88 protein-coding genes, 3 pseudogenes and 1 riboswitch (1 of these 92 only partly in view) are annotated in these 115,343 nt (G+C 69.7%); of the genes and pseudogenes, 42 read left to right on the forward strand and 49 right to left on the reverse strand.

Translation table 11 applies throughout. The features are described from left to right. The first annotated feature begins 125 nt into the window (after positions 1-125). The 7 genes from drmD to D456_RS0103490 are packed head-to-tail and all read left to right on the forward strand — an operon-like array spanning position 126 to position 17,326. Positions 126-3,269 (forward strand): DISARM system SNF2-like helicase DrmD, encoded by a 3,144-nt coding sequence (gene drmD, locus D456_RS0103460; RefSeq protein ID WP_017574760.1) that lies wholly within the window; start codon positions 126-128, stop codon positions 3,267-3,269. Further along, positions 3,266-7,351 (forward strand): Eco57I restriction-modification methylase domain-containing protein, encoded by a 4,086-nt coding sequence (locus D456_RS0103465; protein ID WP_017574761.1) that lies wholly within the window; start codon positions 3,266-3,268, stop codon positions 7,349-7,351. Before drmD ends, D456_RS0103465 begins: the two co-directional genes overlap by 4 nt. Further along, on the forward strand, positions 7,351-11,250 hold the full coding sequence (gene drmA / locus D456_RS0103470; RefSeq protein WP_017574762.1) for a DISARM system helicase DrmA: 3,900 nt from the start codon (positions 7,351-7,353) through the stop codon (positions 11,248-11,250). Before D456_RS0103465 ends, drmA begins: the two co-directional genes overlap by 1 nt. Beyond that, a complete protein-coding gene (gene drmB, locus D456_RS0103475) occupies positions 11,247-13,151 on the forward strand; it encodes a DUF1998 domain-containing protein (protein WP_017574763.1) in 1,905 nt (634 codons plus the stop codon). The genes drmA and drmB overlap by 4 nt, the downstream gene beginning before the upstream one ends. Beyond that, a complete protein-coding gene (gene drmC / locus D456_RS0103480) occupies positions 13,148-13,930 on the forward strand; it encodes a DISARM system phospholipase D-like protein DrmC (RefSeq protein ID WP_017574764.1) in 783 nt (260 codons plus the stop codon). Before drmB ends, drmC begins: the two co-directional genes overlap by 4 nt. Continuing rightward, a complete protein-coding gene (locus D456_RS0103485; RefSeq protein ID WP_026115533.1) occupies positions 13,923-15,767 on the forward strand; it encodes an N-6 DNA methylase in 1,845 nt (614 codons plus the stop codon). Before drmC ends, D456_RS0103485 begins: the two co-directional genes overlap by 8 nt. Then, on the forward strand, positions 15,764-17,326 hold the full coding sequence (locus tag D456_RS0103490) for a serine/threonine-protein kinase (RefSeq protein ID WP_017574766.1): 1,563 nt from the start codon (positions 15,764-15,766) through the stop codon (positions 17,324-17,326). Before D456_RS0103485 ends, D456_RS0103490 begins: the two co-directional genes overlap by 4 nt. Before the next feature lie 74 nt (positions 17,327-17,400). On the opposite strand, the gene D456_RS0103495 is transcribed toward D456_RS0103490, so the two are convergent. Continuing rightward, positions 17,401-17,817, reverse strand: a complete 417-nt coding sequence (locus D456_RS0103495) for a hypothetical protein (protein WP_152442474.1) — start codon at positions 17,815-17,817, stop codon at positions 17,401-17,403. 591 nt (positions 17,818-18,408) lie between these two features. On the opposite strand from D456_RS0103495, the gene D456_RS0103500 reads away from it, so the two are divergent. The 3 genes from D456_RS0103500 (at position 18,409) to D456_RS0103510 (ending at position 21,801) form a co-directional block, all read left to right on the forward strand. Continuing rightward, a complete protein-coding gene (locus tag D456_RS0103500) occupies positions 18,409-20,061 on the forward strand; it encodes an N-6 DNA methylase (RefSeq protein WP_017574768.1) in 1,653 nt (550 codons plus the stop codon). Between the two features lie 85 nt (positions 20,062-20,146). Next, positions 20,147-20,653 (forward strand): DUF4365 domain-containing protein, encoded by a 507-nt coding sequence (locus D456_RS25425; RefSeq protein WP_275040453.1) that lies wholly within the window; start codon positions 20,147-20,149, stop codon positions 20,651-20,653. Beyond that, positions 20,653-21,801 carry a hypothetical protein gene (locus D456_RS0103510; RefSeq protein ID WP_017574771.1) on the forward strand — a complete coding sequence of 383 codons (1,149 nt, stop codon included), beginning with the start codon at positions 20,653-20,655 and terminating at the stop codon, positions 21,799-21,801. The genes D456_RS25425 and D456_RS0103510 overlap by 1 nt, the downstream gene beginning before the upstream one ends. A 69-nt stretch (positions 21,802-21,870) precedes the next feature. Here the strand turns inward: D456_RS0103510 and D456_RS0103515 are convergent, their stop codons facing one another. After that, positions 21,871-22,590, reverse strand: coding sequence for an NUDIX hydrolase (locus tag D456_RS0103515; RefSeq protein ID WP_017574772.1), 720 nt, complete (start codon positions 22,588-22,590; stop codon positions 21,871-21,873). 93 nt (positions 22,591-22,683) lie between these two features. Here D456_RS0103515 and D456_RS0103520 point away from each other — a divergent pair, with 93 nt between their 5' ends. The 4 genes and pseudogenes from D456_RS0103520 to D456_RS25430 form a co-directional block, all read left to right on the forward strand. After that, positions 22,684-24,411 carry a hypothetical protein gene (locus D456_RS0103520; protein WP_017574773.1) on the forward strand — a complete coding sequence of 576 codons (1,728 nt, stop codon included), beginning with the start codon at positions 22,684-22,686 and terminating at the stop codon, positions 24,409-24,411. Next, positions 24,408-25,346, forward strand: coding sequence for a 5'-methylthioadenosine/S-adenosylhomocysteine nucleosidase family protein (locus D456_RS0103525; protein WP_017574774.1), 939 nt, complete (start codon positions 24,408-24,410; stop codon positions 25,344-25,346). Before D456_RS0103520 ends, D456_RS0103525 begins: the two co-directional genes overlap by 4 nt. A gap of 51 nt (positions 25,347-25,397) precedes the next feature. Continuing rightward, the gene (locus D456_RS0103530) at positions 25,398-26,042 is read left to right on the forward strand and encodes a hypothetical protein (RefSeq protein ID WP_026115537.1); all 645 of its coding nucleotides are present in this window, start codon (positions 25,398-25,400) and stop codon (positions 26,040-26,042) included. 185 nt (positions 26,043-26,227) lie between these two features. After that, positions 26,228-26,521: pseudogene (locus D456_RS25430) on the forward strand (UvrD-helicase domain-containing protein); the annotation flags it as partial. Here D456_RS25430 and D456_RS0103540 read toward each other — a convergent pair. The 4 genes from D456_RS0103540 to D456_RS23585 form a co-directional block, all read right to left on the reverse strand. Further along, positions 26,485-26,913, reverse strand: coding sequence for an LLM class flavin-dependent oxidoreductase (locus D456_RS0103540; protein ID WP_017574777.1), 429 nt, complete (start codon positions 26,911-26,913; stop codon positions 26,485-26,487). The pseudogene D456_RS25430 and the gene D456_RS0103540 sit on opposite strands and share 37 nt — an antisense overlap. Beyond that, the gene (locus D456_RS0103545; protein WP_017574778.1) at positions 26,913-27,695 is read right to left on the reverse strand and encodes a 3-oxoacyl-ACP reductase; all 783 of its coding nucleotides are present in this window, start codon (positions 27,693-27,695) and stop codon (positions 26,913-26,915) included. The genes D456_RS0103540 and D456_RS0103545 overlap by 1 nt, the downstream gene beginning before the upstream one ends. Before the next feature lie 52 nt (positions 27,696-27,747). Further along, positions 27,748-27,850: riboswitch (TPP riboswitch) on the reverse strand. Between the two features lie 787 nt (positions 27,851-28,637). Further along, positions 28,638-30,914, reverse strand: coding sequence for an ATP-binding cassette domain-containing protein (locus D456_RS0103550; RefSeq protein WP_017574779.1), 2,277 nt, complete (start codon positions 30,912-30,914; stop codon positions 28,638-28,640). Further along, positions 30,911-31,276 (reverse strand): hypothetical protein, encoded by a 366-nt coding sequence (locus tag D456_RS23585; protein WP_017574780.1) that lies wholly within the window; start codon positions 31,274-31,276, stop codon positions 30,911-30,913. Before D456_RS23585 ends, D456_RS0103550 begins: the two co-directional genes overlap by 4 nt. 62 nt (positions 31,277-31,338) lie before the next feature. Between D456_RS23585 and D456_RS0103560 the strand changes: the two genes are divergently transcribed. Beyond that, positions 31,339-32,097, forward strand: coding sequence for a TetR/AcrR family transcriptional regulator (locus D456_RS0103560; protein ID WP_017574781.1), 759 nt, complete (start codon positions 31,339-31,341; stop codon positions 32,095-32,097). A 53-nt stretch (positions 32,098-32,150) separates the two neighbouring features. Here D456_RS0103560 and D456_RS27205 read toward each other — a convergent pair. After that, positions 32,151-32,411, reverse strand: a pseudogene (locus D456_RS27205) (transposase); the annotation flags it as partial. A 45-nt stretch (positions 32,412-32,456) separates the two neighbouring features. Here D456_RS27205 and D456_RS0103570 point away from each other — a divergent pair. Beyond that, on the forward strand, positions 32,457-33,122 hold the full coding sequence (locus D456_RS0103570; protein WP_239643763.1) for a hypothetical protein: 666 nt from the start codon (positions 32,457-32,459) through the stop codon (positions 33,120-33,122). Between the two features lie 939 nt (positions 33,123-34,061). Next, positions 34,062-34,562, forward strand: a complete 501-nt coding sequence (locus tag D456_RS0103575) for a helix-turn-helix domain-containing protein (RefSeq protein ID WP_017574784.1) — start codon at positions 34,062-34,064, stop codon at positions 34,560-34,562. Between the two features lie 524 nt (positions 34,563-35,086). On the opposite strand, the pseudogene D456_RS23590 reads toward D456_RS0103575, so the two are convergent. Then, positions 35,087-35,553, reverse strand: a pseudogene (locus tag D456_RS23590) (NUDIX domain-containing protein). 238 nt (positions 35,554-35,791) lie between these two features. Here D456_RS23590 and D456_RS0103590 point away from each other — a divergent pair. Beyond that, positions 35,792-37,171, forward strand: coding sequence for an MFS transporter (locus D456_RS0103590; protein ID WP_017574785.1), 1,380 nt, complete (start codon positions 35,792-35,794; stop codon positions 37,169-37,171). Positions 37,172-37,205: 34 nt separating this feature from the next. Here the strand turns inward: D456_RS0103590 and D456_RS0103595 are convergent, their stop codons facing one another. Further along, positions 37,206-37,583 carry a DUF1330 domain-containing protein gene (locus D456_RS0103595; RefSeq protein WP_017574786.1) on the reverse strand — a complete coding sequence of 126 codons (378 nt, stop codon included), beginning with the start codon at positions 37,581-37,583 and terminating at the stop codon, positions 37,206-37,208. A 456-nt stretch (positions 37,584-38,039) separates the two neighbouring features. Between D456_RS0103595 and D456_RS0103600 the strand changes: the two genes are divergently transcribed. Next, positions 38,040-40,160, forward strand: a complete 2,121-nt coding sequence (locus tag D456_RS0103600; RefSeq protein ID WP_026115538.1) for a UvrD-helicase domain-containing protein — start codon at positions 38,040-38,042, stop codon at positions 40,158-40,160. 50 nt (positions 40,161-40,210) lie between these two features. Next, complete coding sequence (locus D456_RS0103605) at positions 40,211-42,481, forward strand: GmrSD restriction endonuclease domain-containing protein (RefSeq protein WP_017574788.1); 2,271 nt, start codon at positions 40,211-40,213, stop codon at positions 42,479-42,481. 205 nt (positions 42,482-42,686) lie between these two features. Here the strand turns inward: D456_RS0103605 and D456_RS0103610 are convergent, their stop codons facing one another. From D456_RS0103610 to D456_RS0103630, 5 genes are all read right to left on the reverse strand, one after another. Then, a complete protein-coding gene (locus D456_RS0103610) occupies positions 42,687-43,889 on the reverse strand; it encodes a PLP-dependent cysteine synthase family protein (protein ID WP_017574789.1) in 1,203 nt (400 codons plus the stop codon). Positions 43,890-44,100: 211 nt separating this feature from the next. After that, entirely contained in the window at positions 44,101-44,994 is an 894-nt protein-coding gene (locus tag D456_RS27405) for a DUF4333 domain-containing protein (RefSeq protein WP_017574790.1), read from the reverse strand. A gap of 283 nt (positions 44,995-45,277) precedes the next feature. Next, positions 45,278-46,075, reverse strand: coding sequence for a triose-phosphate isomerase (locus tag D456_RS0103620; protein WP_017574791.1), 798 nt, complete (start codon positions 46,073-46,075; stop codon positions 45,278-45,280). Next, a complete protein-coding gene (locus D456_RS0103625) occupies positions 46,075-47,802 on the reverse strand; it encodes a dihydroxyacetone kinase family protein (protein WP_017574792.1) in 1,728 nt (575 codons plus the stop codon). Before D456_RS0103625 ends, D456_RS0103620 begins: the two co-directional genes overlap by 1 nt. 124 nt (positions 47,803-47,926) lie before the next feature. Next, positions 47,927-48,400, reverse strand: coding sequence for a ribose-5-phosphate isomerase (locus tag D456_RS0103630; protein WP_017574793.1), 474 nt, complete (start codon positions 48,398-48,400; stop codon positions 47,927-47,929). 366 nt (positions 48,401-48,766) lie between these two features. On the opposite strand from D456_RS0103630, the gene D456_RS0103635 reads away from it, so the two are divergent. The 5 genes from D456_RS0103635 to D456_RS0103655 are packed head-to-tail and all read left to right on the forward strand — an operon-like array spanning position 48,767 to position 54,444. Next, entirely contained in the window at positions 48,767-49,942 is a 1,176-nt protein-coding gene (locus tag D456_RS0103635; protein WP_017574794.1) for an erythritol/L-threitol dehydrogenase, read from the forward strand. Beyond that, entirely contained in the window at positions 49,939-50,703 is a 765-nt protein-coding gene (locus tag D456_RS0103640; RefSeq protein WP_017574795.1) for a DUF2291 family protein, read from the forward strand. The genes D456_RS0103635 and D456_RS0103640 overlap by 4 nt, the downstream gene beginning before the upstream one ends. Then, positions 50,700-52,316 (forward strand): sugar ABC transporter ATP-binding protein, encoded by a 1,617-nt coding sequence (locus D456_RS0103645; protein WP_017574796.1) that lies wholly within the window; start codon positions 50,700-50,702, stop codon positions 52,314-52,316. Before D456_RS0103640 ends, D456_RS0103645 begins: the two co-directional genes overlap by 4 nt. Next, on the forward strand, positions 52,313-53,443 hold the full coding sequence (locus D456_RS23595) for an ABC transporter permease (RefSeq protein ID WP_017574797.1): 1,131 nt from the start codon (positions 52,313-52,315) through the stop codon (positions 53,441-53,443). Before D456_RS0103645 ends, D456_RS23595 begins: the two co-directional genes overlap by 4 nt. A gap of 38 nt (positions 53,444-53,481) precedes the next feature. Further along, positions 53,482-54,444: a D-ribose ABC transporter substrate-binding protein gene (locus D456_RS0103655; protein ID WP_026115540.1), complete on the forward strand. Its 963-nt coding sequence runs from the start codon at positions 53,482-53,484 to the stop codon at positions 54,442-54,444. 112 nt (positions 54,445-54,556) lie between these two features. On the opposite strand, the gene D456_RS0103660 is transcribed toward D456_RS0103655, so the two are convergent. The 6 genes from D456_RS0103660 to D456_RS0103685 all read right to left on the reverse strand — a co-directional run bounded on the left by D456_RS0103660 (position 54,557) and on the right by D456_RS0103685 (position 61,612). After that, on the reverse strand, positions 54,557-55,504 hold the full coding sequence (locus tag D456_RS0103660; RefSeq protein ID WP_152442476.1) for a sugar-binding transcriptional regulator: 948 nt from the start codon (positions 55,502-55,504) through the stop codon (positions 54,557-54,559). Positions 55,505-56,193: 689 nt separating this feature from the next. Beyond that, a complete protein-coding gene (locus D456_RS0103665; protein WP_017574800.1) occupies positions 56,194-56,646 on the reverse strand; it encodes a helix-turn-helix domain-containing protein in 453 nt (150 codons plus the stop codon). Positions 56,647-57,113: 467 nt separating this feature from the next. Beyond that, positions 57,114-58,814 carry a glycosyltransferase family 4 protein gene (locus D456_RS0103670; RefSeq protein ID WP_017574801.1) on the reverse strand — a complete coding sequence of 567 codons (1,701 nt, stop codon included), beginning with the start codon at positions 58,812-58,814 and terminating at the stop codon, positions 57,114-57,116. Positions 58,815-59,195: 381 nt separating this feature from the next. Next, the gene (locus D456_RS23600; protein WP_017574803.1) at positions 59,196-59,666 is read right to left on the reverse strand and encodes a class I SAM-dependent DNA methyltransferase; all 471 of its coding nucleotides are present in this window, start codon (positions 59,664-59,666) and stop codon (positions 59,196-59,198) included. 227 nt (positions 59,667-59,893) lie between these two features. Continuing rightward, positions 59,894-60,523: a class I SAM-dependent DNA methyltransferase gene (locus D456_RS0103680; RefSeq protein WP_017574804.1), complete on the reverse strand. Its 630-nt coding sequence runs from the start codon at positions 60,521-60,523 to the stop codon at positions 59,894-59,896. 123 nt (positions 60,524-60,646) lie between these two features. After that, positions 60,647-61,612, reverse strand: a complete 966-nt coding sequence (locus tag D456_RS0103685) for a bile acid:sodium symporter family protein (protein ID WP_017574805.1) — start codon at positions 61,610-61,612, stop codon at positions 60,647-60,649. Between the two features lie 256 nt (positions 61,613-61,868). Between D456_RS0103685 and D456_RS0103690 the strand changes: the two genes are divergently transcribed. The 5 genes from D456_RS0103690 to D456_RS0103710 all read left to right on the forward strand — a co-directional run bounded on the left by D456_RS0103690 (position 61,869) and on the right by D456_RS0103710 (position 66,365). Beyond that, the gene (locus D456_RS0103690; RefSeq protein ID WP_026115541.1) at positions 61,869-62,711 is read left to right on the forward strand and encodes an SDR family oxidoreductase; all 843 of its coding nucleotides are present in this window, start codon (positions 61,869-61,871) and stop codon (positions 62,709-62,711) included. An 11-nt stretch (positions 62,712-62,722) separates the two neighbouring features. Further along, complete coding sequence (locus tag D456_RS0103695; protein WP_017574807.1) at positions 62,723-63,784, forward strand: class I mannose-6-phosphate isomerase; 1,062 nt, start codon at positions 62,723-62,725, stop codon at positions 63,782-63,784. A 148-nt stretch (positions 63,785-63,932) separates the two neighbouring features. Beyond that, complete coding sequence (locus tag D456_RS0103700; protein ID WP_017574808.1) at positions 63,933-64,421, forward strand: DUF2243 domain-containing protein; 489 nt, start codon at positions 63,933-63,935, stop codon at positions 64,419-64,421. Positions 64,422-64,423: 2 nt separating this feature from the next. Then, a complete protein-coding gene (locus tag D456_RS0103705; RefSeq protein WP_239643765.1) occupies positions 64,424-64,711 on the forward strand; it encodes a hypothetical protein in 288 nt (95 codons plus the stop codon). A 247-nt stretch (positions 64,712-64,958) separates the two neighbouring features. After that, the gene (locus tag D456_RS0103710; protein WP_017574810.1) at positions 64,959-66,365 is read left to right on the forward strand and encodes a nucleobase:cation symporter-2 family protein; all 1,407 of its coding nucleotides are present in this window, start codon (positions 64,959-64,961) and stop codon (positions 66,363-66,365) included. A gap of 121 nt (positions 66,366-66,486) precedes the next feature. On the opposite strand, the gene D456_RS0103720 is transcribed toward D456_RS0103710, so the two are convergent. From D456_RS0103720 to D456_RS0103730, 3 genes are read right to left on the reverse strand one after another with little or no spacing between them, the layout of a single operon-like run. Continuing rightward, positions 66,487-70,728, reverse strand: a complete 4,242-nt coding sequence (locus D456_RS0103720) for a TIGR02680 family protein (RefSeq protein WP_017574812.1) — start codon at positions 70,726-70,728, stop codon at positions 66,487-66,489. After that, entirely contained in the window at positions 70,725-72,149 is a 1,425-nt protein-coding gene (locus tag D456_RS0103725; protein WP_040698642.1) for a DUF2398 family protein, read from the reverse strand. The genes D456_RS0103720 and D456_RS0103725 overlap by 4 nt, the downstream gene beginning before the upstream one ends. Continuing rightward, a complete protein-coding gene (locus tag D456_RS0103730; protein ID WP_017574814.1) occupies positions 72,149-73,666 on the reverse strand; it encodes a TIGR02677 family protein in 1,518 nt (505 codons plus the stop codon). The genes D456_RS0103725 and D456_RS0103730 overlap by 1 nt, the downstream gene beginning before the upstream one ends. A gap of 271 nt (positions 73,667-73,937) precedes the next feature. Between D456_RS0103730 and D456_RS0103735 the strand changes: the two genes are divergently transcribed. After that, positions 73,938-74,567 (forward strand): restriction endonuclease, encoded by a 630-nt coding sequence (locus D456_RS0103735; protein WP_017574815.1) that lies wholly within the window; start codon positions 73,938-73,940, stop codon positions 74,565-74,567. A gap of 130 nt (positions 74,568-74,697) precedes the next feature. Then, positions 74,698-76,383: an ABC-F family ATP-binding cassette domain-containing protein gene (locus tag D456_RS0103740; protein WP_017574816.1), complete on the forward strand. Its 1,686-nt coding sequence runs from the start codon at positions 74,698-74,700 to the stop codon at positions 76,381-76,383. 25 nt (positions 76,384-76,408) lie between these two features. On the opposite strand, the gene D456_RS0103745 is transcribed toward D456_RS0103740, so the two are convergent. The 9 genes from D456_RS0103745 to D456_RS0103785 form a co-directional block, all read right to left on the reverse strand. Continuing rightward, positions 76,409-77,191 (reverse strand): hypothetical protein, encoded by a 783-nt coding sequence (locus tag D456_RS0103745; protein ID WP_017574817.1) that lies wholly within the window; start codon positions 77,189-77,191, stop codon positions 76,409-76,411. Positions 77,192-77,327: 136 nt separating this feature from the next. Then, entirely contained in the window at positions 77,328-78,572 is a 1,245-nt protein-coding gene (locus D456_RS0103750; protein ID WP_017574818.1) for a cytochrome P450 family protein, read from the reverse strand. Further along, on the reverse strand, positions 78,572-79,783 hold the full coding sequence (locus tag D456_RS0103755) for a cytochrome P450 (protein WP_017574819.1): 1,212 nt from the start codon (positions 79,781-79,783) through the stop codon (positions 78,572-78,574). Before D456_RS0103755 ends, D456_RS0103750 begins: the two co-directional genes overlap by 1 nt. Positions 79,784-79,884: 101 nt before the next feature. Continuing rightward, entirely contained in the window at positions 79,885-81,129 is a 1,245-nt protein-coding gene (locus D456_RS0103760) for a cytochrome P450 family protein (RefSeq protein WP_017574820.1), read from the reverse strand. After that, on the reverse strand, positions 81,129-82,337 hold the full coding sequence (locus D456_RS0103765; RefSeq protein WP_017574821.1) for a cytochrome P450: 1,209 nt from the start codon (positions 82,335-82,337) through the stop codon (positions 81,129-81,131). The genes D456_RS0103760 and D456_RS0103765 overlap by 1 nt, the downstream gene beginning before the upstream one ends. Further along, positions 82,334-82,957, reverse strand: a complete 624-nt coding sequence (locus D456_RS0103770) for a GTP-binding protein (RefSeq protein WP_017574822.1) — start codon at positions 82,955-82,957, stop codon at positions 82,334-82,336. Before D456_RS0103770 ends, D456_RS0103765 begins: the two co-directional genes overlap by 4 nt. Continuing rightward, positions 82,938-83,297: a DUF742 domain-containing protein gene (locus tag D456_RS0103775; protein WP_017574823.1), complete on the reverse strand. Its 360-nt coding sequence runs from the start codon at positions 83,295-83,297 to the stop codon at positions 82,938-82,940. The genes D456_RS0103770 and D456_RS0103775 overlap by 20 nt, the downstream gene beginning before the upstream one ends. Next, a complete protein-coding gene (locus D456_RS0103780; RefSeq protein WP_017574824.1) occupies positions 83,294-83,698 on the reverse strand; it encodes a roadblock/LC7 domain-containing protein in 405 nt (134 codons plus the stop codon). Before D456_RS0103780 ends, D456_RS0103775 begins: the two co-directional genes overlap by 4 nt. Further along, positions 83,698-85,161 carry a sensor histidine kinase gene (locus tag D456_RS0103785; protein WP_083904502.1) on the reverse strand — a complete coding sequence of 488 codons (1,464 nt, stop codon included), beginning with the start codon at positions 85,159-85,161 and terminating at the stop codon, positions 83,698-83,700. The genes D456_RS0103780 and D456_RS0103785 overlap by 1 nt, the downstream gene beginning before the upstream one ends. Positions 85,162-85,864: 703 nt before the next feature. On the opposite strand from D456_RS0103785, the gene D456_RS0103790 reads away from it, so the two are divergent. Beyond that, entirely contained in the window at positions 85,865-86,239 is a 375-nt protein-coding gene (locus D456_RS0103790; RefSeq protein WP_017574826.1) for an RNA polymerase-binding protein RbpA, read from the forward strand. Between the two features lie 107 nt (positions 86,240-86,346). On the opposite strand, the gene D456_RS0103795 is transcribed toward D456_RS0103790, so the two are convergent. The 5 genes from D456_RS0103795 to D456_RS0103815 all read right to left on the reverse strand — a co-directional run bounded on the left by D456_RS0103795 (position 86,347) and on the right by D456_RS0103815 (position 90,497). Continuing rightward, the gene (locus D456_RS0103795; RefSeq protein WP_051049395.1) at positions 86,347-87,126 is read right to left on the reverse strand and encodes an HAD-IIA family hydrolase; all 780 of its coding nucleotides are present in this window, start codon (positions 87,124-87,126) and stop codon (positions 86,347-86,349) included. 98 nt (positions 87,127-87,224) lie between these two features. Next, positions 87,225-88,007, reverse strand: coding sequence for an SCO1664 family protein (locus D456_RS0103800; protein ID WP_017574828.1), 783 nt, complete (start codon positions 88,005-88,007; stop codon positions 87,225-87,227). 19 nt (positions 88,008-88,026) lie between these two features. Next, the gene (locus D456_RS0103805) at positions 88,027-88,608 is read right to left on the reverse strand and encodes a DUF3090 domain-containing protein (protein ID WP_017574829.1); all 582 of its coding nucleotides are present in this window, start codon (positions 88,606-88,608) and stop codon (positions 88,027-88,029) included. 18 nt (positions 88,609-88,626) lie between these two features. Continuing rightward, positions 88,627-89,397 carry an MSMEG_4193 family putative phosphomutase gene (locus D456_RS0103810; RefSeq protein ID WP_026115542.1) on the reverse strand — a complete coding sequence of 257 codons (771 nt, stop codon included), beginning with the start codon at positions 89,395-89,397 and terminating at the stop codon, positions 88,627-88,629. A 260-nt stretch (positions 89,398-89,657) separates the two neighbouring features. After that, positions 89,658-90,497: an undecaprenyl-diphosphate phosphatase gene (locus D456_RS0103815; protein WP_017574831.1), complete on the reverse strand. Its 840-nt coding sequence runs from the start codon at positions 90,495-90,497 to the stop codon at positions 89,658-89,660. Positions 90,498-90,800: 303 nt separating this feature from the next. Between D456_RS0103815 and D456_RS0103820 the strand changes: the two genes are divergently transcribed. Further along, the gene (locus D456_RS0103820; protein WP_017574832.1) at positions 90,801-91,754 is read left to right on the forward strand and encodes an aldo/keto reductase; all 954 of its coding nucleotides are present in this window, start codon (positions 90,801-90,803) and stop codon (positions 91,752-91,754) included. Between the two features lie 19 nt (positions 91,755-91,773). Here the strand turns inward: D456_RS0103820 and D456_RS0103825 are convergent, their stop codons facing one another. Continuing rightward, positions 91,774-94,044, reverse strand: coding sequence for an LLM class flavin-dependent oxidoreductase (locus tag D456_RS0103825; protein WP_017574833.1), 2,271 nt, complete (start codon positions 94,042-94,044; stop codon positions 91,774-91,776). 81 nt (positions 94,045-94,125) lie between these two features. Between D456_RS0103825 and D456_RS23605 the strand changes: the two genes are divergently transcribed. After that, positions 94,126-94,665 (forward strand): MarR family winged helix-turn-helix transcriptional regulator, encoded by a 540-nt coding sequence (locus D456_RS23605; RefSeq protein WP_017574834.1) that lies wholly within the window; start codon positions 94,126-94,128, stop codon positions 94,663-94,665. A gap of 39 nt (positions 94,666-94,704) precedes the next feature. Continuing rightward, positions 94,705-96,402, forward strand: a complete 1,698-nt coding sequence (locus D456_RS0103835) for a helix-hairpin-helix domain-containing protein (RefSeq protein ID WP_017574835.1) — start codon at positions 94,705-94,707, stop codon at positions 96,400-96,402. A 68-nt stretch (positions 96,403-96,470) separates the two neighbouring features. Here D456_RS0103835 and D456_RS0103840 read toward each other — a convergent pair whose 3' ends face one another. The 4 genes from D456_RS0103840 to D456_RS0103855 all read right to left on the reverse strand — a co-directional run bounded on the left by D456_RS0103840 (position 96,471) and on the right by D456_RS0103855 (position 100,187). Then, positions 96,471-97,235, reverse strand: coding sequence for an SDR family NAD(P)-dependent oxidoreductase (locus tag D456_RS0103840; protein ID WP_017574836.1), 765 nt, complete (start codon positions 97,233-97,235; stop codon positions 96,471-96,473). Positions 97,236-97,321: 86 nt separating this feature from the next. Further along, positions 97,322-98,026: a beta-ketoacyl-ACP reductase gene (gene fabG / locus D456_RS0103845; protein WP_017574837.1), complete on the reverse strand. Its 705-nt coding sequence runs from the start codon at positions 98,024-98,026 to the stop codon at positions 97,322-97,324. A gap of 228 nt (positions 98,027-98,254) precedes the next feature. Beyond that, on the reverse strand, positions 98,255-98,914 hold the full coding sequence (locus tag D456_RS0103850) for a response regulator (protein WP_017574838.1): 660 nt from the start codon (positions 98,912-98,914) through the stop codon (positions 98,255-98,257). Then, the gene (locus tag D456_RS0103855) at positions 98,889-100,187 is read right to left on the reverse strand and encodes a sensor histidine kinase (RefSeq protein WP_026115544.1); all 1,299 of its coding nucleotides are present in this window, start codon (positions 100,185-100,187) and stop codon (positions 98,889-98,891) included. Before D456_RS0103855 ends, D456_RS0103850 begins: the two co-directional genes overlap by 26 nt. A 338-nt stretch (positions 100,188-100,525) precedes the next feature. Here D456_RS0103855 and D456_RS0103860 point away from each other — a divergent pair, with 338 nt between their 5' ends. From D456_RS0103860 to D456_RS0103870, 3 genes are all read left to right on the forward strand, one after another. After that, complete coding sequence (locus tag D456_RS0103860; RefSeq protein WP_017574840.1) at positions 100,526-101,293, forward strand: ABC transporter ATP-binding protein; 768 nt, start codon at positions 100,526-100,528, stop codon at positions 101,291-101,293. 4 nt (positions 101,294-101,297) lie between these two features. Further along, on the forward strand, positions 101,298-103,892 hold the full coding sequence (locus D456_RS0103865) for an ABC transporter permease (RefSeq protein WP_017574841.1): 2,595 nt from the start codon (positions 101,298-101,300) through the stop codon (positions 103,890-103,892). Between the two features lie 91 nt (positions 103,893-103,983). Beyond that, entirely contained in the window at positions 103,984-105,573 is a 1,590-nt protein-coding gene (locus D456_RS0103870) for an MFS transporter (RefSeq protein WP_017574842.1), read from the forward strand. A gap of 79 nt (positions 105,574-105,652) precedes the next feature. Here the strand turns inward: D456_RS0103870 and D456_RS0103875 are convergent, their stop codons facing one another. The 3 genes from D456_RS0103875 to D456_RS0103885 form a co-directional block, all read right to left on the reverse strand. After that, complete coding sequence (locus D456_RS0103875) at positions 105,653-106,102, reverse strand: hypothetical protein (RefSeq protein ID WP_239643766.1); 450 nt, start codon at positions 106,100-106,102, stop codon at positions 105,653-105,655. Positions 106,103-106,169: 67 nt separating this feature from the next. After that, positions 106,170-106,991 (reverse strand): polyprenol monophosphomannose synthase, encoded by an 822-nt coding sequence (locus D456_RS0103880; protein ID WP_017574844.1) that lies wholly within the window; start codon positions 106,989-106,991, stop codon positions 106,170-106,172. Between the two features lie 172 nt (positions 106,992-107,163). Next, the gene (locus tag D456_RS0103885) at positions 107,164-107,970 is read right to left on the reverse strand and encodes a DeoR/GlpR family DNA-binding transcription regulator (RefSeq protein WP_017574845.1); all 807 of its coding nucleotides are present in this window, start codon (positions 107,968-107,970) and stop codon (positions 107,164-107,166) included. A 185-nt stretch (positions 107,971-108,155) separates the two neighbouring features. Here D456_RS0103885 and D456_RS0103890 point away from each other — a divergent pair, with 185 nt between their 5' ends. Further along, a complete protein-coding gene (locus tag D456_RS0103890; protein ID WP_026115545.1) occupies positions 108,156-108,938 on the forward strand; it encodes a 4'-phosphopantetheinyl transferase family protein in 783 nt (260 codons plus the stop codon). 21 nt (positions 108,939-108,959) lie between these two features. Here D456_RS0103890 and D456_RS0103895 read toward each other — a convergent pair whose 3' ends face one another. Next, complete coding sequence (locus D456_RS0103895; protein WP_017574847.1) at positions 108,960-110,114, reverse strand: acyl-CoA dehydrogenase family protein; 1,155 nt, start codon at positions 110,112-110,114, stop codon at positions 108,960-108,962. A 207-nt stretch (positions 110,115-110,321) separates the two neighbouring features. On the opposite strand from D456_RS0103895, the gene D456_RS0103900 reads away from it, so the two are divergent. Together D456_RS0103900 and D456_RS0103905 are read left to right on the forward strand one after the other, a co-directional pair. Next, on the forward strand, positions 110,322-111,257 hold the full coding sequence (locus D456_RS0103900; protein WP_017574848.1) for a LysR family transcriptional regulator: 936 nt from the start codon (positions 110,322-110,324) through the stop codon (positions 111,255-111,257). 283 nt (positions 111,258-111,540) lie between these two features. Then, positions 111,541-112,842 carry an ABC transporter substrate-binding protein gene (locus tag D456_RS0103905; RefSeq protein WP_017574849.1) on the forward strand — a complete coding sequence of 434 codons (1,302 nt, stop codon included), beginning with the start codon at positions 111,541-111,543 and terminating at the stop codon, positions 112,840-112,842. 103 nt (positions 112,843-112,945) lie between these two features. Here D456_RS0103905 and D456_RS0103910 read toward each other — a convergent pair whose 3' ends face one another. From D456_RS0103910 to D456_RS0103920, 3 genes are all read right to left on the reverse strand, one after another. Beyond that, the gene (locus D456_RS0103910) at positions 112,946-114,382 is read right to left on the reverse strand and encodes a sensor histidine kinase (protein ID WP_051049392.1); all 1,437 of its coding nucleotides are present in this window, start codon (positions 114,380-114,382) and stop codon (positions 112,946-112,948) included. A gap of 87 nt (positions 114,383-114,469) precedes the next feature. Then, entirely contained in the window at positions 114,470-115,285 is an 816-nt protein-coding gene (locus tag D456_RS0103915; protein ID WP_017574851.1) for a TIGR03943 family putative permease subunit, read from the reverse strand. Then, on the reverse strand, positions 115,282-115,343 hold the final stretch of the coding sequence (locus D456_RS0103920; protein ID WP_017574852.1) for a permease. 1,006 nt of this gene lie beyond the right edge of the window; the window shows 62 of its 1,068 coding nt (coding positions 1,007-1,068); its start codon lies beyond the right edge, outside the window — the gene reads right to left on this strand; it ends in the stop codon at positions 115,282-115,284. The genes D456_RS0103915 and D456_RS0103920 overlap by 4 nt, the downstream gene beginning before the upstream one ends.

A 115,343-nucleotide genomic window follows, 5' to 3' on the forward strand; every position in this document is an offset into this window, starting at 1 on the left:
GAGTCTCGATGGACGGCGGATCATCGGGACCCTTGACGTGATCCGTCCCCCCAGCGAGCACCGTGCACCATCCCCCTGCACGGCGCCCCTGCCCTCCCTCCGAACAGGCACGAGGTAGCCCCACCATGTCAACGACCACCGACGGCCTGACCGCAGGCACCCTGGTCCAGGTACGCAGACAGAAATGGGTGGTCAGCGCGGTCGACCCCAGCGACGACGGCGCCACCCTGGTGAGCCTGCAGAGCGTCGAGGAGGGCCGTTACGGCCAGACTCTCGACGTGTTGTGGGAGATCGAACCGGGCCGCCGGATCCTGCCCAAGGGCGCCCTCCCGGAGATCACCACTGACGGGCGCGACGCCCCCGGACAGCTCGCCGCTTTCCTGGACGCCGTGCGCTGGTCGGCGGTCACCTCCGCGGACGTGCGCAACCTCCAGGCGCCCTTCCGGTCCGGTGTGGCGATCGAGGATTACCAGCTGGAGCCGGTCTCCCGCGCGGTCGGGGCGCCCCGCGTGAACCTGCTGCTGGCCGACGACGTCGGGCTCGGCAAGACCATCGAGGCCGGCCTGGTCGCGCAGGAGCTGCTGCTGCGCAACCGCACCCAGCGCATCATGATCGTGTGCCCGGCCGGGCTGACGGTGAAGTGGAAGGACGAGATGGCCGAGAAGTTCGGCCTGGACTTCACCGTGGTCAACTCCGAGACCGCCGCCCAGGTGCGGCGCGAGTACGGCAGCGCCGCCAACCCCTTCAAGGTGTATCCGCAGACCATCGTGAGCCTGCCCTGGCTGCGCGGGGCCAAGGCCCAGCGGCTGATGGACGAGGTGCTGCCCGCCGAGGGCCCCGGCTATCCGCGCACCTTCGACCTGCTCATCCTGGACGAGGCCCACCACGTGGCCCCGGCCGCTCCCCAGCAGGTGTACGCGGTCGACTCCCAGCAGACCAAGCTGATGCGCCGGCTCGCCCCGCACTTCACCCACCGGCTGTTCCTGTCGGCGACCCCGCACAACGGCTACCAGCAGTCCTTCACCGCCTTGTTGGAACTCCTGGACGACCAGCGCTTCGCCCGCGGGGTGCCGCCCTCGCCCACTGCGGTGGAGGAGACCGTGGTGCGCCGTCTCAAGAGCCAGATCACCGACGCCGAAGGGAAACCGGTCTTCCGCGGGCGCAACGCCCGAGCGATCCCGGTCGCCTATCCCGAAAGCGAGCGGGAGATCCACTCGCTGCTCAAGGACTTCGCCGAGCTGCGCCGCACCAAGCTCACCGCCGACAAGGGCAGGCGCGCCACCGATCTGGTCACCCTGCTGCTGAAGAAACGCCTGTTCTCCAGCCCGGCCGCCTTCGGCCACACCGTCTCCGTCTACCGGGAGACCCTGCGTTCCAAGCAGGACCCGCTGCCCTTCGACGAGGCCGACGAGGACTGGATCGACGACTGGTGGGAGGAGACGGCCGCCTACGACGACGAAGAACTCGCCGAGGCCGAGGACGAGGCCCTGGACCGCAGCGGCCCCCTGCAGCCGCAGACCGACGAGACCGAAACCTCGCTGCTGGAACGGATGGACCGGTGGGCCCGCACACACGAGGCCCAGCCCGACGCCAAGGCCACCGAGCTCATCAAGGAGCTCGAGGCGGTCTGCAAGCCCGACGGTGAGCACTGGACCAACGAGCGGGTGGTGGTCTTCACCGAGTACCGCGACACCCAGGCCTGGTTGGAGAACCTGCTGCGCCAGGAGGGCCTGACCGGGGACGGCCGAACCGCGCTGCTCAACGGCACGATGAGCACCGACGAGCGCGAAGCCCTGCGGTTGGCCTTCCAGAAGCACCCCTCCGAGCACAAGGTACGGATCCTCCTGGCCACCGACGCCGCCAGCGAGGGCATCGACCTGCAGCGGCACTGCCACCGGCTCATCAACTACGACATCCCCTTCAACCCCAACAAACTGGAGCAGCGCATCGGCCGCATCGACCGGTACGGCCAGACCGAGGAGCCCCAGATCCGGCACTTCGTCGGCACCGGCTGGGAGGAGGCCGTCGACTCCTACGAGGCCGACCTGGAGTTCCTGTCCCGGGTGGCCACCAAGGTCGCCCGCATGGAGGAGGACCTGGGCTCCATCAACGCGGTGATGTCCGACGCCGTGCAACGCCGCATGCTGGGCGCACGCACCGACCTGGACGCCGAGACCGCCCGGGCCGGCGCCAAGGACACCATCGCCTCAGAGGGCGACATCGGCGAGCAGGTGCGCCGACTGCGCCGCCGCCTGGACGAGACGGTGGAGCACCTGGCCCTCACCCCCGACCGCATCAAGCGGGTCGTGGACACCGCCCTGGACCTGGCCAACCAGCCCGCGCTACGCACCCACCTGGACGAGAAGGAGGCCGCCGAGGGCCTCTACGACGTGCCCGTACTGTCCGACTCCTGGGTGCGGGCCTCGGCCGGACTCACCGAGAAACTCCCCGAGAAGACCGGCCACGACACCGTCCCGCGCCGGCTACCGGTCACCTTCGACCCCCGGGCCGCCAAGGGCCGCGACGACGTGGTGCTGGCCCACCTGAACCACCCGCTGGTGTCGATGTCCACCGGGCTGCTGCGCGCGGCCGTGTCCAACGACGACCTCGGGTTGAGCCGGGTCACCGCGGTGGTCAGCGACGACCCGGATCTGGAAGAGGTCCTGGTGGGCGCCTACACCCGGTTCGTGCTGGTGGGCGCGGACGGGCTGCGCCTGCACGAGGAGGTCCTGCACGCCGGCGGTTGGCTGCCCGAGAACGGCCGGTTCCGCCGACTGGAGAACCTGACCACCTTGGGTAACATCCTCAATCGTGCGCTGGACGGCGGGACGGCCCTCTCGGACGCGGTGTGGGCCCGGGTGCGGGGCCGTTGGGACCGTGCGGGCGGCCGCGCGGGCCTGGAGCGGGCCATCGAGTGGCGGGCCGACACCCGCGCCGAGGCGTTGGAGAACCGCCTGCGTCAGCGCGAGGAGAACGAACGTAAGCGCGTGACCTCGGTGCTGGACCAGTTCGCCGCCACCCTCCGGGGTGAGCTGGACAAGGGCGATGACGAGAACGCCCTGTTCAGCGAAGCCGACATCACCAAGACCAAGGAAGAGCGCGAGCAGTACCGCAAGGACCGGGAGAACTGGAAACACCGGCTTCAGTCACTGGCCACCGAACGCGACCGGGAGCTGTCGGCCATCACCGAACGCTACGCCGATCCGGTTGCGCACCGTTTCCCCGTCGCCGTCGTTTTCGTGGTCCCGCGCAAGGAGGCCGTCCGATGAGCAACCCCCAGTACCGTTCGGGGCGTGACAGCGCCGAACAGCACCGCAACTGGCTGGACCTGGTCGAGATCGACGGCCCGTTCCTGACCCTGCCCGTCCTGTTGGAGGAGTGGCCCAACGGCTTCGAGCCGCTGGAGAAGGAAGAGCGGGCCCAGCTGCGGCGCGAGCACTCCCGGTGGCAGCGTGATGTGGCCGCCGGGCAGCAGGACTGGGTGCGCTACGTACTCGGCCGAATGCTCGGCTGGCAGGAGACCCTGCGCACCGAGGGCCTGGAGCCGCTGGCCATGGAGGTGGCCGAGCACGACACCAGTGTGACACCCGCTTTTGCACTGACCACCCCGGACGCGGCCGCCGACGTCGACGCACAAGGCGAAGCCGGCGAGGTCAAGGCCGACAGTGTGCGCCTGCTCGGGTTGGTGCTCGAGCCCGGCCAGGTCCCGACCGCGCGGGTGCGCGGTGAGTCCTGGTCGGCCTCCCCCGTGGACCGGCTGGCCAAGCTGTGCCGCCACCACGGGGTGGAGCTGGGCCTGGCCACCGACGGGCGCTGGTGGGTGCTGGTGTGGGCCCCGCGCGGCGGGGTGACCACCACGGTGGTCTTCGACGCCGTGCTCTGGCCGGACACCGCCGAACGCGACGTGCTCCACGCCTTCCACTCCCTGCTCAACCGCACCCGCTTCTTCGGGGTGCCCGCCGAGGAGACCCTGGTCCGGATGCTGTCCCGGAGCATGGATTCGCAGGAGGAGGTCACCGAGGCGCTGGGCGTGCAGGTCCGCCAGGCGGTGGAACTGCTGGTCGCCGCGATCGGACGGGCCGACACCCGCGCCCGGGGCCGGGGTGAGGACGGGCTGGCCCACATCGACGCCCACGAGGTGTACCGGGGTGCGGTCTCGGTGATGATGCGGGTGGTATTCCTGCTCTTCGCCGAGGAACGCGGCCTGCTGCCCTCCGACAACGACCTGTACGCCCGCGCCTACTCGGCCGGGCGGCTCTACGACGAGCTCCAGGCCCGGGTGCGGGAGAGCACCGAGGACGACCTGGAGAACACCAGCGAGGGCTGGCACCGGCTCCTGGCCCTGTTCCACGCGGTCTACCACGGGGTGGAACACCCCCGTCTGGCCATGCACGCCCACGACGGCTCGCTCTTCGACCCCGAGACCTTCCCCTGGCTGCCGCTGGACATCGACGACCGCACCGTGCTGCACATGCTCAAGTCGGTGCAGTACGTGCAGGTGGGGCGCGGGCGCAAGCGGGAGCCGCGCAAGCTGTCCTTCCGTGCGCTGGACGTGGAACAGATCGGCTACGTGTACGAGGGTCTGCTGTCCTTCGACGGTTTCCGTGCGGGCGAGCTCGTGGTCGGGCTCGTCGGCAAGGAGGGCGCGGAGGAGGAGGTGGCCCTGCGCGAGCTGGAGGAGCTGGCCGCCCGGCACACCGACCTCGAGGAGCTGGCCAAGGAACTGTCGGCCACCTACAAGGCCTCCGGGATCGGCACCCCGAAGAAGCTGGCCAAGGTCCTCGCGCCCATGTCCGGTGAGGAGAAGGAAGAGGCCCGCAACAAGCTGCGCGGTGTGGTCCCGCGTGGGGAGTTCGAGGTGGCCGAGCGGCTGCTGCCGTTCTACCGGCTCATCCGCACCGACCTGCGCGGCCTGCCGATGCTGGTGCGGGCCGGCGAGCTGTATGTGACCGAGTCGTCGCTGCGCAAGAACACCGGCACGCACTACACCCCGAGGTTCCTGGCCGAGGAGGTCGTGGAAGGCGCGCTGGAGCCGCTGGTGTACGAGCCGGGGCCGTTGCAGACCGCCGAGACCGGCGAGTGGAAGCTCAAGAGCAGCCGTCAGATCCTGGACCTCAAGGTCGCCGACATCGCGATGGGTTCGGCGGCGTTCCTGGTCGCGGCGGCGCGTTACCTGGGCGACCGGCTGATCGAGGCCTGGACCACCGAGGGCGATGCCCGGGTCGAGGGGTACGAGAGCGCGGGCGCGGGACTGCGCGAGGACGACGACCCGGTCGTGATCGAGGCGCGCAGGCAGGTCATCGAGAACTGCCTTTACGGCGTAGATGTCAACCCGATGGCCGTGGAGATGGCCAAGCTCTCGCTCTGGCTGGTGTCGATGGACCCGCAGCGGCCGTTCACCTTCCTCGACGACCGGTTGGCACCCGGCGACTCACTGCTGGGGATCACCTCCCTGGAGCAGATCGAGTACATGCACATGGACCCGAAGAAGGGCCGCGAGCTGCACGGGGAAGACAACGCGCTCTTCGACTTCACGGCAGGCATCCGAGGTTTGGTGAGCCGGGTCGCGGAGAACCGGCGCGAGCTCACCGGGATCGACGGCACCACCTTGGAGGGCCTGAACCGCAAGCGCGCGGTGCTCGGTAATGCCGAGCTGGAAACCGGACGGCTGAAGCTGCTGGCCGACCTGACCGTGGGTGCTGCGCTCGCGAACGCGAGCCGGGGCGAGCGGGGGCTGAACCAGGGCTCGTCGGAGGCTGTGGAGCTGGCCGGGAACCTGGACAACGATGAGGCCGAGGCCCGGTTGAGGACCAAGGAGTGGCTGGACACCGACCGCCCGGACGGCGCATTCGAGCGAAGGCCATTGCACTGGCCACTGGTGTTCCCCGAGGTGTTCGAGAAGGGTGGGTTCGATGCAGTGATCGGGAATCCGCCGTTTCTCGGGGGACAGAAGATCACTGGAAGCATGGGCCCTGCGTACCGAGAGTACTTGGTTCACAATATCGGGTTCGGCGTTCGCGGTAGCGCCGACTTGGTCGCATACTTCGTTCTCTTGGCTCATCACACTCTCAACAAACAAGGCCAGACTGGCCTCATCGCAACGAATACACTCGCCCAAGGCGACACGCGGGAAGTTGGCCTCGACCAAATCGTAGCCAGAAATATAACGATCCGCCAGGCCGTGAAAAGCGAGCCTTGGCCATCGAAAAGCGCGGCACTAGAATACTGCGCAGTATGGACCAGCCGATCACCACTAAAAAAGTACGCGCGAGTAACTGTTGAAGGCACAGAAACACCGGGAATCACAAGTGCACTAGAAATACAATCCCGCGCAACAGGGAATCCAAATCACCTTTACAGCAACCATCAGGTGTGCTTCCAGGGAAGTAATATCCTTGGCCTAGGATTTACCATGGAACCAGAGCAGGCCCATGATCTTATATCCAAGGACTCGCGGAACTCTGACGTACTTTTCCCCTACCTCAATGGCCAGGACCTCAATAGTGACCCTGCCACGTCTGCCCCCAGGTGGGTAATCAACTTTCATGACTGGCCAGAAGAAAAGGCCAAAAAATACGAACTCTGTTACCAACAAGTCCGCCATCTAGTAAAACCAGAGCGAGACCGAAATAATAATAAACAACGCAGGGAAATATGGTGGAGATTCACAAGGCCAGCACTGGATCTTTATCGAAACATCAATGGGCTGGACCGTGTTATTGTAATCGCACAGACTAGCAATACAGCCATGCCAGCACTGGTACCTACTGGTCAAGTTTTCTCGCACATGCTGGTAGTGTTCGCATCACGCGAATTTTCCACCCTATCCATATTGTCCAGCTCACCACACTACTGGTGGGCAAAGAAGTATGGATCAAAAATGAAGGCAGATTTTCGGTACATTCCTTCCGATGTCTTCCAGAATTTCCCACTTCCAGACCCAACTAAGGAACTCCGCGACCTCGGCGACCGCCTCGACACCTACCGCCGTGACGTGATGCTCTCCCGCGACACCGGGCTCACCAAGACCTACAACTTGGTCTTCGACCCCGAGTGCACCGACCCGGACATCGAGGAGCTGCGCGCCATCCACCGCGCCATCGACGAGGCCACCATCCGTGCCTACGGCTGGGAAGAACGCATCGAGGCCGTCGGCGGGCTCGACCACGGGTTCCACAAGGTCGGCCGCGAGACCCGCTACACCATCGGCCCCGCCGCGCAGCGCGAGGTCCTCGACAGCCTGCTCGAACTGAACCACGAGCGCTACGCCGAAGAGGTCGAGCAGGGCCTGCACGACAAGAAGAAGGGCAAGCGCAAGGCTGCCGGCCCCCAGGAAGGGACGCTCTTCTGATGCCTGACAACCCCCTCTTCGACAACCCCAACGGGGAACAGACCTCCCTCGACACCTCCGGCGCGGCCTCCCCCGAACCCGCCGCCAAGGCCTCCGACAAGAAACCCACCCGCGACGAGCTCCGCGCCCGCCACCGGGCCGAGCTCATCGCTTCCCTGGACGAGCCCCAGCACTTCGAGGACGCCTCCTCCTTCCAGGTGCGGGGCGAGTTCCAGGGGCTCATCGAACGGGACCTCCTCGGCCCGTGGGAGGGCGAGACCGAAGAGCTCCCGCCCCATTCGGCCGGCCCCCGTGAGCGCTACCTGGTCGGCATGCTCGGCCCGCGCCACCAGCCGCCCGCCTTCTCCCGGGAAGCCGCCGACGAGGTCATGGACACCGAGAACGGGGCCGCCGGCGACGCCCGGGGCGAGAACGCCGGTGAGCTCCCCGAGGTCGTCACCTCCCAGAACCTGGGCCACCTGTGGGCCTCCACCATGGGGATGGCCTTCTCCGTGCCCGAGGACGTGGACGTGGTCCACGTGACCGCGTCCTGGGGCCAGTACGACAAGGTCAGCAGCCTGACCGAGGACGGCAAGCAGACCTCGGTGTGGTCCCGCTCGCCGAAGGAGATCGCCCGGGAGATCCGGCTCGACGGTGACACCGACTTCAAGGAGGGGCTCACCGACGAGGACCCCACGGCCCCCTCGGTGTACCTGAACGTCACCGTGCGCCCCCGCGACGGCCGTCGCACGGTCGAGGTCAACCTGGTCAACAACCGCGAGCCGGTCACCCCCAACGGCGACACCCGCTGGCTGTTCCAGGCCCAGCTCTCGGTCACCGCGATGGACGGCCGCTCCCCCGTCTTCCTTCCCGTCGACGACCCGATGGAGGACACCGCCCCGGTCACCGACGACTACGAGGACCTGCACCTGCGGCTGCTCTACCGCGACCAGCTCAAGTACGCCGACGGGCGCAACATCGCCGTGGACGCCGAGGCCGCCCCCGGTGCGCGCCGGGCCCACCGCCTGACCACCACGTGGCTGCCCCACCACGACGTGCCCGCCACCACCGCGGACGTGGCCGAGGGATCCGCGCTGGCGGGGACCGAACTGTCCATGGACGCCCTGGCCGCGGCCGAACCGTCCGTGTTGCGCGGCGGCCTGGCCCCGCTCGCCGAGGGCTACAGCTCCTGGCTGGCCGAGCGTGAGGCGGGCATCGCGCACCTGCCCGAGGCGCTGCGCGAGACCGCACGGACCAACGTGTTCAGGGCCAAGCAGGCCGCCGGACGCATCCGGGCCGGCATCGAGCTGCTCAGCGACCCCGAACACCCCCGGCACGGGGAGGCGTTGAAGGCCTTCCGGTTCGCCAACCGGGCCATGGCCGACCAGCGCCGGCACACCCAGATCACGCAGTTGCGGGAGAACTCCGAGACCTCCTACCCCGAGGCCGAGCGCGAGGTGCGCGGGCGCGGGGCCAAGGCCGCCTCCTGGCGTCCCTTCCAGTTGGCGTTCGTGCTGCTGAACCTGCCCTCGATCACCGACCCCGACCACGACGAGCGGACCGCGGACGTCTCGGGCACCGTGGACCTGCTGTTCTTCCCCACCGGTGGCGGTAAGACCGAGGCCTACCTGGGGCTCACCGCCTACACCTTCGCGATCCGGCGCCTGCAGGGGATCGTCGGCGCGGGTGAGGAGGCCCGCAGCGGCCTGGCCGGGGTGGCGGTGCTGATGCGCTACACCCTGCGGTTGCTCACCGCCCAGCAGTTCCAGCGGGCCGCAGCCCTGGTGTGCGCGACCGAGATGGTGCGCCGCGAGGACCCTGCTACCTGGGGTGAGGAGCCGTTCCGTATCGGCCTGTGGGTCGGCGGCGGGGTCTCCCCCAACTGGTTCGACGAGGCCGAGAAGCAGATCAGCGAGGCCCGGGAGGCGGGCCGGGGCGAGCGCGCCAACGTGCTGCAGACGCTGACCTGCCCGTGGTGCGGGACCGTGCTCAAGGCCCACCAGAACCTGCAGGCGCGTCCGGAGGACCGCCGGGTGCTGCTGCACTGCGCCAACGCCGAAGGTTCCGACGCCTGCCCGTTCTCCCGGACGGTCTCGGCCGAGGGCCTGCCGATCCTGACGGTGGACGAGGAGATCTACCGGTACGTTCCGAGCCTGGTCATCGCGACCGTGGACAAGCTCGCGCAGCTGCCCTGGCGCGGGTACGCGGGCATGCTGTTCGGCCGGGTCGGCCAGTACTGCCCCCGGCACGGGTACCGGCACAGCGACCTGGACGCCAGGACCGGTTGCGCCACCCGGCACAACGCCAAGGGCAAGCTACCGAAGGTGGAGAGCCGGCCGGTGCCGCGGCTGCGGCCGCCGGACCTGATCATCCAGGACGAGCTGCACCTGATCTCGGGGGCGCTGGGCACCACCGTGGGGTTGTTCGAGTCGGCCGTGGACGAGCTGACCTCCTGGACCACGCCGTCGGGCAAACGCACCGCACCGAAGATCGTGGCCTCCACCGCCACCACCAAACGCTCCGAGGAGCAGGTGCTGGGGGTGTTCGGCCGGGGCCTGCAGATCTTCCCGCCCCAGGTCACCGAAGTGACCGACACCTTCTTCTCCACGCAGGTGCCGGTGACCGAGGAGGACCCGGGACGCCGGTACATGGGGGTGTGCGCGCACGGGGTGCGGCTGAAGTCCGCCGAGATCCGGTTGGCGGAGATCCTCATGCTGGCCGGCCAGCAGATGTTCGACACCTACGGCGAGCCCGCCGACCCGTACATGACCATGGTCGGCTACTTCAACGCCACCCGTGAGCTGGCGGGCATGCGCCGGTACATGGACGACGACATCACCGTGCGGGTGCGCAAACACGCCCGGAGCAAGGGGCTGGCCGAGCGGCTCAGCGGGACCGGCATGTTCACCGTGCAGGAGCTGACCTCACGCATCTCCTCGGCCGACATCAGCGAGGTCCTGCGGGACCTGGAGCAGGGCTTCGACCCCGAGATCGACACCTCACAGCGCCGCAAGGCCACCGGTGCGCAGATGAGCGCCTACATCCAGGCCTCGGGCCGTTCCTCGGCCGACCAAGTGGTCCTGCACCCGGCCACGGCGCGGCGGCGCGAACGCCAGGACCCGGTGGATGCGGTGCTGGCCACGTCCATGCTGCAGGTGGGTGTGGACGTGTCCCGGTTCGGTCTGATGGTGGTCACCGGCCAGCCCAAGAACACCGCCGAGTACATCCAGGCGTCCTCGCGGGTGGGCCGGGATCCCCGCCGCCCCGGTCTGGTGCTGACGCTGTACAACTGGACCCGCCCGCGCGACCTGGCCCACTACGAGGACTTCGCCTACTACCACGCCACCTTCTACCGGCAGGTGGAGGCGCTCAGCGTCACCCCCTTCACGCGGCGTTCCCTGGACCGGAGCACCGCGGCGATGTTCGTGGCGGCGGTGCGCAACGCGGTCCAGGGGCACTCCCACAACGCCGACGCCCACGACGTGGACCTGGACGGTCCCGAGGTCGAGGAGATCGTCGAGCGGATGCTGGAGCGGGCCGAGCGCGTGGACGGCCCGCGCGGCCGTGAGTACCTGGCCGAGCGGATCAAGGCGCTGGGCGATGTCTGGAAGAGCGGCAAGCAGGGCTCGACCCGGCTCGGGTACGAGCGCTCCACCGAGTCCAAGCAGCAGCTGCGCGGGCTGCTGAACAAACCCGGCGAGGGTCCGTGGTCGAGTACCACCGTCGGGATGTCCATGCGTGAGACCGAGAACGAGATCAACCTCCTGGTGCCCGGTGGCGGGGACCTGTTCGACATCTCCACGGAGACACCCCCGTGGTCGTTCGGCCCGCCCGGCCCGGCTGGGGACCGGAACGAGGAGGGCGACGAGATGGGTGACTCGGCCGTGCCCGGGTCCGTGAAGGGGAAGGGCCGTCGATGAGGGAGAGCAACTACCGGCGCCGGGTCGGTGCGGTCCGGCCCAGCCACCTGATGTTCACCAGCGGGGTGGGGGCCTTGGTGGACCTGCCCAACTTCGCGGTGCTGGTGCGCGGCCTGGACGATTGGAACTACACCCACGCCTACGGTTGGGAGCCCATCGAGGAGCCGCGCCTGTTGGAGGCGGTGCGCCGCAACAAACGCCACCGCAAGGTCGGTGAGCTGCGGCCCGCGCCGTGGACCGAGGGGTTGGAGCGCGATCCCGGCGGGGTGGCCTCCAAGGTGGGGGTGCCCACCCTGCCCTTCCCCGACTGGTTCCGGTGCACCATCTGCAACGAGCTGGGGCAGTTGGACTCGGACGCCTTCGCTTTCGAGAACGCGAACCCGCGCCGCCCGCACGAGGCCCGGTTCACGCACAACACCGGTGCCCACCGGGGGCGCAAACCCCTGGCGGTCGCGGCCCGGTTCGTGTTGGCCTGCGCCGAGGGGCATCTGGACGAGTTCCCCTACCGGCACTTCGTGCACCGGGGTGAGGCCTGCCCGAAGGCGAGCCATCCCCGGCTGCGGATGGACGACCGCGGCGGCAACATCGGCGCCAACGTGGAGTTGTCCTGCATCAGTTGCGGTGAGCGGCGCAACCTGCGGGAAGCCACCGGCGAGCGTGGGTTGGCGAACCTGCCGCGCTGCCGGGGCCGCCACCCGCACCTGCGCCGGTTCGAGGAGGGCGGGTGCGGCGAGCAGCCGCGGGTGTTGGTGCTGGGCGCCTCCAACCAGTGGTTCTCGGAGGTGCTGTCCGCGCTGGCGCTGCCCCGGGCGGAGTCCGGGAAGCTGGAGGAGCTGGTGGCGGAGTACTGGGAGATGTTGTCGGAGACCCCCAAGGACGGGTACCCGACCCTGCGCCGTTTCGCTCCCCCCATGCGCGACCACTTCCATGCCTGGGACGACGACACCGTGTATGCGGCGGTGGAGCGCCACCGTGCGTCTCTGAACGGCCGGGGCGAGAAGGAGGAGCCGCCGGCCGCCCCGGACCTGCGCACCGCCGAGTGGGAGGTGCTCTCGGCCGCCGAACCGCCGGAGGCCACCGACGACTTCGCGGTGCGGCGCGCGCCCGAAGGGGTGCCGGCCGAGCTGCGCGGGCACTTCAGCGACGTGCTGCAGGTGGAACGGTTGCGGGAGGTGCGGGCGCTGACCGGTTTCACCCGGTTGGACGCCCCCGACCCCGACGATCCCTCCCTGGTGGCCTCGGCGCCGCTGTCGAGACTGGATCCGGAGTGGTTGCCCGCCAGCGAGGTGCGCGGTGAGGGGATGTTCCTGCGCGTGCCCGAGGACCTGCTCCAGGCCTGGGAGAAGCGGGTGGAGGATTCCCACGAGATGGGGCTGCACCGGGAGGCGTACGCGACCTACCGGAGCAACCGCTATTCGCACCGGCTCCCCGGCGGGTTCGAGGCGATGAAGTACTGGCCGGGTGAGCGCTACATCGCCCTGCACACCCTCTCGCACCTGCTCATCCGCACCATCGCCCTGGACTGCGGCTACAACTCGGCCAGCCTGTCCGAACGCATCTACGCCGGCGGCGACGAGCAGGACCCGCGGGCCGGCATCCTCATCTACACCGCGGTCCCCGACGCCGAGGGCACCCTGGGCGGGTTGGTCTCCCAGGCCGAGCCGGACCGGCTGACACGTCTGGTGCGGCGGGCCCTGTCGGAGGCGATGCGGTGCTCCTCCGACCCCTTGTGCGCCGAACGGCTGCCCCAAGCGCAGGCCGACTTCCTGCACGGGGCGGCCTGCCACGTGTGCCTGTTCGTCTCCGAGACCACGTGCGAGCGCGGCAACCGGTTCCTGGACCGCAGGTTCGTGGTCCCTGTCGGCGGCCGGGACCTGGCCCTCTACCCTGAACCGTTGTGACGATCCCCGCTGACAGACCCCCGTTCGAAGAGGCCGCCGCCGCGGCCGCGCCCCGGTTGGGCGCGGCCGGGCTGCGGGCCGTGGCCACCCGCATGGCAGAAGGATGGCCCGACCAGGCCGTCCTGGGTGCGGTGCGTGACCGGGAGACGGTGGCGCCCGTACTCGCCGCGGCCGCGCAGGAGGAGATCGCCCCGGCCGAGGCCGCAGCGTACCTGCGCGGGCTGGCCGCAGGGCACAGCGCCGCCTCGGAGGCAGTGACGGTGGAGACGGTGTGGACCGGACCCAGTACCCACGCGGTCCCGGTGCGCGCCACCGCCCAGGTGTTGGTGGAGCTGGTCGAGAGCGCCGAGCACGAGTTGGTCCTGATGACGTACTCGGCCACCCGCCACCGGCGGGTCCGTGAGGCGTTGGGCGCCGCGGCCGGGCGCGGGGTCGCGGTGTCGGTGGTCGTGGAGACCGCGGCCGGGGCCCAGGGCACGCTCGGTGGGCGCGAACCGGGGGCGGCCTTCGCCGGCGTGGGCGGGCTGCGGCTGTGGCACTGGCCCGTGGAGGGCCGCCCGAACCGGTACGCGCGCAGCCACGCCAAGATCGCGGTGGCCGACCGCCGCTCGCTGCTGGTCTCCAGCGCCAATCTGACCCAGAGCGGGGTGGAGCGCAGCATCGAGGCGGGCCTGCTGGTGCGCGGAGGTGCGGTGCCGGTGCGTGTGGCCGAGCACGTCGCCGAGCTCCAGGCCCGGGGCGTGTTGGTGCCGCTTAAGGCGGGGGCGGGCGATGAGTGAGTCCCCGAAGGAGCAGGGCGTGGTGGGCTCGGCCGACATCGCCCGGTTGGCCGGGGTGCGCCGGCCGGCCGTGAGCAACTGGCGGCGGCGCTTCGACGACTTCCCGGCGCCGGTGGCCGGCTCGGCGGACCGGCCCTTGTTCGCGCTGCGGGAGGTCCAGGAGTGGTGCCGCGCGCACGGCAAGGATTTCGAGGACGACGAGTCGGAGCTGCTGTGGCAACGCGTCCGGGCCGAGGTGCCGGACCTGCGCAGGACCGCGTTCCTGGGCTGTGTCGGCCGGGTGCTGACCGGCAGGACCGCTGTCGAGGACGTGGCTGCTGAATGGCGGGAACTGGCCGAGCAGGTGCCATCGGCCCAGGATCCGCAGCAGGTGTACGAGACTCTGGTGCTGCACTGGGGTGCTGGGCGCAGCCGGTCCGAGATCTCCGCCGAGGTGGCTTCGTGGATGGCCGACCTGGCCATGGTCGAACCGGGTGAGCGGGTTCTGGACCCCGCGTGCGCGGGCGGGGGCCTGTTGGTGGCGGCTTCCCGGCTCGGGGCAGAGATCACCCTGGGCCAGGACCGGGACGCCGACGCGGTGGCCATCGCCGACGCCCGCCTGAGCGGCCGCTCGAGGCTGCACGTGACGGCGGCCGGGGACTCCTTGCTCTCCCCGGCTCCGGCGTTGTCCGCGGAGCCCGCCGACGTAGTGCTGTGCGACCCGCCCTACCGGGAACGCGACTGGGGCCACGAGGAGCTGGCCGAGGACCCCCGGTGGGTCCACGGGCTGCCGCCGCGGGGTGAGAGCGAACTGGCCTGGGTCCAGCACTGTCTGTCCCTCGTGCGGCCCGGCGGGCGTGTGGTCGTGCTGGTGCCGGCATCGGTGTCCTACCGCCCTGGTGGTCGGCGTGTGCGTGCCGGCCTGGTGCGTTCGGGGGCGTTGACCGCGGTCCTCGAGGTGCCCGGAGAGGGGAGCGAGTCCGGGCTCCACGTGTGGGTACTGACCCGCCCCGGGCAGGAAACGCCTCCGCGGCACCGTGTCCTGTTGGCGGACGCGGCCGACCGGGACACCTCCCTGCGCCTGTACCGGGCCTTCCTAGCCGGGACCCTGCCCGAGGAGGTATCAGGGGCCCTGGCGGTGGAGGCCGCCGACCTGGTCGACGACGAGGTGGATCTGCGGCCGGCCCGGCATCGTGCCGAGGTCTCCGGGGGCCGGGCGGAGGCGCATTACGTTCCCCTTCTGGAGGAGATGGATGCCGCTCTGGCCCAGGCGCGCACGCTGGTCCGGGAACTGGGGCTCGAGGGATGCCAGACCCCGATGACGACATTGGGGGCTCTGTCGGACGAGGGCGCCGTGGAGCTGCACCGGGCCCCGGTGGCCATGGACACCGGGGAGGGCGACCTTCCCGTCCTGACCGTCAGTGACCTGCGCAAGGGGCGTCCGGCCGGTGAACGGTGCCGCTGGTTGCCGGGGCTGGTGACCACGGTCGAGGGTGATGTGGTCGTGGCCGAGACCGTACGCGAGGCCCCGGTACGGGTCGTACACGAGGAGGGCATCGCCCTGGGGCCGCGGCTGGTGCTGCTGCGCGCGGTGCCCGGCCGGCTCGACCCGCGATTCCTGGCCCGGGCCGTGCGGCCCGAGACAGTGGCGGCGGGCCGCACCGCGTCGGGCCGCGCCGACCTGCGCGGGCTGCGGGTGCCGGCGCTGTCGCTGGAGGACCAGCACGAGTACGTACGGCGCTGGGAAGAGCTCCAGCAGCAGCGGGAGCTCTCGGAACGGATCGCGGAACTGGGTGCCCGTCTGACGGAGTTGGGGCACCGAGGACTGCAGGAGGGTGCATTGAGGGCGGAGCCATGACCGGGGTGAAGGGCCTCGTGCTGGAAGGACGTTACGAACTCGTCGGTGTTCCCATGGGCCGCGGCGGCATGGGCGAGGTCTACGAGGGGCGTGACAAGCGGTTGGAGCGGGAGGTGGCGGTCAAGTTCGTCCGTTTTCCTTCCGACGCCGACGACGGCGAGCGCCGGACCATGGTGCGGCGGTTCGTACGCGAGTCCCGGATCACCGCGGAGCTCCAGCACCCGGGAGTGCCCGCGATCTTCGACGCCGGAAGCGAGGACGGCCGCCCCTACCTGGTGATGCAGCGCATCCACGGGGTGAGCGTGGGCGATTTGATCTCCGAGCAGGAGCGGCTGTCGGTGGGATGGAGCGCCGGCATCGGCGCGCAGGTGTGTTCGGTACTGACCACCGCGCATCGGGCCTCCCTGGTGCACCGCGACCTCAAGCCCAGCAATCTGATGCTGGAGCCCAACGGAACGGTGAAGGTGCTGGACTTCGGGCTCGCTGCGGCCCTGGACCGCACCGACCTGTCGCAGATCACCCGTACCGGCCATGCTCCGGGCACCCCCGAGTACATGGCGCCGGAGCAGCTGATGACGGGGCTGGCCACGGCCCGCAGCGACCTGTACGCGCTGGGCTGCATCCTCTACGAGATGCTCACCGGGCAACGGCTGTTCAGCGCCGACACACCGTTCGCGGTGGCTTCCAAACAGGCCCGCGAGGTGCCCGCGCGGGTGCACGCCATCCGCCCGGACGTGCCCGAAGAGCTCTCGCTGCTGGTCGGTTCGTTGTTGGAGAAGCGCCCCGAGGACCGGCCGGCGGACGCGGTGCAGGTCTACGAAGGTCTGGTGGCCTTCGCCGAGGGGCTCGAACCCATCCCCGGTGTGCTGGACCCGCCGTCGGTGCCCAACCCGCACCGCATGTACGGGGCGGTGATGGCGCAGGGCTACGGCTCTTCCCCGGCCCCGGACCGTGCAACGGCGCCCGAGCCGGGTCCGGGCCCGGTGCCGGACAGGACAGGCCCCCTCCCAAAGCGCGAGGACATCGAACGGAGCCGCCGGGAGGCGGCCGAACTGGTCTCCTCCGCCCGTTACCGGCAGGCCTCCCACAAGTTGCACGAGGCCGTGGCGGAGGCGACGGCGGCGTTCGGCCGGACCGACCCCGAGGTGGTGGATCTACGGGTGGAATGGGCCGACGCCCTGTTCGAGGGCGGTGACTTCCGCCAGGCCGGGCCGTTGTACGCCCGGCTCGCCGACGACCTGGCGAAGGCTTCAGGCCGTGACCACAGTCTGGTGTTCCGGTGCCGGTTGCAGGACGCCACCTGTCGTGCGTTGGCCGGTGACAGCGCCGAGGCCCTGGAGTTGCTGACCGGGCTGTTGGCGGACGAGGTGGTGGTCTTCGGGGCCGAGGACCACCGGCCGTTGGAGCTGCGGCGGCAGATCGGGCTGTTGGAGCTCGGGGCGGGCCGGAAGGAAGAGGCCGGGCAGACCCTCGGGGCTCTGCGCGCCGACCTGGTCCGTCTGCACGGCGAGGGACATCCGGCCGTCACACAGGTCGACAGTCTGCTCAAGGACGTGTGAGGGCGTGGGGGCGAGCACTCGCTCACGCCCTCACAGCCCGGCTCCAGCGCAGCCCGGGAAAACCCCGCACGCCGTCACCGGCGCGTCAACAGCACATCGATCCCGGTGTCCGGGTGGTAGCCCCAGGAAGCCTGGATGCCGTCCCACTCGGCCGTCTGGTTCCCGTCCAGGGCGCGGGTCGACTCCATCTGGGACACCACGCTGTCGGGCGCGTCCAGCTCTTCGAGGACGCAGTGCAGTTCGGCCAGGCTGAGCCCGAGCACGTCATCGGTTCCCTGGTGGTCGAGGTCCAACGTCGCCCCGTCGTCACCGATTTGGGAGCTCATACCGTCCTCCAGGCCGCAGGGCTGGAGGGCGCCCTCGAAAGAAGCGGCGGGGAATTCGATGCTTCCTCCAGCGAGAGTCCCGCCGACCCCGATGAACAGGCCGATCGCGAGGCCGGTGCCGACCAGGAGCGGAGCGGACCGTGCTGGGCGCGCGGGAGGCGACACGGGGTACATGGAGAGCGGGACAGGCCCGTGGAAGGGGCCTTCCGAAGGCACGCGGGGTGTGTTCGGCTGATGGGCCATCATGACCTCCGTGGGAGATGGGGGAGCCCCGCCCGGAGAACGGGGTTCGTGTTCCTGCTCGGTGCCGGTGCGGCGGGTCGGGTGGGTGATACGTCGGGGCGCCCCGCGGGCAGGGGCCGGTTCAGGGCACAGCACGGGCCGGACGGGCGCGGGCCCCGCCACGGGCGCCTTCGGGAACTTCGCCTGTGAACAATATACATAAAGTATGAAAATGTCGCTAACAAATATTACTCAGAAGCCTTGTGCACTCCACCGCGCGGAGCGTGCGCCTGCGGGGCGCCGAGCGCACGCCGGCACGAGCGGCTCCCGGGTCGGCAACACCGGCAGCACCGGCAGCACCGGCACACGGGCGGCCTCCGGGAGGCCCCGCAGGAGCGCGGGCGTTCGCAGGCTCGCCCCTCGACCGCACCGCACGCGCGGGGAAAAGCCTCGCCGGCCCGGAAACCACCACGTGTTGACGGCGCAAACACTCCGACACTGTGAGTGAACCCCGAACACGTGTACTGTGCACACATGGACTCCCGCGCCCGCAGCACCGAGGACCAGCAGGTCACCGCCGCCGACATCGCCCGCCTCGCAGGCGTGACCCGGGCAGCCGTCTCCAACTGGCGTCGGCGGTACGAGGACTTCCCCGCCGCAACCGGCGGCACCTCCTCCAGCCCGCTGTTCGCCCACGGGGACGTGCGTGCGTGGCTGGAACACCACGACAAGGTCGGCGAGGAGTCGCTGGAGGTCCAGCTGTGGCACCGCCTGCGCGGCAGCCACCCCCAGCACATGGCCACCGCTCTGGCCGACCTCCTCCAATACCTGGACACCGGGGCCCGGGGCGGGCTCGACGAACGCTCCGTGGAACTCGTCGACACGCTCACGCGGCAGGAGGGCCCCGCCCAGCTCTCCCGGGCCCTGGCCGAGAGGTTCAGCGCTTCCAGCGAACGTTCCGGAACACCCGTGGTCTCCACCGGTGCTCTGGTGCGGGCGGTCTCCGCCCTCACCGACACCGCCGCGGCCACCGTGTTCGACCCGGCCTGCGGAACCGGGTCGCTGCTGCTGGCCGCCGGCGCCCCCCACGCGCGCCGGGTGGGCCAGGACCTGGACCCCGACGCCGCGCGGCTGACCGCGGCCCGCGCCTCGGTCGAGGGCCACTCCCCCACCGAGGTGAGCACCGGCGACTCCCTGCGCCGGGACCAGTGGCCCGAACACCGCGCCGCCCTGGTGGTGTGCGATCCTCCCCCGCCCACCACCGACTGGGGCCGGGAGGACCTGCTCATGGACGCCCGTTGGGAACTGGCCCTGCCGCCCAAGGCCGAGAGCGAGCTGGCCTGGCTCCAGCACGCCTACGCCCACACCGCTCCGGGCGGACAGACGGCCATGGTGCTGTCCACCTCCTGCGCCTACCGGCGCACCGGTCGGCGTATCCGCTCCGAGCTGCTGCGCCGCGGCCTGCTCACCGACGTGATCGCCCTGCCCGCCGGTCTGGCCGCCACCCACGCCCAGCCCGTGCACCTGTGGCTGCTGCGCAGGCCCGACGGCGAGGAGGGCGCGGCCGGCGCGGTCCGCATGTGGGACCTCACCCAGTACCCCGCCGAGGGCCCCTGGGAGCTGGAGGGGGCGCCCACGGCCGAGGTCCTTCCCATCGACCTGCTCGACGACGAGGTCGACCTGAGCCCCACCCGGCACGTGGCTCCCGACCTGGAGGACCTGCCGGAGGTCTACACCCAGGCCAGGGACGAACTGCGCCGCCTGGTCGCCGAACTCGCCGAGGCGCTTCCCGAGCTCGCGCCGGGGTCGGCCGAGCAGCTGGGCCCGCAGGTGCGGGTGGCCGACCTGGCCGATGCCGGGCTGGTCGACCTGGAGGGCACGGCACCGCGGTCCACGGACGGTCGTGTGGACACCGACTACCTGCGCGGTTTCCTGCACAGCGCGGCCAACACCCGGCGCTCGACCTCGGCGAGCGGCACCCACCGGACCGAGGCCCGTTCGGCCCGGGTGCCCCGGATGAGCACCGAGGAGCAACGGCGCTACGGGGCGGCCTTCCGTGCCGTGGCCGAGTTCGAACGCCGGGCCAAGGAGCTCTCGGCGCTGGCCGAGCGTGCCGCCGAGCTCGGCCGGGAAGGGCTGACCTCGGGGATGCTCGCGCCGCGGGAGGATGGGGAGGATGCCCGCTGAGGCGCCGCAGATTGCGGCTTCCTCACCGTGGTTGTAGCGTGCCGTCGGCGTCACCACGAACGGCCGAGGAGGGGCGACCCTGTCGCTGGATCACAACGGGCACCAGGGCCACTTCGGTGAACATTTCACCGGTGTACTGGCAGCCGCAGCGGGACTGACGGTAGCCAAACCGGTCCCGGACTGCGACGGGATCGACCTGACCATCGGATACCCCGGCCGCCTCGGGCACCTCCGCCACCCCGCGATCCAGGTCCAGGTCAAGTCCTGGAGTGTTCCGGCGGGGTCAGGGAGTCACTGGAACTACAACGGGCTCTCCGAAAGGCAGTTCAACACCATCGCCGGCCGTGATCTCCGCATTCCGCGTTTCCTCGTTCTGGTCGTGGTCCCTCCCGAGCAGTTCGATTACGCTCATGCCGATCATGAGGCGCTGCAGCTGAGCCATGCGGCGTACTGGGCCTCCTTCCACAACCATGCTTTGGTGGAAGCGGACAGTGCCACCAGGAGACACCGGGTCGAGATCCCCAAGGACAACTTGTTGACCCCCAAGGTCCTCCACGACCTGCTCGTCTTCGACCCGGAAGCGGAGGGTTGATGAACCACGAGAATGTTGCGCCCCCCGCAGAGGTCCCTGTCCCCGAGCAGGTCTCCGACTACCTGTACTCACGCGGGTGGCGCCGCGAGCCCGAGAGCTGGCGCGGCTCACAGGTATGGACCTGGCCCGAGGTTCCTGACGAGCAAATCTTGTTGCCGCCCCGCTTGGAGTACCGCGACGACCGTGAATTGGTGCTGCGGGCCCTGTATGCCCTGGCCCGGTTCGAGGGCCGGGATCTTCACGGCCTGTTCCGAGCGATCTCCCGGCCGTGGGTGGACACCCAGTACTTCCACACGCATCCGCCCTCGCCCTCGGGCACCGTGCCCCTGCTCTCAGGGATCAACGCACTGGAGGGTGTGCGCGGTGCCTTCACCTCGGCGGCGCAAGCCGTTCTGGACCACCGCTTCCGTTCGGGCCGTGGGCGCAACTCCAAGGACGTGGACGCCTTCTTGCGGTGCGTGCGGCTGGGTCCCAGTACTGCGGGCAGCTACATCCTGTCCGCGGAAGTCCCGCTCACCCCACCCCGGACAGACCAGCTCTTCCCCGAACCTCCTCAGGAACGCAGGGTCGTCCGAGCGATGCACCGGGCGGTGTCCGCTGCGCAAGAGGCCACTGCTGCCACTGAAGAGGCCGAGGAGCGTATGGACGCCTTCGACGAGGCGATGGGCTCGGGGGTCTCCTCCCGGTTGTGCGAGTCCCTCGCCCAGTTCGGAGGGCACGGTCACGACCAGAAGTTCTCGATCCGGTTCGCGTGGTCCCCGTCGCATCCTGAGGAGTCCGCCCGGGCGGACGACCACTTCTCCTTCGGTCCCCGAGCCGCCAGGATCCTGCAACGCGCCGGGGCGCGCCTGCGCGAACTGGAGCACGCGGGCACGGTCCGCATGAGCGGCCAGGTCGTGGGCGCCGAACGCCACTCCCCCTCCCACGACGGCTTCGTCAAGGTGCAGGGGACCCTCTCCACCGGTGAGGGCGCACGGGAGCGCACACTGTTGGTGCGCCTGCGCTCCGAGCACTACGAGGCCGCTCTGATCGCGCACTCCAACGGTGATTTTTTCGAGGCGGAGGGCCGGTTGAGTACCGGCAACCGCCGTGAGCTCGTCCCCCACCAGGTATTGATCGCCGGCAGGCTTCTGCAGGATCCCGCCTGAGCACGGCCGGAAGGGCCGGCCCCGTGCACGCTCGCAGGGCAGCGGCACGGAGACCGGGGCGCGGCAGTGCTACTGGTGAACTGCCGCGCGCAGGAACGGCGGGCTGAGCAGCCGGGCCGGGCCCGGCCGGTAGAGCGCGGCCGGTCTCCCCGCGGGTTGGGGGCGTTGTTGGCCGGTGGGTTCGACAAAACCGTCCGCTCTGGTGACTTTACGGCGGAAATTGCTGGGGTCCAGCGGTAGGCCCCAGACCAGTTCGTACACGTGGCGTAGTTCGGTGAGGGTGAAGACGTCGGGGCAGAAGGCCGTGGCCACGGTGGTGTACTCCAGCTCGCCGCGCACCCGTTCCAGAGCATCGGTGACGATGCGGCCGTGGTCGAAGGCCAAGGCGTCCGGAGTGGCGAGCAGCTCCTCCACCGGCGCCCAGTAGGCGTGCGCGGCATCGGTACCTCCCCGCGGTACGGGAAGGTCGGGGCCCAGCGCCAGGTGGGCGATGGTGACGACCCGGCCGCGCGGGTCCCGGCCGGGATCTCCGTAGGCACCGAGCTGTTCGAGGTGCAAACGGCCCGGATCGACCCCGGTCTCCTCCTGCAATTCCCTCTGCGCTCCTTCGCCCAGGGTCTCGTGGGATCTGACGCGGCCCCCCGGTAGTGCGGCCCTTCCGGAGAAGGGTTCCTTCCCCCTGTCGATGAGCAGCACGGCCAGTTCCCCGTTCCTGATCGTGAAGATGGCCAGGTCCACCGTCACCAGGGACAGCTCGACCCCGACAGCTCCCGTCAAACGGTCGTCCATCGGACCCCCTTAAAGGTCAACTTGACTTAAATGTGAACCACTATTTATGGTCGACCTGACCTTAACCGCTCTCGGAGAGGGAACGGCGTCAGCATGTTGCATGCACCCCCAGGTCAGATCGGCTCCACACCCCCCACCGACGCCACACGGCACATGTGCGCGGGTGTCTACATCGACGAGAGATTCCGCGACCTCGTCATCTCGGAGGTCTGCGTCAACCCTTCACGCAGGGTGGCCCCCTCCTACGGCTTCGACCTCGTGCCCGTGATGCGCCACGCCTGGTGGGCCGCACACTTGTCGGCGGCAGTGCGGACCGCTCTCCTGATGTGCGTCGCGGTCCCCTTCGCGCTGGGGCACACCGCGGCGGGGGCCATGACCACGTTCGGGCTCGTCCTTCTGCTGCTGGCCGACCGGGCTCTTGCACTGTCCACAGAGCTCGCCGAGGTGGAGAAGGAAACGCTCCCCAGGGGAAAACGCAAGCGTCAGCGCATGTTCCTGCCCACGAACAACCGATCCCGACGTGAACTGGTGCATCAGCTCAAGCGCACCGGAACACTCGCGGCCTTCCTCGTGCTCCTCACGTGCGCGCTCGGGGCCGGCTCTCCCCGACAGGCCGTCCTGGCGGGTGCCCTGTTCGGCTCGGTGGTTCTCGTGGCCGTCCTGGCGGGGTCCCTGCGCCAGGTCCGGATCAACCGGGTGCACGCAGAACACCAGTTGCGCCCGAAAAACCTCTCGCACCGGGAGGAGGTCGTCTCCGAACAGCAGGACCACCCCTGTGTGATCCACCGCAGGCCCGAGCACAGGGGCGAGGAGGACACGGACGAGGACAAGAGCGTTTTCACCCTCTTCGGCCAGGAGTCCCCTTTCATCGGGGCCGGAGAGCTCGTCCACCAATGGAACCCGCCCATGAGCGTCCAACTGCTGCGACCCGGCACGGACACGCTCCCGCTGCACCAACGCGAACACAGAAATCCACCTTTTGCCGCACACGAACTGGTGGAACATCTGAACGAGGCCGTCCTGGACCTGCGCAACGACGAAGAACACGTGCGCCTACCGGTCGAGGTGCGCGACCGCGTCTACGTGGCCGAGCCCCGCGCCTCGACGGACCGCTCCCTGCTGGCCGGGCCCTTGGACCGGGCAGAGATGCGCCGCATCATCGACCACCAGAGCCCGGACCGTCAGCACTTCCTCGAAGTCAGCGTCCCCGACGCCGGCGCAGAGCTCGTGGCCACCGTCCTCCTCCAGGTCGGTGTCCAGGGCCGTACTCTCAGCCTGGCCTTCGCGGCGTGCGCCCTGACCCACACCCCCGACAGTTTCCACAGGGCCGATGAGTTCGGGCAACAGGGCAAGCGTGCCGTCGTCGCGGCCGGGGCCGCCTCCCTGTTCGCTCTCCCGCAGGAAACAGCCAGGATCCCGCTCCTGGCCCGCTACCTCTACGTCCTGGCGCGCTCCGCGCGGTTCTTCCGCCGCGAAAGAACCCTGAAACCGATCCGCAACGTCTCCATCAGCAGTCACCTGAGCATCCGCCAAGAGCAGGCCCAGAAATGGAGCAAGGTCCAATTCGACCGGACCCACATACTCCGTCACATGAAGAACGTCGAGCTGCGCCTGCTCACCGCCACCAGCGATTTCCTGCAGTCCAAGGGCGTGGACATCTCCGAGTTCGACGACCGAGCCACGCAGATCATCAACAGCGGGGTCCTCAATCTCGGCGGCACAAACGACTTCACCAACACAACCTTCGGCGACCAGGCACAGGTACAGAACCACGGCTCCGCGCAGCCGTCCGGCAACCACCAGAACGGAAACACGACATGAATCAGCAGACCCCGGGCAACAACAGCGGCATCGTCAATGCCGGCGGCACCAACAGCTTCACCAACACAACCTTCGGCGACCAGGCACAGGTACAGAACCACGGCTCCCCGCACGCAGCACCGCCCGCGGAGGTAGCTGCCTCTACCGGCGCCCAGGAGACACAGCAGCACCGCGACGTGGGTATCGTGACGATCCTTCCCGGGGAGATGCGGGCCGTGGTCGACCGCTTCGGGCTGCGCCGCTCCCACAAGATCGAGGACCTCTTCTTCAGTACCGGCCGGGTCACGACCGAGAGCGGAGACGTCTCCGTGGTCGCGACCCGGACCCTGGCCCCCGGGCAGAGGTCGGTCATGTCCGCTCTGGAGAACCTGCGCACCCACTTCGCACCGCGTCTGTGGCTCCTGGTGGGCATCGGCGGCAGCCTGCATCACAAGCAGGTACCTATCGGCAATGTCGTCGTCTCCACCCGCGTGGTCTACTACGACTCCCGAAAGATCGAGGAGGGCGGCCACGTTCAGCCCCGTGGCGAAGAGCGAGGCGCTCCGGCGCGCGTCATGCACGCCGTGAACGCCTACTTCACCGACCACGGCGAACCAGCGGCGATCCGCGGCCAAGCGGAAGGGCACAAGAAACGCACCTTCGGAGTCGTACCGGGTCTGATCGGCTCGGGAGAAGCAGTGATCGCCGCACGGGACAGCTCGGTGCGCAGTTATCTGAAGCACTACAACGACAAGGTCCTGGCCGTGGACATGGAGGCCGGCGGGCTGAGCCAGTACTGGCAGGAAAACTCCGTCGGCACAGCCCTCAACCCCGGCTGGGTCGTGGTGCGCGGCATCTCCGACAACGCCGACAAGGAAAAGAACGACGACAGTCACGACCTGGCCGCTCGTAACGCGGCCCATGTCGCAGCGGAGCTCCTGCCCTACCTGTGCTGAACCACCCGGAACATGTTCTGTCGGCCCCACCCCACGACGACGGGAGCTCCCTTGACCGCTTTCTTCTTGGGCGTACTCAGCTCCGTTTCGGCCACCGCCCTGGTATGTGCGGCGGGGTGGGCCCGAGCAGGCAGGCCACGCTGGTGGCTGGTCGGGCTGTTGGCCCGCCTCACCGGCACCGGCATCTCCCGGGCCTACCGCGAGCAGCGCTCGGCCGAACCCGACCTGGCACGTGAACTGGCGCGAGCACGGTGGGTGAAGGTCCTGACCGGGCGCGGCAACACACTCACCCGGGACACCTTCGCCCCCGTTTGGGCCGACGGGGGCGTCCCGGTCCAGGTCCTGCTTCCGAATCCGGATGAGGAGCCGGACACGTGGCTGGAGCGGCGCGAGGAGAGACTGGCCCGGACCGATCCCGGGTTCGGTCCGGGCCTGTTACGCTCCCAGATCCGCGCCAATCTGGCGTACCTGACCCACCTCGCCCGGCAGTACCCGGCCGTGGACCTGAGGACGTTCGACCTGCCCCACATCTTCCGGCTCATCGTCACCGACCGGGGTGCCCATCTGACCTTCTACGGCGAGCACGCTCACGGGCGGCACTCGCCCTGTCTGTTCCTACGGCCCGGCGGTGCACTGTACGAGGCGGTCCTGGGCCTGTTCGAACTCATTTGGGCCACCGGGGCACCGCACCGCTGAACCGGCCCGGGCGGAATCCGAACCGTCCAGCACCCGCTCCGGCGCGCATACTCCTTCTCCGTCTTCCGTGCCCCGGGCCCGTTCGGAGCACGGTTCCCGTATCGTCTCCAAGTGAACCAGGCCCCGGCCCGTCATCCTCCGTGACAGCGGCACCTGACTCCCCCGATTCGCTAGGACCCCCACCGTTGCCTCGACTCGCACTCGACAAGGACTTCCTCACCGAGTTCGCCACCCTCGAAAAACCGGTCCGGGAACGTGTCAGCGAGGTCTTCGCCAAGTTCGACCAGGCCACCCACACGGGCCTGCACCTGGAGAAGATCTCCGGTGCACGCGACGACCGTTTCCGCACGATCCGCATCGACCAATTCTGGCGCGGTGTCGTCCTCGCCCCGGCCAAGGGCGACACCTACACCCTTCTCAAGGTGTTGCCGCACGACGACGCCTACGACTGGGCCAAGCGCCGCAAGGCCTCGGTGTCGAACATGGAGGTCACCACGTTCCAGCCCATCCGTCCCCCGCTGATGTGGTCCAGGGAAGCCAACAGACGTGCAGCGTGGAAGGGGGTGTAGAACGTGCTGGAGACGGTGCTGACCAGCCCGATGTGCTCGGTGGCCCTGCTCATGGCCGACAGGGCGGTCAGTGGTTCGAGGAACCACCACGGTCCGCCGGCGACGTCTCCCGCGGCGTGGCCGTCGGCGAAGAACACCGCGTCCAGAAGGCCGCGTTCGGCCGTGCGGGCCAGCTCCTCGAAGTAGGTGATGTCACCGACCCGTTCGGCCGGGGAATCGGGGTGGCGCCAGGCGGCCTTGTGGTGTCCGCAGCCGAAGATGAACAGGTTCAGGTGGAGCGGGCGCTCGGAGGCGGTCGCCATCAGTTCATCACCAGCCCGCCGTCGACGACGAGGTTCTGTCCGGTGACCGCGCGCGCCCAGGGTGAGGCGAAGTACAGGGCCGCGTCGGCGAATTCGGCCGGGGTGACGACCCGGCGCAGCGGTGTGCCGGCGGCGATCTGGTCGAAGACCTCCTCGGGGGTGGCGGAGCTGGCGTCGGTGGTGCGCAGCAGGCCCCCGGAGACCATGTTGACGGTGATGCCGTCGGGGCCCAGATCGTGGGCGAGCGTGCGGGTCAACGACAACAGCGCCGCCTTGGCCGCGGTGTAGTCGTGGTAAGGCACGACCGGGTGCTGGAACAGGTTGGTGCCGACGTTGATCACCCTGCCGGCTCCGCGGGCGCGCATGCCGGGCAGGGCTGCCTGGACGGTGTTCAAGGCGCCGTGGACGGTCCCGCTGAACTGCTGGTCGAGGTCGCGGGCGGTGAGGGTGTCGGCGTGGGGCCGTGCATCGCCGTTGAAGGAGAAGTCGGCGAGTGCGTTGTTGACGACGGTGGTGACCGGGGCGCCGAAGTGGTCCTCGGCGGCCCGGACCATCGCGGCGACCTGTTCGGGGTCGCGGACGTCGGCCCGCACGGCCAGGGCACGGTCGGGGCGGGTGGCGGCGAGTTCTCGGGCGGCCCCGGCGCTGGTGAGGTAGTTGATCACCACCCGGGCACCTTGGCCCAGGAAGGCCCGGACCAGATGGGAACCGAGCCCGCGGGCCCCGCCGGTCACGACCACGGTCTGCTGATCGATGGGGATCGCAGTATGGGGGGAACTCATCGGTGGCCTTTCTGGCATGGGCGAAGGCGAGCCCCCGCGGCCACCGATGCTTCCGGCCGAGTGTGGACATCCCTTCGCCAGTGTTACCTGGATCAGGTTCGACGGGTGTCATCTCAGCTCGGAGGAGTGTGCTCCGGGCGCCCCGTGTCACTGCCGCTCAAGGTAACCCATGGGTGCGCTCTCGGGCCACCGCTCCTGGAGTTCGTATGGGTGGCGAGGGGCGGCGGTGGGTGTCCCTGGCCCTGCTCGCAGGGCCCAGGACCGGCCGGGGAACGCGCTCAGGCCGCGAGCGCAGCATGGTAGTGAAGTTGCTTCGGTTCGGGGGCACCTGTGAGCTGGGGTTTTACGCGGCCTCGGGTGGCCCTGCAAGCTGAGCTCGAGCGGTCTGGATGTGGCGACGTTCGTGCTTGGCCGGGCTGCCCCGGCCGTTGGTCGAAAACTTCTTGGGGTGAGGGGCCTTGCCGTGGGTGAGCTCATACGGGCGTGACGGGCTCCGCCCATCTGTGCCCACATGGTTGCGGGGCTCCGCGCGACCAGAGACCGCGTATAGATGGTTCGGGAGACCACCGCGCGGTGCGCGCCAAGGGGGCCTTCGGCCCTGGGGGCGCGCACCGCGCGCCGCCTGTGGCTGAGCAGACCTGTCTCTTGTGGGGAGGGGAGAGTCTGCGCCCTTGTCGGTGCTTTGGGGACTCGGCCCTCTGTGGGGTTCGGTGGGTGTGCGTCCGGAACGGTCCAGGGCGATGATCTGGCCGCGGTACCCCGGTGGGCACGCAGGGCGGACCTTGGGCACTTCAAACCCCTTATTCGGCGACACACCACCCGAAAGCAGACACCTGTCCATCGAGTCGAAGCAACCTCACACCCGCAGCTGTTGCGGGGCGGGACACGTTCGTGACACTCACGGTGGCACTCCCCGACCTCATCGCGCCGCCGAATCGTGGGCTACTCCAAGGATGCGAGATGGCGGCGTAGGTGTTCCGCGGTGTGCGTCTTGCAGTCCGCTGCCATTTGGTCGGGCGTGCCCTCGAAGACGATACGGCCGCCGTCGTCTCCAGCTTCGGGGCCAATGTCGATGATCCAGTCGGAAGCGGCGATGACGTCGAGGTTGTGCTCGATCACGACGAGAGTCGACCCGGCGTCGATGAGCCGGTCGAGCAGCCCGATGAGACGGGAGATGTCAGCGATGTGCAGTCCTGTGGTCGGTTCGTCGAGGACGATCGTGCGGCCAGGGGTACCGAGTTCGGTTGCGAGCTTGAGCCGCTGACGTTCGCCGCCGGAGAGGCTGGTGAGGGTCTGTCCGAGGGTCAGGTAGCCGAGACCGACGTCCTGAAGCCGGGAGAGGATACGCCTGATCGCGGCCTGGCTGAAGTAGCCCAATCCGCCGGAAACGCTCATTTCAAACACGTCGGCGATGTTCTTGCCGGCGACGTGATGCCCTTGGGCTTCCGGGGTGAAGCGTCGTCCTCGGCAGACTTCGCAACGGGTGATGACTCCGTCCATGAAGGCGAGGTCGGTGTAGATCGCTCCGTTGCCTTCACAAGCCGGGCATCCTCCAGTGGAGTTGGGGGTGAACAACCCGGCCGATGCCCCGGTGGTCCTGGCGAAGACATCACGGATGAGGTCGAGCATCCCGGTGAAGGTGGCCGGGTTGGAACGACGTGATCCCCGGATGGGCCGTTGGTCGATGACGACGGAGCCGGGTTCGAGATCGGGCAGGTTACCGAGGATCAGGCTGGACTTGCCCGATCCGGCGACCCCGGTCACAGCGGTCATCACCCTGCGCGGAATGCGGGTGGAGACATGCTGGAGGTTGTTGGTGGTCGCATCGGCGATGTCGATCCAGCCGTCGGGGCTGCGCCTGGCCCGTTCCGCCCGACGGTGCTCACGCATTCCGGCCCCGGTAGGGGTGGCGGCGCGGGTGAGGCCGTCGTAGTCGCCTTGGTAGGTGATCCGGCCGCCGGCAGCCCCTGCCCCGGGGCCGAGATCGATAATGTGATCGGCCGTGGAGATGATGTCGGGGTCGTGCTCGACCACGAGCACGGTGTTGCCGCGGTCGCGCAGAGCCAGGAGCATCTGCCCGAGGGCGGCGACGTCGCGGGGATGCAGGCCCACAGTGGGTTCGTCGAACACGTAGAGCATGTCGGCCAGGGCACTGCCGAGGTGGCGGACCATCTTGATCCGTTGGGCTTCGCCTCCGGAGAGAGTGGAGGTGGTGCGGTCGAGGCTGAGGTAGCCCAAACCGAGGGTCATCATCCGTTCCAGGTGGACGCGCAGGCTCGCGACCAGGGGAGCCACGGCGGCGCCGTCGATCTTGGCGACGTGCTCGGCGAGGTCGCTGATCTGCATGGCGTTGAGGTCGGCGATGGACTTGCCCTTGATCAGGCTGGCGCGGGCGGGCGCGGCGAGTCGGGAGCCGTGGCATTCGGGGCACGGCCCGCGCGAGACGATCCGCTCGAATGCTTCTCGCTGGGCGCCTTTGAACGAGTCGGGCTCACGTTGCAGGTAGATACGGTTGAACCGGGTGACGAGGCCTTCGTAGGCGGTGCCGACCGTATCCATCCCGGCGGGCGGGGTGTGCTCGCCGGCTGGTGCGTGGAGGAACAGCTCTCGTTGTTCGGGGGTGTAGTCGCGGATCTTCATGTCGGGGTCGAAGAATCCGGACTTGGCGTAGGCCTTCCAGAGCCAGGTGCCCGGGTTGAACTTGGGAAAGGTGATCGCACCTTCGTTGAGAGAGCGATCGTCGTCGACGAGTTCGGATTCCACGACCGAGGCCGCGACGCCGAGCCCTTGACAGTTCGGGCACATGCCGGCGGGATCGTTGAAGCTGTAGGCGTTGGAGTAGCCGGCTACCGGCTCACCGATGCGTGAGAACAGCAGCCGCAGGCGCGCGCCGACGTCGCTGATCGTCCCGACCGTGGATCGCGGTCCGCCGGAGAGGCGTTGTTGATCGACCACGATGACGGCCGAGAGGTTCTCCAACAGGTCGACATCGGGATGGGCGTAGCTGGGCAGCCTGCCTTGGGCGAACGCCGAGAACGTCTCGTTGAGCTGGCGCGCCGACTCGGCCGCGATCGTGTCGAACACCAGTGACGACTTGCCTGAGCCGGACACGCCGGTGACGGCCACGAGCTGATGTTTGGGAACATCGACATCGATGTCTTGAAGCGAGTTCTGACGGGCTCCGCGCACGCGGATCACGTCGTGGGTACGGGTCGTCATGACAGCCTCCGGTAGGCGCGAATGGCGAGAGGGACGAACGCTGCCGTCAGCACGATCGGCCGACCGAGCAGCAGTTCCGCCGCGGTGACGAGAGCGAGGCCGCGCGGGGTGCGGTCGGATCGAGGCCCGTGATCGACGTTCCAGCCATTGGCACCCACCGCGCCGGGGCCCTTGCCCCTCAGCGTCGCCAGAACCCGCACCAGCGTCGTCGCGCCGTCACCGTTGGTTTCCCGCAGGGCACACACCCGACCGGCGTCAACCCGCAGGTCTGCCCCGTCCGGTGCGGACTCGTCCCGCTTCGGGAAGGTCCTGCGGACCGCCGCGCCCCGGATCGGGTCGGGAGGAGCCGTCTCGACGTCCATGCCTGCTCCTCTCTTCGCACTCTACAGCGTATTATACGTCGTAGAGTACGAGGAGGGCAGAGATGGCCAAGCGCACAGGCGTTGACGAGCTCAAGTTGATCGGACTGCTCTGGCGCGGTTCGCCGACGAGCCCACGCAGCAGGATCAGCACCCGGAGCATCACGACCCTCGCTGTCGAACTGGCTGACAGAGAGGGGCTGGACGCGGTCACGATCCGCCGCTTGGCCGAGGAGGCCGGAGTCACCGCAATGGCGCTCTATCCGCACATCGGCGGACGGGCCGAACTCGTGGAACTCATGCTCGATCATGTTGCAGGCGCCACTTACGAGGCCGCATCGATCCCCGAGAGCACGGACTGGCGGTCCCGCATCACCGCGATCGCCGAAGCGAATTGGGCGAGCTGCCGAGCCCATCCCTGGATCACTGACCTGGCCACCGGCCGCCCCGTTCCGGGACCAGGGGCATCGACCAAATACGAGACGGAGCTGCGGGCTCTGGACGGGATCGGGCTGAGCGACATCGACATGGAGCACACCCTGACCGCCCTGCTCTCCCTCGTGCAGGGAACCGCCCGCGCCACGCTCGCGACCCAAGGCGCCAGGCAGCCGGGTGAAGACCAGGACGTCGACTGGTGGGCGAACATCGAGCCTGCTCTCACCACAGCCATTGGCGACCGGACCCGGTTCCCGACAGCCTCGCGGGTCTCTCGCACTCTGGGTGAGGAGACCGGTAAGGCCAACGATCCTGAAGGTGCCTACCGCCGTGGTGTCGGGCTGCTCATCGACGGCATCGCCCAACGGATCGACCAGTCAGGGGTTTGAAACCCAGACGAGGACTGCACTCGGTCCATAGCGAACCGAAGCAACCTCACCTCCCCCTTGAAGACACGCATGTTGCCCGAGCCGATCGCCCACCGCGACCGGTTCACCACCGCGGGAGCCGAGTTCGTCCAGCACCAGCCGACGTAGCTTGGCCCAGGCGCAGCCGGTGGTAGTCGCGAAGACGATCGCGGCCGGCACCTCGCGGTCGCCGTATCTGCGTCGGCCACCGCCTTGGGCCTGGTGGGTGCATGGGGCACCACCTGTCGGAACAGCTCCCACAGCCCGTCCGGTACCAGTCGCTCGACCATCGACATGGTGTCAGGTTACAGAGAATTCAAATGAGATGAGGTCTTAGCAGTATGAACGGTGGAATCCGATGGATCGGCGAGCACAGCACTCAGCGCCCGAGCAGGCGTGTCCCAGGAATGCTTGGCAGCATATCCCTCACTGCGGCCCGCGACATCGACACAGAAGATTTTCTCACCAGCCTCGGCGCGGAACCTCTCCAGCTCGATGAAGGCCACCTGTACAAGGACCTCCGCTCGGTGTCTCTCCCCGACGGAGTGAAAACCACGGAGGTCAGCTACGCCATGTACGGCACCTGTGGGGATTGGGTGTACGTGCTGGAGGACTGGGGCATGGCGACCTGGTACTTGCATCGTGTCGGTGGACCCTCGATGCCAGCACTGTCCGGGATGGAAACCATCTGCGTGAGTGACAATTCTGAGGACCCTCCCTCCTGCATCGCACACACCACCCCTGAAGGCCCCATTGTCACCGTGGAGTTCGGAGAGGATACCGGTCACGGATCAGAGCTGGATGTCGCGCTCCAAGAGACAGGAGCGATTTTCCCAACTACGCTGGACCTGCCATGGGACGAGGCGGCCTTGCATCAGGAACAGTATCTGGAAAAGCTCCCACCGGCAGTGTTCTCCGCCGTTGGTGACTACTGCGGTCTGTCCATTGACCGAGCTGACGTCGAAGCTGGACACCTCCCCCTAGCGGTCTTTTTTCCACTGTCCTGACTCCGCCCGACCAGAGCGAACAGACCGTGTCTGCCCAGAGCGGGCCTTCGACTACGGACGCCCCTTGACGAAGTACGCTGCTGCTTTCCAGGAATTCGATCTTTTTGGCCTGTTCGCGGTGGACCCGTTCGAGTTCCCTGAGGCGGACGCGTCCGCTCATGTCAAGTCCGGGTTCGTTTCGAGGGGCTCTTCTTCTCGGTGGCTCTCTACCCACAGACACTGGGTTTCGGCGTGGGTTCGATGTTCTCTGCACCTCCTTGGCCGGGGCCCGGACCGTGCAGGGCGGTAGGCCAGCCCGATCTACTGGACTGGCCTACCACCCCACCTATCTAGGAGTTACGGTAGGCAGCAGGTTCCTCAGATTCCTCAGATCCCGCTATTCCTGTTCAGGGGATTCATCAGGGGAGTCAATGGCCTTGCGCACGGCCATCAGGACCCCTATCGCGGTCTCCACAGCGAGCCCGGCAGTCAGCAGAGCCTCCACCCAAGAGCCACCTGTCGCGAGATCCAGAGCCCCCGCGATAACTCCAAACTTTACGCTTCCCAGCAATATTACAGCCGTCCGCGCGTCGATAATTGTCGCTCTCCATTCATGGAAATCTACTTCCATATATATCCCCGTGGCAGCTCCGCTGCCTGGGCGGCAAAGCCGCCCTAGACGACGTACAGATGTGGTGCTCCATGTGTGACGCGCACATCCTTCTGTATTAAGAGAACTCCCTGCCACCTATGCCAATGAGCTGGGGAAACGAAGTTAGCAATGAAGTGCCAGTGCTACGTTACTTATCAGTAAAGTAGTACTGGTACTGCGCAACTACCCTTGAAATGACGAGCCGACCAACGTGGCACCGGCACCACATTCGGGAGCATTGGGGGTGCGCTATCTGGTCTACAGTGGTCGCCACGGCCATCCCCACCCCTAGCTGGAATGAGGTCCGCGTGGACAAACACGCACGCCGGGCTCGCACCTCTGAAACCCCCGACACGACCTCCGCAGCCCCGACGGAGCAAGCGCTCAAGGTTGCCAGAGGCGACAGGATCCTCGTCGAGCGCAGACAACGGCCCGCGAACTATGATTTCGTCGGTGGGTCCTTCCAGCAGGTCAGCCGGTCCCTGTTCACGATCGTCAAGGAATTCGACCTCGGTCGCCGGGAGATCTTGATCCTGCTGCTCCTTGGTCTGGAGCAGGAGCGCGGCACTGGCCGGGTCCGCATGACCCAAAGCGAGATGGCCGAGAAACTGGAGATCCACCGCACCGACGTGTCGAATCTCCTGGGCAACCTGCGAGAGATCGGGCTGGTCATGCAGGTCAAGCGAGGGAATTACCAAGTGCACCCTCGAGTGTTTTTCGCCGGGTCCAGCGAGCAACAGGCCGAAGTTCTGGCGGATCTGCCCCCGGAGGAGCTCGCATTCGACGTACCTATGGACAGGGAGACGTAATGGAACCCGCCGAGGTCCTGCTCGCCACGTGGTCATCAACACCAACGCACTGCCCCTGAGACAGATCGCCCTCTCCGGGGTGGAGCTGCGCATCCTGCTGCGGCTGATGGCCTCCATGGACGCCGCTGGCATCGCCCATGCGGCCCGCGAGGACATCGCCACCGCTTTCGCCGTCGGCGACACCTACGTCAGCGAGACCACCACCAGCAGAAGCAAGGGCTTGCCTGGCACGAGGGCCACCAGCGCGTCCGCGTCAACCCCCACCGCGTGTGTGAATGCCCGGTGGGCGACCTCATCGGCGGGGCCCGCTGCGTCGGCGAGGGGCTGCCTGCTCCCGGCCCCTGTCCTTCAGGGAGGCTGTGTTCTTCGGCGAGAGGGTCTACCCCGAGCAGGGTCCACCGGAGCTCGCGGCGGGGTTTGCGGTGGCTGCGCGGACAGCGCGACCTGCACGGCAGCGGGCGCTCCGGACAGGGGCGGAGCCGGTGCGGGACAGGCGGCGGAACAGGACGTGAATCGTTGCGCGCTCAGCCCGCGTGAGGTGCGCCCTGCCCCAACGCGTGCTCCACCCGCAGCCGTTGGTGTGGTGCATCTCCAGCCCCGCTACCTCCTCGGGGATGAACCAGCCCACCTGGCGGGACTCCTCACTGACCGCGAGCCCTCCCCCGACGACCCGGGCACGGAAGCACACGTTGAACTGGCGGCGCACTTCCCCGCCGCTGTAGGCGATCACGTGCCGGGCATCGGTATAGGTGCCCACCAAACCGGTCACCTCGACCTCGTAACCGGTCTCCTCACGCGCCTCTCGCGCAGCCGCCTGCGGCAGGCTCTCGGTCATCTCCATGCCCCCGCCCGGCATCGCCCACAACCCGTTGTCCGCCCGTTGTTGCAACAGCAGACGCCCCTGCTCGTCGAGGACGGCCGCGGTGGCCGCGACCACCACACTGTTGGGAACGGGCGCATCCGGATCGTCGTAGTACTCGGTACGGGCCACGAGCTCATGCACTCCTCGGGGGGGGTGGGGTTGCGCTGCACGGCCTCCATACTGGCGGAAGCACGCCTCGCACAGCACCCGCGATCCCTGTTTCCACGGCGGCGGGCCGGCCCGCCGGCCCCGGTAGCAACCCGTGCTCGGCGAGGTGACTCAGCGGTCGGGCCAGAATGTTGCACCATCCGGTGCCGTACCGGACGGCGAATCCGCTCCACGGGCGCTTCCGGACTAGGTTGAGGGGATGAGCCAGAGGGAGCGCATCTATTCCGTTCTGGTCGAGCGCAACCAGGACACCGAGCAGGAGCTGCCCGAGGGCGTGCGGCACAACATCGCACGCAACGGTCTGCGCCTGGTCTCGGCCAGTGCCCTGCAGGCCTCCGGCGACCAGACGGTCAACGCCTCGACCGTCCTGCCGTGGCTGTTCCACGCCCTGGGTGTGCCGGCGGCTCTGGTCGGTGTGCTCGTTCCCGTGCGCGAGTCCGGGTCGATGCTGCCCCAGGCGTTGCTGACCCCGCTGATCCTGCGTGCCCGGCAGCGCAAATGGGTCTTCGTCCTCGGCTCTCTGGTCCAGGCCCTGGCGGTGGCGGTGATGGCGGGGACCGCCGCGCTCGGGCACGGGGTTGCCGCCGGGGTGGCCATCATGGCCGCTCTGGCGGTCTTCTCCTTGGGCCGGTGCCTGTGTTCGATCTCGACCAAGGATGTGCAGGGCCGCACCGTCCCGGGCGGGGAGCGGGGCCAGATCAACGGGTTGGCCACCACCGCCTCGGGCCTGGTGGCGATCACCTTGGGCCTGGGGATCCGCTTCTTCGGCGGGCAGGAACTGGAAGCGGGCCGGCTCGCCTGGGTGTTGGCCGCCGGTGCCGTGCTGTGGGTGGCGGTCGCGTGGGTCTACGCCGGCGTACGGGAACCGTCCGGTTCCGGGGACGGGCCGACACCGGGCTCGGCGGGCACAGCAGGAGGGGCCAGCCAGGACGGCGGGACCTCCGACAGGGATTCGGGAGAGCAGCAGGGGTGGTTCGGCCGGACCTACCGGATGCTGCGCGAGGACCGCACCTTCCGGCACTTCGTCGCCGTGCGCAGTTTCCTCCTGGTCTCGGCGCTGAGCCCACCGTTCGTGGTCACCCTGTCCACCCAGTACGGCACCAGCGGCCTGGGTGGGCTGGGCGGATACATCATCGCCTCCGGTGTGGCCGCGCTGCTGGGTGGACGTGTCTTCGGCCGGCTCGCGGACAGGTCGAGCCGGACACTGATGAGCGTGGGAGCGGGGTTCGCCTCGGTCGTGACGCTCGCGCTGGTGCTGGTGGTGTCCTTGCCCGGTTTCACCGGCGATGCGGGGTGGAGCTCCGGGCTGTTCATCGCCTGCTATTTCCTGCTGACCCTGACGCACATCGGGGTGCGGGTGGGCCGCAAGACCTACGTCGTGGACATGGCCGAAGGCGACCGGCGGACCACCTACGTCGCGGTGTCCAACTCGGCGCTGGGGATCGTCCTGCTCGTGGTCGGCGGGATCAGTTCGCTGCTGGCTCTTGTCGGTGTGGTGTGGGCACTGGTGTTCCTGAGCCTTCTGGGGCTGCTCGGGGTGGTGACCGGGAGCCGGCTGCCCGAGGTCTCCCGGGGATAGGCCACCACCGCCGCCGACCGGTCCGGTCCACGGCTCAGGAATCGCGGCCGGAGCCCCAAGGGGTGGTCGGCTGGAGCACGGCCTCGCTCAGGGCCTGAGAACGCAGCCGGCTGATCTTTTGGTACTCGGGGTCGGCAACCATGCGGCTGAACGTCTTCCTGTCGGGGTAACGAACGATCAGCACCGCGTCCCAGTCCTGGCCGTCCTCGCCGACCAGGGGCGTGGCCCCGTCACCGGCGTAGAGCAGTTCCGCTCCGTACTTGCGCAGGAAACCGGCGGCCTCGCGCGAGTACTCCTCGTAGGAGGGGCGGCCCCCGGGAGCGAACCGCACCAGGTTGAGCATGACGACGGGACCGCCCGGGTCCTCTTCCAGCATCTGCGCCAGAGCCGTGCCTGTGGGGTCGACTGCCATGGTGGCCTCCTGTGCCGTCGGGGGTGCGCGAGCGTGGGCGCATGACGCCCACCAGGATAACCAACCGGTCGGTATGTCACGTTGGCGGGTACACCGCCCCCGAGGCCCGGCCGAGCATCGCTCTCCCCTTCCGCGGTCAAAAAACGGCCCGGAAGTGGTCACGGAAGGGAGAGCAGTGCCCCCCTGGCGGGGAACCCCGGCCGGGCTACGCTCGACGCTCCGACGAACACCACCCACCTTGCCCCCGTCCATGGCCCCTCCCCTGAACAGATCCGGGCCATGGGCGAACCGCCCCGGAGCCGAGTCGGCATACACGCTCCTCCCCCGTCTTGCCCCACCCGGGCCTGTTCGGAGCGCGGTTCCCGTATCGTCTCCAGGTGAACCGGACCCCGGCTCGGCCCGTCCTCCTCCGTGACAGCGGCCCCTGACCCCCGATTCGCTAGGACACCCCCACCCGTGCCCCGACTCGCGCTCCACCTGGATTTTCTGAAGGAATACCCCGACCTCGAAAAGCCCGTACGCCAACGGGTGGGAGAGGTCTTCACCAAGTTCGGGCAGGCCACCCACACGGGCCTGCACCTGGAGAAGATCTCCGGAGCACGCGACGACCGTTTCCGCACGATCCGCATCGACCAGTTCTGGCGCGGCGTCGTCCTCGCCCCGGCCAAGGGCGGCGACACCTACACCCTGCTCAAGGTGTTGCCGCACGACGACGCCTACGACTGGGCCAAGGGCCGCAAGGCCTCGGTGAACATGGCCACCGGCGGGATCGAGATCCGCGACATGGCCGCCTTGGACGCCAGTCTTCCGCACATGGAGCGGATGGCGCAGAGCGCACCGATCCGGCTCCTGGGCCATGTGAACGATGCCGACATGGCCCGGTTGGGGGTCGACGAGCAGACACTGACCTTCGCGCGCACCCTCACCGACGCCTTCCAGCTGGAGGCGGCACGCGGGCTGCTGCCCCCGGCCCAGTGGGAGGTGCTGTACGGGCTGAGCGCCGGGATGAGCCCGGAGGAGGTCTGGTCCGAGATGGGCGCGGTGATCGTCCAGGAGCAGATCGACCCCGAGGACCTGGACGCGGCGGTGCGGCGCAGCTCGGACCGGGTCGCCCTGGTGGAGGGCCCCGAGGAGCTGATGGCCGCCCTGGAGCACCCCTTCGACCTGTGGCGGATCTACCTGCACCCGACCCAGCGTGCGGTGGTGGAGGCCTCCTACCGGGGGCCGGCGCGGGTCAGCGGCGGCCCGGGCACCGGCAAGACCGTGGTGGCGATGCACCGCGCCCACCGGTTGGCGCTGCGGGAGCGGGGCCCGGTACTGCTGACCACGTTCACCTCGACCCTGGCCGAGTCGTTGGAGCAGAACCTGGCCCTGCTCGCGGAGACCACCGGAGCGGCCCAGGCCACCGAGCGGGTGCGGGTGGAGCACGTGGACCGGTTGGCCCACCGGGTGTTCCGGGAGGAACACGGAAGGCCGCAGCTGCTCACCCCGGCCCGGGAGAAGGAGCTGTGGCAGCGCATCGTCGCCGAGTTGGAGGCGGACCTGTCGCCCGCGTTCCTGTCCGAGGAGTGGCGCCAGGTGGTGCTGGCCCAGCGCGTGGGGTCGGCCGCGGAGTACCTGCAGGTCAAGCGCGCCGGCCGGGGTCGGGGGCTCGGCCCCGCGCAGAAGGCGGTGGTATGGCAAGCGATGTGGCAGTTCCGGAAGGAACTGTCCGCGCAGCAGCTGTGGACCCATGAGACGGTGTGCGAGGAGGCGGCCCGGCTGCTCGCCGAACGCCCCGACGCCGACAAACCGTTCCGGCACGTGGTGGTGGACGAGGCCCAGGACCTGCACGCCGGGCAGTGGCGTCTGCTGCGGGCCTGCGTGCCGGAGGGCGCCGACGACCTGTTCATCGCCGGGGACACCCACCAGCGCATCTACGGCCCCAAGATCACCCTCGGCGAGGTCGGGGTGAACGTGCGCGGCCGCGCCTCGAAGCTGCGGCTCAACTACCGCACCACCGGTGAGATCCTCGGTTGGAGCCTGGAGCTGATGCACGCCCAGGCGGTGCAGGACCTGGACGGTGTGCAGGACTCCCTGGCCGGGTGCCGTTCGGAGATGCACGGGCAGGAGCCCGCGGTGAAGGGTTTCGCCACCTGGGAGGCGGAACTGGGCCACCTGAAGGAGACGGTCCGGGGCTGGCTCGGGGCCGGGGTGCTGCCCGCCGAGATCGGGGTGACGGCGCGTTCCAACAGAGCCGTGGACCAGGCGCTGCTCGCCTTGGAGGAGGCCCAGGTCCGGGCCACTGCGCTGGCGCGTACGCCGGCCGAGGGCAGTTCCGGGGTCTCGGTCGGCACGATGCACCGCATGAAGGGGTTGGAGTTTCGCTGCCTGGCCGTGGTGGGTGCCGGAAAGGACCAGCTGCCCGCACCCCGCAGTATCACCCCGCACGAAGAGGATCCCGGTGCGCACGTGCGCGATCTGCTGCGTGAACGCAGTCTTCTGTTCGTGGCGTGCACGCGTGCCCGTGAGCAGCTGAGTGTGAGCTGGCACCAGGAGCCCAGCCCGTTCCTGGAAGCGCTGCTGCTCCGGTCCTGAACCCCGGGTCCTTCCCCGAAAACCCCATCGAACGGAGGTAACCCCCGACCATGGCGAAACTGTCCCAACTCCTCGATCGGATCGATTCCGGCACGATCCTGCTCCCGGAGTTCCAGCGCGGATACGTGTGGAACCGCGACCAGGTGCGCGGGCTGATGCGGTCCATGTATCTGGAGCATCCGGTCGGCAGCCTGCTGCTGTGGGAGACCTCCGATGCCGACCTGTCGGCGCGGGGCAGCACCTCGGCCAACGGCACCTATTTGATGCTGTTGGACGGCCAGCAGCGCATCACTTCGCTGTACGGGGTCGTCAAGGGACATCCTCCCGGGTTCTTCGAGGGTGATCCCAAGGCGTTCACCGACCTGTACTTCAACGTGGCGGACGAGGAGTTCGCCTTCTACGCGCGCAACCGGATGTCGCAGGACCCGCGGTGGGTGAACGTCACCGAGCTGTTCAACTCCAACGTCTTCCACTTCCTCGCCCCGCTCGCCGACCTGTACGGGCAGGAGCAGGCCGCTGTCTACCTGGAGCGGCTCAACCGGCTGAGCCAGATCGTCGAGCGCGAGTTCCACCAGGAGAAGATCACCGGCGCGGACAAGGACGTCGAGGAGGTCGTGGAGATCTTCAACCGGGTCAACTCGGGCGGCACCAAGCTGTCCAAGGGTGACCTGGCGTTGGCCAAGGTGTGTGCGCAGTGGCCCGATGCACGCCGTGTGATGCGTGAGTCCATCGATCGCTGGGCCGGGCGCGGATACCAGTTCACCCTGGACTGGCTGTTGCGGGCGACGACGGCGGTGGCGACCGGCCGTTCCCAGTTCGAGCAGCTGGGCAAGGTGGGGCCCGAGGAGTTCCGCTCCGCTCTGGAGCGCGCGGCCGTCCACACCGACACGTTCCTGGAAGCGGTCTCGGGCCGGTTGGGTCTGGACCACGACCGGGTCCTGAAGAGCCGCTCCTCCCTCACCATGGCGGTACGCCTGCTGGAGCTCAACGGTGGCCGGTTCGACGACCGGGCCCACCGCGACAAGGTCCTGTACTGGTACCTGCACTCGGCCCTGTGGGGGCGCTACGCCGGCCCCACCGAGACCACCCTGCAGAAGGACTTCGACACGGCGGCGCACAGCGGGGTCGACGGGCTGATCACGGCGCTGGAACGCTCCCGACGCGGTTCCCTCAACATCCGCCCGCACGACTTCGAAGGAACCCAGGGTTCCCGGTTCTATCCGCTGCTGTATCTGCTGATGCGTTCGGGCAGGGCCCGGGACCTGGGGACCGGCCGGGAGTTGAGCACGGCGGCGCTGGAGTCGGGCAGCCGGCTGGAGCGGCACATGCTGTTCCCGACCGCTCTGCTGCGCGGGAGCGACGACAAGGCCGACGCGATCGCCAACTTCTGTTTCCTGGCCGAGGACAACGAGCTGGAGGTGGGCACCCTCGCCCCGCACGAGTTCCTGGACCGGGCCGAGGCCGCCCACCCCGGGGTGCTCGCCTCTCAGTGGATCCCCGCCGACCCGGAACTGTGGAAGGCCGGGCGCTACCGCGAGTTCCTGGCCACACGCCGCGAGATGCTGGCCGAGGCCGCGCAGAGCTTCCTGGACGGGTTGCTCGAGGGGACCCTCGACGACGAGCAGGAGCTGCAGCCGCTCACCGTGGTCGCGCAGGAGGCCGGCGACCCGCGCAGTGAACAGATCCGTGCCTTGGTCGAGCAGCTGCGGGAGGACGGGTTCGCCGAGCCGGAACTGGACACGGCCATCAGCGACCCCCGCCACGGAGGGGTGATCGCCGAAGCGGAGGCGTTCTGGCCCGATGGGCTCCAACACGGGCTGGGCAAACCCGTGGTGCTGGAGCTGGACCCGGAACAGGCCGACCTGCCACGGCTGCAGGAGCTGGGGCACGAGGTGTTCACCTCGGTGGAGGCCCTGGCGGGGTTCGTGGACCGGATCGGGCGAGAGGCCGCCGGTGAGGAGGTCCTCCACTCGGTGCAGGAGGACGGGCAGGAGAGGGCATCGGACTCCGCCCCGGACACGGCGGACTTCCACAGGGCGATGGTCTCGCTCCACGAGCGGGCCAAGACCGAGGCGGGTTACACGCCCTCGCACTTCATCGGCATGATCTCCGAGCTGGGGGCACTGGAGACCGCACGCAAACTGCTCCACGCCCCGGCGGTCTCGGACGGGTTCTCCAACCTGTGGGAGCGGGGCCGGTTGGACCTGACGGTGGAGGCGCTGGTCCTGCGCCCGGAGTTCTCCTCGCTGTTCACCGACGAGGAACTGGACCGGGCGCGGGGCCGCCTGGACCAGTTCGGGTACCGGGTCACGGAGGGTTAGGACGCCGGTGGGGGCGTGTCCGGGGGCTGCCCGGCCTGCGTGGTGTGCGGGGTGTGGTCCCCCAGCGCATGCGGCGGGACCGCGGAACCGGGACGGCTCGGTGTTCTCGCCGGGGGCGGGGCGCGCGGCGGCGCGCCCCGCCGCGGACGCGGACCGGATCCGGTACGGGGTGTAGCGGCCGGAGGCGCGGGGCGTCCCGGCGCGCTCAGGACCTCCTGGCGGCGGGGACGGAACCCGCGGGCTCGGTCCACTTCCCGGTCGCCAGGAAGTCCCCCAGCGTCTTGGTGTAGGGGCCCAGGTCGTGCCCGAGGGTCTGCTTGACCCACGCGTCGTCGTAGTAGTTGTGCATGTACCGCTCGCCCCGGTCGCACATGAGCATGACCACGCTGCCCTGCTTGCCGTCGGCGAGCATCTCGGCGACGATCCGCAGCGCGCCCCACAGGTTGGTGCCGGTGGAGGGGCCGGCGCGGTGGCCCAGGCGCGACAGGAGCAGGCGCATGGCCGCGATGGAGGCGGCGTCGGGCACCGAGATCATCCGGTCCACGACCGCGGGCATGAACGAGGGTTCGACCGTGGGGCGGCCGATCCCCTCGATCCGGGACGCTTTGCCCTGGGTCCAGGTGGAGGGGTCCGGCCACCGGCTCTTGGGGCGGCCCTGATTGGCCACCCAGTTGGGGAAGAACGCCGAGTTCTGCGGGTCGACGACGCACACGCGGGTGTCGCGGCGGCTGAAGCGGATGTGGCGTCCGATGGTGGCGCTCGTGCCTCCGGTGCCGGCGCCGATCACCATCCATTCGGGTTCGGGGTGGCGTTCCTCGGCGATCTGCCGGAAGACCGTCGCCGCCACGTTGTGGTCGTCGCGGTAGTCGTAGGCGCGTTCGGCGTAGGTGAACTGGTCCATGAAGTGGCCCGTGGGTTCGGCCTCGGCCAAGCGGGCGGCGGCCTTCTCGATGTCGCCGTCGGCCCCGGGGTCCTTGACCTCTCCCCCGTAGGACTTGATGAGTTCCACTTTCTCCCGGCTGGTGCTCCTGGGCACCACGGCCGTGAACTTCAGATCCAGCAGTTGCGCGAAGTAGGCCTCGGAGACCGCGGTGGAGCCGCTGGAGGCCTCGAAGACGTGGGTGTCCGGTTTGAGCCATCCGGTGCACAGGGCGTGCAGGTACAGGGCCCGGGCCATGCGGTGTTTGAGGCTGCCGGAAGGGTGGACGGACTCGTCCTTGACGTAGAGGTCGATGCCCCAGTCCACGGGGAGCGGGAAGTTGAAGACGTGGGTGTCCGCCGACCGTGTGGCGTCGGCGTGCAGCAGCCGGACGGCCTCTTTCACCCAGGCCCGTTCACGACCGTTGTGGTGGTCGACGATCCGGGTCGTGGGGGTGACCGTGTCCTGTTCGTTCTGTGTCGTGGCCATGGGCCGGGGCTACCCCCGCAGCGGCACCGGAGATCGCTCTCGGGACGGAGTCCCTGGCCGAGCGCCTGTTTCCACCCTGTTTCTGGGTCTTGGCCCCCGGCGGCAGGGCGGGTTTCGGCCCCTCCGCTTCACCGGCTCGGGAGGGACCGTCGCGGTTTCCGGTGCGGGGTTCGGTGTACCGGCCGAGCAGGGGTCACGGCCGGACCGGGGGTCAGCTCGCGGGCTGGTCGTCGACCAGGACGTCGAACTCCACGTCGGAGCCCTCGACCGAGGTCGTGGTGACGGTCACGCCGTAGGTCTGGCCGTCCGCGGTGAGTTCGCAGCGGATGGAGGAGTCGACCTCGGCGGGCAGGTCCTCGGAGCAGGTGAGGTCGTCGGGGGCGCGGCCGACCTGTTGCTCCAGTTCCAGGGCCGCCTGCTCGGCGACGTCCTCGCTGGCGACCGCGGCGGGGCCGCCGATGCTGAAGTCGAACGAGCACCCGGTGGCGAGGAGCACCGCCACCGCCCCCAGGGACGCTCCTGCAACGACTCGGCCCTGTTTCACCTGCGACATGTCTGACCTCCTTGTTGGTCTGTGTTGTGCCACGTGGTGGGACGCAGAGGACGGGGTTCGGGTTCCCGGGACGGCATCACGCATCGGACATGGGGCGGGAAGGGCCGTTGGCCGCAGGAACCTGCTGAGGCAGGAGCGCCGGGGCCGTCGCCGACGCTGTCGGCGGCAGGCCCCCGCCCCGGCCGTTCCGGGGGACGGGTGCAGCGGCCGTTCCCACGCCCGCCCCGGGCTCAGGGCGCCACGCCCGAGCGCTGGTACAGGTCGCCGGTAGGCCTCGGCGTTGCGGACCCAGGTGCGGGTGGCCAGGACCTGTTCCCGGGCGGCCTTGGTCTGCTGCCGGCGCAGTTCGGGATCCTCGGCGAGCGCGGCGGGGTCCTCGGGCGGTACCAGGGTTCCGGCGCGGCCCACGTGCAGGGCGACGGTGGCGTTCTTGTGGTCGCTGGCGGCGTGCAGGACGGCGGGACGCAGGCGGTGGGCCAGGGCGGTGACGTCGGTGACGGCGGCGTCGGCGCGTTCGGGCAGGTCGGTGAGGGGGCGAGCGTTCTCGGGCATCCGGTGCCCGTTCTCGCCGGATGGGCCAGGGCGTGGAGCATGCCAGGACCGTGCTTGGCCGCGGTCGCTACGCCGGAACGCGCTGCGCAGAATCTGCGGGCATCCCGACTCGGCCCCGGCGAAGGTGCACGGGTCCGGAACTGGGCCACCACAAAGAACAAACCTGCCCGACCACGTGAAGGGCCGGGCAGATCCAGTACCGCATCAGCCGAGGTTCACCCCGTCGCGACGGGCACACCCCGGCTGACACGGCCTCAGCGCACCATCGTCATACTCGCCGACCTCAGCGCTCACCGGTTCCGGCACACCACCGGGAACCGGCTCGCAGTAGCTCTACGAAATCTTCCGCGTGCCATGCGGCACGTCCGACGAAGAGCCCATCGACGTCTTCCAGGGCGAGCAGGTCGGGCATGTTGTCCAACGTCACGGAGCCCCCGTAGAGCAAACCCGCCACGACGCCCCCGTACTCGCTCCGCAACGCGGCGAACGGCCCCGCCAATTCTTCTCCCCGTGCCGGGCGGCCGAGTGCCCCGATGGCCCAACGAGGCTCGTAGGCGATGAGCACCTGGGCCAGTTCCTGTCTCTGCAGACCGGCCAAGGCTCCGCGGGCTTGGGCCAGGATGTAGGAGCAGGTATGGCCACGGTCGCGGGTCTCAGCGGGCTCGCCGATGCACAGCAGGGGCACCAGCCCGTGCCGCAGCGCCGACTCGACCTTGAAGCGAGTGGTCTCGACGGTCTCATGGAAATGCGTCCGGCGCTCGGAATGGCCGATTTCGACCATCGTCGCGCCCGCATCCTTGACTTGCGGCATCGAGACCTCGCCCGTCCAGGCACCGCTGTCCTGCCAGTGCGCGTTCTGCGCGCCGACTCGAAAGCCTCCGACGGTGTTGGCCCACCGGCCGAGTCGTTCGGCGACCGTGGCAATCGCCGTATGGGAAGGGATCACGAAGGCTTCGACACCCCGGGTCAGACCGGCGTCGTCCTCGACGGCGGCGGCGACCGTGTCCGCGTATTCTCCGGCCTCTGCCAGAGTCTTGTTCATCTTCCAGCTCGTGCCGATCCACAGCTTCGACTTCTGCATTATTTCGTGCCGCGGAAATGCTCTGCGAGGGTTTCCATGAGCACGGCGAAGGAGGTCGCCCCGGGGTCCGGTGTGCCACGCGACTTCTCACCCAGCGCACGGGACCGCCCCAGTCGCGCTGTGAGGTCGGAGGTCTCCTCAGCAGCAGCTTTCGCCGCAACCGCTGCAGCAGAAGTTGCGGTGGCCAGGTCACCCGGCGTTTTCCATTCGTACTCGAGCGCCGTGGCGAAGGGCAGCGCCGCATCGATCATGGTTTTGTCCCCCGGTGTGGCACCGCCTACGCGGTGCACCGCCTGCACGCCGTCCAACAACGCTCGGACCGTGGTGTCCTCGTCCTCGCCACCGTGGTCGCCCAGCGCGCCTCCGGCGGCGGTGAGTGCGGCGGCCCAGAGCGCCCCGGACGTGCCACCGGCCGACTCGGACCATGCCGTGCCCGCGTGCACAAGGAGTGTGCACGCACCTGCCCCGCGATCCAGGGCCCGACGGCCGGCTCGCACCGCCCCGCCGGAGCCGACCACCATGGCGTGGCCGTGGTCTCCGTCGCCGGCGATCGCGTCGATGCGCCCCCAGTCTTCCTCGTGTTGCCTGCAGCGGCATTCGAAGAGTTCGAGGACTTCCTGGACCTTTGCGGCGAGCGCTCGGGAATCAGCTGAGGCCGGCGGAACCTCTTCTTCGCCCGGCGTGTAGATCTCGGTCCGTCGGGGAGCGTCCCACGACTGCTCGAGCCCCTTCGGGAGACCGCGCCGGAAGGCGGGCGTGTCCGCGGGGGCGAGCCAGTACTGTTCGAGCTCGTCGTCGAGGAACACGAGAGTCAAGGACAACCCCGCCATGTCCAAGCTGGTGACGAACTCGCCGACCTCGGGCCGGACCGGTGTCAGTCCCGACTCCTCGAGCCGCTCGGCGAGCCGGGCGTAGACGACGAAGAGTTCTTCGTACTTGACCCTGCCCAGGCCGTTCAGCACGACGGCGACGCGGCCGGAGTGGGCCTCGGGCGCTTCCGCGATGACCCCGTCGAAGAGCAGGTCGGCCACCTCGGAGGCGGTGCCCATGGGAAGGTCCTTGATCCCGGGCTCTCCGTGGATACCGAGCCCCACCCCCATCGTGCCGGCGCCCACACCGAAGAGCGCATCGTCGGCTCCTGGCAGCGTGCATCCATCGAACGCCGCGCCCAGGGATCTGGTTGCGTCGTTGGCCTTCCAGGCGATCCGCTCCGCCTCGCCGAGGTCTGCCCCGGCTTCGATGGCCGCCCCTGCGATTTTGAAGACCGGCAGGTCCCCGGCGATGCCGCGCCGTTCCCGGTGCTTTTCGGGCGGGTTGGAGGCGATGTCGTCGCTCACCGCGACGATACGGACGTCGATGCCCTCAGCACGGAGCTTCTCCGCGGCACTACCGAAATGCAGGACGTCCCCGGCATAGTTGCCGAAGCCGAGGATCACGCCGCCGCCGTTCTCCGCGTTGCGGGCAACGGAGTAGACCTGTGATGCCGAGGGGGAGGAGAAGATGTTGCCGCAGGGGGCGCCATGGGCCATACCCGGGCCCACCCATCCGGCGAACGCCGGGTAGTGCCCTGACCCCCCGCCGACCACCAGTGCAGGCTGCCCGGCCGGGGTTCGGCGGGAGCGGACCACACCGCCGTGTACGGCCGTGGCGTACTGATGATTGGCCATGGCGAAAGCTTGGACGGCTTCGTGGGAGAAGTCTGCCGGCGAGTTGAGAAGGAAGGTCATGACAGTCCTTGGGGGTTGCACGAGTCATGCTCGGTCGACTTGGCGGGGACAAAAACTGCGGCTGGTGCGCATAACCTTTCAGCCGGGCCCGCAGGGGTCAACACCTGGGCCGACAATATTTCTCTCAGGTGCAGCTTCCTGTTTGTTCAAAATCGATGAGGGCCTGAACCTTCTCGGCCGACGCGCTCGAAGAATCGAATTCGTGGGTCAGCCATTCTCGGACCAGCTTGCGGGCGAGCTCCATTCCGATCACCCGTTGGCCGATGCACAGGACCTGGGCATTGTTCGACAGGACGGAACGCTCTACCGAATAGGCATCGTGCGCGGTCACGGCACGGACGCCCTCGACCTTGTTCGCGGACATCGCGACGCCGAGGCCGGTGCCGCAGATCAGTAGCGCGCGATCCGCTTCACCTGCGGCTACCAGCTGGGCGGCTGCAACGGCGATGGACGGGTAAGCTTCGGTCCCCTCCGCACCGACACCCACGTCGCGCACCGAAGACACGCGTTCATGATCTTTGAGTTCCTCTTTGAGGAACTCTTTGTACTGAAATCCCGCATCGTCCGACCCGACCACTACACTGAAACGTTTCCCCATAGCGGTTTCTCCTTGTCGTGAAGAACGAAGATGCCGATTCTCAGCACCGTCTTCAGCTTGGTCCAGCGGCGAACAGATGTCAAGGACACATGTTCTGCGCCTGCTCGGCCGGGGCACGGCCACCGCCAGGAGCGGGCCGGAGGGGCGCCACCAGGCTTGCGGCGACAGCAACGGGCACCGCAACGTCCTGCCCATCCGGCACCGCGCAACCCCCTGATCAGCCGGGACACCGCGAGCGCCCCAAGATGATGAACGAATGTGCTTGACACGTGTTCTGAGCATTCTAGGATGGTGGCCCGTGACCTGCATCACCACGACCAGCGGCTCGGAGTCCCCCTCCACCGCAGCCGGCATGAGGAGCCAACGATGACCACCACTCCCACGGCCTCGTCCGAGGCAGCCTCGGAGCAGATGCTCCCGTCCGAGATGCGAGCCGTCGTAGTTCATGGACCGGGCGATTACAGGATCGAGCAGCGCCCCGTCCCGACACCGGGCGCGGGGGAACTGGTGCTGCGAACGGACGCCGTCGGTGTGTGCGCTTCCGATCTGAAGTGCTACCACGGGGCCGAGAAGTTCTGGGGCGGCGAGCACAAGCCGGCTTGGGCCGAGAAGAACCGCATCCCGGGCCATGAGTTCGTGGGCACAGTGGTCGCCGCCGGCGAAGGCGCCCTCGCCTCACGCGGCGTCGAGCTGGGCGACCGGCTCGCGTGTGAGCAGATCGTGCCCTGCGGCGAGTGCTTCTACTGTGGCCGCGGGATCTACTGGATGTGCGAAACCCACGACATGTTCGGGTTCAAGGGTTTCGACGGAGCGATGGCGGAATACGTTCTCGTTCCGTCCCGTGCGCTGACCCATCCGGTCTCGTCCGCCTTGCCCGGGCACATGGCAGCTTTCGCTGAGCCGCTCTCGTGTGCGATGCACGCGGTGGAACGGGCGAATCTACAGTTCGAGGACACCGTCGTCATTGCCGGCGCCGGACCGATCGGGCTCTCCGCCATCGCAGGGGCGCGGCAGAAGAACCCACTGCGCATCATCGCTCTGGACATGGTCGACACCAAACTCGAGCTCGCCCGGGACTGCGGTGCCGACCTGACGATCAACATCGCGACCGAAGACCCTGTCACCCGTGTCAAAGAACTGACCGGTGGCTACGGCGCCGATGTCTATATCGAGGCCACCGGGCACCCCTCGGCGGTGGCCCAAGGGATCAACCTGTTGCGCAAGCTCGGCCGCTTCGTCGAGTACTCCGTGTTCAAGGAGAAGGTCTCGGTCGACTGGTCGATCATCTCCGACGACAAGGAGCTCGATGTGCTCGGTGCTCACCTCGGTCCGCACTGCTGGCCCTCGGCGATCAAGCTGATCGAAGCCGGCGCGCTGCCCTTGGAACGCGTGTGCACCCACCAGTTCCCCCTCGAGCGTTTTCAGGATGCACTGGACGCCGTCGCCGACTCCTCCGGAGAGTCCGTCAAAGTTTCGATCCTGCCCAACGGTCCCGTCCCGGCGGGCACGGCCAACAACCTCGTCGGTGGTGGATCGGCATGAGCGATACCTCCGAAGCACCAGCACCCGCCCAGCAGGAAGCGGAGCACAACGGCGAGGCCGCGTCCGGGGCAAACACACGGCCGCGTTCCTCGGGCCCGCGACGAGGGACCTCGCGCACGCAGCGCCGCCTGGTCATCGGCGGGCTCTTGGCGGTCCTGGTGGTCGCGATGCTGGCGAACACCCGGTTCCTCACCCCGGCGGAGGTCGAAGCGCTGACCTCTGATGGTTTCGACCCGGCGGCCACGGCCGAGGAACTCTTCGCTCAGGTGCAGAACGACCTTCTCGCCGACCCCGCCGAGCTCGGCGACGTAGCCACGGCGCTCGCGGACGACCCGGATGCGGCTGTCGATGAATTCGACGGGTTGCAGCCGAGCGAGGAGACCAGCGCCTTCGCCGTGACGGCGACAGGCGTGGTCGAGGAAGCGAACGACGAAAACTTGACACTCGACATCGAAGACGTTGATACCGGGCAAACCATCACGGTACCGCTGGGTAACGCCCTCGACGGGAACCTTGTGCGTGACCTCAGCGGGTACAGGTTCGGCGATGCTCCGGGGCAGACCGAGCACCAGCAGGTCGGCACCGAAGTGAGCGGGCTGATGTTGGCGAACGTGGAGGAGGCGCTCGGTTCCGACCCCGAGCAGGCGCAGGGGCAGCAGATCAGCGTCGAAGGTGTCCTCAGCTACGCCGGCACGGGTGCTGATACGGCCTCGCAGCGCCCGCTCATCATCCAGCCGCTGGACGTCGGGACCGACTCATGAGCGCCGCTGTACCGAGCTCGCCCGCGGCCGGGCAGCCCACGCACCATGAAGCCACCGGTTCGGACGGTGTCGTTCTGCGCGCAGTCGACATCAGCAAGACCTACGGGGTCACGCGCGCCCTCAAGGGCGTCAACTTCGACGTCAGCGCTGGAAAGGTCACCGCCCTCTTCGGTGAGAACGGCGCCGGGAAATCAACATTGATGAAGATTCTCTCCGGTGTTGAGCAGCCGACAGCCGGGCACCTCGAACTCGATGGAGAAAGAGTCGAGATCTCCTCTACCACGGAGGCTGTCGACAAGGGCATTGCAATCATCCACCAGGAACTGAACTTGAACGCGAACCTCAAGGTCAGTGACAACATCTTCCTGGGGCGCGAGATTGCGTCGGTGCGCGGAATCCACTACGCCGAACAGTCCCTGGCGACACGGGATTTGATGAAGCGCCTCGAGGAGCCGATATCGCCCGACGCTTTCGTGCAGGATTTGCGCGTAGGACAGCAGCAAATCGTAGAGATCGCGAGGGCCCTGTCCACCGATGCGCGCATCCTCATCATGGACGAACCCACCTCGGCGCTCAGCTCAGCTGAGGTCCAGGTGCTGTTCAAGATCATCCGAGAGCTGCAGCGGCAGGGGGTAGCCATCGTGTATATCTCCCACCACCTCGAGGAAGCTCTCGAGATCGCCGACCATGCTGTGGTGTTCCGTGACGGAGAGCTCGTGGCGGCCGAGAGGGCTTCCGCCATCGATCTGGGCTGGGTCGTGCGCAAGATGGTGGGCCGTGAAGCGGACTACGACTTCCGTGACGAAGCTCGTGAGCACGGGGACGTCGTGCTCTCCGTCCAGGACGTGACGGTCGCTGACACGGTGAGCGGCAAGTTCCCGGTCGACCATGTCTCGCTGGACGTGAAAGAGGGAGAGATCGTCTGCCTCTTCGGGCTGATGGGCGCCGGAAGAACCGAGTTGATGGAAGCGCTCTCCGGACGGGATGAACTAGCGGGCGGGCGAGTACTGCTCGCAGGCCACGACCTCGCAGGGTTGAACGTCGCTGACCGCATCGACCTCGGCATGGGGCTTGTGCCTGAGGACCGCCAGCGCGACGGGATCATCCAAATGCAGACCGTCGGTAAGAACATGTCGCTTGCGAGTCTGAGCTCCTGGGTTCGGCGCGGATTCATGGCCGTACGTGGCGAGAACCGAGACATCAAATCCCAGATGACGAAGCTCGGGGTCAAGGCTGAGGGCCCGGAGGCACCGATCACGTCCCTTTCCGGAGGAAATGCTCAAAAGGTCGTCATCGGAAAGATGCTGGCGTCCCAGCCACAAGTTTTGCTGCTGGACGACCCGACACGCGGCGTCGACGTCGGGGCGAAAGGTGAGATCTTCTCACTGCTGTTCTCTCAAGCCGAGGAAGGGCTCGCGGTCCTCTTCGTCACCTCCGATGTCGGCGAAGCGCTGAACGCCTCACACCGCATCGTCGTCATGGGCCGCGGTCAGGTGGTCACGGAGTTCGACCCGCGCCACGTCACACGCGAAGAAGTGATGGCGGCGGCCGAAGGAAACGGCGGTCCACCAGCAGCGTCGACCACGGAAGAAGAAGAGAGGGAACCGCGATGAGCGGCGCGGCCACGCAGGAAAAATCATCGGGCTCCAAGATCAACCTCGGCGCCTTCTTCATCGAGGCCCGCGCTCTGGTTGCGCTGGCGATCATCATCGTGATCTTCGCGTCGATGAGCGACACCTACCTCTCGGCCGGCAACCTCATGACGGTCGCCAAAGATGTCGCGTTCAACGCCATCATCGCCCTCGGGATGCTGATGGTGATCCTCCACTCGGGCATCGATCTTTCCGTCGGTTCCACGGTCGGGCTCACCGGTGCCGTGGCCGGCACCCTGTTCCAGGGGGTTCATCTACCCCTCACCGATGCGGTCATGTATCCGTCGACCTGGGTGATCGTCGTGATCGCCGTCGCCGTCGGGATGCTCGTCGGCTGGGTCAACGGTTTGTTGATCGCCCGGCTGAACCTTGCTCCATTCATCGTCACGCTGGGTATGTTGTACGTCGGCAGAGGCCTGACCCAAGTACTGCTCGACGGCACCAACATCACCAATGAGCTCCGGGGCCAAGAGGAACTGGGCAATACGGGCTTCTTCGATGTCTTCGCCAGCAGCCCTCTCGGTGTGCCGATCTCCGCATGGGTGATGGTCGCGGTGGCGATCGCCTTCTCCATCGTTCTGACACGCACCCCCTTCGGGCGCTGGCTGTACGCCATCGGAAGCAACGAGCGTGCCGCAGCGCTCTCCGGCGTGCCCGTCAACCAGGTCAAGACCAGGGTGTACGTGCTCACCGGACTGTGCGCGGGGATCGTCGGGATCCTGCAGATCGCGAACATCCGTTCGTCGACGGCGGACCTCGGAGAGTTCTACGAGCTGAACGCCATCGCGGCAGTGGTCATCGGTGGCGCGGCCCTCTCAGGCGGCCGAGGAACGGTGCGCGGCACCATTATCGGTGCCTTCGTCATCGGTTTCTTGACCAACGGACTCGTGATTGTCGGTGTCTCCCCCTTCTGGCAGACGGTCATCACCGGTGCGGTCATCATCCTGGCTGTCGCTGTCGACCAGATTCAGCAGATTCTGCAACGCCGACAGGCACAGGCGCGTGCCGTCGCCGAAGCCAAGCGCGAATCAGGAAAGGCCCTCGTCGGCCCCGGAGGCTATGAAGACCCGCCCCCGGAACAGACATGACGATTACCCCCGTCGCAAGAAATAAAAAGAGGAAAACCATGAAAATCAAATCGATGGTAGCGATCGCGACCACCGCAATCGTCAGTGTGAGCTTAACTTCCTGCGGGGACGCCGGCGGAGAGGGTGAGGGCGGTGGCGAGATCGCCATCATCACCGTTGACCCCGCGAACCCCTATTGGGCAGCCGAGGTGAATCGGGCAGAAGAGCTGGCCGAAGAGCTCGGGTACGAATACAGCGTCGGCGCTCACGAGAACGACCCCGACGAGCAGACCCGGCTGATGGAAACCGCCATCAACAACGACGTCGACGGCATCCTTCTCGACCCCGCCGGTGCGGACGAGAGCATTGCGATCGTGGAGCAGGCCGTCGACGCCGACATCCCGGTCTCCCTCGTCAACGCCGAGATCTCGGAAACCGGTCTGGCGGAAGCCCAATTCATCTCGGACAACGCGCAGGGTGCGTCCGCGGGTGCCGAGATATGGGCCGAGGCCATGGGCTACGAAGGCACCTATGTCGAACTGCTCGGTGAGCCGAGCGACAACAACGCGCAGGTCCGGTCCGAGGGCTATGCGAGCGTGCTCTCCCAATACCCGGACATGGAGAAGGTCGGCGAGGAGATCGCCAACTGGGACCGTCAGGAGGGCCAGACCGCCATGGAGCAGCTGCTCTCCCGCAACCCGGACATCGACGGCGTGATCTCCGGCAACGACGAGATGGCGCTGGGCGCGATCAACGCTCTCGAAGAGGCGGGGCGCCTCGATGAGGTGGAGGTTCTGGGCTTCGACGGAAGCAACGATGCCGCTGAGGCCGTCGCGGACGGAAAGCTGGTTGCTTCGGTCCTCCAGCCCATCGACGACGCCACGACCCAATCCCTCGAGGTTCTCGACGAGGTCATCCGTACCGGGGAGTCACCGGTGGAGGAGGAGAAGGTTGCGTTGGACTGCACCCTGATCACCGAAGAGAACGCCGAGAACCTTCAGGACTTCGTTCTCGAGGACTGAACCAAGGACCTGCCGTAGCTGCGGCTCGGACGAACCCCCACAAACCACGCCGCCCTCTCGTTACGCCATCAACGGGAGGGCGGTCGACTTGTGCGCCATGGGCGAGCGGCGGTCAGATTCCTTGCTCGATCGCTCGGGCAGTGGACTCGTCCGTCACCAACTGATTCAGCCACCCCGACCGCGCGGCGACAACGATACTCAGGGTTTTCTGCTGTCCGACAGCCACGGCTATGCGGTGCGGTACGGCGCGCAGCACGTCGCCGGGCACCCGGACCATACGCTCGTTTCCCGGAAAGGTGACCTCGGCACCTTCCCGATCATAGAAGGCGAGGCAGACGTCTCCTACCGATTTGGCCAAATTGGGGTGATCACGAGGTACAGAGCGAGAGATGGATTCCCGAGAGAGGGCAGGGGCCCCGACCCCGACGAGGGCGGCTTTCGCTGACCGCCAGTCCTGCACGATCTGTTGGAAACCCGGGTCGTCCTGCAAAGCGGTCAACAGGGCCGGCGATGGCAGCGAGGGAGCGAAGAGGTAATGCGGGTAACCCCCCGAAGTAGACGTGAACATCCGGACGACCTCGTTGGTCTGGTGCCAGGGGTCCGGCTCGGCCTGCCCACCGACCGTGGGCGCGACGATGACACCGGAGTAATCGCCCATACAGTGTTGGGCCAAGGCATAGGTGGTCACTCCGGAAGCGATGAGCAGAACATCACCGGGCTCCAGGCCCACACCGCTCAGGGCGTGGCCGGCCAAAGGCCCCAACCCCGGGCCCACCCGGGAAGACTGGTCCCCGGGGGCGATATGAACGGCGTCGAGCCCCAGGGCCTCGCGCAGCCGTACGCTCAAATCCTGGGTGCTGTTGGAATCGGGGCGGTGAACGGTGATCTCGACAAGCCCGCTGGCCCGCGCCTCCGCCAACATTCGACTGACCGAAGGCCTCGAAACACGTAGCTGTTCGGCCACCTCTGCCTGGGTTGCGCCTTGCTCGTAATACAACTGCGCAGCACGATAGAGGCGTTCCGGGTCCGTGTCGGTTCCGGTTCCTGTGAGAGCATCCAATGTCAGTGACCTCTCACTCGTTGTCGATGCCCGAATCGATGTGCTGACACGGAGGTCTCCTCATCATCGGCGAACGTTCCATGACAGTTTAGATGAAACTCTGAACATTTGTGTCTTCTGCCTTGAACGATTTTAGTGCACCAACCGATTGGTGGGCCTTTCCAGGGGACATTACTCACACACGGTGGCGGCACCGGCCCCGGAGCAGGTTTTGGTCCCGGCACACCAGGCCGGGGCCGACCACCTGGACCTGAACCGCGCCGTGGTGAGCACCGATCGGCTGAGCACCCACGGCCTGCCCCGGACACAACCGCGCCACCTGGCCGGAACTCACGCACGGTCACCAACGCCAACCGGAGAGGCCCGATGCTCGCCAGAAGAAGGATCTCAGGACCTCGACCCGCTCGGGGTTTCTCCGGTCCTGACCTCAGGGCTGCGATGGTCGGGTGCCTCGCTGAACCGATCCGTACTGGCAGTGCGTCGGCGGCGTACGCGGCCGGTACGTCCGTCCAAGCTCAAGGACTCGGCCCGGCTCGGCCATCGCGTGGGATCCCCCGAACCCTCGCATTCGCCAGAAGGGCGATCCCGTACACATCAGACAATGGGATCAAATTCCACCCCGACCGTATCGGATCATTTTTCGGAACCGACTCGGGCGCCCCACCCTCAATACCGCGTGTACAGACCGATCACCCGGAGGGGTCGGCCCGGAACCGGTTCCGGAATACCGTTGGTGTGCTGCTGGTGCGTCGGGTGTAGTACTTGACGGAATTGCTGGTGTCGAGAAAACCGAGGCGGGCGGCGATGCCGGACACTGGTTCGTCACCGTGGGCCAGGGGTCTTCTGGCTTCCGGAACGACGCGGCGGTCGATGAACTCCTTGGCACCGACACCGGCCGCGGCGAGCGTGACCCGGGTCAGCGTGCAGGGTGCTTGACGTCCTCCCCGGGGTGAACCCTCGGGGATTCCTACGGCCTTGCGGCTGTAGGCGCGGTGCGTCTCGCGGCGTCCGCCGGTTCCTGTCTCACCGGCCGGTGCCCCACCCGGAAGACGGGGTCCTACCCTGCCTCCGCAGGCGTTCAGGGCCTCGGACTGCCCGGCGGCGACCTGCCGACGGGCTTGGTTCTCACCCGCCGACAACACAGAAAGTACACGTCAGATAACCCACCGAGCAAATCAGAGCCGATGCACCTCCGGCCTGAAGGCCGGAGCGCTCTCGGACAAGACTGGTAGCCGAGGCTGTGGGCATAATGCCCGACATCCCTGGCCCGGGCGTAGTCGTCCTCCACGGCTGCGCAAAACCGCTGGAAGGTCTCCGTGTACTCGGTGGCGGCGGCGCCTACTGGCGTGTTCTGACCGGTCAGCCGCAGCAGGAGCACGGCGAGCAGGTGCTGGAGGACGGCCGAGCGGTGGCGCCCGGCAGGCCGGGGGAACGGTACTCGAGCGCCACGTGGTCGAGTGCGTGGCGTAGGACGAGCGCGCCACCGCCGGCCTGGAGTACCGGCGTTACGAAGGCGCCGGCCACCGCGGTGTGCTGGCGGCCTCCTTCGACGAGGCCGTGGATTCTGCGGACCGGTTGCGCGAGCGGAGCGCGGCCCCGCTCTCGCGACTCAGGACGTCACACCGAGGTGTTCGTACAGGTCACGGTAGGCCTCGGCGTTACGCGCCCAGGTACGGGTGGCCAGGACCTGTTCCCGGGCGGCCTTGGTCTGCTGCCGGCGCAGTTCGGGATCCTCGGCGAGCGCGGCCACGGCCTCGGCGAGCGCGGCGGGGTCCTCGGGCGGTACCAGGGTTCCGGCGCGGCCCTCGTCGAGGAGCTCGCGCAGGGCAGGAAGGTCGCTGGCCACGACGGGGGTACCCAGTGCCATCGCCTCGACGGGTTTGAGCGGGGTCACCAGGCGGCACACGCGACGGTCCAGGCGGGGCACGACCATCACGTCGAGGGCGGCCTGGGCGCGCAGCGCCTCGTCGGGGCCGACCTTTCCGGGCAGCAGGCAGACCTTCTCCAGGCCCAGGCGGCGGATCTGGTCGAGCAGTTCACGCCGGGCGGCCCCGTCGCCGACGAGCAGGACCCGGATCGGGTGGCCCTGGCCGTGCAGGTGGGCGGCGGCCTCGACCAGCGTGCCGAAACCCTCGTAGTGGGTCAGGGTGGAGACCGAGCCGAGGACGAGTGTGTCCGGGTCGATGCCGTGTTCGGAGCGGAAGGCCTCACCGTCGGGCCGGGCCTCGAGCAGGTCGGTGTCGACGGCGTTGGGGGCCAGGACGATGCGTTCGGGGTCGACGCCGCGGCGGGCGATCTCTACGCGCATGGTGTGGGCGAGGGTGACGACGGCGTCTGCCTCGCGCAGCACGGAGGTCTCCCGTTCGACGAGGAGGTGGTGGCGTTCACTGCCGCGCCGGGAGGTGGCTTGCCCGCCGGAGAGCCAGGTCTCCTCGAGGAAACCGCGGACTTCGTAGACGACGGGGATGCCCAGTGCGCGGCCCACGTGGAGGGCGACGGTGGCGTTCTTGTGGTCGCTGGCGGCGTGCAGGACGGCGGGGCGCAGGCGGTGGGCCAGGGCGGTGACGTCGGTGACGGCGGCGTCGATGCGTTCCTGAAGGCCGGGACGGATGTGTTGTCCGGGGCGCACGCGGTGGTAGGGAATGCCGTCGACCTCACGGACGGGTGCGGTGTCGCAGTGGGCCTTGATGGGCCAGCCGGGGAAGGTCACCACGTGGGGGTCGAGCCCGGCGCCGCGTTGGGCGGTGACGATGCGGTGGGTGCGCACGGTGTAGCCGACCTGGCTGTTGGGCAACGCGTTGGAGACCAGGTGCAGGACCCGCCCGGGGACGGGTTCGTAGGCGGTGGTGGCGCGTTCGGGCAGGCCGTGGAGGGGGCCGAGGGCGCGGCGTTCGCTCATCATGCGGCGCCTGGCCAGGTCGGCCTCGTCGTCGAAGGCGGCGTAGGGGACGAGTTCGTCGACGGCTTCCTGTATGCGGCCCTCTTCGTAGAGGGTGTCGGCGCGGGTGCGTGCCTCCTGGGCGTGGGCGGCGATGCCGGCCATGCCCTGGGCGGTGAGCAGGGAGCCGCCGCCGAAGACGGCGCGTCGTACGTCGCCGGTGTGCCGGTCCAGGCGCAGGAGCATGGCCAGGGCGAGCCCGGTGCCGAGGGCGAGCACGCCCCAGGCGCAGGTGAGCAGGGCCGCGGGCCAGGTGATCGCACCGGTCAGGGCCAGGGCGGCGGCCAGGCAGGTCCCGCCTGCGGCGGTGGCGGCGAGGATTTCCTTGCGGTGTCTGCCCAGATAGCGCACGCCTCGCTCGACCAACCGCATGGGACCCCCCGAACCGTCCGTGTACCGGATACCGGCCAGATGCCCTCGTTCCGGTGGTGCCGTCCCGGGCCCGAAGGAGCGTGGTCATCTCGCGCGTGGACCGAGGTTAACGCGCTGACCTGCGCGGACCCGGTGAGCGCGGCGTCGACGGCATGGCGGGCGCGGCGGGTGGCCGGGCAGTGGTGGGGCCCGGCCACCGGTCAGTGCCCGGGTGACCGGGCCCGTGGGTGCTTCAGGGGACGCGCAGCACGACCTGGTTGCAGGTGATGACATGGTACGCGCTTCCGGGGGAGGTCTCCTCCACCCGCACATGAGCGTCCTTCCGCAGTCCGCTCACGTGCTCGTCGAAGCCTTCTTCCTCCCAGACGGCGTCGGTGATGGTCAGGACCAGGGGGCGCCGGGGCGGGCCACGCGCACCAGTTCGTCGATCGCTTCGGGCCCCACGTGGCCCTCGGTGAGGGTACCCACGCAGATCACCGCGTCGTAGGAGTCGTCCTCGGCGGCCAGGGACCGGGTCATGTCGGCCTTGTCGAGGCCCCGGTAGACACCCTTGTCCCGCGCGATGTCCAGCATCGCCTGGGACAGGTCGAGCCCGTCCACGACCTCGAAGCCGTGACCGGCCAGGGCCTGGCCGACCAGGCCGGTGCCGCAGCCGGCGTCGAGCACCTCGGCCCGCGGCCGGTCCGGCAGCAGGCGGCTGAGGCGCTCGGCCGCGCGCTGGGGCGCGATGTAACCCAGCCCTTCGGTGGTGTCGTGGTCGTAGGTCCCGGCCCACTCGTCGTAGGTGCTCTCGGCCTCGGCGGGGCCCTTGAGCGCGTAGACGTGGTCCAGGATCTGACGGGGTTCGCCCACCCTCGCCCCTTCTTCTCGGCGCCGTGCGGGCACGGCCGCAAGCGTGCGGTGACCGACGCCCTCGTCGCATCCGGATCAACCATCAAAAACACCCCCGCCCACCCTGCGCGTCGGGCGAGCGAGGGCGGGCGGGGGTGCGTCATGGCTGCTCGAAGCCCTCACAAGCACTGTGGAGGGCTTCGAAGGACAGGTACGGGGCAGGGGATCCCCCGCGAGCCCTGTCCTCGTCAGAGAGCGCGCAGCACGACCAGGTTGCAGGTGATGTTCTCCTTGACGTGGTAGACGCTGTCCGCGGTGACTTCCTCCAGGCGGACGCGGCCTGCGTCGGCCAGCCCCTGCACCCGGCTCTCGTAGCCGAGGGGCTCCCAGATGCTGTCGATGACGGTGAAGACCACGGGGGCGCCGGGGCGGGCCACGCGCACCAGTTCGTCGATCGCTTCGGGCCCCACGTGGCCCTCGGTGAGGGTACCCACGCAGATCACCGCGTCGTAGGCGTTGTCCTTCACCGGCAGGGTCTGGGTCATGTCGGCCTTGTCGAGGCCCCGGTAGACACCCTTGTCCCGCGCGATGTCCAGCATCGCCTGGGACAGGTCGAGCCCGTCCACGGCCTCGAAGCCGTGACCGGCCAGGGCCTGGCCGACCAGGCCGGTGCCGCAGCCGGCGTCGAGCACCTCGGCCCGCGGCTGGCCCGGGAGCAGGCGGCTGAGGCGGTCTGCGGAGTTCGTGGGCGCCTGGTAGCCCATGCCCTGCGTGGTGTCGTGCTCGTAGTTCACGGCCCACTCGTCGTAGGCGTTCTCGGCCTCGACAGGGTTCTGCAGCGCGTAGATGCGGTCCAGGATCTGACGGGGTTTACTCACCCTCGGCCCTTCTGTCGTCGCCGCGCGGGGGGAGACGCAGACGTGTGGTTACTGACCCTTCTCTCATATCCGACAAAAGCGACAGAAAACAAGAGGATGGGGTATAACAACCGCTTCAGGTGCTCATTCCTGCGCCTGCTCAGCGGGGGCGGAATCCTCGCCCTCAGGGGCACGGCGCGCCCAGAAACTGGCCATCAGGGCGCCGGAGACGTTGTGCCAGACCGAGAAGAGAGCGCCGGGCAGCGCAGCCAGAGGTGAGAAGTAGGTGGTGGCCAGAGCCGCGGCCAGGCCGGAGTTCTGCATCCCCACCTCGACGCTGGTGGCGCGGCGCCCGGCTTCGGAGAGCCCGCCGAACCGGCCGACGAGGTAGCCCAGCAGGAACCCGAGCCCGTTGTGCAGGACGACGGCGAGGGCGACGAGCCCGCCGGTCTCCCTCACGTCCCCGGCGTTGGCACCGACGATGCCGGCGACCACGAGGACGATCCCGCCCACGGACACCAGCGGCAGTACCGGCAGCACCGGGGTGATCCAGCGGTCGGCGAAGGTGCGCAGGGCCAGACCCGCCAGGACCGGCACCAGGACCACCTGCAGGATCGCGCCGAACATCTCTCCCGCCGGCACCTCCAGGGTGCGCCCGGCCAGGGCGAGCACCAGCAGCGGGGTGAGCAGCGGCGCGAGCACGGTCGAGACCGAGGTCATGGCCACCGACAGGGCGACGTCACCGCGAGCCAGGTAGACGATGACGTTGGAGGCGGTGCCGCCGGGCGCCGCGCCCACCAGGACCATGCCCACGACCAGCATCGGCGGCAGGTCCAGCGCGTGGGCGATCGCCCATCCCAGCAGCGGCATGACGGTGTACTGGCACAGGATGCCGGTCAGGGCGGCCCTGGGGTGGGTGAGCACGACCCCGAAGTCGGCCGGACGCAGCGTCAGACCCATGCCGAACATGATCACGGCCAGGAACAGGGAGGTGTACTCGGCCAGGGGCGCGGTCTGCTCGGGCAGGAGCAGGCCGACCGCGCCGGCTGCCAGGACGAGGAGGGCGAACCACCGGCCGGCGAGGGCGGCGATGCGCGAGATGAGGGTCATCGGTGTGCTTCCCGTGGTGTGGCCCCGGGGGCGGCGGGTTCCGGCCCCGGGCGGTTGCCGCCCGCTCAGAGGTCGACACCGCCCGGCCATGGTAACGACCGGCCCGCCTGTGGACGGGCGAGTGTGTCCCGGTCGGTCCCGGCCGACCTGCGCGGTTCGTTCAAGGACAACCTTTCCGGAACCTCCCGTTCTCGTTCCGTGCTCAGCCCGCGACCGTCCGTATTTTTGCAGGAGGACTTCGTTCGAGGGAGAAGACATGATCAAGCCGTCTGCTCAGCAACAGTCCCCGCCAGGTCTGACCGGGGCGATGGAGCCCGAGCCCGACCACGGGGAGAGCTCGTACCGGGGTTCGGGACGCCTCACCGACAAAGCGGCCCTCATCACGGGCGCCGACAGCGGTATCGGCCGTGCGGTCGCCATCGCCTTCGCCCGTGAAGGCGCCGACGTCCTCATCAGCTATCTGAACGAAGAGCCGGACGCCGAGGAAACGGCACGGTCGGTGCGCGAGGCCGGCCGCCGGGCCGTGCTCGTACCCGGCGACCTGGCCGATCCTGCGCACTGCCGGGCCGTGGTCGACCGAGCGGTACAGGAGTTCGGCCGCATCGACGTTCTGGTCAACAACGCGGCCACGCAGATGGTCCGACATTCGCTGGAGGACATTCCCGACGAGGAGTGGGACCGCAACCTGGCGACCAACCTCAGTGCGTTCTTCCACCTCTCCAAGGCGGCGGTGCCACACATGCGTCCGGGCTCGTCCATCATCGGCTCGACGTCGGTCAACGAGGACATGCCGCCGCCGTTCCTGCTGCCCTACAACGTCACCAAGGCCGGCATCGTCAACATGGTGGGCACGCTGGCACAGATGCTGGCGGAGAAGGGCATCCGCGCCAACGCCGTGGCGCCCGGACCGATCTGGACACCGTTGATCCCCGCGACCATGACCGCGGAGCAGGTCGAGGGCTTCGGCTCCCAGGTCCCGATGGGGCGTCCCGGGCAACCCGCCGAACTGGCGCCCGTGTACGTGATGCTGGCCTCGGACGAGGCCGGCTACGTCTCCGGCGCCACGATCGCGGTCACCGGCGGGCAACCGATGCTGTGAGGGAGCCAGGCATGGAGCGGCGTCCGCTCAGGTTGAGCGCCCCGGTGCGGCCGCTGGTCTTCGGCGGCCGCTCCATCGGGCGCAAGTTGGGCCGGGAAGGCCTTCCCGACTGGGCCGTGGCCGAGACGTGGGAGGTCAGCGACGTCGAAGGCAACGGCAGTGTGGTGATCGGCGGGCCTTTGGCGGGCCGGTCCCTGCGCTCATTGGTGGAGGAGTTCCCTCAGGAGCTGATGGGGCGCGGGTGGCGCGGTGCGTTCTTCCCGCTGCTCACGAAGTTCATCGACGCCGAGGGCGCGCTTCCCGTGCACCTGCACCCCGACGACGCCACTGCCGCCCGAGTGGAGAACCAGGCCGTCGGCAAGACCGAGGCATGGCACATCCTGCAGGCCGACCCCGGCGCCACCGCCCTGTGCGGTGTGCGCGAAGGGGTCGGCCGGGACCAGCTCCACAAGGCGCTGGTGGCACAGGACTTCGACTCGGTGCTGCGCCGACTGCCCGTACGTGCCGGGGAGACGATCTACGTGCCAGGGGGGACCCTGCACAGCTTCGGTCCCCGGACACTGGTCCACGAGATCGAGCAGACCTCCGACCTCCAGCAACACGCGATGCGCTGGAACATGGAGGACGGGTCGCCCGTCGATGACCAGCAGTGGCGTTCCAATCTGGAGGCTCTGATGGCCGAGGTCCGGTTGGACTCCAGGCCCGACTTCCATACCGGGTTGCGGATCGGCGTCGGTGACGGCGTGGACCGCGTGTTCTGCTGCGCCGGACCGCACTTCGCGCTGGAACGGTGGCGGGCGGGAACCGCAGAGCCCTTGCGGCGTTCCTTCTCCACCGCCCAGATCCTCACCAACGTGGGCCCGCCCGTCCAGGTGAGCGCCCACGGCCGGAGCGAGGAACTGGGCCGGGGCCGGAGCTTGCTGCTGCCCGCGGTGATGGAACAGGTACGGATCCCGGGACCAGCGGACGTGCTGTTCGGGTATCTGCCCGACCTGGCTCTGGACGTGCGCGAGCCGCTGACCGCCGCTGGCTACTCCCCCGAACTCATCGCCTCCCTGGGCGAGGGTGTGTGAGCACCAGGCCGCACCGGGCAAGGGCGCGGTCAGCTCGGGCAGGAAGCAGGAGCCGAGAGCCTCCGACCGGCGTTTTCCGGCCAGGAGCCGGGGGCAGTCACACGCGCAAGGCCCGGCGAGGACCGGGTACGGAGTCAGGGGGAAGCCGATGTCCACACCATCACGAACGGACCCGGGGACACGCCACGGCCGGAATCTGACCGCCGGCCTCCTGCTCGGCCTGGGCACGGTCGCCTTCATCGACGAGGTGGTCTTCCACCAGCTCCTGCACTGGCACCAGTTCTACGACCTGGGCACCCCGGCGATGGGACTGGTCTCGGACGGGCTCTTCCACGCCTTCAGCTGGTTCGCCACCGTCGCATCGCTGCTGATGGTGGCCGGACTGCACCGGGAACACACCTTCCGGGGCACGGCCTTCGCGGCGGGTTGGCTCACCGGCGCCGGGTTCTTCCAGCTCTACGACGGGCTGGTCCAGCACAAGGTGTTGGGCATCCACCAGATCCGCTACGGGGTGGACCTGCTGCCCTACGACGTGGTGTGGAACGCCGTCGCCGCGGTCTTGCTCGTGGCGGGCGCCGTGCTGTGGACCGTGACCGCACGGCGCCCGGGCCGGCCCACCGCACCGGCCCGGGCCTGACCATGGACCAGCACGGACACCACGGCACCGGAACCGGTCTGCTGGTCCCGGGCACATGGATGACGGCCACACTGCTCGGGATCGCCGCGCACAACATCCTCGCCAAGACGATCTACGCCGTCCCGCCCGACGGGGTGCCTCTCGAGCAGGCCCGGGCCGGGGCCGAACTGATGTATTACGCGGGAGCGCCGGTGGAGATCGCGCTGCTCTTCCTGGTGTGCCGCCCCTGGCTCCTACCGAGGCGCGGACGTGAGTCCGCTCACAGCCCCGCACGCCCGCAGACGCCCTGACCGGCGAGGCCCAACCCACACCGGCGACCCGCGAGGAAACGGGAAGCGCCGCCGCCCCGACGGATCCGTACACCGCCGCGCGCCCGCACGAACACGCGCAGCCACACCACGAACACAGTGCGCCTCGTGTATTTTCCTCCAACACAGACATCCGATTTGCGTGGCCGAGTTGGAGCATCCGATGATTTGGGTGCTCCAGCGTTCGCCCTTCCGGGGCGCACCGCACCGTTCGTGGAAGGTCCCGCACGTGAAGCTCTTCCGGGCAGAGCGCGGCGTCCCGCCGACGCCGCGCGAGCACGATCCCGAACGTCCCGAGGACGAGAGACCACCCGCCCATCTGATGGCCTTGTACGGGTTCCAGCACGTGCTGGCGCTCTATGCCGGTGTCATCGCTCCCCCGCTGGTGATGGCCACCGCGGTGGGGCTGGACACGGACGAGACCGCCCTGATCCTCAGCGCGGCCCTGCTGGTCAGCGGGCTGGCGACCCTGCTGCAGACCCTGGGCGTGTGGCGGTTCGGCGCACGGGTGCCCATGGTCGTGGGCGCCTCCTTCACCCCGGTGACCGCGATGACGGCCATCGCCGACCAGAGCGGTCTGCCCGCGGTCTTCGGCGCGTCGATGGTGGCCGGGCTCTTCGGCATCCTCGTGGCGCCCTTCGTCTCCACCCTGCTGCGCTTCTTCCCGCCGGTGGTCACCGGCAGCGTCATCACCGTCATCGGCATCACGTTGATCCCCGTGGCCGTGGGGTGGATCGCCGACGAGGACCCCTCGGGTGCGCCCACCGGTACCGGCTTGGGGCTGGCCGCGGCCACGCTCGCCATCACACTGGTGCTGACCAAGGTCCTGCCCGGGGTGTGGAACCGCGCCTCGATCCTGCTGGGGCTGGTGCTGGGCACCCTCCTGGCGGTCCCGTTCGGCCGGGTCGACCTCTCCACGGTCGGCGAGGGCCCGGCGGTCTCCTTCGCCGAACCCTTCCACTTCGGTCTGCCCGAGTTCCCGGTCGCCGCGGTCATGACCATGTGCATCGTGATGGTCGCGATCATGGCCGAGGGGGTGGCCGACATCCTCGCGATGAGCAAGGTCGTGGGCACCAGGGTCGACGGCCGCCGGATGGCCGACGGGTTGCGCGCCGACGCCTCCACCGCCCTGCTGGGCCCGGTGCTCAACTCCTTCCCCGGCAGCACGTTCAGCCAGAACATCGGTCTCATCGCGTTGAACAAGGTCAAGAGCCGCTACGTGGTGGCCGTCAGCGGCCTGTTCCTGATCCTGATGAGCCTGTTCCCGGCGCTGAGCCAGGTCGTGGCGATGATCCCCTCCCCCGTGCTGGGAGGTGCGGGTCTGGTGCTGTTCGGGTCGGTGGCCGCCGCCGGTGTGCAGACCCTGGCGCAGGTCGACTACGAGGGCAACCACAACATGATCGTGGTGGCGGTCTCCCTGGGTCTGGGCATCGTCTCGATCGTCTCTCCGGGCTTCTTCGAGGTGCTGCCCGAGGAGATCGCGATGCTGTTGGCCTCGGGCATCGTGACCGCGACCGCCTCGGCGCTGGTACTCAACCTGTTCTTCAACGTTCTCGGCAGGGCGGGACGGCCCGCCCCGGAAAATGTGGAGGGGACCGGTCGGAAGAGCGGACCGGCCCCCTCCACCGACGGCTGATCACGGTCGGTCGCGCGCACGGAGGTCTTCGAGGAGGACGTCGGCGACAGACTCCTCGAAGACCACGTGCCCCAGCCGGGCCATGGCGTGCCCGGTACCGCGCAACCGTCCGAGGTCCATTTCAGTCCCGCCCGGCCTCGGCCAGGAGCGTGCCCTCGGTGGACTGGGGCACGAAGCGGCTCGGGGTCAGCCCCAGCAGTTCGGCGGCCAGCTCCTCGTTCCCGGCGAACCCGGCGTCGGCGTCGACGGTCTGCTGTCCGTCCCAGAGCAGGAGCATGGCCGAGACGGTGTGCGCGCCCTTGTCGTGGTGCATGTCGTAGTGGGCGGCCATGGGCACGCTCTCGTAGTACACCCACAGGTCGTGTCCGGTCATGAACATGTCGAGGTCGAAGGTGACCGTCAGCCCCATGAGTTCGGGTTTGTAGCGGTCGTCGATGCCGGCGAAGGCCTCGTCCAGTGCCACCACGCGCGGGCACGTGGCCCGGGCCGAGGAGTACAGGGCGTTGGCCGCGGCGAACAGCGGCAGATGGATGGCGGCGGACTTCTCCCCGCCCGACATCTGCTCGTGCTTGTTCTTGGTCAGCTTGACCTCTTCCTGGCCCGGGACCGCCAGGCGCAGTTCGAAGCGGTACCAGTCGCGGTAGTCCAGGACGGCGCTGAGCACCTGCTTGTAGCTGGCGCGGGGGTGGGCGGCGTGGTGGTCGCGGATCAGGTCCCGCAGAACGGTGCGCAGTTCGGCCAGGCCGGAGGGGCCCAGCCCCGCCTCGTCGCGTTTGACGAGCTGGGCGGCGAGGTTCTCGCGGTCGTTGAGCCCGTCCGAGCGCGCCCAGCGGATCCCGATACGGGTCCCGGAGGACATGGGCCGGGCCCGGGTGTCGCGGTCCATCTCCCGTACCAGGGCCTTGGCTCCGCGCACCCGGTCGTGGATCTGCTGGGCGATACCGCCGAGGAGCTCGTCCTCCAGGACCTGGCGTTCCTCCTCGTGCAGCAGGGCGCCCTGTTCCTCGACACGGTCGGCGATGGAGCGGGTGAAGGCGGAGACGGGGCTGCGGCCGGACTCGTCGTTGACGAAGACGGTGATGATGCCGGTGGGCCCCACCTCGTGGTCGACGCGGTACCCCTCGGCGTCGGCGCCCAGGGCTTCGGAGAAGGTGCGCAGCGCCTGCGACATACGCCCGGCGGCGCTCTTGATGTCGCTCTCGCCGGTCTCGGCCACCCCTCGCAGTGCCTCGGTGAAGGAACCCAGCAGCGCGGCGACCTCTTCGGGGAGGGTGTCGTGGACGGCGGGGGCGGTTCCGGTGAGGATGTCCTGGGCGGCCTGTTCGGGGGTGGGCCAGGTACTGCGGTCGGGCCAGGACGTGGCGGGTTCGACCCCCATGACCGCGCGCAGGCCGGGTTGGGTGAACTCCGCGAGCCCTTCCACGGCGTCCTGGAGCCGGCCCAACGCCAGGGTCAGTGCTTCCCTGCCCTGCTCGCGTCTGGTTTCTGCGCGGATGGCGTGTTCGTTCTCGGTCTCGGCGGTGCGGTGGGTCTCCGCGCGTTCACGGCCGAGCGCACCGTGCTCGGCGCGGGTCTCCTCCAGCCTGGCCAGCAGGTCGCGTACGGGGGCGTCGATGGCCTCCTCCAGGGCGGCCAGTTCGGACAGTTCCTCCTCGTGTGCGGTGCGCTGCTGGGCCAGGTCGGTCTGTTCGGCCTCCAGGCCGGCGGTGAGGCGGTCGATGGTCTCGCGGCGCGCGGTGAGGTCGCGCTCGTACTCGGCGGCGTCGGTGCGTGCGGTGTGCAGGGCCTTGGCGGTGTCGGCGAACTCGGTGACGGCGGCGGCCACGGCCTCCACACCGGTGCGGTCGCAAGGCATGGCGCGTTCGGCGGCCGCGGTGCGCGTCCGGCGGCGCTGGGCGTCCACGCGGGCCACGGCCGTGTCCAGTTCCCGTCGCCGGTCGTCGGCGGTGGTGCGTGCGGACGCCACGAGGGTGGAGCGGTGTTCGACCGCGCGTACGGCCCGGGCGACGGGGGTGGGGTCGGGAAGGTCGGTGCGGGCGCGCTCGTGGTCCTTCTGCTGGTCCCGGACCCGTGCGAGGTCACGGCTCAGGTTCTGGTGGTGTGCGGTGAGTTCGTCGAGGCGCCTGTCGCATTCGGCGAGGCGTTCGCGGCGGCGGTGGGCACGGTTGGTGGCCCCGATGAACTCGGCGGCGGGTTTGGGGTGGGCGCCCACGAGTACGCCCGAGCCGAAACGGGACCGGGCGTCGATGCCTCCGCCGGCGATCACGGCGGGGCCGGTGGCGGAGGTGTCGTCGTCTGCCGTGCTGCCGTGTCCGGCCGGGCGGTGGTAGGGCAGGCAGCGCAGGATCGCGGTGACGGCCTCGGCCGGTACGTGCTCCTGCTGCTCGGGGACCAGCACCTCGGCCAGGGTGGGGCCCTGGTGTTCGGTGCGGGCAGGCACCAGGTGGGCGTCGCTGTCGGGGTCCTGGAGCGCTGCGCGGGTGAGGTCCGGGTCGGGGTGGACCCAGGCGGTCAGGAGCCCGGCGGCCTGCAGGGCGCCCTCGATGCCTGCGGCCTCGTTCTCGTCCACGCCTTCGGCGAAGCGCACCAGTTCCCACAGGGGTGCGCCCTGACGGTCGGTGCGCGGCGCCGAACGCAGCGGGTCGTCCGGGGGTGCGTCGTCGCGTTCGGCGGCGATGTCCTCGCGTTCGCTGCGCAGGCGCCGCAGTTCCCGTTCCGCCTCGGCCTCCTCGGTCTGCAGGCTCTGTGCGCGGGCGGCGAGCCGGAGCTGGTCGTGGTGGGCGTGTTCGCTCAGGACCTCGGTCAGGGCCGGGGTGCCGGGTTCACCGAAGCGTTCGACCGACTCCAGGAGCGCGTCGAGGCAGGCGTTACCGGCCAGCTCCCAGCGCTCGTGCCAGGCGCGTACTGCATCGGCGGTGCCGGCGCGCAGTTCGGTGAGTTCGGTCTGGGCGCGTTCGCAGGAGAGTTCGTGTTCGTCGAGTGCGTCCCGGGCGCGGGCGCTGTCGGTCTCGGCGCGCTGCCGGTCGGATTCGGCGGTTTCCAGTTCGTCGAGTTGTGCGCGGACGGCACTCACGTCGTCCTGGCGCGCGGCGGCGCGGGCGTGTGCGCTGGTGGGCAGGTCCTGGCCGGTGTCCAGGGGCCCTTCCGCGTCGTGGGTGAGTCCGGCGCGGTCGGCCGTCTCGGCGAGGTTCCCGGACAGGCGGCGGGCGGTGGCGTGGTCGTGCTCGATGCGTTCGGCCACCCGTTCGGCCTCGGTGCGCAGGTGGCCGACCTCCTGGGCCTGGGTGTCGATGCGCGCCCCTTGCGCGGCGAGCTGGCGGCCCTGGGTCTCGGCGTTCTCGCGGCGCCGGCGGAGGGTGGCGTGGTCGCGCAGCGCTTCGTCGCCCTCCAGGGCCTTGATGCGGGCGGAGGCCTCGGCGAGCTGCCCGTCGAGTTCCTCCACGCGGGTGCGGGCCTGTTCGCGGGCCAGGACGGCCCGGTCGTGTTCGGCAGCGGACTCGGTGACGGTAGCGGCGTACTCGCCGGCCTGCTGGGCGGCCCCGTCCACGCGTTGGAGGCGGTGGCGGGCGTTGGTGGTGAGGTAGTCGGCGTACTGGGCGGTGAAGGTCCGGGCGGCCTCGTGCGCGGTGGTGGCGCTGTCGAAGCGCCGTTGGACCGCGGCGAGGTTGGCGAAGTCGCGGGCGGCCTGTTCGACGAGGGCCTCGTCGACGGGGCTCAGGCCGCTGGTGAGGGTCTCGGAGACCTTCTCGGGGTCCAGGTCCTTGGCCAGCAGGGGGCGACGCAGGGCCAGCAGCAGGTCGAGGAGTTGGACGTAGCGGTCGCCGAGTCCGAACAGGGCGGCGTCGACGGCTCTGCGGTAGTCCCCGGCCGAGGTGTGGTGGCTGTGTTCGCCCAGGGCGGCCTTGAGCTGGCGTTCGGTGAGCGGCCGCCCGTCGGAGGCCAGCAGGCCGAAGTCCACGCCCATACGCCGGTCGGTGACGAAGAAGGACGGGGTGACGCCGTCGCGGTGCTTGTGGGCGCGCAGCCCGATGACGAGGGTGACGGTGTCGGGGGCGTTCCCGGTCTCGCGGGGGGCGCGGGCGAACTCCATCCACACGTAGCCGTAGGCGGACTCGTCGCCCCGGTAGAGGAGGTTGGACTTCATCGTGCGGTTCTGTCCGCTGAAGGGGTCGAGCCTGCGGGCGTCGGTGTGGCCGTCCAGGACGAAGGGGAACAGCACCTCCAACGCCTTGGTCTTGCCCGAACCGTTGTGTCCGCGCAGGATGAGCCTGCCGTCGGCGAAGGCGAACTCCTCGTCGACGTAGTCCCAGACGTTGATGATGCCTGCGCGGCTGGGCTGGAAGCGGTCGCTCCTGCGGCTCATGGGGTGGTTCCTTCGGTCTGGTGCGCGTGGGCTGCGTCGTCCTCGGGGGCTGCCCGGTCGAGGGGGCCGAGGGGCAGCATCCCGGTGTCGGGGCGTTCGGGCAGGGCGCCCTGGATGTTGCGGTAGCGCATGGCCTGGGGCATGACCAGGACCCCGCCGGGCACGGCGCGGACCAGACGCAGGTCGCCCAGCAGGGCCAGTGCGGCGTCCAGCAGCCCGTGCGGGTCCTGTTGCCAGGTGTTGGTGAAGGAGGCGGGGCCGAACTCGGTGAACAGGTCGGCGACCATGCCTTCCAGGCGTTCGCGTTCGACCAGGGGCGTGCTGGGGGCGGGACCGGCCGGGGCGGGGGCGGGTTCCTCGTGTCCGGTCCAGGCGAGTTCGCCGACCACACCGTGCAGGGGCAGTCCGGCGTCGACCTGCGCGACGAGTTCGGCGTGCTCCCGGGCGGGGCCGGGCACGTCGATGTGGGCCAGTGCCGCCCAGGAGGTCTCGAACAGGTCGGCGATCTTGGCCAGCAGCAGTCCGGCGGTGCGGGTGACGGCGCCGCCGCGTCCGGGGAAGGGCCGGTCGGTGAAGAGGCCGGAGGGGTCGGCGAGCAGCACCCCTTCGGCGCGGCGTTCGACCACCAGACCGGTCATGCGGGCCACGTCCTCGGCCGGTCCCTTGGCGCGCAGGGCCGCGGCGACCTCGGGTTCGAGGTCGGCGTAGTGGACGACGGGGTGTTCCAGGAGCAGGCGCCGGGCGCGCCGGGCGGCGCGTTCGCGGTCGGCGCCCTCCCTCACCGGGTCGCTGAGCAGTCCGGCGACGCTGCCCAGGTGTTGGACCGGCCGGGCCGGGCGGAACAGGACCTCGCAGATCTCGTGGTCGATGTCGAAGAGGGCGTCGGCCTGGCCCTGGCCGTGCGCCCAGGCCTCCAGTGAACCGTCGGACAGGTGCAGGGCTCCCCTCTCCAGGAGCCAGTGGGCGGCGTCCACGAGCGCGGACTTGTGCGCGGAGTCGGTGGGGTCGTACCCGAGGCCGTCGACGGCGTTGGCTGCGGGGGTGAACTGGGTGACCAGGTCCCCGAGGCTGATCTCGATCTGGGATCGCTGGAAGGTGGCCAGCATCAGGCACAGGTAGGCGAGCCGGCGACGGTCGAAGGGCCGTCCCTTGCGGGAGAAGATCTGGCGCTGGGTCGGGTCGAGTTCGTCGATCTCGCGCACGAGGCGCACGTGGTCGGTGGTGGCGATGAGGGTGTGGCCGAACAGGGAGCGCAGGTCCTCGGCCATGTGGTCGGCCCAGCGCAGCACCTGGTCGAGGGTGCCGGGGCGGGGCCGGGTGGAGGTGATGAGGTCGCACGTGAACACGCGGCGTACCGCCTGTTGGTAACTGCCCAGGTCGGCGGGGTCGACGTGGCGTGCGGGGCCGCGGCGGCGTGCCATCATGAGCCCTTTCCGGTGAGGATCTCCAGTCGGAAGCCCGGCAGGTGGATGCGGCCCCGGGTGGTGCGCACCGTGCTGCCGCGGGGGTCGTGCACCAGGCGGACGGTGGTGCCGCCGTCGGTCCCGGAGGAGGACATCCTGCCCTTGATCGGTCCGCCGCGTGCTTCCAGGGCCTTGGTGACCAGGCGCATCAGGATGCGGGTGTCGGTCTCGTCCAGGACCCGCTCGTGGGCGCCGTCCTCGACCAGCCCTTCGGCGGCCCGGCGTTCGGCGGCGCGCGCCCGGGCCTGCTGTTCGCGCAGGGCGGCCTTGGCGCCGGGGTTGCGCCGGACCGGCTTGGGCACGCCCGTGGTCGGTGCGCGGTCGCTGCGGAAGAGGGTGACCGACACTTCCACGCCCGGGGCGTCCCACCAGGTGGTGTTGGGTGAGATCTGTTCGCCGTCCTCGTGGGCCACGCCCAGGTGGCGGGCCGAGCGGGTGTTGAAGGCCGCGCCCATGAGTGCGTGCGCGGCGCCGTCGTCGGGTGCGTCGAAGACCCATTCGGCGAGGTGGCGCAGTTGTGTGGAGCGGTTGACGCCGCCGCGTTGGGCGTCGGTGATCTGGCGCAGCAGGGCAACGACGCCGGAGACGGCCGAGCGGGTCGCGGAACCGAGTTCGGCGGCGCGGGTGGGTGCGGCGCCGTCGGAGGCGAACCAGCCGCGCACGGCCCGCCATCGGCGGTGCCAGTCCTCCAAGCGGTCCTGGCGTGCCATGAACAGGCGTTCGTCGGACTCGGCGGCGCGGGAGAGCAGGGTGGTCAGTCCGGTCTCCTCTACCTCGTGCACGGCGGTGTCCAGGCGCGGCAGGTAACGGTCGAGTTCGGCCATGAAGTCGGACATGTGCACGAGCAGGGCGTTCTTGTGGCGCAGGAAGACCTCCGGGGAGGCCTCCGTGGAACGCAGGATCTCCCCCAGGGTGACGTGGAACTGGGCCGAGCGCCGCCCCATGTCCTCCATGGCCGAGTCCAGGCGGGACAGGCGCCGGTAGACGTCCTCGCTCTGCGCGGTGCGGTTGGCCTCGGCCAGCGCGTGCAGGTCCTGCAGGACGTCGGAGAAGACCAGCCGGGAGAGGTTGACGTCCTCCACCCGGGCGCCCAGCAGGCTCTCCACGGACCGGTAGGCCCAGTACCCGAGTTCGCTGAACTGGTACACGGACTGGCGGTTGCGGTAGCTGGCCAGGTCGCCGGCCCGGGAGGCGTCGTCGAAGCGGTGCACGATCCCGTCGGCGGCGAGCTGGTCCAGCCGGTCGCGCAGGCCGTGGTCGGGCACGGGTACCTCTGCGCGGGTGCGGGCGAGCTCGTGCAGCGCACCTGCTACGTCCTCGGCCCCCACCTGGACCTGGTGGACCTCGCGCAGGCGGTCCACGGCCCGCAGGATCCACAGGTAGGTCACGTGGTCGTCGCGGCGGGTGAAGTTGAACAGGCGGAAGCGGTCGCTGACAGCGAGCGCGTCCAGGTCCAGGGCCCTGCGCTCAGCCACGGATCATCCCCGTCTCTGTCCGGATGCACGGTTGCACGTTCGCCGAAGGTGTCGCGGCCGCAGCTCTTCCCCGCCCCACCCGGCTCGACCGGCGACCTCCCCATTCTGACAGCGTCGCGGTGTGGCCGGATCCGGCTCCGGCGGACAGGCAGCGGTGGGGTGGAGCACACCCGTTTCTCCCGCCGTGCGGGCCTTCCCGGGTCCGGAGTATGCTCCCGGCGGATCGGCGAACGTGAGGGGGACCGCGGTGGGACGGCGGCGCAGGCGGGGTGTGTGGGCGTTCGTGCGACGGCACCGGGACGGGTTGCCGTTGTTGGCGTTCGGCCTGCTGGTCCTGGGCGCGTGGTTGACCACCAACGCCGACCGTCCGCTGCTGTGGGCCGTGCTCGGGGCCCTGGCGGTGGCGGGGGCCGTGGTACTGGTGTGGTGGGCTCGCCGGCGTCTGGCCCGGTGGCGGGAGCGTCTCCTGGTGGAGCGCACCGACCTGTCGGCCGTCGACACGATGAGCGGGACCGAGTTCGAGGCGTTCGTGGCCTCGCTCCTGCGCACCCACGGCTACACGCGGGTGGCGGTGGTCGGCGGTGCTTCCGACGGCGGCGCCGACGTGCGCGCCCGCGCCCCCGACGGGCGCGCGGTGGTGGTGCAGTGCAAGCGGTGGCGGCGCCCGGTGCCGCCCCACGAGGTGCGGGCTTTCGTGGGCACGCTCTCGGGCACGCACCGGGGGTTCACGGGGCTGTTCGTGGCTTCCCGGGGGTTCACCGACGCGGCGGTGCGTGAGGCCGGTGCGGGACACGACGCGGCCCTGGTGCTGGTGGACCGCCACGACCTGGCCCTGTGGATGCGGGGTGAGCGCGCTCCCGAGCTGCCCCCGGTCCGTCCGGGGGCCTCCGACGCCGCCTGAGCCCGTGCCCGGGCGGGCCGTCGGGCCGGGGAACAGGCGCGAAAAAGGTTTTGCCCGGCGGTCGAGCCACGTGCGAGCCTGCTCGGCGGTGCGATGGTCGCACCTGAAGGAAGAGGGCGGGACAGCAGCCGTGGGCCACATCGACGTCAATCAGGTCGGCCACACCCTGCCGGACGGCCGGCCGCTGTTGGACGAGGTCTCCTTCCGGGTCGGCGAGGGGTCCAAGACCGCACTGATCGGCGCCAACGGCGCGGGCAAGAGCACTCTGCTGCGGTTGTTGCGGGGTGAGTCGGCGCCGCAGGCGGGTGCGGTGACCGTGGACGGCGAGCTGGGGGTGATGCCCCAGTTCGTGGGGCACGTGCGGGACACGACCACCGTGCACGAGCTGCTGGTCTCGGTCGCCCCGGCCGCGGTGCGGCGGGCGCACTCGGAGCTGGAGCGGGCCGAGGAGGCCATGATGGTCTCCGAGGACGAGAAGACGCAGATGCGTTACGCCGAGGCAATCACCGGTTATCACGACGCCGGCGGCTACGAGGCCGAAGTGGTGTGGGACCAGTGCTGCGCTGCGGCCCTGGATGCCCCCTACGCCCGGTGCCGGTGGCGGGAGGTGCGTACGCTCTCCGGCGGGGAGCAGAAACGTCTGGTCATCGAGGCGCTCCTGCGTGGTCCGGCCCCGCTGCTGCTGTTGGACGAACCCGACAACTACCTGGACGTACCGGGCAAACGGTGGTTGGAGGAGGCGCTGCGGTCCAGCCCCAGGACCGTCCTGTTCGTCTCCCACGATCGTGAGCTCCTGAGCCGGGTCCCGGACCGGATCGTCACGGTAGAGCTGGGCGCGGCGGGCAACAGCGCCTGGGTGCACGGCGGCTCCTTCACCACCTACCACGAGGCGCGCCGGGAGCGGTTCGAGCGCCTGGACGAGCTGCGCCGCCGGTGGGACGAGGAGCACGCCAAGCTCAAGGCCCTGGTGCACGTGTTCAAGCAGAAGGCCTCCTACAACTCGGACATGGCTTCGCGGTACCGGTCGGCCACGACCCGGTTGCGCAGGTTCGAGGAGGCCGGTCCGCCGCAGCAGCGCCCCCGCGAGCAGAACCTGCGGATACGGCTGCGCGGGGGCCGTACCGGCAAACGTGCGCTGGTGTGCGAGAGCTTGGAGCTGACCGGGCTGATGCGCCCCTTCGACCTGGAGGTGCGCTACGGCGAGCGGGTCGCGGTGCTGGGGGCGAACGGTTCGGGCAAGTCGCACTTCCTGCGCCTGCTGGCCGGTGGCGGCAGCCTCCCGGAGGGGTCGTTGCTGTCGGAGGAGGAACGGGACCGGATCGCCCCGGTCGCCCACGCCGGAAAGGCGCGGCTGGGTGCGCGGGTGTACCCGGGTTGGTTCGCGCAGACCCACGAACACCCGGAGTTCGCCGGCCGCACTCTGTTGCAGATCCTGCACGAGGGCGAGGGTTCCCGGAAGGGCCTGCCGCGCGAGGAGTCGGGCCGGGCGCTGGACCGCTACGAGCTGGCGCTGTCGGCCGAGCAGACCTTCGACACGCTCTCCGGGGGGCAGCAGGCGCGTTTCCAGATCCTGTTGTTGGAGCTGGCGGGGTCGACGATGCTGTTGCTCGACGAGCCGACCGACAACCTGGACGTGGTCTCGGCCGATGCGTTGGAGAGCGCGCTGGAACCTTTCGAGGGCACGGTCCTGTCGGTCACCCACGACCGGTGGTTCGCCCGGGGCTTCGACCGGTTCGTGATCTTCGGTGCCGACGGGCGGGTGCAGGAGAGCCCGGAGCCGGTGTGGGACGAGGGCGAGGTGCAGCGTCCGCGCTGACCCCTGCCGGGCCGCGCGGGGCCGGTCAGTCGGGTACGGGCAGCTTCAGTTCGACCGTGGACGAGCAGTCGGTCAAGCACCCCTCCAGGTGCAGCTCACCGCCGGGTTCGGCGCGGGGGAAGTAGAAGGCGGCGAGGGTGCCGCTCCCGGCGTCGAGCTGGTGGCGGCCCGCGGCCAGGGATGCGGGGCGCCCGTCCCCGGAGCCGTCGGGGACGTAGGTGGCGCCGTCGAGGTCCAGGCCGGCCTCGTCGACGGTGGTGAGGTCGGCGGTGACGACGAGGGTGTTGTCGTCGATGGTGCGGTAGGCGCTGAGGAAGGTCGCCCGCACCCCCTCGGAGTCGTCCGTGCCGCCGTCCGCGGAGGACATGCGGGGGCCGGGGTCGACCCCGTTCACGCGCAGGTCCACGAGGCGTTCGTCGTCCTCGGTGAAGTCCTCGTAGACCACGCACGAGGGTTCGCCGGCCGGTTCCTCGGTACGGCAGAGTTCGTGGGTCTCGGGCGTGCTCCGCACGTCGCTGTCCCGGACCGGGGCGCCCTCGTCCTGCCACGCCTGGAAGAGGGTGGCGTAATGGCGGAGGTAGTCGTGGGCTGTGGAGCCGTCCTCGGCCAGATCCAGGCCCTCGCGCATGCGGTCGGGGTCGGAGGCGGCGGCCAGCGCGGTCACGTAGTCGCGGACCAGGGTCGGGGAGGCTGCCCCGGATGCGGCGTCCCGGCCGCTCTGCTCGGCGTCCGCACCCGGGGCAGCACATCCGGGTCCGGCCAGCAGGGCCAGGGCCGCGGCGGCGGTGGATACGCGTGCGGAGAACATCGGCCTCCCCCGTGGGTCCCGGATACCACGAAGTCACACGATAGAACGACACGCGTCAACGGAAGGATTTGCGACTCAAAGTCTGTTTTGTCCGTGTGGCGGGGCGCCCGGGTACGGGCACCCCGCCGCGACGGTGTCAGGGCCGCAACAGCACCGGGAGCTCCTTGAGACTGTTGACCGACAGGGCCGTGGCGACCTCGAGTTCTTCGTCGGGCACGGCCAACCGCAGGTCGGGGAAGCGCTCGAACAGCCTGGGCAGGATGATGCCGGCCTCCAGACGCGAGAGCGGAGCTCCGGGGCAGATGTGGGGCCCGTAGCCGAAGGTGATGTGTCGGCCGCGTGTGCGCCCCGGGTCGAACACGTCCGCGTCGTCGCCGAACTCCGCGCGGTCCTTGGCCGAGGCCCCGTAGTGGCTCAGTACGGCCTCGCCCTTGTCGATCCGCACTCCCCCGATCTCGACGTCCTCGGTGGCGAAGCGGAACATCAGGAGGTTGTTGGGTGCGTCGTGGCGCAAGGTCTCCTCGACGACCTGCTCCCAGGTGTACTCGCCCCGGCGCAGCCCGGCGTGTGCCTCCGGGTGGGCGAGCAGGGCCCGGACGGTGTTGTTGAGCAGGTTCACCGTGGTCTCGTGGCCGGCCGCGACCACGGTGAGCAGGGTGACGACGACCTCCTCGTCGGTGAGGGGCTGTTCGCCCTCCTCCGTGGCACGGATCAGGTCCGCGGTGAAATCGTCGCAATTGTCCAGGTCGGCGCGCTTGCGGGCGACCAGCTCGTCGAAGAACTGGTAGAGGGCACCGTAGATCCGCAGGTGTTCGCCCTCTTCGGTCGTGCCGGAGAAAAGCCGGGCGTACATGTCGCCGAGCTGCCCGTACTCCCGGCCCTCGACACCGTAGAGCTCGCCGATCACGGTCATGGGCACCTTGAAGGTGAATTCCGACCGCAGGTCCAGGGGCCGGGAGGCCAGACTCTCGAGCCGGTCCAGCTCCCGGTCGGTGATGCGTTCGATGTCCGGGCGCAGCCGTTCCACCCTGCGCGCGGAGAACGGGCCGGCGGTGAGCCTGCGCATCCGCCGGTGCGGGGCCCCGTCCAGGGCGAGCATGTTCGTGTCGTCCCGCGGAATGGTCCCCATGAGCGGCCAGGACTCGGTGACCGTACCGTTCCGGAAGTCCTCCCAGTGGTCGGTGCTCCGGACGAACCGCGGATCGTTGAGTACGGCCTTGGTGACGCCGTGGTGGGTGGTGGCCCAGGCGCGGACACCGCCGGGCAGCTCGACCCGGACGAGGGGCCCCTCCGTGAACAGACCTTCGCGGTCGGCCTGGACGTCGTCCGGTACGGCGTGGATGAGGCGGGCGCCGTCGGAGGTGTGCATGGGGCAGGACATCAGAACGCTCCTAGCGGTGCGGCGGGTGTGAAGGCTGCAGGCAGTGCGGACACGCCGCGTACCCACGGCGAGGGGCGCCATCGCACTTGGTGGGGCGCGATGGCCAGTTCCAGGTCGGGCAACCGGTCGAGCAGGACCTCGATACCGGTGGTGGCGATGGTCTCGGCCAGCGTCCGGGCGCCGTAGGGGCACGAGTGCTCACCGTGGGAGAAGGACAGGTGCGCATGGTTGGCGGTGCTCGCCCCGGTACGCACCTCCGGATCCTGGTTGGCGGCGGCGTAGCCCATCAGAACCAGGTCTCCCCTGCCGATGGTGTGTTGGCCGAGTACGACGTCGTGGACGGGGAAACGGCCGGCCACGATCTGTGAGGGCGAGTCCTCCCAGAGGACCTCGACGAGGGCGTCGCGCACGCTGCTGCGCGCGCCGGCCAGGGACACGGAGAAACGCTCGTCGGTGAGCATGAGCCGCAGGGCGTTGCCGATCCACTCCGAGGTGGTCTGGTCGCCGCCGCCCAGGACCGCGACGAGTTCGGCTACCAGGTCCTCGTCGCTGTGGCCGATCGGGTCTGCGATGAGCCGGGAGACCACATCGGGGCCCGGCCGGGCCCTGCGTTCGGTGATCAGGGCCTGGACGGTGCCGGCGATCCTCTCGTGGGCGCGCAGCGCCTCGGCCCCGGTCGCGTCGAAGACGGCGGTCATCTCTGCTGCCAGTCCCCGGGCCCTGTGGTCCTCGATCCCGTACATCCAGCACAGGACGAGGATCGGTACGCGGGCGGCGTAGTCCGCGCGCAGGTCGACCCTGCCCGCGGTGCAGAAACCGTCCACCAGGCGGTCGCAGATGCGTGTGGTCACCGTCTGCACCTCCTGGGGTCCGGCGCTGTCCAGGGCGTGGTTGACCGCTCTGGCCCTGCGCCGGTGTTCCTCGCCCTCGGCGGAGAGCAGGTTGGGCAGCGGGGACAGCACAGGGTTGAGCGGCCAGTCCGCCGGAACCAGGTGCCAACCGTTCCACCTGCGTGAGCTGCGGGCGAAGGTCTCCGGGGTGCTCAGCACGTGGTGCAGTTCCCGGTAACCGATCACCAGCCAGGCCGGGACGTCACCGTCGGTCAGGACCGGAACGACCGGACCGTACCGGGTGCGCATCCACGCGTAGAAACCGGCAGGATCGGTGGAAAAGCGCGGGTCGGACAGCCTGACGGGGCCATCGAGAGGCACGGGTGTCCTCGCAAGGGGGTGTCGGGGGGCAGGGGGAGAAGGGGCCGGTCCGCGCGCGGACCGGCGGGGCGCCCGGGGACGGGCACCCCGCAGCGACGGTGTCAGGGCCGCAACAGCACCGGGAGTTCCTTGAGGCTGTTGACGACGATGGAGGGGTGGTTCTCCAGCTCGCTGTCGGGCACGGCGAGCCGCATGCGGGGGAAACGCTCGAACAGCTTCGGCAGGGCGATCCGGCCCTCCATGCGCGCCAGGTGGGACCCCGGGCACACGTGCGGCCCGTACCCGAAGGAGATGTGGCGCCCACGTTCACGCGTCAGGTCGAAGGTGTCGGGGTGGGGCTCGCTGCCGTGCTCGTCGCGGTCACGGCTGATCGCGCCGTAGGAGACCATCAGGGCCTGGCCCTTCTCGATGGTCACGCCCCCTGCCTCGACGTCCTCCGAGGCGAAGCGGAAGACGAAGTTGGAGGTGGGCGGGTCGAAGCGCAGGGTCTCCTCCACCACGGTGTCCCAACCGACCTTGCCCTGCTCGACCAGGGCGAACTGCTCGGGGTGGGTCAGCAGGGCCCGCACGGCGTTGGAGATGAGGTTGACGGTGGTCTCGTGTCCGGCCGCGACCACGACCTGGAGGGTTCCGCGGATCTCCAGGTCGGTGAGGGCGTCCCCGTTCTCGCCGGCGTTGACGAGGTCCGTGGTCAGGTCGTTGCCGGGGGCGGCGCGTTTGGCGGCGATCATGTCGTCGTAGTAGCGCTCCAGGGCCGCGTAGACCTCGCCGAACTCCTCGGGCGAGGTGACGGAACTGAAGAACTTCACGTACATGTCGCGCAGGTAGCCGTGCTCGGCGCTGTCCACTCCGTAGAGCTCGCCGATGACGCTCATGGGGAGCTTGAAGGCGAACTCGGACTTCAGGTCCAGGACCTGGTCGGCCCGGCCCTCCAGGTCGTCGATGAGCTCGGTCGTGATCGCCTCGACACGGGGGCGTACCCGCTCGGTGCTGCGGGCCGAGAAGGCCTTGGCGGTGAGTTCGCGCAGGCGTTTGTGTTCGGTGCCGTCGGTACCCAGGAGGTTGGTGGGGGTCGGGGGGATGGTGCTCAACAGCGGCCATCCCTCGGGGACACGTCCCTGCTGCAGGTCGTCCCAGTGGGCCACGTCCTTGACCATGCGGCGGTCGGTGAGCAGTTCACGGGCCACAGCGTGGTGGGTGACGGCCCAGGCCGTCACACCGTCGGGCAGTTCGACGCGGGTGATCGGACCGGCCGCGTGGAGGTTCTCGCGCTCGGTGCGCAGGTCGCGGACGTAGGGGTCGAGGGTGAGGCTTCCAGCGGAACCGTGGTCGACAGGACAGGGCATCAATAGTCTCCTCGGGGGGACACGGGGGTGAAGGTGACAGGAAGGGACGAGACGCCGCGCACCCATGGCGAGGGCCGCCAGCGGAGCTCCTGCGGTGCGACGGCGAGCTCGACGTCGGGCAGCCGGTCCAGCAGGACCTCCACCGCGGTCGCGGCGATGGTCTCGGCGATGTCCTGCGCGGGCAGGGGGCACCGGTGCGCACCGTGGGAGAAGGACAGGTGGGCGTTGTTGCCCTCCGCGGGGATCCCGGCGCGCACACCGGGATCGCGGTTGGCACCCGAGAGGCCGAGCAGCACCATGTCGCCCTGACGGATGTGGCGCCCGCCGAGTTCGGTGTCGTGGACCGCGTACCGCCCCGCCTGGATCTGGGTGGGGGTGTCCTCCCACAGCACCTCGTTGAGCGCGGACCGGACACTGCTGCGCGCACCCGCGAAGGAAGCGGAGAAACGCTCGTCGGTGAGCATGAGCCGCAGGGCGTTGCCGATCCACTCGCCGGTGGGCTGGTTGCCCCCACCCAGGATCACGATGAGTTCGGCTGTGAGTTCGTCGTCGGTGTAGCCGGCCGGGTGGGCCAGGAGCCGGGAGACGGCGTCGGGGCCCGGGGCGGCGCGCCGTTCGGCGACCAGGTGGGCCATGCGGGACATGAGGTCGCGCTGGGCGCTCATGGCGTCCGGACCGCCGTCGATCATGGCGGTCATGACGGCGGCCAGTTCGTCGCCCCTACGGTCCTCGAGCCCGTAGATCCATCCCAGGACGAGGGCGGGGATCCGGGCCGCGTAGGCCGTGCGCAGGTCGACGCCGCTGCTGCCGCAGAAGGTGTCGATGAGCCGGTCGGCCATACGGACGGTGATCGAGCGCAGTTCGTGGGGGTCCACGGCCGCGAGCGCGTCGGTGATCGCCCGGGAACGGCGGTGGTGGTCGTCCCCTTCGGCGTAGAGAACGGAGGGCACCTGCAGGACCATGGGCAGCAGGGGCCAGTCGGCGGGCACCCGGTCCCAGGCGTTCCAGCGGGCGGAGCTGCGGGCGAAGGTGGCCGGGGTGTTGAGCACCTGGTGCAGTTCCCGGTAGCCGATGACCAGCCACGCGGGCACGTCGGCGTCCATGAGTACGGGTACGACGGATCCGTGCTCGGCGCGGACCGCCTCGATGTACCCGGCGGGGTCGACCGTGTGCTCCGGTCCTCGCAGGCGGACGGGGCAGCTGTTCATGTCGCGCTCTCCTGGGCGGGGGTGCGGGACGCGGCCAGGGAACGCACGTGCTCGGCAAGGGCGATGAGCACCTGTTTGGCGGAGGCGCGTTCGCGGGCGTCGCACCGCACCAGCGGTACTGCGGGGTCCAGGTCCAGGGCCTCTCGCAGGTCCTCGAGGCTGTAGGCCTCGCCGCCGAAGTCGTTGTGGGCGACGATGAAGGGTGTGCCCTGCTGTTCGAGGCGGTCGATGGCGTACCAGGAGTCCTCGATGCGGCGGGTGTCGACCAGAACGACCGCGCCGAGCGCTCCGGAGAAGAGCCGGTCCCACAGGAACCAGAACCGCTTCTGGCCCGGGGCTCCGAACAGGTAGAGCACGGAGGTCGGGTCCAGGGTGATACGGCCGAAGTCGAAGGCCACGGTGGTGGAGTGTTTGTCCTCGACCCCGGAGAGGTCGTCGACACCGCCGCCGGCGCGCGTCATGGTCTCTTCGGTGTTGAGCGGCCGGATCTCGCTGACCGAGCGCACCAGGGTGGTCTTTCCGACGCCGAAACCGCCGACGACGGCGATCTTGAGCGCGTGGGCGGCGGTCTGGGGCAGGCCGACGCTCTCAGGAACGGGTTCAGAGGTTGTGGAGTGCAACGAGCACCTTCTCCAGCACGTCCGGGGAAGCGAAGGGATGGGTCCGGGAGGGGGCGGACACGGGATGGCGTGCGGTGACCTGGCCGGTGTCGATGAGGTCGGTGAGCAGGATCCGCACGACCGTGACGGGCAGCCCCAGGTGCGCTGCGACCTCCACCACGGCGGTGGGTGACCGGCACAGGCGCAGGATCGCCGCGTGTTCGGACTGCATGCCGGGGGCGGGTGCGCTCTCGGCGACCACGAGGGTCACGGCGTCGAGCGCACCGTCCGCTCCTGAGCTGCGTCCTCCGGTGATGACGTGGAGGCGGTCGGGGCTCTCGTCACGGTGGGAGCGGGTCACGACGCCCCCGTGGTCCGGCGCGGTGGCGCGGTCAGATGCTCACTCATCTGCTCCACGAGTTCGTTCATGTTGTGTCCGGTCAGGCCGGGGTCGGCCTCCTCGGAGGTGAGCACGGCCAGGTGGGCGCCGGCACCGGCCTCGACGATGAAGAGCAGGCCGCCGTAGAACTCGGTCATGGCCTGGCGTACACCGCCGCCGCCGTTGCCGAATTCCATCGATGCGCTCTGCGACAGGCTCTGGAGTCCGGCGGCGATGGCGGCGAGGTGGTCGGCGCTGTCGCGGTCGAGCCCGGAGCTGTGGCAGAGCTTGAGGCCGTCCCGGGAGAGCACCAGTGCGTGCCGGGTGCCGGGGGTGCGCTCCAGGAGGCTCTCGAGGAGCCAGGTGAGTTTGTCGAGGTCCATCATTGGTCGTCCTTCGGGGGTCCGGTCGGTTCCTGGCCTCGCACAGCGGAACGGAAGGCCCCGAAGCCCCGGGCGGAGGTGGTGGGTCCTGGGGTGGTGGGGCCGGGTTCGGGCCGCTGGGTGGCTGCGAGGGTCCGCCCGCGCCTGCGCATGGGCAGGCCGCTGGCGTGACGCGGGGGTGTGTCTGTCTCCTCGGCGGCGGGACGGTCGGCCGGTCCGGGCGGGGCGTCCGTCTGCGACACGGGCGGGGGCGGGGGCGGCTGTTGTGTGTGCGGCTGCGGAGCCGTTTGCGTCCCGGGGTCCGACGGGGCCGGAGACTGGGCGGGCAACGGCGGTGCTGCGGGGGCGCTCGCCTGTGGCGGCCCGGTGTCGAGGGGTTTGAGGAGGGGGCGGGGCACCAGGAGCACGACCGCGGTGCCTCCGCGGGAGGAGGGGCGGAAGGAGACGGACAGTTCGTAGCGTCGGGCGATGAGCCCGACCACGGACAGCCCCAGGCGGGTCCCGGAGATGGCTCCGATGTCCAGTCCCCGGTCGACGGTCTCACGGGCCCGGCGCAGGGCTTCCTCCCCCATGACGAGTCCGCCGTCCTCGACCATGACCGCCAGGCCGGCCTGGACCTCCTCCACGTGCACGTGGACCTCGGCGGTGGGCGGGGAGAACTTGGCGGCGTTGTCGAGGAGTTCGGCGAGGGCGTGGATGATGCCTTCGGCCGCGAAGCCGGCCACCGCCTGGGCGGGCACGTGGTGCAGCCGCACACGCTGGTAACCGCCGATGCGCCCCATGGCACCGCGCACGACGCTCTCCAGGGGGATGGCCCGGCTCCAGCGGCGGCCGGAGCGGGCTCCGGTGAGGACGGCGATGCTGTCGGCCGTGCGGCCGGTCTGGGCCACTGCGTGGTCGAGGTGCATCAGGTCGCCGAGGACGTCGGCGCCGGCGGTGCCGTCGCCGTGGTCGTCCTGCATGGCGCGCAGGTCGGCGAGCATCGTGGTGGTCATGGCCTGGATACGTCCGGCAGCGGTGGCGCAGGCGGTGACGGTCGCGGCGCGGCGACGTTCGGCGCGGGAGATCTCGGCGACCACGAGCTCCAGGACGGCTTGCCCGGCGGGGTGCTCGACCCGGGGCAGCCCGTGCAGGACCCGTTCGGCGCTCGCGCCCTCACGCAGGCGGGTGACGGCCCGGGGCAGGTCGCGTTCGGCCAGCGAGGTGCCCTGCGCGGAGATGGCGTCGATCCGGTTGCGCAGGCGGTGCACCGTGCGGGCGTAGCGGGCCAGGAGCGCGGCGCACACGGTCAGGAGGGCCGCGGTGAGGACGCCTGCGGCCAGGGCCGGGGCGAGCAGCTCTTCGGGTGCGGCCCGGAGCACCCAGCCCCAGAGCAGAAGAGCGGGCACGGGCAGCAGGAACCACAGGGGTGCCTTGGACCGTGGCGGGGGCGCTCCACGGTCTCGGGGGGTCTTGTCGGTCATCTCCACGTCCGGCCACGTCGTTACTGATGAGACCACACGGGGTGGTCGGGGATCCTCATACACAAGGGGCCCGAAAGGGGGCACCGGAATACATCGGCTCCACTTTCGCCGCACAGCGGCACAACATACCATCGGGTGTGGAGGAGGATAACGCAAATACCGACCTTTCCGCCCTGGAATCCGAGGGGGAAATGGAACCTATTGCGCCGCCGAGAAAGGTTGTGGTATCAGCGCGCGGACGCTGGAGCGACCGTCGCGTTGACAGAAGCTCCCGCGGAGGGGCACGGGCGCCGACACCATTACCCCCGGGAAGGAAATCCGCAGGCCAACAGTGACACCGGGGGGAATCCGGCAGAATTACGGGGCAGGACGAACACGGAATCACGCGACCTGCACCCGGAATTCATCCTCCCTTCAACGGGCCACACCCCCGTTACCGCCGAAGACGGTCCGGGGCCGATGATGACGCACGAATGCGCAGGCCGTACGGTGGAAGCACAGAGACAGGGGCGCACACGGACGATCGGCCCGTGTCCAGCATCACACCCACACAGCGACACCGAGGCGGCACACGCACCGGGAGGAGACACGGTCCCCCGGTGCATCACGCGTGGTTCGATCTCGGGTCCTCAGGGAATCTTGACGTGGACCGACGCGTTACAACCCCGCGAGAGAGCACGAGCGCCTGGAGGGCACCCACACGATGGCCGAGCGAGCACTTCGCGGCACCCGGCTCGGAGCGACGAGCTACGAGAACGACCGCAACACCGACCTGGCTCCCCGCCAGGAGGTCACCTACGACTGCACCCGGGGCCACAAGTTCTCGGTCACCTTCGCGACCGAGGCCGAGGTCCCCGTGGAATGGGAATGCCGTTTCTGCGGTGACCGCGCCCGGCGGCGGGACGGTGAGGGCGAGGAGCCCAAGAACGTCAAGCCGGTGCGCACGCACTGGGACATGCTGCTGGAGCGTCGGAGCATGGAGGACCTCGAAGAGGTCCTGGCCGAACGTCTCGAGGTGCTGCGCGCACGCCGCCGCGAAGAGGCTGCCAAGGTCGAGGAGCTTGCCGACCAGCAGTAACGGCACCCGCGACAGCGAGATCCGACTTCACGGGGCGGCGGACCACACGGTCCGCCGCCCCGTCTTCGTGTCCGGCACCGTCCCGCGTGAGGGCGCCGGGGGACGGTTCAGTCCTCGGTCTGCACGCAGGCGGTCCCGAAGGGGTCCTGGGTGGAGCCCACGAGGTTGTTGACCGACTCCAGTACACGAGTGGGCCGGTAGGGGAACTGTTCCGCGGTCTCCCGTCCGGAGATGCCCGAGAGCACCAGGACCGTCTGCAGTCCGGCCTCCAGGCCGCTGAGCACGTCGGTGTCCATCCGGTCGCCGACCATGACCGTGTTCTCCGAATGCGCGCCGATACGGCGCAGCGCCGAACGCATCATGAGCGGGTTGGGTTTGCCCACGAAGTAGGGGCCCCGCCCGGTGGCCTTCTCGATGAGCGCCGCGACCGCCCCGGTGGCGGGCAGGGGGCCCTCCGCGCTCGGACCGGTCTCGTCGGGGTTGGTCGCGATGAAGCGGGCCCCGTTGCGCACGAGCCGGATGGCGCGGGTGATGGCCTCGAAACTGTAGGTGCGGGTCTCACCGAGCACGACGTAGTCGGGATCGCGTTCGGACATGACGTAGCCGACGTTGTGCAGGGCGGTGGTCAGTCCGGATTCCCCCACCACGTAGGCCGACCCGCCGGGCCGCTGTGTCTGGAGGAACTGCGCGGTGGCCAGAGCGGAGGTCCAGATGGCCTTCTCCGGGATGTCCAGACCCGAATTGAGGAGCCGGGCCCGAAGGTCCCGCGGTGTGTAGATGGAGTTGTTGGTCAACACCATGAACGGGGTCTCGTTGTCCCGTAGTTCCCTCAGGAGGGCGTCGGCGCCGGGGACGAGGTGCTCCTCGCGCACAAGCACGCCGTCCATGTCGAAGAGGTAGTTCCACTCGCTGTCGTTGCTCACAGGACCATTGTGCAGTGACCGGGAACGCACACGAAGACTTACCCCTCGGTATTTGAGAGGTCTCACACCGGCGGCCAGGGCACCGCGGGCCAGTCCGGGGACGGGTAGGGGTGGATGCCGTGCTGGATGAGCAGGTCCACCCGGGCGCGGACGGCGTGCTGTTCGGGGCCGGTCAGGTGCCGGCCCAGGACGCCGGCGATCCCGCTCCCGGGGTCGGCGAGCAGGCGCCGCACACGCATGAGCGCGGTCAGGGCCTCCTCGGTCAGCGGCAGGCCCTGCCACTGCCACAGGACGGTGCGTAGTTTGTAGTCCTCGGCGAAGGAGACGCCGTGGTCGCAGCCGTAGAGGTGGCCGCCGGTAGTGGGCAGCAGGTGGCCGATCTTACGGTCGGTGTTGTTGATCACGGCGTCCAGGACCGCCATGCGGCGCAGCCCTGGACAGTCGGTGCTGCGCGAGAGCTCCACCAGGTCCACCGTGGTGTCGCCGTGCACCCACAGCTGGACCATGCCCTCGCCGAAGGGTCCGTCGCGGTGCACGGTGGGCGGCACGACCGACCAGCCCAGCGTCTGGGACACGGCGAAGGCGGAGACCTCGCGGCCGGCCAGGGTGCCGTCGGGAAAGTCCCACAAGGGCCGCTCCCCCGCGACGGGTTTGTACACACACGCGGCCGAGCGGGCACCGTCGGAGACGGTGCAGTACAGGGTGGCGTTGGATGCGGCGGTCAGGCGGCCCTCGACCGCCAGCTCGCCCTCCTGCAGGAGCCGCATCCCCTCCTCAGGGATGAGCCCGCCGAAGGCGTCGCGGACATCGCCCGTCAGCGCATCGGGGGCCGGGCCCTCGGACATGTCCTCTTCCCCGGCCACGTCAGACGATGCTGTCGGGCCGGTACCCGTTCTGGCGCACGCACACGTGCCCGGCCGGGTCCAGCGGTCGCTCGCACAGGGGGCAGTTGGGGCGTCCGGCCGCAACGACCTTGAGGGCGCGGCCGGCGAAGGAGCGCGCCTCACCGGGGGTGAGGTAGACGCGCAGGACGTCGCGGTGGGCGGGGCCCTCCTCGGTGAAGACCTCCAGCTCCTCCTCGTCCTCCTCGCCGAGGCCCTCTCCGGCGCTCTCGTCGATCTCCTGGGCCTCGATGATGACGCGGGCGGCCTCGGCGTCCCAGGCCAGAGCGAGGGTGCCCACGCGGAAGTCCTCCTCGATGGGCTGCTCGAGGGGCCCTTCGTCCTCGGGCGGTACGGCCTCGTCGGTTCGGGGCCCGAAGCGGCGGTTCACTTCTTCCAGCAATTCCTCGACCCGGGAGGCCAGGGCTTCCACCTGGGCCTTCTCGAGAGCGACGCTCGTGACGCGCCCCTCGCCCACGGCTTGCAGGAAGAAAGTGCGATTCCCCGGCTGTCCCACGGTTCCGGCGACGAACCGTTCTGGCGGGTTGAACTGAAAGACGGGCATGGACACGACCCTAAATGATCAGGCCTGTTCGGTGCGCCCCGAGACCCCGGCACCCCCTCCGACGGCGGCCTCACCCTTGGCTTCGCCGGCTGTGGGAAGCCCCGCGGCCAGGGCTTCTCCGGTGTCGTTGATGCCGTTGATGAAGGGGCGCGAGCGCGTGTAGGTGAGAGAGGTGACCGAGCAGGGGTCCACGCGCAGGCGTTGGAACAGGTCCAGGTGCATGCCCAGGGCGTCGGCGACGATCGCCTTGATGATGTCGCCGTGGCTGCACACGACGTAGACGGGTGGCACCCGCGGGGTGTCGTCGTCGGGTTCGGGGGCCTGTTGCTCCACACGGACGTTCCAGTCGCGGACGGCCTCGACCGCACGGGCGGAGGCGGTGGCCAGGGATTCACCGCCGGGGAAACGTGCGGCGCTGGGATGATCCTGCACGACCCGCCAGAGGGGTTCCTCAGGAAGTTCGGTCAGTGAGCGGCCGGTCCAGCTGCCGTAGTCGCACTCGATGAAACGCTCGTCGGTGGTCACCGGCAGGCCGAGGCGTTCGGCGACGGCATCGGCGGTCTCCCGGCAGCGTTCGAGCGGGCTGGAGATCAGGGCGGTGGCGGTGAGGCCCTCCAGGCGCCGGGCCAGATCGGCGGCCTGGGCGCGCCCGGTGTCGTTGAGATGGACACCAGGGGTGCGTCCGGCCAGTTTCGGGCCGGTGACGTCGGTCATGCCGTGCCGGACCAGGAGGAGGGTGACCGCCCCAGGAGCGGACAAGGAGCCGTGCTGTGCTTCCGGTGTCGCCATGTCCCCCACCCTAGGCTGTCGATGGGGGGTCGGGTTCTGTTGTGTGATCGGTGTGCCGGGCATGCCGAGGCGGTGGTTGGCGGAGTCCGGTGGATCGGTGCAGGTGGGGCGGTAGCAGGTGGGTGGGCCCGGTGGACCGGTGACGGGTGGGTGGTGTTCGTCGGAGCGTCGAGCGTAGCCCGGCCGGGCTAGAATTCCCGACCCCGACGAACCACCACCCCAGGCACCACAAGAAACCCCCACCCCCGGCGCCCCGGGGGTCAGCCGACGCCGGCGCCGCCCTCCGGGGCGAGTCCGCCGAACTGGACCAGCACGAGGATGAGCACACCCAGGGCGACGCGGTAGTGGACGAAGGGCATGAAGCTGTGCGTCCGGATGAAGCGCATGAGCCAGGCGATGACGGCGTAGCCGATGACCAGGGCGACGAGGGTGCCCACGAAGGTGGCGCCCCAGCCGGCGTACTCGTCGCCGCCGATGTCGAGCATCTTGTAGAACCCGGAGGCGAACACGGCGGGCATGGCGAGCAGGAACGCGAACTCGGCGGCGGCCGGGCGGGTGAAGCCGAGCAGACGGCCTCCGGTGATGGTGGCGCCGGAGCGGGAGACACCGGGGACGAGGGCGAGTGTCTGGGCGAGGCCGTACCCGAGGCCGCGGCCCAGGGTGAGGTCCTCCAGCTGCCGTTCTCGCCGGGCCATGCGGTCGACCACGCCCAGGATGATGCCGAAGACGATGAGGTTGAGGGCGATCAGGCGCAGGTCGCGGAAGACGCCCTCGATGTAGTCCTCCAGGGTCAGGCCGAGGATGCCGATGGGGATGGTCGCCAGGATGACGTACCAACCCATGCGGGCGTTCATGTCGCTGCGCAGGCCGCGGTCGAACAGTGATCGGCACCAGGTGGAGATGATGGCCCACACCCGCTTGCGGAAGTAGATGACGACCGCCAGTTCGGTGCCGATCTGGCTGACCGCGGTGAAGGCGGCACCGGGGTCGGGCCAGTTGAAGAAGGCCGCGAACACACGCAGGTGGGCGCTGGAGGAGACCGGCAGGAACTCGGTGAGTCCTTGGATGATACCGAGGACGACCGCCTCGAGGATGGACACTGAGCTATCGGACTTTCGTGAGGGTCCGGCGCAGGGCGCCGGAGCGCGGCCAGGGGCTCTCGGCTCGACCGGGGCACGGGGCATCGCGACCGTGTCCGCGCGGCCGGCACCGCCGCCCCCACTTTAATTACCGAAAGCATCCGGATGACTACTCCGAGCCATCGGACAGGGGCGTTGGCGGCGCCGACGCGCACATCCACGGGGCTTTGCGCCGTCCGGCTGCGAGGAGCCGAGCGGCCCCGACGGTAGACCAGGAAGGTGTACCCGAGGCCGACGGGAGTTGAACACGGTAATCTCCGCCGCATGGAACAGCGACAGGTGGGCAGATCAGGCCTCTGGGTCTCACGGACCGCCCTGGGTACGATGACCTGGGGCAACGACACCTCGGAGGAGGAGGCCGGACAGCAGCTCACCGCATTCCTCGACGCGGGCGGCACGTTCGTGGACACCGCGGACATCTACACCGGCGGACAGAGCGAGCGGATCCTGGGGCGCCTGCTGCGTGGCGCGGTGCGGCGCGAGGACGTCGTCGTGGGCACCAAGAGCGGCCACACCCCGGGCGGTTACCGGCCGGTGGACACCTCCCGCCGCCACCTGTTGGCTTCCCTGGACGCCTCCCTGCGGCGCCTGCAGACCGACTACGTGGACCTGTGGCAGCTGCACGCCTTCGACCCGGCGACCCCGCCGGAGGAGGCGCTGGCGGCGATGGAGGCGGCGGTGGCCGCCGGCAAGGCCCGTTACGTGGGCGCGGGCAGTGTCGAGGCCTGGCAGTTCGCGACGCTGGCCACATGGCAGCGGGCCCGGCCGGGCCGGGTCCCGATGGTGAGTGCGGGTTCGGAGTACTCGCTGCTCAACCGGGAGGCCGACCGTGCGCTGCGGCCGGCGGCCGCCGCCTCGGACGCGCACCTGATCGCCTGGGCTCCGCTGGGCCGCGGGGTGCTCAGCGCCAAGTACCGCAGCGGGGTGCCCCAGGACTCCCGTGCGGCCTTCTCCCACATGGCCGGTTACGTGGAGCCCTATCTGGACGAGCCGGGCCGCCGGGTCGTGGAGTCGGTGTGCACCGCCGCCGAGGGGCTCGGGGTTCCGCCACTGGCTGTGGCGCTGAGCTGGGCGCGCGACCAGGAGGGGGTGGCGGCCGCCGTGGTGGGGCCGCGCACCCTGTCCCAGCTCGAGGAGGTCCTGGACGTGGAGACGGTGCAGTTGCCCCCCAAGATCCGCGAGGCCCTGGACGACGCCACGTCGGTCCCCGGCCACTGACCCGCGGCGGCCCAGCCCTTCAGTGGGCCGGCGGAACCGGGAAGTTGCTGCCGAACACGCCTTCGGGGTCGTAGCGGCGTTTGACCCGGCGCAGCCGTTCCAGGGTCGGTGCGGGGAAGGCCTGTTCGAGCACGCCCTGCCCGGTACGGGTGTCGAAACTCAGGTACATGCCCTCCAGGTGCGGCTCGACCCGGGACCAGTGGGGGTCCATGCTTTCGGCCGAGCTCGGCAGGGACATCGCCACCAGGGAGAAGTTCTGGTGGCGGTGGGCGTAGGCGGTCGCGTCGGCGGGCACGTCGTTGACCGCGCCGCCCACCTGGCGCAGTTGCAGGAACCGTACGTCGCCGGTGTTCAGCAGGTCGGCGACGGCGTCCGGGACCGGGCCGTCCAGATGGGGGACCAGGCCCGATCGGGAGACCGGGAGGCCGTGCCCCTGGTGGTGCTCCTCCCCCGGCACCAGCACCGCCGGGTAGGGAGCGATCTGGGCACGCTGGTCCAGGACCGGTCCGGCCTTCAGGAAGGGTTCCAGGTCCCGCACGGCGGCATCGGTGTCCTTGCCCGCGTACACGACCACGGCCTGGGCCACAGCGCCCCGGCCACCGGTGGGCGGGCCCATGGTCAGGAACGCGGTGACCTCGCGCGGCGCGCTCTCGGCGATCTCGCCCCAGGCACGCAGGAACCCGGCGGTGTCGGTGGCGTCGTAGACGAACCGGCCCAGGACGACCTCGCCGAGGTGGGCAGCCCGGGCCTCCACCGAGAGCAGCACTCCGACGTTGGCACCGGCCCCGCGCAGGGCCCAGAAGAGGTCGGGTTCGTCGGTGGCGTCCACACGCCGCACACGTCCGTCGGCGGTGAGGACCTCGGCTGCGGTGACGTTGTCGACGGTCAGACCGTGGGCACGGCCCAGGTAGCCGATACCGCCGGTGGTGGCGATGCCGCCGACGCCGACCCCGCCGTGGTCGCCGGAGCTCAGGGCCAGGCCGTGGCCGTTCAGCTCGGTGGCGACCCTGCCCCAGCGGGCCCCGGCGCCAAGCCGGACCCGTCCGGTGGCCGGGTCCAGAACCTCCACGGTGGCCAGGGCCGACAGATCGAGCACGACCCCGCCGTCGTTGGTGGAGGTGCCGCTGATGCCGTGGCCGCCGCTGCGCACGTGCAGTTCGACCTCCTGTTCCTGGGCGAAGCCCAGTGCCTCGGCCGCCTGGTCGGCGGTGCTCGGGCGCAGGACCAGGCCGGGACGGCCGCGGCGCATGTAGGTGTGGCGTGCACGCTGGTAGCCGCGGTCGCCGGGTTCGAGGGCACCGGGTCGCAGGGACCCGGGCAGGCCGTCGTAGTCGATGCCCTCGCGCCGGGCGGCGAGCACAGCGGACGGACGTACTTCTCCGGTGGGGGTTCCTGCGCTGCGGCGCTCGCGTTCGACGGCCTCACGCAGGGCCGGGGCGATCTCCTCCCCCAGGGTCCGGATGGTACGCGGGTCGTCGGTGCCCAGGACGAAGGTGGAGATGCCCTGTTCCAGCACCAGGGGCAGCAGTTCCTCGACCCACTGTTCGGGCGGCCCCTGGAGGAAACCGTGGTTGCGCGGGGTCAGGGCGGCACCCATGAGGTTGAGCGCGCGCCGGATCTCGCGCGGGTCGCGCCCGGCTCCGCGGGCGGCCTCGTCGATGGTGCGGTTGGCTCCGGGCAGGTCCTCGACCTGCAGGTACCCCAGGCTGGGCAGCCATCCGTCGGCCTTGGTGCCGACCAGGCGCAGCATGCGGGGTTTGTAAGCGCCCACGTGGACACCGATGCGGTGGGCGGGTTCGGGTCCCCGGCGCATGCCCGCGACCCGGTGGTGGGCACCCTCGACCCGCAGGGGAGCATCGGTGTCGGTGTCCCAGACCTGGCGGATGAGGTCGATGGCCTCGTCCAGGGAGTCGACGGCCTGGCCGGGGGTGAGCCGTTCGACCCCCATACCGGCGATGGCGTCCCACATGGCACCCGCTCCGAGCCCGAGCTCGAAGCGGCCCTCGGAGAGGCGGTCCAAGCTCGCTGCGGCCTGGGCGAGCATCGCCGGGGGCCGCAGCGGCAGGTTGAGCACGTTGCCGGCCACCCTCAGGCGGGAGGTGCGGGCGGCCACCCAGGACAGCAGGGTCCAGGTGTCCAGGAAGCCGGGGTTGTAGGGATGGTCCTGGAAGGTGGCCAGGTCGAGCCCGGCCTCCTCGGTGAGCTCGGCCAGGCGCACGGTGCGGTCGGGGTCCTCGGCCGCGGGCGTCAGGAAGGTGCCGAACTGCAGGGCGTGGCCGTAGTCGGTCATGGCGCTCCGTGTCGTTAGTACAAAAAACGATATTGCCTACAACTTATCTGTGGAACCATCTGTTCCTGCTAACGTGGTCTCATGACTCCCACCACCCCGGACAGCCCTCGGAAGAACGATTTGGGTTGGTCACTGGCGGTTCTCCTGCGGCATTGGCACGAACGCGTGGAAGTCCGCCTGTCCGACGTGCGGCACGGAAGCCGCGGCTACCACGTCCTCACCGCTGTCGCCGAGCACGAGGCACCCACGCAGGCCTCACTGGCCGAGCGCCTGCTCATCGACCGCAGCGTCATGACCTACCTCCTCGACGACCTGGAGGAGGACGGGATCGTGCGGCGCGAGGTCGACGTACGCGACCGGAGGGTCCGCCGGGTGTGTGTGACCGACCGGGGCCGACAGCTCCTGGAGGAGATCCGCGCCCGGGTCGCCGAGGAGGAGCAGCACCTGCTCGCCGGTGTCGACCTGCCCACGCAGAACCTGTTCCGGGACGCGGCCGCGCGGGCCGCCCTGGCCGTCCAGCAGCGCTCCCCCGGGACCGACCCGTGCGCCGCCGTGCACGAGGTCGCGCCGGAGGCGGCCGAGCCCCGTGAGAGCGGCGGGCCCGCTGCCGGAGAGCGATAAGCTCACCGGAGTCCGTCCACCACACGACGAGGGGAACCGGTGTCCGAGGCTGCCGAACAGGTCCGTGCCGTCCTTGACCGCATGGGCGCCCCGCCCGCCCTGGCCCCGAGCCTGCTCTCCGTGCTCGGCCCGCACGCCGCCTCCGGCCTCGACGCGGACCCTTGGCTCCTCCTGCGTCTGCCCCAGGTGAGCGTGGAGCAGGCCGACTACTGCGCCCGCCGCCATCTGGGGGACCGGGCCCGGCCCGACGACCCGCGGCGTTCGGGGGCACTGGCCGCGCACGTGCTGCGGCGTGCGGCCGCGCGCGGCCACACGGCCGTGGAGGACAAACGGTTGATCACCATGGTGGGCGGGCTCGGGGTACCCGACCCGTCCGCGGCGGTGGCCGCGGCCGAGGAGCGCGAGGACATCGTGCTCTTCGAGAGCACCGACGACACCGACGACGACTTCGACCCGGCCGAGGGCGGGGTCCCCGAAGTACCCGACCCCGAGCGCCACTACGCGCTCCCGGACGTGGGGCGCTCCGAGCAACGCCTGGGTGAGCAGCTGCTACGGCTCATCGGAGGCAACGACCCGATCATGGACTCGGCCACCGCCGGGGAGACGGTGGAGGCCGCCACCGGCACGTACGGGTTCACCCTCACCGACGCCACCCGCGAGGCCCTGGTCACGGCGACGCTGCGTCCGGTCACGGTACTGCGCCAGGGTCCCTCCTCCCTGCCGGAGCTGGCCCGGGCGGTGCTGTGCCTGCACATGATCGCCCAGGACAGCCGGGTGGGCCTGGCTGTGGCCGCGCCCACGGCCCAGGCCGCCGCCGCCCTGCAGCAGGCCGTGGCGGAGCTGGTACCGGAGCCGCCGGTCCGCGTGGTGTCCCTGGCCGCACTGTTGGAACGGGCCCCGTTCGAGAGCGGCCTGGTGGTCCTGACCGAGGCGATGTCGGTGGGGGCGGCCCGCGCCTCCGAACTGGTCTCCTCCTGCACCGACGGCGCCCACCTGGTGCTGTGCGCCGATCCGCACCAGGCGCCCTCGGCCTCGCCGGGGCAGGTGGCGATCGACGTGGCCACCTCACGGACCGCGCACGTCGCCCGGCTCGGCGAGGGGCCCGCAGACCCGATCGCGGAGCTGGCCGCGGGGGTGGCCGCCGGCGAGGTCCCCGACGTGCAGGCTCCCGGGCGCGAGGTGGTGCGCGTCAGCGCCTCCTCGGCCGAGGAGGCCGCGCACCGGGCCGTGCAGCTCGTCACCGACTCGTTCCCGCGTGCGTTGGGGATCGACCCGGAACACGCCCAGGTCGTCACCGCCCGGGAGGAGGGACCCGCGGGCGCCCAGGCGCTCAACGCCGCGTTCAAGGAGCGCCTCAACCCCGGCCGGGGCTTCGGCTCGGGCGACCGGGTGATGACCGCCTCCGGCGACCAGGGCTACCTGCGGGGGTTCGCCGAAGGCTCCGCCGTGGTCGAGCTGGCGGACGGCACCCGCACCACGGTCCCGGACCCGGCGTCGCTGCGCCACGCCTGGGCGGTGCCGGTCGCCGCGGCCCACGGGGGCCTGTGGCCGGCGGTGGCCGTGGTCCTGCCGCCGGAGACCCCCGTCTCGCGTCCGCAGGTCTACACCGCCCTGACCCGCGCGACCCAGCACGTGTCGCTGGTCGACGCAACCGGGGGCGCCCTGGAACCGGGTGTGCGGGAGAACGCCTCCCTGGAGCGCACCACGCGCCTGGTGTCGGTGCTGCGAGAGGGCTGAAACCGCCTCACGGGGGTCCCGGCGGGTGGCCGGGACCCCCGGTGTCCGGCGGTTGCGCCCGGGCCGGCTCAGGCGATGCGGTCGAGGAAACCGCCGTCCACGCTCAGGTTCTGCCCGGTGACGAACGTGGCCGCGGGGCTGCTCAGGAACGCGGTGGCGCGGGCGACCTCCTCGGGTCGGCCCAGGCGCCCGTAGGGGATGCGTCCACGGATGGACTCGTAGAAGTCCGGGTCGTTCTCCTTGCGCCGTTCCCAGCCGCCCCCGGGGAACTCGATCGGCCCGGGCGAGACGGTGTTGACCCGGACGCCGTCGGGTGCCCAGGAGCGGGCCAGGGAGGCGGCGTGGTGGTTGAGGGCGGCCTTGACCGCACCGTAGGAGCGCGGACCGGCAGGGCGTGTGGTGTGCAGGGCCGAGGTGCTGGAGATGAGCACGACCGCGCCCTGTCCGGATGCCTTGAGGTGGGGTTCGGCGGCCTCGGTCAGCCGCACGAACGGCATGAGGTCGGCGTCGAAACCGCGCTGCCACTGGTCGGGTGTGGGCGCGCTGCCGCCGGAGACGTTGGAGACGAGCACGTCCAACCCGCCGAGGGCGCCGGCGGCCTCCTCGACGAAGACGGGCAGGGCGTCGTGGTCGGTGACGTCCAGGGCCCGGGTGAAGACCCGTGCACCCGCGTGCTCGACGAGTTGTTCGGCCTCGGCTTCCAGGGCCCGCTCGCCGCGGGCGCACAGCGCCAGGTCGGCGCCCTCCTCGGCGAAGGCACGGGCGATGGCCCGGCCGATCCCCCGGCTGGCTCCGGTGACCAGTACTTTCGCCCCTGACAGTCCCAGATCCATGGCTTCCGTTCTCTCGGTGTCGGTTGCTTCCAGGGATACCGGACACGCAGGGGGCCCAGCACCTGCCTCCCCGGCGTGTGCACGACCTAGTGGCCCATCCCGAGGCCGCCGTCGACGGGGATGACCGCGCCGGTGATGTAGGCGCCGCCGGGGCCGGCGAGGAAACCGACGGTGCGTGCGATGTCCTCGGGGGCGCCGAAGCGGCCCAGGGGCACGTTCTTCTTGATCTCGTTCTGCCGGTCCTCGGGCAGGGCGTCGGTCATGTCGGTGGTGATGAAACCGGGCGCGACGACGTTGACGGTGATGTCGCGCGAACCGAGCTCGCGGGCGAGGGAGCGGGCGAAACCGACCAGGCCGGCCTTGGAGGCGGCGTAGTTGGCCTGGCCTCCGGAACCGAGCAGGCCCACGACCGAGGAGATGAGGACGATGCGGCCGGAGCGCTTGCGCATCATGCCGCGCACGGCGCGTTTGGCGACACGGAAGGAGCCGGTGAGGTTGGTGTCCAGGACCGAGGAGAAGTCGTCCTCGCTCATGAGGGCCAGGAGCTGGTCCTTGTTCATGCCGGCATTGGCGACGAGCACCTCGACCGGGCCCTGGTGCTCCTCGACCTCCTTGAAGGCGGCGTCGACCTGAGCGGTGTCGGTGATGTCGCAGCGCACGCCGAACAGGTCTTCGGGCGGTTCCCCCGAGCGGTGGGTGACGGCGACGTTGTCACCGGCCTCGGCGAGCTCGCGGGCGACGGCCAGGCCGATTCCGCGGTTGCCGCCGGTGACCAGTACCGAGCGGGACATAGTGGGGTACCTCATTCTGTCGCGGCCCCGTTCTGCGGCGGCGCGCTGTGGGTTCAGGGGTTCGGATCGCCATGCAGCGTACCGAGCTACTGGCCGGTATCCCCAACCGGGCACCCGAAGGTCCCGAGTACCGCCGTTCCTGCGGGGCGGGACGTTCGGGCACGTCAGCGGGCAGGGGTGAGACACCTCACGCTCGTGCGGCGCCGACGGAGGGCCTCTCCTCCCGGTTCAGGCCCAGCCGGCGTCGTGGGCGAGGATCGCCGCCTGCACCCGGTTCGACACCTCGAGTTTGGACAGGATCCGGCTCACGTGGGCCTTCACGGTGGCCTCGCGCATGCCCAGGGCCCGGCCGGCCTCGGCGTTGGAACTGCCCTCGGCGACCGCGACCAGGACCGACCGTTCACGATCGCTGAGCACCGACAGCCGGCGCTGGGCCTCGACCCTGCCTGCGGCCGAGTCGGCCGGTGCGGGCGCGGTGAAGCGTTCCAGCATGCGTTTGGTGACGCTGGGCGAGAGCATCGCGTGGCCCTCGTGGACGGTGCGTACCGCTTCGACCAGGTCACGGGGCGGGGTGTCCTTGAGCAGGAAACCGACCGCCCCGGCGCGCAGTGCGGCGTGCACGTACTCGTCGAGGTCGAAGGTGGTCAGCAGCACCACCCGCGGCGGATTCGGCAGAGCAGCCAGGGTACCGGCGGCGGTGATGCCGTCGGAGCCGGGCATACGGATGTCGAGCAGGACCACGTCCGGTTCGAGGTCGCCGGCCAGGGCCACGGCCTCGTCGCCGTCGCTGCCCTCCCCCACGACCTCCACGTCGGGGGCCGAGTCCAGGATCATCCGCAGCCCGGACCTGACCAGGAGTTCGTCATCGACCAGCAGCGCGCGGATCACCGTGCGGGTCCCCTTCCTCGGTGTCGGTCCGGTCCGTGGGAACGATAGCGCGCATCCGCCACCCGCCGTCGGGGCAGGGGGCCGCCGAGAGGGAACCTCCGATCAGGGCGACGCGTTCACGCAACCCGGCAAGACCGTAACCGCTGCGGGGCGGTGGAGCGAACGTCGCCGGTGCCGGGGCCGGGGTGTTGGCGACCTCGATCTCGAGGCGGTCGGTGCCGTGGTGGAGGTTCACGGTCACCGTCGCGCCGACGGCGTGTTTGGCGACGTTGGTCAGGCCTTCCTGGACCACCCGGTAGGCGGTGCGCTGGGACGCCTCGGGTACGGGAACGTTCCGGTCCCCGCTCTCGTGGCGGTGCAGGTCCATGCCGGCACCGCCCCATTCCTCCAGGAGCCGGTCGAGGTCGGCCAGGACGGGTTGGGGCGCGGTCGGGGCGAGATCGGTCTCCTCGTCGCGCAGCACTCCGAGGATCCCGCGCAGTTCGGACAGGGCCTCGCGTCCGGTGGTGCGGATCACGCCGGCGGTCTGCACACTCTCCTCCTCCTGGGCCGAGACCTCCAGTCCCCCGGCGTGCAGGACCATGAGGCTGACGCGGTGTGCGACGACGTCGTGCATCTCGCGGGCGATGCGAGTGCGCTCGGAGCTGATGGCCTGTTCCGCCATGAGGTGCTGTTCGCGTTCCAGGCGGGCGGCCCGTTCCTGGAGGCGTTCCACGAGCTGGCGCCTGGTGCCCACCCACAGGCCCAGGACGGTGGGCACCACCAGAAACATCCCCCAGAAGAACACGACCGTGACCACGTGGATGTTCGAGTAGGCCGCTACGAGCGCGGCCATGTGCAGACCGAACCAGCAGGCCAGGAGCCGGCGGTTGGTGAAGTGGCCCGCGTAGCTGTACAGGGCGATGCCGGCCGGGAGGAAGTTCCCGGTCAGGAGCAGAAGCAGGCCTGAGGCAGCCAGGAGCAGCTGGGGGCGGCTGCGGCGTACGAACATCAGGGCCAGTACAGCGGCCCCGGGGAGAGCGTAGAGCGCCATCCCGATGAAGATCTCCGGATAGTCCCAGAGCGGCCGACCGGTCTCCGGGTCGACCAGGAGACCACCCACGAACCCCATCTCGCCCCCTACTGCGACCAGGGCCTGGAAGAGCAGCACGAAGGGCATCGGAACGAGGGCGAAGAGCCAGTCGGCCAAGCGCTCCCGGCGGTTCCACCACCACGTCCACGCACGTCGGGCCCGGGAAATCAGCCGGCCCCCCACCTGTCTCCGGAGTGTCATGGTGGGGAGTCTACGATCGTGTCCGGCGCGTTCGTCCGGGCCGCAAAAGCACCCCCTTCTTTCGGACGACCCCGCGTTCGTGCAGGTCAGGACGGAAACGGCGGAGGGCGTCGCGCGGGCTGCGGTGGTCGGCCACCAACTTTCGTCGGGGGTGTCCCCCACCAAGGGGACGCGAACTCTTCCGCCGGGTCGCTCTTTCGCCGGTCCCGGAATGGCTCCCGCGGCGGATGTGGCAGGGGCCGGACTTTCCTAGCGTGGAACGTGCCGTCGGGCGAGCGCTTCCCCGAGCGTCCCGCGACGCCCCACGAATCCATCCGCCATCAGAGCAGGAGCAACCCGTGTCCGAATCCTCCGTACGTCCTCAGGCCCAGCCGCAGTCACCACCGGTCGTGGTCGCGCGGGGGCTCGTCAAGACCTACGAGACCGGGGCGAACCAGGTGCACGCCCTGGCCGGGGTGGACGTGGAGTTCCACCGCGGTGCCTTCACCGCGATCATGGGCCCTTCGGGGTCGGGAAAATCCACCCTCATGCACTGCCTGGCCGGGCTCGACACCGCCACCTCGGGCACCGTTCACCTGGGCCGGACCCCGATCACCGGGTTGCGCGACCGGGAGCTGACCCTGCTGCGGCGCGACCGCATCGGTTTCATCTTCCAGTCGTTCAACCTGTTGCCCATGCTCACCGCCGAACAGAACATCCTGCTGCCCTCGCAGATCGCCCGCCGCAAGGTCGACCGTGAGCGCTACGAGCACATCGTGGACGTGGTGGGTCTGCGTGACCGCCTCGACCACCTGCCCTCCAAGCTCTCCGGCGGCCAGCAGCAGCGCGTGGCCGTGGCCCGGGCCCTGCTCAACGCCCCCGAGGTCGTCTACGCCGACGAGCCGACCGGGAACCTGGACTCACGCTCGGGCGCGGAGGTGCTGCGCTTCCTGCGGGACTCCGCACACGACCTGAACCAGACGATCGTCATGGTCACGCACGACCCGGTGGCGGCCTCCTACGCCGACCGTGTGGTGTTCCTGCGTGACGGTTCGCTCGTGGACGAGGTCACCGAGCCGACCGCCGAGCTGGTCTCGGCCCGGCTGCTGAAGCTGGAAGAGGCCTGAACCGATGCTGCGCACCACACTCGCGGGACTGCGGCTGCACACGTCCCGCTACGTCACCACCGCCCTGGCGATCCTGCTCGGCGTGATGTTCGTGTCCGGCACGATGGTCTTCGCCGACACCCTGGAGTCCGACTACGAGTCCTCGGTGATGGGTTCGGCAACCAGTGTCGACGCGATCGCCGTGCCCCAGGAACCCGAGGTCGACCCCGAGGCCGGGCCGCAGCCGCCGCCGGTCCTGGGCGAGGAGGACCTGAATCGGGTCCAGGACCTGCCCGAGGTCGCCGAGGCCGATGGACGGGTCGAGGGCCAGGCCGTGCTGCTGGACTCCGACGGCCGCGCCTACGGGATGACCCCGCCGGCCGCGATGTCACTGGGTGAGGTCAGCCGTTTCTCCGCCTCGGAGGGGTCCCTGCCCTCGGGCGGGGACGAACTGGCGCTGTCCACCTCCACCGCCCGTGAGACCGGGTTCGAGGCCGGCGACACCGTGACCGTGCTCGACCCCGACCGGGAAGAGCGCGAGTTCACCGTCTCCGGCCTGGTCGAATTCGGCATCGACCCGGCCTACTCCTTCGGCGGAGCGATGGTCATGGACCGGGACACGGCCGAGGAGATGACCGGCGCGACCGGTTACGTGGAGATCGACGCGATCGCTGCGGAGGGCCACACCGCCCAGGAGACCACCGACGCGGTCTCCGCTGCCCTGGCCGGGAGCGCCGATGTGCAGACCGGTGAGGAGTTCGGCCTGGACATGGCCGAGGGTTCCGGCGCCGACACCCAGATGTTGCGTACCGCCCTGCTGCTGTTCGCCTTCATCGCGATGTTCGTGGCCGGGATCGTCATCTACAACACCTTCGCCATCATCATCGCCCAACGCCAGCGCGAGATGGCCCTGCTGCGCTGCGTGGGGGCCAAGCGCGGCCAGGTGTTCGGCTCGGTGCTGGCCGAGTCGAGCATCGTGGGCCTGCTCTCCTCCGTCCTGGGTGTGCTGGCCGGGGTCGGTATCGGCATGCTGGGGGCGCGGTACGGCAACGGCCTGGTGGGCGGCACGGGCGGACCGGCCGAGCTGGTCATCACCCCGACCGCTGTGATCTCCGGGCTGGCGGTGGGCACCGTCGTGACTGTGCTCTCGGCCCTGGTTCCGGCCCTGCGGGCCACGCGGGTGAGCCCGCTGGCGGCGCTGCGCACCAGCGCCACCTCCGGGGCCCTGGACAAGCGCACCGGGTGGCTGCGCACCGCGGTCGGGGTGGCCGCCTTCACCGTCTCCGCCCTGATCATTGCGCTGGTCCTTTCGGGTGAGCCTTCCACGGCCGGTCCCGTGATCGTCACCGGCGCGGCCCTGATCGCGTTCCTGGGCGTGGTCGTGCTCGGCCCGCTCCTGGTGCGCGGGATCGTGCACCTGGCCGGGTTGGTGCTGCGCCGTGTCGGGGTGGCGAGCAAACTGGCGGTGGACAACTCCACACGCAACCCGCGGCGTGCGGCGACGGCGATGATCGCTCTGACCGTGGGTGCCACCCTCATCACCGGGTACTCGGTGATCAGTTCCTCGCTCGAGACGACCATGAACAACATGCTCGAGGAGCAGTTCCCGGTCGATTACCAGATCAGTTCACAGTTCGCCATGGCCGAGCCGACCGGTGGGGAACAGGACGAGGACAGTGCCGGCGAGAGCGACGACGGCATGCCGCAGGCCGAGACGGTCCCCGAGGAAGTGCGCTCGGCGCTCTCGTCGTCGCCCTCGGTCGCCCAGGTCATGAGCCAGCGCACCGAGTACGTCGACGACGAGAACACGCACCTGATGGTGAACAGCTACCTCGGTGCCGATCTGGCCACCGACATGGGCACCGACCTGGTCAGCGGCGACCTGGAGGACATGGGTCCGGGCCGGGTGACCCTGTCGAAGGGCTACGCCGACGGGCACACGGCCGGCGACACGTACACGCTGCCCACCGAGGACGGCGACCGTGAGCTGGAGGTCGCCGCGGTCACCGAGGACACGGGGCAGCTCTACGGGGTGATCCTGGACCCGCAGGACTTCGGGCAGCTCTTCCCCGAGCGGACCGAAGACGACATGCTCTTCGTGCGGGGGACGTCGGACGCCGACCCCTCGGAACTGCGCACAGCGGTGAACGACGCCGTCGAGGAGCACCCGACCGTGCAGGTCGCGTCGATGGCGGAGACGAAGAACCAGTTCTCCGAAATGCTCGACATCGCCTTCTACACGATCGCGGCGATGCTGGCCCTGGCGATCCTCATCGCGGTGTTCGGCATCTCCAACACGATGGCGTTGTCGGTGCTGGAACGCACCCGCGAGTCGGCGCTGTTGCGGGCCCTGGGGTTGTCCCGGGCACAGCTGCGGCGGATGCTGGGCGTGGAGGCGGTGCTGCTGTGCCTGATCGGCGCCCTCATCGGCATCACGCTGGGTGTGGTCTTCGGATGGGCGGCCGGGGCCTCAGCCATGCCGAACATGATTCTGGCCGTGCCTCTGGCCCAGGTCGGGGTGTTCGTGGCGGTGGCGGTCGTGGCCGGGCTGCTGGCCTCGATCATGCCGGCACGACGTGCGGCCCGGACCTCGATCACGGGGGCGCTGGCCGGCGAATAGCGGTCACCCCCCCGGGAGCCGACCGAACACGGCGCCGGTCCTCGCCCACGTGCGGGGACCGGCGCCGTACTGTAGCCGGGGGGTGGAGCGTGTGAGTGGTTCGGCTTCGGCACCGGTCCCCTCGGCCGGGGTCGCATGGGCAACACCTGCGGCCCGGTGGATCCTGGCGGCGACCGTGCTCGGTTCGGGAACGGCGTTCCTGGACTCGACCGTGGTGACCGTGGCCCTGCCCGCCGTCGAGGAGGACTTCGGGACCGGGTTGGCCGGCCAGCAGTGGATCGTCAACGGGTACATGATCACCCTCTCGGCGCTGATCCTTCTCAGCGGCTCCCTGGCCGACCGGTTCGGCCGGGTGCGGGTGTTCATGGCGGGTGTGGTGCTCTTCGCCCTGGCCTCTGCGCTGTGTTCGGTGGCCCCGAACCCGGAACTGCTGGTGGCCGGCCGGGCCGTCCAGGGTGTGGGTGGTGCGCTGCTCACACCGGGCAGTCTGGCGATCCTGCAGGCGAGCTTCCGGGAGGAGGACCGGGCGCGGGCGATCGGCGCGTGGTCGGGGCTGACGGGTGTGGCCTCCGCGGTCGGACCTTTCGTCGGCGGCTGGTTGGTGCAGGTCGGCGACTGGCGGCTCATCTTCCTCATCAACCTTCCGTTGGCGGCCCTGGTGCTGGCCATCGCCTGGTTCAAGGTTCCCGAGTCCCGGGACCCGTCGGCGCCGCGCAGTCTGGACTACACCGGGGCACTGCTGGGTGTGGTGGCCCTGGGCGGTATCACCTACGCCCTCATCCAGTGGGGTTCGGTGGGCGTGACCCCAGCGGTGCTCGTGGGCGCCGCCGGGGGCGGGGCCGCCCTCCTCGTGTTCCTGGTGGTGCAGGCCCGCAAGCGTGCGCCGATGCTGCCGTTGGGCATCTTCCGTTCGGTGCCCTTCAGTGCCACCAACGCCGCCACGGTCATGATCTACGCGGCACTGGGCACACTGCTGTTCCTCCTGGTGATCCACCTGCAGGAGGTCGGCGGGTACTCGCCGGTCACGGCCGGGGCCGCGCCGTTGCCGTTGACGGTCCTCATGCTGCTGCTGTCGGCGCGCTCGGGCGACCTGGCCGCCCGGATCGGCCCGCGCCCCCAGTTGATCGCCGGTCCACTGCTGCTGGCGGCCGGGCTCGTGTACCTGTCACGGATGCCGGCCGACCCGGGTTACCTGGTGGACGTCCTGCCCGGGGTCCTGCTGGTGGCACTGGGCATGGCCGTGACGGTGGCGCCGCTGACGGCCACGGTGCTGGCCTCGGCGCCCGAGCGGCACGCGGGTCTGGCCTCGGGGGTCAACAACACGTTCGCGCGGGGCGCGCAGATGATCGGGGTGGCGGCGGTGCCGTCCCTGGCGGGGATCGGTGCCGGTCCGGGCGGTCAGGAGGGCACGGAGGCGCTCGCACAGGGGTTCGGTCCGGCGATGTTGATCCTGGCGGGCCTGGCGGTGGCGGCCTCGCTGTGCGCGATGGCCCTGCCGCGCGGAGGTGTGTCCGGGGCTCGGGAGACGGCCGAGCGGGGCGGGCCCCCGGAGAAGGCCCCGGCTGCCGAGCCGCGCCCCGGGCAGCGCCCTCCCCGGTTCTGCGGGGTGTCGGGGCCGCCGATGCGTTCGTGCCCGGGCTCCAGCGCCGGTTCCGGGGGCGGCACCGGCCGGAACTGTTGAAGGCCGGACCGCCGGGACCGCCGCGCACGGATGCGCCCGGACGGTTCCGGCCGCCCGCGGAAGGGCACCGTCGAAGGCCTCAGGTGTCCGGGGCCCCCGTGTCCTTCGGGTCCTCGGCATCCGGGACGTAATCGGAGGCGCCGGTGGTGCGGTCGCGTTCGTCCCCCCGTTCCCCGTGCGGGGTGTCGGCCGGGTGTTCGTAGGGACGGTCGGAGCGGTCCTCACGGACGGCCGCCCCTTCGTCGGACTCGGGCACGGACCCGTCGTCGACCTCGTGGAGGGCCTCCTCCTCCGCGTTGCGGGTCTCTCCGCCCCAGCTCTCGCGCGGATAGACGTCGCTGCGTTCGGACTGCACCCCCTCGTGGATCCCCCGGGGGCCGGGGCTGTCGGTTCCCGGGGTCCCGGGATCCTCGAAGTCGTACTCCTGGATGTCGTGGTCGGGTTCGATCCTGCGTTCCCGGGCCACGGCCTTGCTCAGCTCGGGATCGTCACCCATGTCGGTGTCCACGTCATAGGGCTCTTCAGTCACTGTCACCCCTCCTCTCACTGGGTCCGGTGCCCGGATCGGAGCCGTAGGACACAGGAGGCGGGGGAACTCAGTGGCGGGCGTTCTCGGCGCGGCGCAAGCGCAGAGGCCGCAGTGCGGCTTCCAGGGCCACTCCGGCGTCGAGTTTGCTCCGGCCCTCGACGCGGTCCTCGAAGTGGATGGGGATCTCGACGAGCTTCTGGCCGCGGCGGTAGGCACGGTAGTGCATCTCGACCTGGAAGGCGTAACCGGTGCTCTCGATGCTGGGCAGGTCGAGGACCCGCAGCGCCGAGGACCGCCAGATCTTGAACCCGGCGGTGACATCGCGTACCGGCATGGACAGGACGGACTTGACATAGGTGTTGGCCCATCCGCTGAGCAGCCGACGGCGCAGGCCCCACTGTTGCGAGAGGCTGCCGCCGGGCACGTAGCGGCTACCGATGACCACGTCGGCGTTGGTGGAGTGCAGTGCGCCCAGGAGCTGGGGCACGTAACCGACGGGATGGCTCAGGTCGGCGTCCATCTGGACGACGTACTCTGCTCCGAGGTCCAGTGCGTGGGTCATGCCTTCGACGTAGGCGCGGCCCAGGCCGTCCTTGTGGGTGCGGTGCACGACCGAGACCCGCCCGTGTTCGGGACCGCCGTGCTCGGCGGCAAGTTTGTCGGCGATCTCGCCGGTACCGTCGGGTGAGTTGTCGTCGACCACGACGACCGTCAGCCGGGGCAGGTCCAGGGCGGTGAGCTGGGCGACGAGCCGCGGCAGGTTCTCGGCCTCGTCGTAGGTGGGTACAACGACGGCGACACGGGAGGAGGACCAGGGTTCGGGGAGGGCCACTGGTTCGGGCGTGACACGCGCCGGGGGCTGTTCCCGGGGCGTCGGCTGTGCGGGCATGGGCTGCTGCTCCTGCCTGGTGGACGACGTGGTCGGTGGGGGACTCGGGGACGTTCGGCGGACCTGGGCGGAAGAGCCAGCATCACGCGCGTGGTGCCTGCCTTACAAGTGGCGTGGCCCGTAGGTTACGCGTTCGTTCCCGGCCGGGGCCCGCCTGCGGGTCCCGGAGTGGTCAGTGGCCGCGTTCTCCGAGCGCAACGGCCACGTGTACCAGGGCTCCGGTGTCCTCCAAGGTCATGAGTACCTCGGGGTCGGCCCTGTTGTCGGTGATCAGGTGGGCGATCTCCTCGGGGGCGACGGTGGGGACCATGGTCTCGGCGCCGATCTTGGTGTGGTCGGCGAGCACGACGGTCTCCTCGGCACAGTCCGCCAGGGCCCTGTCGACGGCTGCCACGGCCGGGTCCGGTGTGCTCAGACCGCGCTCGGCGCTGACACCGTTGCCGGAAAGGAAGGCCCGGTTGACCCGGAGATCGGCGAGGGTGTCCTGGGCCTCCGCTCCCACGAGCGCGCGGACGGGGCCGTGCAGGGTGCCACCGGTCATGACGACACGGACCCCGGGGGCGGTGGCCAGAACGTCGGCCGCACGCAGGGAGTTGGTGACCACGGTCAGCTCGGTGTGCTGGAACAGTTCGTGGGCCAGGGCCTCCGTGGTGCTGCCGGGGCCGAGGCTGACGGCCTCTCCCGGACGGACCAGGCGGGCACCCACCGCGGCGATAGCGGCTTTCTCCGCGGCGCACTGCGTGCTCTTGCCGGAGTAGCTCTGTTCGTGGCCCATGCGGCCGGGCAGGGCCACACCGCCGCGGCGCCGGTCGACGAGTCCCTCGGCCTCCAGGGCGCGTACGTCGCGGCGCACGGTGACCTCGGAGGCATGCACCTTGGTGGCCAGGTCGCGCAAGGACATCGTGCCGTTGGCTCGGACGAGTTCGAGGATGCGGTCACGGCGCTCGGCGGCGAAGGCCGGTCGGTTCTCCTCGACCACGTGTTGTGCTCCCCGTTCTCGTTCGCGACCGGGCAGGGGTCCGTCTCCCCGAGCCCGCTCCGCCTCCAGGGTAGGGCCCCGCGGGCCCGTCCGGAGGGCTCCCCGCTTCTTCCGACGGCCGGATTCCCTGTTCCTGCTGGGTCCACACCCCCGTACTCGTGCGGACTCCGGTGCACAATTGAGGCATGAGCTCCGATGCCACCTCCACACCAATGACGGCCACGGTCTGGTGGGCGCACACCTCGGCTGCGAGCAGCCGACTGGTACGCCTGTTGAACGAGGACGAACGCACACGCAACGAACGGTTCCGGCTCCAGGACGACCGCGACCGGCACCTGTTGGGCCGTGCGATGGCGCGGTTGAGTCTGGCCGAGCTCTCCGGGTGCCCTCCCGAGTTCATCGCCTTCGACATGCACTGCCCCTCCTGCGAGGAGAAGGAGCGCGCGGGTGCCGCGCGCGACGAGAGCCCGCACGGCAAACCCCACCCGATCGGCGCAGCGCAGGGTTGGGAGTTCTCGGTGAGCCATTCGGGCGAATGGGTGGTCCTGGCGGTGACGGACGGCGCCCCGGTGGGCGTGGACGTGGAGCGGGTCGCCCCGGCCCGCGACCTGGACGGGTTGGCAGGGTACACGCTCGCCGACGACGAGTACCGGGTGTGGTCGGTGCTGGACGAACCGGAGCGCACGGTGGCGTTCTACGGCTACTGGGCACGTAAGGAGGCCCTGCTCAAGGCCACGGGGCTGGGCCTGTCCGGGGGTCTGCGCCGGGTGAGGGTCAGCCCGGCCGACGGTGAGGCGGAGCTCGTGTCCTGGGAGGGCGGCGGCGCTCCGGGCCCGGTGTGGTTGTCGGACCTGGAACGCGAGGCCGGTTACCGGTCGGCGGTGGCGGTACTGACCGACCGGCCCGTGGACCTGCGGGTCCGCACGGCGCAGGAGACGGTGAGCGAACTCCTGGCCGTGCGGTCCTGAGTGGCGGCCCCAGGGGCACCGCTATGCGCGTTCAGCGAGGTGCCGGCCGATGACCATGCGCTGGATCTGGTTGGTGCCCTCCACGATCTGCAGGACCTTGGCCTCCCGCATGTAACGCTCGGCAGGGAAGTCGCGAGTGTAGCCGGACCCGCCCAGGACCTGGACGGTGTCGGTGGCCACGCGCATGGCGGTGTCGCTGGCCATGAGTTTGGCCATCGCGGCGCGCTCGCCGAAGGGCCGTCCGGCATCGCGCAGCCGGGCGGCCGACAGGTAGAGCTCACGGGAGGCGGCGACCTGGGTGGCCATGTCGGCGAGGGTGAAGTTCAGCCCCTGGAAGTCGCCGACGGGGCGGCCGAACTGGTGGCGTTCCCGGGAGTAGGAGACCGCGGCGTCCAGTGCGGCCTGGGCCAGGCCCACGGAGCAGGCGGCGATGCCCAGACGGCCGGAGTCGAGGGCGGACAGGGCGATGCCGAAACCCTTGTTCTCTTCCCCGATCAGGGCGTCGGCGGGCAGGCGCACGTCGTCGAAGAGCACCCCGGCGGTCGGTGAGGAGTTCATCCCCATCTTGCGTTCGGGGGCGGCCGACCCGAGTCCGGGGGTGTCGGCGGGCACGTGCAGGCAGCTGATGCCCTTACCACCGGAGTCGGGGGCGCCGGTGCGGGCGAAGAGGGTGTAGTGGTCGGCGCGGCCGCCGTGGGTGATCCAGGACTTGGCCCCGTTGACGAGGTAGCCGTCCCCAGTGGGTTCGGCCCGGGTGGTGAGGGCGGCGGCGTCGGATCCGGACGTGGTCTCCGACAGGCAGTAGGCGCCCAGGGTGTGCCCTTCGAGCATGCTGGGCAGCAGGGCGGCGCGCTGCTCGTCGGTGCCGAACTCGGCGACGGGGTAGGCGGAGAGGCTGTGCACGCTCACGCCCAGGCCCACGGCGAGCCATCCGCGGGCGAGTTCCTCGACGACCTGCAGGTAGACCTCGTAGGGCTGGTCTCCCCCGCCGTACTCGGAAGGGTAGGGCAGCCCGAGGAGTCCGGCCTCGCCCAGGGTCGTGAAGACCTCGCGGGGGAAGGTGCCGTGTTCCTCGTCGTGGGCGGCGCGCGGGATGAGCTCCTTGTCGACGAGTTCACGGGTCAGTTCCAGCAGTTGCCGTGCCTCGGGGGTGTGCAGTTCGCGTTCGACCGGCATGGGTGCTCTCCAACGTCGCGCCGTATCCGCCCTTTTATTAGGACGTCCAATCATTATGGTGACGGACGGCACCTTATCCCAACCGCTTCTGCGCGCCGCGAGCCGGGCGCACGAGCCGGTACCCGGCAGCGTGCGGGTGTCCGGGGCCTCGCTCAGGAGGGCGGCCGCAGCTGTACACGGCGGGTCCGCGCGTCCTACATTCCACTGATGGACCTCGAACTCCGACACCTGCGCACCCTCTGCCTGCTGGCCGACACCGGCAGCGTGACCAGGGCCGCTGCAGCTCTGGCCACCTCGCAGCCGGCCCTGACCACGCAGCTGCAACGCATTGAGCGGGAGGTCGGCGGCCGCCTGTTCCACCGGGGGCGTTCGGGGGTCGAACCCACGGAGCTGGGCGAGTTCGTGCTGGTGCGCGCGCGTTCGGTGCTGTTGTCCATGGACGACCTCGTCCACGACATCAGTGCGCGGAGCGCCTCACCCCCGGTCCTGCGCGTAGGCGGGGTGGGACCGTTGACGATAGAGTTCTCCGAGCGCCTGCCCGAGATCTTTCCCCGCATACCGGTCCACGTGCGTACCGAGTACTCCCCCAAGCTGGTCACCGACCTGGTCCGGGCCGGGCACCTGGACCTGGGAGCAGCGATCGACTACGTGGACCGGGACCTGTCCACGGACGGCCCGCTGGCCTGGGCGATGCTGGCGGTGGAACCGTTGCACGTGGCGCTGCAGACCGGGCACCCGGCGGCCGGTGCGGCGGCGGTGGCACTGGGCGACCTGGCGGACTCCCCGTGGGCGCTCACGCCCCCGGACGGGACCGGATGGCCGGAGTGTTTCTACCTGGCCTGCCAGCGGTCCGGGTTCGCACCTGAGGTGCCCTACCGTCTGCACGACCGGTCCGAGATCCGTGAACTGGTGGCGGCCGGGCGGGCGGTCGCACCGTGCCGGCCGGACTTCGGAACGGGGGACGGCGTGGTGGTGCGCAGGCTGGAGGGCGAACCGATCCAGCTGCGCCATCTGCTGGTGTGGCGGCGCGACGCCCCGGTGCAGCAGGCCTCGGACGCGGTCGTCCGCCTGGCCCGTGAGATTCTGGGGGCCGCGCGCCCGGCCGAGGACACCGGTCCGCCGCCGGGCACGTGCGCCGGCTGAGGCCCGGACCGGAGCGGTACCGTCCCCGCGGCCCAAGCACTACCTACTGGGCGGTAAGGTCCGTTTCACGTTCCCGAAGGGCCGGCGACCTGCCCCTGTGACGTGCCGTAACCGCCACCTGCACCAACTGTGGGGCCGGATGCGTCTCAGGTGCCTTACTCTTCAGTAACGTAGTGGAGGGTCGGAGTTTCCCCCTCGTCCGCTCCCGAGCTATGTAACTTCCTCCTCCCCAGGGCCCGCTGCGCCCCCGCGGAGAAGGCACGATCGAGTTCAGGACAACACCATGCGAGCACTGAGACTCTTCGCCCCCGTCCTGGCCGTAGCACTCATCGCCACGGGTTGTGGCTTGGGCGACGGGGGTTCAGAGAGCGACACCAATACGCAGGGCGTCACCGACGACACCGTGGTCATCGGGACCCACCAGCCGTTGACCGGGCCGGCCTCCCCCGGTTTCCGCAACGTCTCCACCGGCGCACGTGCCGTCTTCGACTACATCAACGAGAACGGCGGTATCCACGGCCGCCGTATCGACTACCAGGTCCAGGACGACTCCTTCGACCCCGCCCAGACCATGGAAGCCACCGACGCACTCGTGGAGGAGCACGAGATCTTCGCGATGCTCGGCGGCTTGGGGACCCCTACTCACGAGGCGGTCATCGACGAGCTCAACGAGCAAGGCATCCCCGACCTGTTCGTCTCCTCCGGCACCCTGCAGTGGGACCAGCCCTCGGTCTACCCCTACAGCTACGGCTTCCAGGTGGATTACACCAAGGAGACCAAGATCCAGGCCCAGTACCTGGCGGAGAACTACTCCGGTGAGGACGTCGGGCTGCTCTACCAGAACGACGACGTGGGACCCTCCACGCACGCCGGTATGGAGCAGTACCTCATCGACGACATCGTGACCTACGAGTCCTACGACCCCAGGGTCCCCGAGCTGGCCGGACAGGTCGCCGGACTCAAGAGCAGCGGCGCCGACGTGGCGGTGTGCTCGTGCATGCCCTCCTACCTCGCTCTGGCCATCACCGAGGCCGCCTCCATCGGGTACGAACCCCAGTGGGTGTCCCCGTCCTGGGGCGGCGACGTCGAGGTCATCACCGAGCTCATCGAGGAGAACGCCGAGGGCACACCGGCCGAGGACGTCCCGCCCGATACCTTCCTGGACGGCCTCATCATCACCTCGTTCCTGCCGATGGTCGGCCAGACCGACGACCCGTGGATCGAGTTCTTCCAGGAGATCCACGACGAGTACAACTCCGGCACCCTCTTCGCCGACACCACGGTCTACGGCATGGTCCAGGCGGTCCTGTTCGCCCAGGTACTCATGGAGGTCGGCCCCGACCTGGGCCGCGAGGAGCTGATCCGGACCCTGGAGTCCCAGGAGTGGCAGGGCCCGGGCCTGGTGCCGTTCAGGGCCTCCGAGAACGACCACAGCGGTTACGCCGGGGTCATGGTCGTGCAGCACAACGCGGGTGGCCAGCCCGAGGTACTCCAGGAGCCGATGATCACCGACAGTGACGGCGGCGAGATCATGGACTTCGAGATGGAGCGCCCCGCTCCCGAGGACGTCGAACTGTTCAACTGACCGCGCAGGACGTGTGGGCCTCCCGGCCGGCCGGGAGGCCCACACGTCCTGCGGTGCCGGCCCTCGCTCCCTCCCCGACCCCGGGGAAGCAGTTCCGCACCGCTCACTTCCCGTTCTCCGGTGAGGCCAGGGGCAAGCGGACGGTGAAGAGCGCGCCTCCCAGCAACTCGCTGTGTCCCGCCGTGAGGGTGCCACCGTGGACCCGCACGATCTCCCGGGAGATGGGCAGCCCCAGCCCGCTGCCGCCGGGGTCCAGCTCCTTGGACTCCGACAAGCGGGCGAAACGTTCGAAGACACGCTCGCGGTCCTGCTCGGGCACGCCCGAGCCGTCGTCGTGCACCTCCACCACGGCGCTGTCCCCCTCCCGCCCGACGTAGAGATCGATACGGCCCCGCGCGTGGCGTTCGGCGTTGGTGACCAGGTTGGTGAGCACCCGCACCATCCTCAGACGGTTGACCTCGGCACGGACGGGCTCCGAGGTGTGGGTGCGCAGCCCCGGGTACCGGCGGTGGTCGGAGAATTCGGTGGTGATCAGTTCGGTCAGGTCCACACGTTCACGCGAAGCCGATGCGCCGGTCTCCACCCGGGCCAGTTCGAGCAGATCGAAGACGATGTTCTCGAGGCGCTCGGTGTCCGAGAGCAGGCCGGTGAGCAGGCGTTCCCGAGCGCGCGCGTCGGGTTCGGGGTCGGAGAGCTCCACCTCGAGCTTGGTGCGCATACCGGTGATGGGGCTGCGCAGTTCGTGGGAGGCGTCGGAGACGAAACGGCGCTGGCGGGTGACCGAGTCCTCCAAACGCTCCAGGCTCTCGTTCGCGGTACGCGCCAGTTCGGCGATCTCGTCGTCACTGTCGGGCACGGGGAGTCTGCGGTGCAGGTCGCTGGCGGTGATGTGCTCCATCTCCGAGCTGATGTTGCGCACCGGCCGCAGGGCCCGTCCCACTCCGTACCAGAGCACGGCACCGGTGCCGACGGTCAGGAGGAGCGAGACGCCGACAAGCACGAACTCCAGGACGTTGGTGGAAAAGAACCCGGTGGTGCGCGAGGCGGCCAGGACCGTGACGTCACCGTAGGCCGAGTCGTCGACGGCGTACCCGACGACGCGGAAACAGTCCCCCTCCCGCACACCGGTGAGCTCGGTGCACACGGTCTCGGAGAGGCGGGGGTACTCGGCGTCGCCGGTGGGCTCCCCGGTGGGCTCCTCCGTGGTCACCGCCGGCAGGCCGCGCAGGGTGTCGCTGGCGGCAAGTACCTCACCGCTGTCGCGGTCCACGACCTGCAGGCGCACGATCGGTTCGGTGGACGGGATCGGTCCTTCGTAACGCTGGGTCTCCACATGTGCAGCGACCTCGCGGGCGACGGCATCGACGCGTCCGGTGTTCCGGAGCCGGTCCAAGTCGCGGATCACCATCGAGCTGAACACCAGAAGAGCCACCATGAACAGGAAGAACGTCAACACGGAGCCGGCAGTGACCCGTGCGCGGATCGACCGTGGGCGCAGCCGCTCCAACACCCGGCCGATACGCTCGCTTCCCTGTGACACTCGCCCATTGTCACTCAGAGCGACGATGATGCGGCGAACATACCGCGGTGTGGCGGGCTGTGCAGAGAAGAGGATCCGTCACCGGAGTCATTCGTAGGGGTCGGGCGGATCAGCGACCTCCTCGCGTTCCTGCGCCAGGAACCGGTGCTCGCTGACGTCGGTCAGCTCGCCCTCGGGCTCGTCCCAGGTACCGCGTACGGTCCACCAGGTGTCGGCTTCGGGAACCGGCCCGTCGTCGACGACCTCGACACGGTTGACCACGGCATCGGCCGCACAGCAGGCCATCTGCAAGCGCACCAGGTACCAGCTGCCCTCCTCGTCGGGGACGGCGAAGCCGGTGAGCTCGATCTCGCGACCGGCCATCTGCCGGTCCTCGTCGGTCCAGGCCCGCATGACGAACTCCTGCACGGCCATCTGTGCGGTCTCCCCGGGACCGGCCTCAGCCAGGGCGTCCTCGAAACCCCCGGAGACGGTCTCCTCGGGGGGAGGGCCGGCGGAACCCCCGGTGGACTCCACGGTGTAGGAGCCCAACGCGGGCGGGGTGAGGACGAAGACGGCGGCGACCGGGAGCAGGAGGAGCCAGGCGACCCCGGGGGCGCCGGAGTGGTCGTGGCCGTGGCCGCCGTCGCCGTACTCGGCGGCCACCGCACGGTCGTGGTCACGGGCACTGGTGTGGTGCTCGGGGGCACTGGTGCGGTGCTCGGGGGCCGTGTCCTGACTCTCTCCCCGCAACTCGGCAACGACGACCAGGACGCCGAGGAGCACGGTGACCGCTCCGGCGGCGATGAGGAAAGGCCCGAAGCCCGCCTTGACCCAGTTGAGGTAGAGGTCGGTGGGCACCGTCGCGGTGAGGGCGGCCGCGCCGAGCAGGACGAGGGTGAGCCCTTGGGCGATGCGGTTCACAGCAGGAGCCCTCCGATCAGGAACGTGCAGACCAGCCCGACGGCGAGGCAGAGCGGGG

Source organism: Nocardiopsis kunsanensis DSM 44524 (genome assembly GCF_000340965.1).
GTDB classification, from domain to species: domain Bacteria; phylum Actinomycetota; class Actinomycetes; order Streptosporangiales; family Streptosporangiaceae; genus Nocardiopsis; species Nocardiopsis kunsanensis.

Excerpts from the sequence above, each read along its gene's own strand:
- D456_RS0103725 (WP_040698642.1), bottom strand. The coding sequence starts at position 72,149 with ATGGCACGCCGCCGCGGCCCCGCACGCCACGTCGACCCCGCCGACCTG.
- D456_RS0103645 (WP_017574796.1), top strand. The coding sequence starts at position 50,700 with ATGAGCGCCGCTGTACCGAGCTCGCCCGCGGCCGGGCAGCCCACGCAC.
- D456_RS0103685 (WP_017574805.1), bottom strand. The coding sequence starts at position 61,612 with ATGACCCTCATCTCGCGCATCGCCGCCCTCGCCGGCCGGTGGTTCGCC.
- D456_RS0103540 (WP_017574777.1), bottom strand. The coding sequence starts at position 26,913 with ATGGCGACCGCCTCCGAGCGCCCGCTCCACCTGAACCTGTTCATCTTC.
- D456_RS0103640 (WP_017574795.1), top strand. The coding sequence starts at position 49,939 with ATGAGCGATACCTCCGAAGCACCAGCACCCGCCCAGCAGGAAGCGGAG.
- D456_RS0103595 (WP_017574786.1), bottom strand. The coding sequence starts at position 37,583 with ATGGCAGTCGACCCCACAGGCACGGCTCTGGCGCAGATGCTGGAAGAG.
- D456_RS0103905 (WP_017574849.1), top strand. The coding sequence starts at position 111,541 with ATGCGAGCACTGAGACTCTTCGCCCCCGTCCTGGCCGTAGCACTCATC.
- drmB (WP_017574763.1), top strand. The coding sequence starts at position 11,247 with ATGAGGGAGAGCAACTACCGGCGCCGGGTCGGTGCGGTCCGGCCCAGC.
- D456_RS0103590 (WP_017574785.1), top strand. The coding sequence starts at position 35,792 with ATGAGCCAGAGGGAGCGCATCTATTCCGTTCTGGTCGAGCGCAACCAG.
- D456_RS0103890 (WP_026115545.1), top strand. The coding sequence starts at position 108,156 with ATGAGCTCCGATGCCACCTCCACACCAATGACGGCCACGGTCTGGTGG.
- D456_RS0103620 (WP_017574791.1), bottom strand. The coding sequence starts at position 46,075 with ATGCAGAAGTCGAAGCTGTGGATCGGCACGAGCTGGAAGATGAACAAG.
- D456_RS0103880 (WP_017574844.1), bottom strand. The coding sequence starts at position 106,991 with ATGCCCGCACAGCCGACGCCCCGGGAACAGCCCCCGGCGCGTGTCACG.
- D456_RS0103700 (WP_017574808.1), top strand. The coding sequence starts at position 63,933 with ATGTCCACACCATCACGAACGGACCCGGGGACACGCCACGGCCGGAAT.
- D456_RS0103550 (WP_017574779.1), bottom strand. The coding sequence starts at position 30,914 with ATGACGACCCGTACCCACGACGTGATCCGCGTGCGCGGAGCCCGTCAG.
- D456_RS0103760 (WP_017574820.1), bottom strand. The coding sequence starts at position 81,129 with ATGCCCTGTCCTGTCGACCACGGTTCCGCTGGAAGCCTCACCCTCGAC.
- D456_RS0103670 (WP_017574801.1), bottom strand. The coding sequence starts at position 58,814 with ATGCGGTTGGTCGAGCGAGGCGTGCGCTATCTGGGCAGACACCGCAAG.
- D456_RS0103750 (WP_017574818.1), bottom strand. The coding sequence starts at position 78,572 with ATGTCCTGCCCCATGCACACCTCCGACGGCGCCCGCCTCATCCACGCC.
- D456_RS0103810 (WP_026115542.1), bottom strand. The coding sequence starts at position 89,397 with ATGGCGACACCGGAAGCACAGCACGGCTCCTTGTCCGCTCCTGGGGCG.
- D456_RS0103795 (WP_051049395.1), bottom strand. The coding sequence starts at position 87,126 with ATGGACGGCGTGCTTGTGCGCGAGGAGCACCTCGTCCCCGGCGCCGAC.
- D456_RS0103610 (WP_017574789.1), bottom strand. The coding sequence starts at position 43,889 with ATGGCCACGACACAGAACGAACAGGACACGGTCACCCCCACGACCCGG.
- drmD (WP_017574760.1), top strand. The coding sequence starts at position 126 with ATGTCAACGACCACCGACGGCCTGACCGCAGGCACCCTGGTCCAGGTA.
- D456_RS23605 (WP_017574834.1), top strand. The coding sequence starts at position 94,126 with ATGACTCCCACCACCCCGGACAGCCCTCGGAAGAACGATTTGGGTTGG.
- D456_RS0103705 (WP_239643765.1), top strand. The coding sequence starts at position 64,424 with ATGGACCAGCACGGACACCACGGCACCGGAACCGGTCTGCTGGTCCCG.
- D456_RS0103570 (WP_239643763.1), top strand. The coding sequence starts at position 32,457 with ATGAACGGTGGAATCCGATGGATCGGCGAGCACAGCACTCAGCGCCCG.
- D456_RS0103510 (WP_017574771.1), top strand. The coding sequence starts at position 20,653 with ATGAACCACGAGAATGTTGCGCCCCCCGCAGAGGTCCCTGTCCCCGAG.
- D456_RS0103655 (WP_026115540.1), top strand. The coding sequence starts at position 53,482 with ATGAAAATCAAATCGATGGTAGCGATCGCGACCACCGCAATCGTCAGT.
- D456_RS0103790 (WP_017574826.1), top strand. The coding sequence starts at position 85,865 with ATGGCCGAGCGAGCACTTCGCGGCACCCGGCTCGGAGCGACGAGCTAC.
- D456_RS0103840 (WP_017574836.1), bottom strand. The coding sequence starts at position 97,235 with ATGGATCTGGGACTGTCAGGGGCGAAAGTACTGGTCACCGGAGCCAGC.
- D456_RS0103690 (WP_026115541.1), top strand. The coding sequence starts at position 61,869 with ATGATCAAGCCGTCTGCTCAGCAACAGTCCCCGCCAGGTCTGACCGGG.
- D456_RS0103900 (WP_017574848.1), top strand. The coding sequence starts at position 110,322 with ATGGACCTCGAACTCCGACACCTGCGCACCCTCTGCCTGCTGGCCGAC.
- D456_RS0103745 (WP_017574817.1), bottom strand. The coding sequence starts at position 77,191 with ATGTTCTCCGCACGCGTATCCACCGCCGCCGCGGCCCTGGCCCTGCTG.
- D456_RS0103865 (WP_017574841.1), top strand. The coding sequence starts at position 101,298 with ATGCTGCGCACCACACTCGCGGGACTGCGGCTGCACACGTCCCGCTAC.
- D456_RS0103560 (WP_017574781.1), top strand. The coding sequence starts at position 31,339 with ATGGCCAAGCGCACAGGCGTTGACGAGCTCAAGTTGATCGGACTGCTC.
- D456_RS0103800 (WP_017574828.1), bottom strand. The coding sequence starts at position 88,007 with ATGTCCGAGGGCCCGGCCCCCGATGCGCTGACGGGCGATGTCCGCGAC.
- D456_RS0103515 (WP_017574772.1), bottom strand. The coding sequence starts at position 22,590 with ATGGACGACCGTTTGACGGGAGCTGTCGGGGTCGAGCTGTCCCTGGTG.
- D456_RS0103695 (WP_017574807.1), top strand. The coding sequence starts at position 62,723 with ATGGAGCGGCGTCCGCTCAGGTTGAGCGCCCCGGTGCGGCCGCTGGTC.
- fabG (WP_017574837.1), bottom strand. The coding sequence starts at position 98,026 with ATGTCCCGCTCGGTACTGGTCACCGGCGGCAACCGCGGAATCGGCCTG.
- D456_RS0103630 (WP_017574793.1), bottom strand. The coding sequence starts at position 48,400 with ATGGGGAAACGTTTCAGTGTAGTGGTCGGGTCGGACGATGCGGGATTT.
- D456_RS0103520 (WP_017574773.1), top strand. The coding sequence starts at position 22,684 with ATGTTGCATGCACCCCCAGGTCAGATCGGCTCCACACCCCCCACCGAC.
- D456_RS0103465 (WP_017574761.1), top strand. The coding sequence starts at position 3,266 with ATGAGCAACCCCCAGTACCGTTCGGGGCGTGACAGCGCCGAACAGCAC.
- D456_RS0103525 (WP_017574774.1), top strand. The coding sequence starts at position 24,408 with ATGAATCAGCAGACCCCGGGCAACAACAGCGGCATCGTCAATGCCGGC.
- D456_RS0103545 (WP_017574778.1), bottom strand. The coding sequence starts at position 27,695 with ATGAGTTCCCCCCATACTGCGATCCCCATCGATCAGCAGACCGTGGTC.
- D456_RS0103855 (WP_026115544.1), bottom strand. The coding sequence starts at position 100,187 with ATGACACTCCGGAGACAGGTGGGGGGCCGGCTGATTTCCCGGGCCCGA.
- drmA (WP_017574762.1), top strand. The coding sequence starts at position 7,351 with ATGCCTGACAACCCCCTCTTCGACAACCCCAACGGGGAACAGACCTCC.
- D456_RS0103485 (WP_026115533.1), top strand. The coding sequence starts at position 13,923 with ATGAGTGAGTCCCCGAAGGAGCAGGGCGTGGTGGGCTCGGCCGACATC.
- D456_RS0103605 (WP_017574788.1), top strand. The coding sequence starts at position 40,211 with ATGGCGAAACTGTCCCAACTCCTCGATCGGATCGATTCCGGCACGATC.
- D456_RS0103500 (WP_017574768.1), top strand. The coding sequence starts at position 18,409 with ATGGACTCCCGCGCCCGCAGCACCGAGGACCAGCAGGTCACCGCCGCC.
- D456_RS23585 (WP_017574780.1), bottom strand. The coding sequence starts at position 31,276 with ATGGACGTCGAGACGGCTCCTCCCGACCCGATCCGGGGCGCGGCGGTC.
- D456_RS0103785 (WP_083904502.1), bottom strand. The coding sequence starts at position 85,161 with ATGACCGACAAGACCCCCCGAGACCGTGGAGCGCCCCCGCCACGGTCC.
- D456_RS0103720 (WP_017574812.1), bottom strand. The coding sequence starts at position 70,728 with ATGAGCCGCAGGAGCGACCGCTTCCAGCCCAGCCGCGCAGGCATCATC.
- D456_RS27405 (WP_017574790.1), bottom strand. The coding sequence starts at position 44,994 with ATGCCCGAGAACGCTCGCCCCCTCACCGACCTGCCCGAACGCGCCGAC.
- D456_RS0103895 (WP_017574847.1), bottom strand. The coding sequence starts at position 110,114 with ATGCCGGTCGAACGCGAACTGCACACCCCCGAGGCACGGCAACTGCTG.
- D456_RS0103820 (WP_017574832.1), top strand. The coding sequence starts at position 90,801 with ATGGAACAGCGACAGGTGGGCAGATCAGGCCTCTGGGTCTCACGGACC.
- D456_RS0103625 (WP_017574792.1), bottom strand. The coding sequence starts at position 47,802 with ATGACCTTCCTTCTCAACTCGCCGGCAGACTTCTCCCACGAAGCCGTC.
- D456_RS0103765 (WP_017574821.1), bottom strand. The coding sequence starts at position 82,337 with ATGAACAGCTGCCCCGTCCGCCTGCGAGGACCGGAGCACACGGTCGAC.
- D456_RS0103635 (WP_017574794.1), top strand. The coding sequence starts at position 48,767 with ATGACCACCACTCCCACGGCCTCGTCCGAGGCAGCCTCGGAGCAGATG.
- D456_RS0103780 (WP_017574824.1), bottom strand. The coding sequence starts at position 83,698 with ATGGACCTCGACAAACTCACCTGGCTCCTCGAGAGCCTCCTGGAGCGC.
- D456_RS0103490 (WP_017574766.1), top strand. The coding sequence starts at position 15,764 with ATGACCGGGGTGAAGGGCCTCGTGCTGGAAGGACGTTACGAACTCGTC.
- D456_RS0103825 (WP_017574833.1), bottom strand. The coding sequence starts at position 94,044 with ATGACCGACTACGGCCACGCCCTGCAGTTCGGCACCTTCCTGACGCCC.
- D456_RS0103805 (WP_017574829.1), bottom strand. The coding sequence starts at position 88,608 with ATGCCCGTCTTTCAGTTCAACCCGCCAGAACGGTTCGTCGCCGGAACC.
- D456_RS23595 (WP_017574797.1), top strand. The coding sequence starts at position 52,313 with ATGAGCGGCGCGGCCACGCAGGAAAAATCATCGGGCTCCAAGATCAAC.